The sequence below is a fragment of the Mesorhizobium sp. WSM3864 genome (assembly GCF_002294955.1).
GTDB lineage: Bacteria > Pseudomonadota > Alphaproteobacteria > Rhizobiales > Rhizobiaceae > Mesorhizobium.
Genome location: NZ_NSGD01000001.1, coordinates 284759 through 399455, shown reverse-complemented (window position 1 = coordinate 399455; position 114697 = coordinate 284759). Strand labels below are relative to the sequence as shown.

The window sequence follows — 114697 nt, the reverse complement described above, 5'->3', positions numbered from 1 at the left end:
ACAATGGCCGGCCGTGCCGGCAAGGGCTGGCTGCTCTACAAGAAGGACTGAGGGCACATTGGACACCCTTTCCAAATGAATTTCTATGGATTATATTTTCCACGGAAATGAAAGGGTGCGCTAATGCCACGTCCAGTCGCTGCCGCGACGGCGGCAGAAAATGCCGTCATCACCAAGGCCACGCTGCGCGCGGCCGACCTGCTCGAGATCACGGCGCGAACGCTTGCTCTGGTCATCGGCGTCTCCGAGGCGACGGTCTCGCGCATGCGCAAGCAGGAGTTCCTGCTCGAGCGCGGCACCAAGCCGTTCGAGCTTGCGGTGCTGTTCGTGCGGCTGTTCCGCTCGCTCGACGCCATCGTCGGCGGCGACGAGACGGTCGCCCGGGCATGGCTGAAGAACCCGAACACGGCGCTCGACGGCACGCCGCTCGAAAAAATCCTGACCATTGCCGGACTTATCGATGTCATTGCCTACCTGGATTCCCGACGCGCTCTCGTCTGAGGCCGTCAGGCTCGAAGGCAAATATTGGCGGATGGTCGAGGCGCAGCATCGCGTCTCGACCCTGAAGCTCGTCGACAGGCTCGACGAGCAGGGCCTGCTCGAAGACCTCATCGAGGAAAGCAAGCCGCGGATCCCGCTGGAATGCCGCCATCTTCACTATCTTCTGGCGACGCCCTTCCGCTACGGCTCGATTTATCCGTACGGCTCGCGCTTCCGCCGCGCCGGCAAGACCAAGGGCGTCTACTACGCCGCCGAGACGGTGCTGACGGCAGTGGCGGAAATGGCCTTCTACCGCTTGCTGTTCTTTGCGGAATCACCGCAGACGCAATGGCCGAACGACGCGGCCGAATATACCGCCTTTGCCGCGGCGATCAGATGCGAGAAGGCCGTCGACCTCACGCGGCCGCCGCTCGACCGCGACGAGAAGGCTTGGACGGATCCGACTGACTATGCCGCCTGCCAGGCCATCGCCGACGTGGCGCGCGAGGCGGGGATGCAGGCCATCCGCTACCGCTCGGCGCGCGATCCGAAGGGCGCCAACATCGCGCTCTTGACGTGCAGCGGTTTTGCCAAGGCCAAGCCGCTGGAGCCTCATACCTGGCGCATCCGCATCGGCTCGTTCGGGGTCCAGGCAGTCTGCGAATTTCCAGACAGGCGGCTGGAATTGTCAAGGACGAGCTTTGTCGATCCGAGGCTGGCGAATATGCGCTGGGAGCGCGGGCGCTACAGCGCGAAGACGAAGACGTTGGTGACCCAGATGTTGAGCGCGTCGACAAGCAGCGTCGTGCCGGCGCCGGCATGGCCTGCCAGCAGCTTCTGGACCAGAAAGACCAGCGAGCCGCAATTCATGATGCTGATGACGCCGGTCATGACCAAGGCGGTACGGCGGATGAAGACGCGAAACCGGCCGATCGCATACCAATGCTCGTGATCGACGGCCTTCTGAGTCGCCATTTGCGTCCAGGCCGTTGCGATCGACAAAGGCACGAGCAGCGCCGCCTCGATCGCGGGCGCGAGCCAGCGCGGACCGAAGGACAGGTCGTTGATGACCAGAAGCTGCAGGCAGATGACGACAAGCACCGCCGCCCGCGCCGACCAGAAGTCGATCGCGCGGTGATGAACGATGGCATGCTCGTGGCGCATGGGGGGACCTGTGTCGTGTGCGCGGTTTTCGACCGCGGGCGACACCTCCACCTCAATCTTGGTCTTGCGATGGTCGCGTAACTATAAATTTTCGTAAGGTTTCGGCGGCCGGCGCCTCGCAGGATCGGCCCAAACGAAAAGGGCGTCGGACTTTGTCCGACGCTCCGGTTCGATCGCTGGCAAGCGGCTTAGGCGTTGGCGGCTTGCTTGTGCTGGATCGTATGGCTTTTCTTGAGCAGATCCGAGACCAGGAAGGCCAGTTCGATCGCCTGGTCGGCATTGAGGCGCGGATCGCAGTGGGTGTGATAGCGGTCCTGCAGGTCTTCCGCCGTGATGGCCCGGGCGCCGCCGGTGCACTCGGTGACGTTCTTGCCGGTCATCTCGACATGGATGCCGCCCGGATGCGTGCCTTCGGCGCGGTGCACCTCGAAGAAGGTCTGCACTTCCTTCAGGATACGGTCGAACGGCCGCGTCTTGTAGCCGGCCGCCTCGATCGTGTTGCCATGCATCGGGTCGGAAGACCACACCACGTTGCGGCCCTCCTTCTTCACCGCCCGCACCAGCTTCGGCAGATGCTCGGCGACCTTGTCGGAGCCGAACCGCGCGATCAGCGTCAGCCGTCCGGGCTCATTCTCGGGGTTGAGCAGGTCGATAAGCTCCAGCAGGCCGTCCGGCGTCAGCGACGGACCGCATTTCAGGCCGAGCGGATTCTCGATGCCGCGGCAATATTCGACATGCGCATGGTCGGGCTGGCGGGTGCGGTCGCCGATCCAGATCATATGGCCCGAAGTCGCGTACCAATCGCCGGAAGTCGAATCGACGCGGGTCAGCGCCTCCTCGTAGCCGAGCAGCAGCGCCTCGTGGCTGGTGTAGAAATCGGTCTCGCGCAGCGCGAAATTGGTTTCCGAGGTGATGCCCACCGCGCGCATGAAATCCATCGTCTCGGTGATGCGGTTAGCGAGCGATTCGTATTTCTCGCCTTGCGGGCTGTCGGCAACGAAGCCCAGCATCCAGCGATGCACGTTTTCCAGGCTGGCATAGCCGCCTTGCGCGAAGGCGCGCAGGAGATTGAGGGTCGCCGCCGACTGGCGATACGCCATCTCCTGCCTTGCGGGATCCGGGATGCGCGACGCGGCGTCGAACTCGATGCCGTTGATGATGTCGCCGCGATAGCTCGGCAGCGTCACGCCGGCCTTGGTCTCGCTGTCGGAGGAGCGCGGCTTGGCGAACTGGCCGGCGACGCGGCCGACCTTCACCACCGGCTGCGCGCCGGCGAAGGTGAGCACCACCGACATCTGCAGGAAGACGCGGAAGAAGTCGCGGATGTTGTCGGCGCCGTGCTCGGCGAAACTCTCGGCACAGTCGCCGCCCTGGAGCAGGAAGGCCTCGCCGGCGGCGACCGCCGCCAGTTGCTTCTTCAGCTTGCGCGCTTCACCGGCAAACACCAGCGGCGGATAGGTGGTGAGCCGGGCTTCCGTGGCCTCCAGCGCCGCAAGGTCCGGATAGGCCGGAACCTGCTTGATCGGCTTTGCTCTCCACGAATTCGGCGACCATTTTGTCATCGCTGCACCCAAAACTCTTCAGAGCAATTCCAGGAAAACTGTGAACGGTTTACGTCCGGAATTGCGTCAAAACAAACTGGCGAGCGGTCTCGCCCGCCATTCCCGCCCCAAATCAGAGGTCGCGGCTCCTTACACGAAGCCGATTTTCTATTCTAGCCGGGAATTTCAGCAGTGGCGAATGCCTTGAACTGCTCGGATGCCGGTGTGAAGCCGTCAGGCAGCTTTGTCGACCAGCCGCGCCAATTGAGTCATGACAACAGCCGAGCCGGCCAGGCGCTTTTCGGCATTCGGCCAGTCACGCATGAAGACGACGCTGTGGTCAGCCCTGATCTTGGCCAGCGAGCCCTGTTCGCCGATGAATTTAACCAGTCCGACCGGATTGGGGAATTCGCGCTTGCGGAAGTGGATGACGACGCCCTTGGGGCCGGCATCGAGCTTCTCGACATTGGCCTTGCGGCAAAGCGCCTTGATAAAGACGATCTTTAACAGATGCGTCACTTCTTCCGGCAGCGGCCCGAAACGGTCGATCAGCTCGGCGCCGAAGCCGTCGATCTCCTCGGTGGTCTCCAAGTCGCCAAGGCGGCGGTAGAGCGCCATCCTGAGCTGCAGGTCCGGCACATAGCTCTCCGGGATCATCACGGCGGTGCCGACCGCGATCTGCGGCGACCATCCTCCATCCAGCACTTCGCCGGAATCCTTCACTTCGGCCACCGCCTCCTCCAGCATCTGCTGGTAGAGCTCGAAACCGACCTCCTTGATGTGGCCTGACTGCTCCTCGCCGAGGAGATTGCCCGCGCCGCGGATATCGAGGTCATGGCTGGCAAGTTGGAAGCCAGCGCCGAGCGTATCAAGCGACTGCAGCACCTTCAGCCGGCGCTCGGCCGTGTCGGTGAGCTTGCGGTTGGCCGGCAGCGTGAACAGCGCATAGGCGCGCACCTTCGAGCGGCCGACGCGGCCGCGCAACTGATAGAGCTGGGCCAGACCGAACATATCGGCTCGATGGATGATCAGCGTGTTGGCGGTCGGAATGTCGAGGCCGGATTCGACGATGGTCGTCGACAGAAGCACGTCGTACTGGCCGTCATAGAAGGCGTTCATGATGTCGTCGAGTTCACCAGCCGGCATCTGGCCGTGGGCGACCGCTACTTTCAGCTCCGGCACGGATTCTCTCAGGAAATCATGGATTTCGGCAAGATCGCTGATACGCGGCACGACATAGAAGGAATGGCCGCCGCGGTAGCGCTCGCGGAGCAGCGTCTCGCGGATGACCAGCGGGTCGAAGGGCGAGATGAAGGTGCGCACCGCCATGCGGTCGACCGGAGGGGTGGCGATCAGCGACAGCTCGCGAACACCGGTCAGCGCCAACTGGAGCGTGCGCGGAATTGGCGTCGCCGAAAGTGTCAGCACATGCACGTCATTCTTGAGCTCCTTCAGCCGCTCCTTGTGCTTGACGCCGAAATGCTGCTCCTCGTCGATGATCAGCAGGCCGAGATTTTTGAAGGAGATCGAGCTACCGAGCAGCGCGTGCGTGCCGACGACGATGTCGACCGTGCCGTCGGCGACGCCCTTCTTGGTCTCGGCCAGTTCCTTGGAGCCGACCAGGCGCGATGCCTGCGCGACGCGGATCGGCAGGCCGGAAAAGCGTTGCGAGAAGGTCTTGAAGTGCTGCCGCGACAGCAGCGTCGTCGGCACCACGACGGCGACCTGGAACCCTTCCATCGCCGCGATGAAGGCGGCGCGCAGCGCCACTTCCGTCTTGCCGAAGCCGACGTCGCCGCAAACCAGCCGATCCATCGGCTTGCCGGCGCCGAGATCGTCCATGACGGAATCGATCGCCGTCTGCTGGTCGTCGGTTTCTTCATAGGGAAAGCGCGCCGCGAACTCGCCATAAAGGCCGTCGGCCGGAATCATGGCGGGTGCTGCGCGCATCTGCCGCTCGGCGGCGATGCGGATCAATTGCCCGGCCATGTCGAGCAGCCGCTTCTTCAGCCGCGCCTTGCGCGCCTGCCAGGCGCCGCCGCCGAGCTTGTCGAGCGGCGCTTCCGCCGAATCCGAACCGTAGCGCGACAGGAGCTCGATGTTTTCGACCGGCAGGAACAGCCGGTCGTCGCCGGCATAGTGGATTTCGAGGCAGTCATGCGGTGCGCCGACCGCTTCGATGGTGCGCAGACCGACGAAACGGCCGATGCCGTGGTCCACGTGAACGACGATGTCGCCGGATGACAGCGACGACGCTTCGGCGATGAAGTCGGAGGCACGCTTTTTGCGCTTGGAGCGGCGGATCAGCCTGTCGCCGAGAATGTCCTGTTCGGCGACGACGACCATGCCGTCGGTCTCGAAGCCGGATTCGAGCGGCAGCACGGCAAGCCCCGCCTGCCCCGGCTCGAGCTTTTCGACCTCGGCAAGCGTAGCGACGGGTTTCAGGTTGCCGAGATGGTGCTCGGCCAGGATCTGGCCGAGGCGGTCGAGCGAGCCCTCGGTCCAGCCGGCGACGATGACGCGGCGGCGCGCGGCGCGCTCCTCGGCAATATGCTTCACCACCACGTCGAAGACATTGCTGTTCGGGTCGGCGCGCTCCTCGGCGAAGCTGCGGCCTTGCCGCGAGCCCGCATGGAAGACCTTCTTGCCGCCGACATCGGGTGCGTCGAAGACGGTGAAATCGATGTCCTCGCGCGGTCCGAGCGAGGCTTTGAGATTTTCCGGCGAGAGATAGAGCAGATCCGGCGCCACCGGCTTATAGGGCACGGCATCCTTCAGCCCGCCGTCAGCCTGCTTCCGCCGCGCCTCATAGTGATCGAGGATCAGCGTATGGCGCTCGGCCAGCGCCTCATGCGCGAGATGATCGAAGATGACCGGCGCGTCCGGCAGATAGTCGAACACCGTCTCCAGTTGCTCGTAGAAGAAAGGCAGCCAGTGCTCCATGCCGGCAAAGCGCCGTCCTTCGCTGACGGCTGCATAGAGCGCATCGTCACGCGACGGCGCGCCGAAGGCTTCGATATAGGAGCGGCGGAAGCGGCTGATCGTTTCCGGCGTCAGCGCCACCTCGCTCATCGCCTGCAGCGCCATCGACTTGCGCTGGCCGGTCGTGCGCTGGGTCGCCGCGTCGAAGACGCGGATCGATTCCAGCGTGTCGCCGAAGAAGTCGAGCCTCAGCGCCTCGCTCCAGCCGGGCGCGAAGAGGTCGAGAATGCCGCCGCGCACCGCGAACTCGCCGACGTCGCGCACGGTCGGCACGCGCTCGAAACCGGAATTCTCCAGCCGCGCGATCAGCACGTTCATGTCGATCTGGTTGCCGGGCTTGGCGTGGAAGGTCTGCGCCTCGATCAGTTCGGCCGGCGGAATGCGCTGCAAGAGCGCATTGGCCGTCGTGAGGATAACGGCGCGGTGCGGCTTTTTCGCCAGCGCAACGATGGCGGAGAGCGCGTCGAGGCGCCGCGCGGCGGCATCCGCGCCCGGCGAGACACGATCGTAAGGCAGGCAGTCCCAGGCAGGCAGTTCCAGAACCGGCAGGCCGGGAGCGGCAAAGGCGAGCGCATCGATGATCGCCGGCAGCCGCTGGCCGTCGCGCGCGACGAACAGCACCGGCTTGTCGGGCGCGATCTCCTGCGCCGTCCGCGCCAGCGCGAAAGCTTCGTAACCGTCAGCGACGCCATCGACGATGAACTGGCCAGCGCGGCCCTTCGGCAGGCCAATGGAGGGAATGAGACTCATGCTTCTTTCAAAATGTCATGGTCCGGCGCGACGCCAGGATCTTCTGCAGCACCGCGCAATCGATATCGGGCGGAACCGGGCGCTCGCCGGTGATCATCGGCAGGAATTCGGTGTCGGGGATTTCGAGGAGCTTTTCATATTGGTCGATTTCGTCGCCGGTCAAGGCGCCGATCTCGGCATCGGCGAAGCATCCCAGGATGAGATCCATCTCGCGCATGCCGCGATGCCAGGAGCGGAACAGCAGCTTGCGGCGGCGGACGTCCAGTCCCTCGCTTGATCGCTGTGTTTCGGTCATCGCGCTGCATCCCTGTTCGAAGCGGCGCATATAGCGTGGATAGCGATTGGTGTCAGCCTTTGCGCTGCGGCCTCCGCAACATAAGCTGACGAGATGCGTCCTTCCATCCTCGATCCCCTGTTCGTCCCGATCACCTCGCTCGCCGGCGTGGGTCAGAAGGTCGGGACCATGATCGAACGTGTCATGCCGGCCGATCTCGGCGACCGCGCCGCGCGCGCCGCCGATCTTCTGTTCGTGCTGCCCAACACAGTTATCGACCGCCGCAACCGGCCTGGGATCGCGCTGTCGGCCGAAGGCCAGATCGTAACACTCGAGGTACGGGTCGACCGCCACCAGCCGCCGCCGCGCGGCAACAGGTCCGTGCCCTACCGGATCTACGCCCATGACGACACCGGCGAGATCGCCTTGACCTTCTTCCATGCCCATGCCGCCTATCTGCAGAAGATGCTGCCTGAGGGCGAGCGCGTCGTAATCTCCGGCCGCATGGAATGGTTCAACGGCCGCCCGACCATGGTTCATCCCGACCATATCGCGCCGCTCAACGAGGCCGAGGGCCTGCCGCTGGTCGAGCCCGTCTATCCGCTCACCGCCGGCCTGTCCGCAAAAGTGTTGCGCCGCGCCATCGGACAGGCGCTCGGCCGCTTGCCGGAACTGCCGGAATGGCAGGACGACGCCTTCATGCGCCGCCACACCTTTCCGTCCTTCGGCGATGCGCTGACCCGCATCCACTATCCCAAGGACCCGATCTACGTTGCCGTCGAGGGTGCGGCCTGGCGGCGCCTGGCCTATGACGAGCTCCTGGCAGGGCAGGTGTCGCTGGCGCTGGTGCGCGCCAGAATCCGCCGCCTTTCGGGCCGCCCGCTAGTCGGCGATGGGCGCGTTGTCGAGAAACTGCGCGCTGCCCTGCCCTACAGGCTCACCCCCAGCCAGGAATTCGCGCTCGGCGAAATCAACGCCGACCTGGCCGAACCCGAACGCATGCTGCGTCTGCTGCAGGGCGATGTCGGCTCCGGCAAGACGGTGGTCGCGCTGCTTGCCATGGGGCGCGCGGTCGAGGCAGGCGGCCAGGCTGCGCTGATGGCGCCGACCGAAATCCTGGCGCGGCAGCATCTGGCGACCATCGCCCCGCTGGCGGAAAAAGTCGGCCTCAGCGTCGCCGTCCTTACCAGCCGCGAGAAGGGCCGCGAACGCGCCGAAACACTGGAAGGCCTCGCCAGCGGTGCGATCGACATCGTCGTCGGCACGCACGCGCTGTTCCAGGAGACGGTGACCTTCCACGACCTCGTGCTTGCCGTTGTCGACGAGCAGCACCGCTTCGGTGTCCACCAGCGTCTCGCCATCACCGCCAAAGGCGACGCGCCCGATATGCTGGTGATGACGGCGACGCCCATTCCGCGCACGCTGGTGCTGACCGCCTTCGGCGACATGGATGTCTCGAAGCTCACCGAAAAGCCGGCGGGCCGCCAGCCGATACGCACCGTCACTTTGCCAATGGAGCGGCTGGACGAGTTGGTCGGGCGCATGGTCGACGCCGTCGCCGAGGGTCAGAAGATCTACTGGATTTGTCCGCTGGTCGAGGAATCCGAAGAGATCAAGCTGATGTCGGCGGAAGACCGCTTCGCTTCGCTGAAGCCGCTCTTCGGCGAACAGATCGGCCTCGTCCATGGCCGCATGAAAGGGGCAGAGAAGGACGATGCGATGCGCGCCTTCAAGCAGGGCGAAACGCGCATATTGATCGCCACCACCGTCATTGAGGTCGGCGTCGACGTGCCGGACGCCACGATCATCGTCATCGAGCATGCCGAGCGCTTCGGCCTTGCCCAGTTGCACCAGTTGCGCGGCCGGGTCGGGCGCGGCGACAAGCCCTCGTCCTGCGTGCTGCTCTACAAGGATCCGCTCGGTGAGACGGCGAAGCGCCGGCTGTCAGTGATGCGAGAGACGGAGGACGGCTTCCGCATAGCCGAGGAGGATCTGAAGCTGCGCGGCGAAGGCGAACTGCTGGGAACCCGCCAGTCTGGCACGCCAGGTTTCCAGGTCGCGCGCATCGAGTTCCATGCCGACCTGCTCGAAGCCGCCCGCGACGACGCACGGCTGATCCTGTCGCGCGACCCCGAATTGCAGTCTGGGCGCGGCGAGGCGCTTAGGCTGTTGCTCTACCTGTTCGGGCGCGACGAGGCGGTGCGGCTGCTGCGCGCCGGCTGAGCCGCGCCCAGCGCCGGATTGGCAAGCGGCCCTTCGATCGGCTCGCCGTTCAGCGTCACCAGCTTGGCCTTGACCTCCGGCGCCACCATGCCGGCCGAAACGATCAGCTTGGCGCCGTCCTCGATCGTCATGTCGAGCAGCACGATCTCGGATTTATAAACATACATCAGGAAGCCTGTGGTCGGGTTCGGCGTGCAGGGCATGAACACCGCGATCAACGGATCGCCTTCCTGGTCGAGCTTCTGGTTGATCTCGGTTTCCTTCTCGCTGGCGACGAAGACCAGCGACCAGACTCCCTTGCGCGGATATTCGACCAGCCCGACCTGGCGGAACATGTCGCCCTTGTTTGACAGCACCGTCTCGAAAATCTGCTTCAGGGAGCGGTAGATGCCGCGCACCAGCGGCATGCGGCCAAGCAGCCGCTCGCCGAAATTGACGATTGCGCGGCCGACGATGTTGGCGGTCATGAATCCGATGAACGTGATCAGCACCAGCGCCACGATCAGCCCGAAGCCGGGGACAGGGAACGGCAGGTAGGTATCGGGATTGTAGCGGGCGGGAATGTAGGGCTTCACCCAGGAATCGACCCAGCCGATGAGCGACCAGGCGATGTAGGCGGTGATCGCCAGCGGCGCGCAGACGATGAAGCCTGTCAGGAAGTAATTCCTGAGCCGGGTCATGCCAGAGGTCTTCAGGGCGTCGGACATAGGATCACCGCGGCGCAGATTGCGGTTGAACTTTAGTGAACCGCAATTCGGTTTGGAACTGCGAAGTTTTTAAAGAGCGCGCTCTATGAAGCGGCTTTCAGCGTTCCAAATGGAAGCTCCTGCGTTCGCGACTGGCTGCAACCCCCCTCCCTTCGTCATCCACGCGCGGAGCAAGGAGCGAAGCGACACGGCGTAGACCCGTGGATCCATTCCGCGATGCCCGCCGAGGAGTGAAAGGGCCATCGGCAAGCCATACTTCGAACTACGGTGCCCAAAAGAAGCAGTGACAGTGCTATTCCACCGTCACCGATTTCGCCAGATTGCGCGGCTGGTCGACATCGGTGCCCATGAACACTGCGGTGAAATAGGCGAGCATCTGGATCGGCAGCGCGTAGATGATCGGCGCGATGATCTCAGGCACTTCGGGCAGGATGATCGTCTCCATCGACTTGATGCCGGCCTGGGCCGCGCCCTTGGCGTCGGTGATCAGGATGATCTTGCCGCCGCGCGCCGCGACTTCCTGCATGTTGGAAACCGTCTTTTCGAAGATGCGGTCATGCGGCGCGATCACGATAACCGGCATGTTTTCGTCGATCAGCGCGATCGGTCCGTGCTTCAGCTCGCCGCCGGCATAGCCTTCGGCGTGGATGTAGGAGATTTCCTTGAGCTTCAGCGCCCCTTCCATGGCTAGTGGAAAATTGGTGTCGCGGCCGAGATAGAGCACATCCTTGTAGCGGGACAGATCACGCGAGATGCGTTCGATCTGCTCGTCGAGCTTCAGCACCTGTGTGGCAAAGCGCGGAGCCTCGGAAAGCTCGCGCACCAGCCGCTTCTCCTCATCGCGCGAGATCGTCCCGCGCGCCACGCCGGCCCGCACTGCGAGCGAGGCCAGCACGGAGAGCTGGCAGGTGAAAGCCTTCGTCGAGGCGACGCCGATCTCCGGCCCGGCAAGCGTCGGCAGCACGACGTCGGATTCGCGCGCCATGGTCGATTCGCGCACATTGACGACCGCGCCGATCTTCATGCCGGCCTGGCGGCAGTAGCGCAGGGAAGCCAGCGTGTCGGCGGTCTCGCCCGACTGCGATATGAAGAACGCCGCGTCGTTCCCGGACAACGGCATCTCGCGGTAACGGAATTCCGAGGCGACGTCGATGTCGACCGGCAGCCGCGCATAGCGCTCGAACCAGTATTTGCTGATCAGCCCCGCCAGATAGGCGGTGCCGCAGGCCGAGAGCGCCAACCGGCCGATCTTGGCAAAGTCGAAGGGCAGATCGAGCGGCCTCGACACGCCGGAGACGAAATCGACATAATGCGCCAGCGTGTGCGAGATCACCTCCGGCTGCTCATGGATTTCCTTTTCCATGAAATGGCGGCGGTTGCCCTTGTCGACCATGAAGCTGGTCGAGAGCGACTGCTGGCGCTTGCGGTCGACCTTGTTGCCGTCGGCGTCATAGATGGTGACGCTGTTGCGACGCACTTCCGCCCAGTCGCCATCTTCGAGATAGGTGACTGCGTTGGTGAAAGGCGCCAGCGCGATCGCGTCCGAGCCCAAAAACATCTCGCCGTCGCCATGGCCGACGGCAAGCGGCGGACCGTTGCGGGCGCCGACGATCAGATCCTCGTCGCCCTTGAACATGATCGCCAGCGCAAACGCGCCCGAGAGCCGCTTCAGCGCCTGGTGCGCTGCCTGGACCGGCTTCAGCCCCTTGGCGAGCTCCCGCGCGACCAGATGCGCGACGACCTCGGTGTCCGTCTGAGAGGCGAATTTGTAGCCATCGCGGGAGAGCTCGTCGCGCAGCTCGGCGAAGTTCTCGATGATGCCGTTGTGGACAATCGCGACGCCTTCGGAAAAATGCGGATGCGCATTGGTCTCGTTCGGCACGCCATGGGTCGCCCAGCGGGTGTGGCCGATGCCGATCGTGCCTTCCAGCGGATCTTCTTTCAGCCGGCGTTCAAGATTGATCAGCTTGCCTTCGGCCCGGCGGCGGCCGAGCGTGCCATTCTCGATGGTGGCGACGCCGGCCGAGTCATAGCCGCGATATTCGAGCCGCTTCAGCGCATCGACGATCAGCGGCGCGACCTGTGAATGGCCGACAATTCCAACGATACCGCACATACGCTGCCCCCGATTCCCCGCGAAAACCCAGCGCTATTTACGGATGGCCGGCCTGCCGCGAAAGTCACTTTGCGTTTCGTTCGGTGTCACCCGGAACGGTTTTGCGACTGATGCACCATGACACGCCGCGCTTGCAATCCGGTTACTGCAAATGGTTGGTTTTTCGCGGCGCGGTGCTCGATCATTTATGGTTGGCGCCAGCGGCGCCGGCCCAGCAAAACGTCCTTTGACGATCATTCCGCGGCTCTTTTCTTCGCCGCGGCCGCCGACGCGAAGCGCTCGCGCAATTCCTTGCCTTTTCTGGGCAGCGTCTTTTGGCGGGCGCGGCCGAAGGCCAGCGCATCGTCGGGCACGCTCTCGGTGATCACGCTGCCCGAAGCGATGTAGCCACCCTTGCCGATCGTGACCGGCGCCACCAGCGCGGAGTTGGAGCCGACGAACGCGCCCTCGCCGATATCGGTGAAGAATTTGGAAAAGCCGTCATAGTTGCAGGTGATGGTGCCAGCGCCGATATTCGCCCCAGCACCGACCCGCGCGTCGCCGATATAAGTCAGGTGGTTGACCTTGGCGCCTTCCTCGATCGTCGCCTGCTTGACCTCGCAGAAATTGCCGACCTTGGCCTTTTGCCGCAGATCAGCGCCCGGCCGCAGCCGCGCGAACGGCCCGACATCGCAATTGGAAGCGATCGTGGCGCCTTCGATATGGCTGAAGGCGTGGATTTTCGCCCCTGAAGCGATCTTGACGCCCGGCCCGAACCAGACATTCGGCTCGACAATCGTATCGGCGCCGATCTCGGTGTCATGCGAGAAATAGACGGTTTCGGGCGCGATCAGCGTCACGCCGGCAAGCATCGCCTCGCGCCGCCTGCGTGTCTGCCAGATGCCTTCCGCCTCGGCCAGTTCCGCCCGGTTGTTGATGCCGAGCGCGCTTTCGAAGCTCGCCTCGGTGGCCACCACATCGAGCCCGTCCGCGCCGGCGAGCTCGACGATGTCGGTGAGATAGAACTCGCCCTTGGCATTGTTGTTGCCGACCTTGTCGAGCAGCCGAAGCGCCTGGTTGCCGGCCACCGCGATCATCCCGGCATTGCAGAAGCCGATCTTTTTTTCCGCCTCGGAGCAGTCCTTCTCCTCCCTGATGGCGACGAGACGCCCGCCCTTCTCGATCAGCCGGCCGTATCCCGTCGGATTGGGCGGGCGGAAGCCGATCACCGCAACGGCAGCACCCTCCGCCAGCTTCTGCCGCGCGGCAGCCAGCGCTGCCGCATCGATCAGCGGCGTGTCGCCGAACATGACGAGGATGTCGTCGTAGCCCTTCGCTATCGCTTCGCGCGCGGCAAGCACCGCATGGGCCGTGCCGAGCCGCTTCTCCTGCACGAAGGTCTCGGCTTTCGGCGCGAATTTCTGCACCGCCTTCCGCATCTCGTCGGCGCCGTGGCCGATCACCAGCGCCAGACCCGTTGCCCCGGCGGCCTCAGCGGCCTTCACCACATGCGCCACCATCGGCAAGCCGGCAATGGCGTGCAGCACTTTGGGTATCGCGCTCTTCATGCGCGTACCTTCGCCGGCGGCGAGGATGACGGACAGGCAGGATCTCTGGCTCATAGGGCAACCGTATGAAAGGATTCAAATCATCGCATGCTAGCAGCGGCGTGATGCTGCACCAATGCGGTTAAATTCCGGTGAGACAGCGGATCACCTGGACTCTTGATCGGCAGGTCCACAATTCGATCCTGTGCACGAAGTGGCAGATCACCCGAGCCGCCCGAGCGCCGGGAAGTTTTCCAGCAGCCAGTAGGATGCGCTCTGCACGCCACCGGTGAGAAAAAACACGCCGGCGACGACCAGCAGCGCGCCGATCGCTTTTTCCACGCGACCGAGATGGACGCGAAATTTTCCCAGGAAGCGCATGAAGGCGCCGGAAAACAGCGCCGCGATCAGGAAGGGAATGCCAAGCCCGAGCGAATAGGCGGCGAGCAGCAGCGCGCCCTCGCCCACCGTCTCGCGGCCGCCGGCTAAGGTCAGGATCGGCCCCAGCACCGGGCCGATGCAGGGAGTCCAACCGAAGGCAAAGGCCAGCCCCATGACATAGGCGGCGATCATGCTGGCCGGCTTGCCCTGCGACTGGAAGCGCGCCTCGCGCGACAAGAGCGGGATGCGCAGGATGCCGAGGAAATTCAGGCCCATGATGATGATCAGCGCGCCGGCCACCATTGCCAGCGGTTCCTGCCAGACGCGCAGCAGCCGGCCGATCGTCGAGGCGCCGGCGCCAAGCGCGACGAAGACGGTTGAGAAGCCGAGGACGAAGGCAACAGAGGCATAAAGCAGCGCGCCGCGTGCGCCTTCCCGCGCCGTCGCGCCGGCGTTGCCGCGGAAATCGTCGACCGAAACGCCGGCCATGTAGCAAAGATAAGGCGGCACCAGCGGCAGCACGCAAGGCGACAGGAACGAGATCGCCCCTGCCCCGACCGCGCTGACATAGCCGATGTCCAATGCCATTTCACGATGCCCGGGTTGTGCTGGCGCCGATATAGCGATGCCGGCGCCCTCGTGCCAATCACCATTGTGTGGCGCGTGGTCGCTAGCCGAGGAAGAAGCGGCGGCCGCTGCGCGTTCAATGGATGGCGCGCCAGTGCCGCGTGCCGTCCGCGTACCGCCGGGCCGATGCTGGTTCTGTCGGCGACTCCCCTCGGTAAAAGGCCGAACCAAGACACGATCCGTCGGTGCGCCAAAAAATGTGTTCTCCGCCATACACTCTAAGAGTGTATCGCTGTCGGCCAGTTCGCAAATTGGGCCTGTCCCCTTGACCGATTGCAAAAGCACGGCCATGTGAGCGACGAAAAGAGTGGGATTTCGTCGTGCGCCGCGGAGCTCTTCCGCCGCCTCACAGCTGATAAGAGACCTCATGGACGTCGTCGTCGTCGAATCGCCGGCCAAGGCGAAGACAATCAACAAATATCTGGGCAAGAACTATAAGGTCCTGGCCTCGTTCGGCCATGTCCGCGATCTGCCGGCCAAGGACGGCTCGGTGCGCCCGGACGAGGACTTCGCCATGTCCTGGTCGGTAGACACTGCCTCCGGCAAGCGCCTCGCCGACATCGCCAAGGCGGTCAAGGACGCCGACGGGCTGATCCTCGCCACCGACCCGGATCGCGAGGGCGAGGCGATTTCCTGGCATGTGCTGGAAGTGCTGAGGCAGAAGCGCGCGCTGAAGGACAAGCCGGTCAGCCGCGTCGTCTTCAACGCCATAACAAAGACCTCGGTAATGGAGGCCATGGCCAATCCGCGCCAGATCGATGCGCCGCTGGTGGACGCCTATCTCGCGCGCCGCGCGCTCGACTATCTCGTCGGCTTCACCCTCTCGCCGGTGCTGTGGCGCAAGCTGCCGGGCGCCCGTTCCGCCGGGCGCGTGCAGTCGGTGGCGCTGCGGCTGGTCTGCGACCGCGAATCCGAGATCGAGCGCTTCGTCCGCGAGGAATACTGGCAGATCACCGCCATCCTCAACACGCCGCGCAACGACAGTTTCGAGGCGCGGCTGACCGCCTATGCCGGCAAGAAGCTGCAGAAGCTCGACATCGCCAACAAGGCCCAGGCCGACGACATCAAGGCGATGCTGGAAGGTGCGACCTTCAAGGCGCTGTCGGTCGAAGCCAAGCCCACCAAGCGCAATCCGGGCCCGCCCTTCACCACCTCGACGCTGCAGCAGGCCGCCTCCTCGCGGCTCGGCTTCTCGGCCAACCGCACCATGCAGGTGGCGCAGAAGCTTTACGAAGGCATGGATGTCGGCGGCGAGACCGCCGGCCTCATCACCTATATGCGAACCGACGGCGTGCAGATGGCGCCGGAGGCGATCACCGCGGCGCGCGATGCCATCGCCAGCGAGTTCGGCGCGAAATACCTGCCCGAAAACCCACGCTATTATTCGGTCAAGGCCAAGAACGCCCAGGAAGCGCATGAGGCGATCCGCCCTACCGATTTCAAGCGCACGCCGGCATCGGTCAGGCAATATCTCGATGCCGATCAGGCGCGCCTCTATGAGCTGATCTGGAAGCGCGCGATCGCCAGCCAGATGCAGCCGGCCGAGATCGAGCGCACCACGGTCGAGATCGAGGCGGTCAACGGCGCCCGCACCGCCGAGCTTCGCGCGGTCGGCTCGGTCATCCGCTTCGACGGCTTCATCGCCGCCTACACCGACCAGAAGGACGAGGACGCGGAGGACGAGGAAAGCCGCCGCCTGCCCGAAATCCGCGCCGGCGAGCAGCTTGCCCGCGAGGCGATCAACGCCACCCAGCACACGACCGAGCCGCCGCCGCGCTATTCCGAGGCGTCGCTGATCAAGAAGCTGGAAGAGCTCGGCATTGGCCGGCCGTCGACCTACACGGCGATCCTGAAGACGCTCGAGGACCGCGACTACGTCGCCATCGACCGGCGCAAGCTGGTGCCGCAGGCCAAGGGCCGGCTGCTGTCGGCCTTCCTCGAAAGCTTCTTCGAGCGCTATGTCGAATATGACTTCACCGCCTCGCTCGAGGAAAAGCTCGACGAGATCTCCGACGGCAAGCTCGCCTGGAAGGACGTGCTGCGCGACTTCTGGAAGGATTTTTCGGGCGCCGTCGACGACATCAAGGAACTGCGCGTCTCAGACGTGCTCGATGCGCTCAACGACGAGCTGGCGCCGCTGGTGTTCCCCGCGCGGGAGGACGGCTCAAACCCGCGCGTCTGCCCGAAATGCGGCACCGGCAATCTGTCGCTGAAGCTCGGTAAATTCGGCGCCTTCGTCGGCTGCTCGAACTATCCGGAATGCTCCTATACCCGCCAGCTTGGCGACGCCGCCAATCCCAACGGCGAGAACGGCAACGGCGACGACGGCGTCAAGCTGCTCGGCAAGGATCCATACACCGCCGAGGAGATCACGCTCCGGAGCGGCCGCTTCGGCCCCTACATCCAGCGCGGCGAAGGCAAGGACGCCAAGCGCTCGAGCCTGCCCAAGGGCTGGACCGCCGAGTCGATCGACCATGAGAAGGCGCTGGCGCTGCTGGCATTGCCGCGCGATGTCGGCAAGCATCCGGAAACCGGCAAGATGATCTCGGCCGGTCTTGGGCGGTACGGACCCTTCGTGCTGCACGACGGCACCTACGCCAATCTCGAAAGCATCGAGGACGTGTTCTCGATCGGCCTGAACCGCGCCGTTTCGGTGATCGCCGAGAAGCATCAGAAGGGCAAGGGCGGCCGCAACGGGAGCACGCCGGCTGCGTTGAAGGAACTGGGCGAGCATCCCGACGGCGGCGGCAAGATCGTCGTGCGCGACGGCCGCTACGGACCCTACGTCAATTACGGCAAGGTCAATGCCACGCTGCCCAAGGGCAAGGATCCGCAATCGGTGACGATGGACGAGGCAATCGCCCTGATTGCCGAGAAGGAAGCCAAGGGCGGAGGCGGCAAGAAGCCGTTCCGCCGGGCGGCAAAGAAAGGATAGCACGACGTGGCGCGCAGGATCTCCGGAAGAAGTCACGGCGATCCGCGCAGCGCCGACACCAGGGCGAAGGTGGTCAAGGATGACTACCGGCCCTCGCGCGACGAAATCCTGCGCTACATCGCCGAGAACCCCGACCGCTCCGGAAAACGCGACATAGCCAAGGCTTTCGCGCTGCGCGGCGAGGACCGCATCTGGCTCAAGGATCTGCTGCGCGACCTGCAGGATGAGGGCCTGCTGACCAGGAACCGCAAGCGGCTCACCCGCGCCGGCTCCCTGCCGCATGTCGCCGTGCTCGACATTTTCGGCCGCGATAACGACGGTGTGCTTCTGGCGCATCCGAGCGAATACACCGGCCCGGGCTCGCCGCCCGTGATCGCCATCCGCATTTCGCGCGGCGCCAGCGGCCCGGTTCCGGGCATCGGCGCCCGCGTCCTCGCCAAGACCTTCCCGACCGACGATCCCTCAGGCCCCGCCTATACCGGGCGGGTCATGAAGATTTTCGAGAAGCGCAGCGAAGCCGTGCTCGGCGTCTTCCGCGTGCTGAAGGACGGCACCTTTCGCATCGAGCCGGTGGAACGCCGCCAGCCCGAGCTGATCGTCGACAAGGAATTCCAGAACGGCGCCAAAAATGGCGATCTGGTCGAGGTCGAGCCGGCGCGCGCTTCGCGCTACGGCCTGCCGCGGGCCAAGGTGCTGGCGGTGCTGGGCTCGCTGACCAGCGAGAAGGCGGTCTCGATGATCGCCATCCACGCCCACGACATACCCCATGTCTTTCCGGCCGATGTGATCGCCGAAGCCGACGCCGTGAGGCCGGTTTCGCTTGCCGGGCGCGAGGACTGGCGCGATCTGCCGCTGGTCACCATCGATCCGGCCGACGCCAAGGACCATGACGACGCGGTGTTCGCCACACCCGATACGGACGAGAAGAATCCCGGCGGCGTCATCGTCACCGTGGCAATCGCCGATGTCGCGGCCTATGTCCGCTACGGCACGCCGCTCGACCGCGAGGCGCTGAAGCGTGGCAATTCGGTCTATTTCCCGGACCGCGTCGTGCCGATGCTGCCCGAGCGCATCTCCAACGACCTCTGCTCGCTGCGCGAAGGCGAGGACCGTCCCGCGATCGCCGTGCGCATGACCTTTTCGGCGGAAGGCCGCAAGCTCAGGCACTCCTTCCACCGCATCATGATGAAATCGGCGGCCAAGCTCGCCTATCCGCAGGCGCAGGCGGCGATCGATGGCGTGCCCGACGACAAGACGGGGCCGATCCTCGAAGGCGTTCTGAAGCCCCTCTGGGACGCCTATGCCGTGCTCAAGCGCGGCCGCGACAGCCGCCAGCCGCTCGAACTGGAGCTGCCGGAACGCAAGATCCTGCTCAAGCCCGACGGCACCGTCGACCGGGTCGTCGTGCCGGAGCGCCTCGATGCCCACAAGCTGATCGAGGAGTTCATGATCCAGGCCAATGTCGCGGCCGCGGAGACGCTTGAAGGCAAGAAAGAGCCGCTCGTCTACCGCATCCACGACGCGCCGTCGCTGGCGAAACAGGAATCGCTGCGCGAGTTCCTGCACACGCTTGGCCTGTCGCTGGCGCGCGGCGCGCAGATGCGGCCCGGGCAGTTCAACGGCATTCTGGAGCGGGTGCGCGGTGCCGACAACGAGGCGCTGGTCAATGAAGTGGTGCTGCGCTCGCAGAGCCAGGCGGAATACTCGCCGAAGAACATCGGCCATTTCGGTCTCAACCTGAGACGCTACGCGCATTTCACCTCGCCGATCCGGCGCTATGCGGATCTCATCGTGCATCGCGGACTGATTGCCGCGCTCGGCCTCGGTCCCGGCGGCCTGACGCAGCAGGAAGCGGATCGCCTGGAAGAGGTCGGCGCGCTGATCTCGGCCACCGAACGCCGCGCCATGGCGGCCGAACGCGACACGGTCGACCGGCTGATCGCGGGCTACCTCGCCGAGCGCATCAACGACACCTTCGACGCGCGCATCTCCGGCGTCGCCAAGGCGGGACTCTTTGTCCAATTGCCGCAGTATGGCGCCGATGGTTTCATCCCGGTGTCAAGTTTGGACGGCGATTACTATATCTACGATGAAACCGCTCGATCGCTGTTCGGAGAGCGCACCGGCAAGGGCTACCAGCTAGCCGACCGCGTCGAGGTGCGGCTGCTCGAGGTTGCGCCGATGGCGGGCGCGATGCGTTTCGAGATGCTGAGCGACCCGAAGCCGCTGCCAGGCTCGCGACGGTCGTTCCACAAGACCAAGGGCCGCGCCCGCGCGTCGCAGTCGCGCATGGGTACCCGCGGCAGGAGAAGATGATGCCGAAGGGTATGGAAGAACAGGTTTTCGGCGGCGAGCATCATTCCGGCCGCGTCGCGCGTCCGCTGTGGACGGCAATCAAGCGCGGCATGCTTGGCCGCTGCCCGCATTGCGGCGAAGGCAAGCTGTTCGGCGCCTTCACCAAGCCCGTCGACAAATGCGGCGTCTGCGGCGAGGAGCTTCATCACCATCGCGCCGACGACCTTCCCGCCTATCTGGTGATCGTCATCGTCGGCCACATTGTGGTTGGCGCCTTCATGACCGTGGAGGCCACCACCACGCTTTCGACCTGGCAGCACGCGCTGATCTGGGTGCCGCTGACCATTATTCTGGCCATCGCGCTGTTGCAGCCGGTCAAAGGCGCCGTCATCGGCCTGCAATGGGCGCTTTATATGCACGGCTTCGGCGGCGAGAAGGACGAGTTCGAGCCGCATCCCTAAGCCTGCAGCGGTTCTGCCCTTGAGACAAACAACGACCATCTCCGAACAGTGGAATTCCAGATCGAGAACCGCTGCGCGTTTTTCCTGGAATCGCTGCGGCAGCGACGTTTGGTCCGGGGCTGGTGCAAAGGCCGGACACGTAAGCCACTTTCGCGTTCGAGAAGTTTCCGCTAGGTCGAGCGCATGGAAGGAATGACCAAGGCGGATGTCGACAAGCTCGATAAAGGCTTGGCCGTGCACGGCGGTCGGCCGCTTCGCCCGCGCGATGCCGCAACCTTGATCCTGCTCGACAGGAGAGCCAGCGACGTTCTGGTGCTGATGGGCCGGCGCCACGCCGGCCACGCCTTCATGCCGGGGAAATTCGTCTTCCCAGGCGGCCGCACAGATCCCGCCGACAGCCGCGTTCCGGTGGCTGCCTCGCTTCATCGTGAGGAAGAGGCAAGGCTTGTGAGCGGCCCCGGCCGCGCGAGCGCCGCACGGGCGCGCGCCATCGCCATGTCGGCAATTCGTGAGACTTACGAGGAAGCCGGCCTGCTGATCGGCCGTAAAGGCCCGTTCGCCACCGCCAAGCGCGATTGGCAGGGTTTCGTCGAACACGGCGTCGCACCGTCGCTGGACGCCCTGCGCTTTATTGCCCGCGCCATCACGCCGCCCAACCGGGTGCGCCGCTTCGATACCCGGTTCTTCGGCGCCTGGCGTGAGGATGTCGCCGTCGAATTGCCCGATGGCGGTCCAACCAACGAATTGGAAGAGCTCGTCTGGCTGCCGCTTGGCGACGCCCGCAAGGCCGACATTCCCGACATCACCCGCATGATCCTGGAAGAACTGGAAAGGCGCCTCGCCCGCGATCCGTTACTGCGTCCGGGCGGCGCAGTGCCGTTCTTCCGCCTCATCCGAAACCGCTTCGTTCGCGAAGTCCTTTAGAAGCAGAGCATCCCCATCGATGACGGTCGATACCCAGCAACAGGGCGACGAACGCGTACACTGGCTGCCGATGACTGCGGCGATCTCCTCGATCAGCGTGGTCGGCATTGCCATCGGCCTCGGCATGCCGCTGCTCAGCGTCATCCTCGAATCGCGCGGCCACTCGGCCTCGATGATCGGCCTCAACACGGCGGTCGCCGGGCTCGCCTCGATCGCCGGCGCGCCGCTCGCCACGCCGCTGGCCATGCGCCTCGGCGTCGCCCAGACCATGCTTTTGATGATCGCCGTTGGCGCGCTCGCTTTTGTCGGCTTTCATTTCGCGCCGGCCTTCTGGATGTGGTTTCCGCTCCGCGTCGCGCTGCACATTTCGCTGACAGTGCTCTTCATTCTGTCGGAATTCTGGATCAGCACCTCGGCGCCCTCGCATCGTCGCGGCCTTGTGCTTGGCATCTACGCTACGGTGCTTTCTCTGGGCTTCGCCGCCGGGCCGTGGCTGTTCGCCCATGTCGGCTCCGGTGGATTCCTGCCGTTCGGCGTCACCATTGCGTTGGTAACGCTTGCTGCCATCCCGGTGCTGGCGGCTCGTAACGAGAGCCCGGCCATCGTCGCCGACGGCGAAACCAGCCATTTCCTGCGCTATATCTGGATGGTGCCCACAGCAACCTTCGCCGTGCTGGTGTTCGGCGCCGTCGAGACCGGCGGCTTTTCGCTGTTCCCGGTCTATGGCAGCCGCATCGGCTACTCCGAGGCCGACGCTGCGCTGTTGCTGACCATGATCGGACTCGGCAACGTGCTGCTGCAGATACCGATTGGCATGATCAGCGACCGAGTCTCGGACCGCCGCTACCTGCTTCTGGCCTGCGCCACGGTCGGCCTCATCGGAACCGTGTTCATGCCTTTCTTCGCCAAGGACTGGCACCTGATGGCGGCGCTTCTGTTCGTCTGGGGCGGTGTGGTCGCGGCCATGTACACGATCGGCCTTGCGCATCTGGGTTCTCAGCTTTCCGGCCATGAGCTCGCCTCCGCCAACGCCGCCTTCGTGCTCTGCTATGGGGTCGGCATGGTGATCGGCCCGCAGGCGATCGGCATCGGCATGGACGCCTTCGGCCCTTCGGGCTTCGGCTGGTCGCTGGCGCTGTTCTTTGCCGCGTACATGCTCCTGGTTCTCGTCAGGCTGGTGCGAAAGATCCTCTAGTGAAAATGTCGCCCAGCACCGGGGCATGCTGACATCACCGTGTCAGCAGGCCCCCTGCTATACCCTCGCTCCGATCCAGGAAGAGCGAGGATATAGCGATGATCGACAGCGGCTTTGAAACCAAGTCCCTCAGGATGGAACTGCTTCTGCTCGTCACCTTCCAGGCGCCGGCGGCCGATGTCGAGCGCATCATGGAGGCGGTGGTGGCGATCACGCCGCTGCGCATGGGCAAGTATGACGGCAATGCCTACCAGTCGGCGCAAGGAATAGAGCGCTACCGGACGCTCGAAGGCGCTGCCGCGGGCGCCGAGATCGAGTTGCGCAGGCGGCCGGGCACGGTCGAGGTGTCGTTCGAACTGCCCGACGATCAGGCGCTCGCCGCCCGTGTCGCCGAAGCGATATTCCAGGCCCATTCCTACCAGGAGCCTGTGATCCGCATTCAGCCGCTGCTGTCCAGCCGTTCCAAGGGACTCGACGACCATACCAATCCGAACCGCTGGTGGAACACCACCGGCGACTGGAAGAAGGCCGATCTGCAGGTCAGGGAGAACGCCTGACGCGGCGAGTTCCGCCGCGTCAAAACGGGGCAAGAAGGCGCTTGGACTTGACTTTCCGGGCGCGTTCTTTATGTGTCGCGCCAAGTTTCCCGCGTCCGGGTGTTTTCCCCGTGCTCCAGCGGCCAAAACTCCACGAACATTAACGGACGAACATCATGGCCAAAGCCGCAAACATCAAGATCAAGCTTCTGTCGACCGCCGACACCGGTTTCTTCTACGTGACCAGCAAGAACAGCCGCACCAAGACGGACAAGCTGTCGTTCCGTAAGTACGACCCGATTGCCAAGAAGCACGTCGAGTTCAAGGAAACCAAGATCAAGTAATCCGGTTTATCCTGAAATGCCGAACGCCGCCCCTTGGGGCGGCGTTTTTGTTTTCAGCGGGCGGATGCTCGAGCAAGAAAGCCCGCGGCTGCCTGACGCTGAATCATCATGAGAAAAAGGGGGCCGGTCGGCGGTTGGCAGCGGTACGAGGAGGCCACTATGTGCCAGCGCCGGCCGGCCGACCCCACGGACCCAGGAGATGCGGCGGACCTGAGCATCATGGGGTATTTTCTGGATCGAGCCGGGCAGTCTACCCTCGTGCCGGCTTCGTCTTCGTTCTATGCCAAGCAGATTTGCTCAAGAACTTATGAAAATCAACCATTTCTTAACCACGGCTCCCGAATCGCTTGGATTAAGGTAAATTCCTAACCCTATCGGGTTGACGCGGAATTGGGGCTTCCGCGGGTAACCGCATCGCGGCGCAACGATTCAGGCAACGCGCTTAAGTCTTCTGGTCTTCTCCATGTCGATGCGCCAAAACTGCTGCGCACCATTGGGTGGCACGGACTAGGCGGCCTTGGCGACAACCCGGTTGCGGCCGCCGCTCTTGGCCTCGTAGAGCGCAAGGTCGGCTCGCTTCATCAACGCCGCGACCGTATCGGCTCCCCTCAGCACCGATGACACGCCGACGCTGACCGTCACCTCGATCGTCTTGCCATCGCTGCCGATTGCGAAGGGCGCCTGCGCGATCTCGGCGCGGATACGCTCGGCCACCTTCTCGGCGATTGGCCCGTCGGTATCCGGCATGACCACGACGAACTCCTCGCCGCCGAAGCGGCAGGCGAGATCGATGCCGCGCACGTTCTTGCGCAGCCGCCTGGCGAATTCACGCAGAACGTCGTCGCCGCCGTCATGGCCATGGGCGTCATTGATGGATTTGAAACGGTCGAGGTCGGTGATCATCACCGAGAGCGGCCGCCGCCGCGCCACGGCGCGGTCGAACAGCGTCTCAAGATGGCTATCCAGGTAGCGGCGGTTGTGCAGGCCGGTCAGCGCGTCGGTCACCGCCATCTCGATGGTCTGGGTGACGCTGGCGCGCAGCTGATCGTTATAGCGCTTGCGCCGCACCTGCGTGCGCAGCCGGGCCGTCAGCTCGTGCTGATCGATCGGCCGCGTCAGATAGTCGTTGATGCCGAGTTCGAGGCCGCGGATGATGCGGCCCTCCTCGCCCTCATCGGCCAAGAGCATGATCGGCAGGAAGCGGGTGCGGTCGAGCGAGCGCAGTTGCGAGCAAAGCCGGAGCGCATCGAAATCGGCGAAGGCCGTCGAGATCAGCACGCATTCATAGGCGGTCTCGGCGGCCTGGAAGAATCCGGCATTCGGATCGGTGGCGACGTCGAGATCGGCGCTGCCGCGAAGCATCTTCTGGATACGCTCGATAGACGACTTGCGCTCGTCCACCAGAAGCACCTTGGGCTTGGTGTCTTCCGTCGCGAAGTTGCGGCTGAGCAGCTCTTCGATGCCGATGTTGCGCGTGGTCGAGGCGCGCAGCCGCAATTCGTCGGTCAGCGACTTCAGCCTGACCAGGCTCTTCACCCGCGTCATCAGTTGCAGATCATTGACCGGCTTGGTGACGAAATCGTCGGCGCCCGCCTCGAGGCCGCGCACCCTGTCCGATACCTGGTCGAGCGCGGTGATCATGACAACCGGAATATGCGAGGTCGCCGGGTCGCTCTTCAGCCGCTTGCAGACCTCGAAGCCGTCCATGCCCGGCATCATCACGTCGAGCAGCACGACATCGACCTTGCCGTTTTCGCAGGTCTCGATCGCATCCGGGCCGTTGCCGGCCGTCAGCACCTCGAAATATTCGGCCAACAGCCGAACCTCCAGCAGCCGCACATTGGCAGGGATGTCATCGACGACGAGGATCCGCGCGGTCATCTCAAAAGGCTCCGGCTCAGGCATCGCCCAGATAGGATTTGATCGTTTCGATGAAGCGCGGCACCGAGATTGGTTTGGAAATATAGGCCTCACAGCCACCCTGGCGGATGCGCTCCTCGTCGCCCTTCATCGCGAAGGCGGTGACGGCGATGACCGGGATCGAGTGCAATTCGTCGTCTTCCTTCAGCCACTTGGTCACTTCCAGGCCAGAAACCTCGGGCAGTTGGATGTCCATCAGGATCAGGTCCGGCCGGTGCTGGCGCGCGAGATCCAGCGCCTCCAGGCCGTTGCGCGTGCGGACCGTTTCGTAACCGCTGGCTTCGATGAGGTCCCGAAAGAGCTTCATGTTGAGCTCATTGTCCTCGACGATCATGACCTTCTTAGCCATCAATTTCCCGTCCCGACGGTCCCCTGAGCCGAAGACCGCCGTCATGCGTCCTTGCCGGATCGCACCCAACCCGCCTGTACCCTACGTCAATATGATTGACGAAACGCAAACCTGCCGTTGGAAAAGCACACCCATTCCACTTGCGGCTGCAGGGCTGAAGCGGCTGAGACTTGCCGCAAGCGACGCTTGCCATTACTGCGGAAGAAAGACTCAACATGCACATCGGCAAAAGGTAATGATGACGAACGCAGCGTCAATGCGCGAGGAGGCGGAAATCCTTGCCGTCAGGGCGCTTGGCTTCGTCGCCGGCGATCCGGAGCTGTTGCCTCGCTTCCTGGCGATAACCGGCATCGAGGCGCGGTCGATCCGCCACGCTGCCGCGGAGCCGGGCTTCCTTGCCGGCGTGCTGCAGTTCATCCTCGCCCACGAGCCGACGCTTTTGCGCTTTGCCGAGGAAACGGGCACGCCACCGGCTGCCGTCGGCAAGGCCTTGCGGGCGCTGCCGCTCGGCAATGACGATCATGAGCGCTCGACATGAGCGACGATCCCGAAACCGCGCGCCAGATCGAGGAGTTGGCGGCCGACGACCGGCCGCTGCTGGTGCTCGATGTCGATGATGTCGTGCTCGAATTTATCCGTCCCTTCCCGCACTACCTGAAGTCGCGCGGCTTCGGGCTGACCCTCGCCTCCTTCCGCCTCACCGGCAACATCGCCGAGACGGCGTCCGGCCGGCTGATCGAGCAGGCCGAGGTCACGGCGCTTCTCGGCGATTTCTTCGATGCCCAGGCCGATTGGCAAAGCATTACCGACGGCGCCGCGGAGGCGCTGGCGTCGCTCGGACAGCGCGCCGAGATCGTGCTCCTGACCGCCATGCCGCACAAGCACCGCGCCGTGCGCCGGGCGTATCTCGACGCGCTTGGCCTGATCTACCCTCTGCTGACCACGGAAATGGCAAAGGGCCCGGCCATCGCCAAGCTGCGCGGCGCCAAGGGCCGGCCCGTCGCCTTCGTCGACGACCAGCCCGCCAACCTGGCGTCGGCGCGCAAGTCGGTTACCGACGCGCATCTCTTTCACCTGATGGCCGACAATTCGCTGCGCGCTTTCCTGCCGCCGACGCCGGACGACATCATCTCGGTCGATAACTGGCGCGAGGCGGCGCCGAGGATTGCGGGCGCGCTCGGGCTATAATTCAGGCGCTCAGGGCTGCAGCTTCGCTCCAGCCCCGCCATTGTCGCCGCCGTCCGAATCGGCCCCGCCGGTTGAATTGTCAGTTCTGTTCGCGCCGTCATCGCCGCTCGAATTGTCGTCCTGCCCCGCGCTGTCGTCCTGGACTTTATCCGGGCCCTTCAGCATGGCGCCGTTGACGACGATGGACCCATCGGCCTTGGTGTTGATCACCCACTCCAGGCGACCGTCAGGCAGTGTCTTGCCAAAACCCTTGACGGCAAGCGCGAACGGGAAGGCCTGCACCATTTGCTCATCGCTCTTTGCCGCTTCCTTCAGGGCATCGACGATCCTGTCGTAGCCGGCGACGTCGATGGTCACGCTCCCATCGGCTTTCTTGCTATCCGGGAAATACACCTCGCCTTCCATGGCGACTTCGATACCGCCATTCTTCACTGTCGAGTGCCCGAACACGATCTTGGGCTTCTTGGCCTTGAAATCCTCGACCAAAGCCTTGCCGAATGCATCCGGCAGCGACGGATTCTTATTGAGATCAAAGGCTTCGATCGTCTTCCTTGCCATCGTATCGAGATCAATATTGGCGCCACCGAAGTTGAGGTCGATATCCGTCGGCAGCAACGCGACGCTCCAGGCGGGCAGCGCTTGCTGCGGGATCGTCAGGCCGGAGGCCTTGATCGAGTAATCGACTCTGCCGTTCGGTGAGATTCCGTCCATCGCGAACGCGGTGCTGAACTGCTTCGCCGCGAATTTGCCGACGGGGCTCTCCACCTCGAAATCCTTGAAGCTGTAGTTGCCGTCGATCCTTTCCCAGACGGGCAGCGCGGCCAACAGGAGCGATTTGAGCTCCGCCTGGTTAGCCTTGAGCTTGGCTTCGTCCTCGTTGGCGACGGCAAAGGCAAGAAGGTCGAGCAACGGCTTCGTCCGTACGCCCTTGCCATTCGCATCAACGGAAAGTTCGGGCGTTTTCAGGGCGACTGGAAAATTCATTCCGCTGTTGGGATCGTCGATCTTGATCGTCTCGACGAAGCTCGAGACCTTTTGCGTTGCCTTGAAGTCGACGCCGCCATTGGCCGACTTGGTGGCGGCAATCGTCGCGGTGCCGGCACCGGCGGTGACGTCCGCCTGCTGCTTGGCTTCCCGAGACGTCATCGTCATGCCGGCCATCGAGCTGGTGCCGCTGGTGAACGCCGCCAGGTTCGGATCGTAGACGGCGGAGCCCTTGCCGTCCTTGACCGAAACTTGCATGCTTTGCGGGCCTTCGGGTCCGTTGAATTCGAAGGACATGGTTTGGGAAAAATCCGAGGTGACCTCCCAGGATCCATCGCTGCGCGGCTTCACCAACAAGGCATAGGGCGCGAGGTCGATCTTGAACGGCTTCTGCTCCGGCAGGGCGCTGACCAGGGCCTTGACGTCCACTGCGATCTTGTAGGCGTCGCCTTCGACCGAGACCTTGATCACGCCCTTCTCGAACGCCTGCTTGCCGAAATAGCGCGCCAGATTGTCCGAAAGCTGTTTGGCGCCCTGGCTGTCGACGGTCTGTGCAACGGCCGGCGCGCTGAAAGCAAGAATGAAAACAAGTGGCAAAACACGCTTCACGTCAGTCTCCGTCGGTCTCGGAAGGCAAATCGTTTCGTCTTCTGGTAGAAAAGAAGCATTACAGCCGCAAGACGATGACTGTAAGCCAAATCCTCAAGCGGCTAAAGCACCAGCCGCATCAGCGGCCTACCGGGCTTGCGCTCCAGAAGCCTCTCGAACCCGGCCTTCTCGAACACGCGCGACGAGCCGACGAACAGCCCGATCGAACGCGAATCGCGCGACAGATCGATCGGGCAGGCTTCCAGCAGCCTGGCGCCATTTTCGCGGGCAAAGGCGATGCCGCCGTCGACAAGGCGATGAGTGATGCCCCTGCCCCGCGCCTTGGCGCGAATGAAAAAGCAGGAGATCGCCCAGACGTTCGGGTCTTGGGCATCCGCGGGATCGACAGGCGCCGAGCCCCGGCCTTGATTGTTCCATTCGGGCACGTCGGCGCGGGGGCCGACCTGCATCCAGCCGACGGCCTTGCCGTCCTCGAAAGCCAGAAGCCCGGGCGGCGGGCCGGCTTCGATGCGCGCCTTGATGTGATCCTTGTTGCGCTCGCGGTCGCTCGCCCGCCGCTCCGCCGGAGTCAGCCGGAAATGCGTGCACCAGCAGCCGTAACAGGCGCCCTGCTTGCCGAAGAGATCCTCGAAATCGGTCCAACGCTCAGGACTCAGCGGTACTATGGTCGTGCTCATACGTTCTCCCCAGGCCAAGCTTGTTGCCGGCCCTGCACTGTCGTACCATTGCGTTTGTTCTCTTTATGTTCGCAGCGATGACGGCTCCTGTCAACAATCCCGAACACGGCTTTTGTCGCGACTGCCTGGCTTTTCAGCGCAGCGAGACGCGCCGTTGCGAGCGCTGCGGCAGCCCGCGCCTTGCCCGTCATCCGGAACTCTACCGGCTGCACATCGCTCACATCGACTGCGACGCTTTCTATGCCGCCATCGAAAAGCGCGACAATCCGGCGCTGAAGGACAAGCCGCTGATCGTCGGCGGCGGCAGGCGCGGCGTCGTCTCCACTGCCTGCTACATCGCCCGCATCCAGGGCGTGCGCTCGGCGATGCCGATGTTCAAGGCGCTCGAGGCCTGTCCCGAGGCCGTGGTGATTGCGCCGAACATGGAAAAATATGTCGGCGTCGGCCGCGAGGTGCGCGCGCTGATGCAGGCGCTGACGCCGCTGGTCGAGCCGCTGTCGATCGACGAAGCTTTTCTCGACCTCGCCGGTACCGAGCGGCTGCATGGCATGCCGCCGGCGCTTGTGCTGGCCCGCTTCGCGCAGACCGTCGAGAAGGAACTCGGCATAACCGTTTCCACCGGTCTCTCTTACTGCAAGTTCCTGGCCAAGATCGCGTCGGACTTCCGCAAGCCGCGCGGCTTTTCAGTCATCGGCGAAGCGGAAGCGCCAAGCTTTCTCGCCGGGCAGCCGGTCACGCTGATCTGGGGCGTCGGCAAGGCCTTGGCCGCGACGCTCGAGCGCGACGGCATCCGCACCATTGCCCAGTTGCAGCGCATGGAGCGCGGCGAGCTGATGCGCCGTTACGGTGTCATGGGCGACCGGCTCTACCGGCTTTCGCGCGGCGAGGACGACCGCCGCGTCGACCCCGGCGGCGATGCCAAGAGCGTATCGGCCGAAACCACCTTCGACAACGACATCGGCTCGCTGGCAGAATTGGTGCCGGTGCTGCGCGGCCTGTCGGAAAAAGTCTCGGCGCGGCTGAAGAAATCCGGCATTGCCGGGCGCACCGTGGTGCTGAAGCTGAAGACGCAGGATTTCAAGCTGCGCACCCGCAACCGCCAGCTTGGCGATCCGACACGGCTGGCCGATCGCATCTTCCAGACCGGGCTCGATTTGTTGCGTCGCGAGACCGACGGCACGAAATTCCGCCTGCTCGGCATCGGCGTCAGCGATCTTTCCGACGACGGGAAGGCCGATCCGCCGGATCTGGTCGACGTCCAGTCGCGCAAGCGCGCGATGGCCGAAACCGCGATCGACGAGCTGCGCGACAAATTCGGCAGGAAGGCCGTCGAGACCGGTTACACCTTCGGCAAGGGCCGTGCCGCCAACCCGCCCGAGCCGCTCGAGGACTGAGACCGGCTGGCATTCATGGGGACCTGATCAGGTGCGCTGCAGGTCGATCCGGCTCGTCACCATGGTCTTGCCAGTTTTTGGATTTGTGTCGGTCACTGTCAGCCGCATGCTGTCGCTGCCGGTCTTCTCGACGGTCAACTGCGCTTTGCGGTCGCCATTGACCTCCTTTGCCCAACGGATGCCGAGGTTGAGCGCGTTGCCCGAACGGCTGCCGTTCAATTGCGCCGGCCCGGTACGCGAGCCGATGTAGACGCCGCTATAGCCCCTGCCGGTGGCCTTCAGATCCGCGCTGATCTCCCGCGTCATCAAGATCAGCCCGCGGCATTTGCCGTCGAGCGACAGCGAGGTCGAGGTAGCGCCGGATTTGAAGTCGCAGGAGATATTCACCGTCGGCGCATTCGCGCTCACCTTGAAGGTGCCGTTGCCGACGAAGCTGCCCTGGAACGAGCGCAGGAAATCTGCATCGTCGGCGTAGGCGCTCGCGGCAGTCATCAGGCAGCCGGCGAGAACGAGCGGAACCACTGGTCTCATCGAAATTCTCCCCCGTTGGAGCCGAAACACGCCTCCTGGCCTCGGAAGGCGCAAACAGACTCAGGAACGCAAGCGATCCTGGCAGGTTCCCTTGCCGATATGACCGTTTTGCAACAAGGCCGGTTGGCGTGAGGGTATTTTAAGCTGGCGGCGGCTCAGGCCGAGAGCGCGGCCTTCACCCAATCCAGCCGCGCCGCCGGCACCAGCCCGTAATTATAGAAATTGATGCCATCGACATCAGTTGTCCGCGCCGGGCTGACCTTCGCCGCTAGCAACTGCGGACCCGCCATTTCCGGGTAGAAAAGCCGGTAGCCGGTGCCGAGAAATTTGCCGGGGCCGAGCGCGGCGCGGCCAGCCGCCACCAGGCTTGCGACATCCTCGGCCTGCATGTCATAGGCGCACAGGATCCCCCCGTCGCAGACCTTGCCGACAGCCGCCAGATCGCAGCCGCCCAGCCAGCCTTCCTTGAGGTCGATGATGAGGACCTTGGTGGCCGGATGTGCCACCTCGCGCAGCTCGGCGACCAGACTGGTCACCGGCTCGAAGCGCCAGACCAGATAGGCATGTAGCTCGGGCCACGGCCCGAAAACTTCGAGTCCGCTCGCTGGAAAACCGGGAAAGCGCCGCTCCGGCACTGCGCGCTCGCAGGTCTCGACGATCCATTGCCGGACGAGCGCTCGCGCCCGTTCGGCGTTGACGCCGGCTTTAGCCGCGCGATCGACACAGGACGGACAGAAGCACAGCGACAGCAGGAAATCCTCCTCGGGCGTCAGGCCGACGCCGTCCTTCTCGTGATGGTATTCATGGGCAAATCCCATGAAGGAAGGGCTTTCGAGTTCGATCCTATCCGGTTTGTAGCCGTGCGAGATGTCCGCAACCAGCGCCCGGACATAGGCGCGCGCGTCGGGATGCGAGGGACAGAGATTGTAATAGTTGGGATCGCCGAAGGCGTTGCGAGTGACCGCCTCGGGATGAAGCATGCCGAGGCGGGTGTTGTGCAGGCACACCGTCCAGCAAGAGACCCCGGGGCCGCCCTGTTCCCGCCGGCGGACGAGTTGGCCAAGCACGTCGCCGCCTTCGCTGATCACATCCGCGACCTTGGGCTGGATGGCGAGGTCGGCCCATCGCGCCGCTGACGGCTTGAAATAGATGGTGCCATCCTCTGGAAAATAGGCTTTTCGCCACGGGCTGCGCGGCTGCAGGAAGCGACCGGCATGATAGGAGGTGGCCAGGCTGATCATGTTGAGGCCGGCGCGCTGGACAATATCGCGCTCGACCGTCTCCAGGCCGAGATCCTGAATGTCCCAGGGATAGGTCCACATCGAAAGCTGCATGCTCATCCTCGGTTCTTCGTCCCTTCCGGACCGGCGTCAGCCTTCGACCGGCTCGGCCACTTGCATCAGGCAGTCGCCCGCCTCGCACATGGTGTGCAGCCGGCGCGACAGCACAATGCCGCTTTCGGAGAAACGCATCGCCTCCTCGGCAAGCTCCAGCCGTTCGAGATCGTGATACCATCCCGCCAGTTGGCCAGCACTGACGCTGTCGCCGAGGCGGACCGCAGGCTCGAACCAGCCGCGCCGCGTCGAGTAGATGCCCTGGCTGTGCCTCGACAGCGAAAGCAACCGCGTCGGCTTCGCCGGCTCTGCGTCCGATGTGAGCACCGGCGCCGCGACCACGCCCAGCTCGACCATCAGGCGATCGAGCGCGCGAGCGGTAAGCGTCATCGAATTGACGGTAGCGGTTCCGCCGCCGCCGAATTCGCCGCTGACGCCGATGGCGCCCGCCCGGCGCGCGGCACCCATCGAGGTCGGCGAGGCCTGGCCGTTGTCTGCGACGAAGCCGAACGGCATCCCGAGCGCGCGCATTAGCTCGACACCCCGCCGATGGCGCTCGGCATCGGCATTGCGCTCGACCAGCGCCGTTGGCAGATGCTCCATCGAGGTGCCGCCCGAATGGATGTCGAAGACGACATCGTGACGGGGAAACAGTTCCGTTTCCAGGAAATGGGCGAGCCGACTGGTCGGCGTGCCCGACGGATTGCCCGGGAACGCGCGGTTGAGGTTGCCGCCGTCCAGCGGCGAGCAGCGCTTGGCGGCCATAACCGCCGGCGCATTTGCCATCGGCAGGATTGTGATGCTACCGCTGATTGCGGCCGGATCGAGCCGGCGGATCAGCTTGGCCAGCGACAGCTCGCCCTCATACTCGTCGCCGTGGTTGCCAGCCATCAGCAGCAGTGAGGGACCCTTCCCGTTGCGAATGGTGCAGATCGGTACCTTGACCTGGAAATAGGGAGAGCGGTCGACCGAGAACGGAATGCTGAGATAGCCGAGCGTTTTGCCTTCGCGGTCGAAATCGAGCGTGTGGACAAGGCCGGTATGCATGCTGTCCTCTCAGACGGCCGCGACGGCGGTGACTTCGATGCGCAGGTCCGGGTCGGCCAGACGCGCTTCGACGCAGGCGCGTGCCGGCAGGCGCTCGGGATCCACCCAGGCATCGTAGATCTTGTTCATCGCGTCGAAATCGCCGATCTGCGGCAGGAAGATGTTGACCGCCACGAGCTTCGACTTGCTGCTGCCGGCCTCATGCAGCAGCGCCTCGACTTTGGCCAGAACATCGCTGGTCTGCGCTTCGATGCCCCCCTTGCGGTCGTTGGCGACCTGGCCGGCTATATGCACCATGCCGCCATACACCACGGCCTGTGACATGCGAGAGCCGGACTGGAAGTATTTGATCATCTCGGATCCTTTCGAGTTCTTTTTGGAGGCCTGGTCAGCCAAAATAGGTCGGAATGGCATGGGCTACACGACCGGTCGCATCCACGCCGAAAAGAACGCGATAGCGGTCGAGGCAGGTGCAGGGATGCGAAATGCCGAATTCGATGACGTCGCCGACCGCGATGTCGTCGCCAGGCTGGAGCGCCAGAAAGGCATGCTGATCGTTGAGCTTGATTACCTGTGATTTCTCAGGTGAAGCTGGCAGCGGATCGCCCGAACGATACACCCTGAGCGGCTTGGGGAAACCCTGGTCGAAGGAGACGTCGCGCATGCCCATGCCGCAAATGGCGAGATCAGGTTCCGGCCGCGAAAGCACTTCGGCCCAGACACGCAGGACCGGACGGAAAGAATTGCGCGCCGAGGCGGTGGCGCCGCCGAGCTCGAAACCGCTGCGGCTGTCGACCGCGCCAAGCGATCGGTCATAGACGCCGTGGTCGTGGAAGAAGATGGCGCCGCTGCGCAGCACCAGCGTCGCCTTGCCGTCCTGTTCGACCAGCGGCGAAAGCGCCGCCACCACCCTGTCGAAGAAGACCGACCCGCCGGCCGTCACGACCAGGGGAGCCTCGCTGCCGAGGCGAGTGCGGAGCCTGAGGAACATGTCGCCCACCGATGCCAGCAGCGCAGAGACCGCTTCATCGGTGCGCAGCGGATCAGGCTGAGCGGCAGCGCCTTCATAGGTGCCGACGCCGGCAATGCGCAGCCGTCCGCCGGTCGCAGCGACGGCATCGGCGATTGCCTCGGCCTCTGCCGTGGTTCGTGCGCCCGCCCTCGCCGCGCCGAGCTCGACCAGGACACGCAACGGCGGGAGATCGGCAGCTGCCCGCCACGCATCCGCCAGTGCCCGCACGGCCGCGACCGAGTCGGCGAAGACATAGAGCTCGGCATCCGGCCACGCGCCAGTCACTTTCGCGAGCCGGCCTGCACCACCGGCGCCGCCGACCTCGTTGGCAATGATCAGTCTCGAGAGACCCGCCTTCAGCATCACCGTTGCCTGCCTTATATCGGCGACCGTCGTGCCCCAGGCACCGGCCTTGACCAGCGAATGGGCGAGATCCGGCGCCATCGGCGTCTTGGCATGCGGCGCGACCGCAGCGCCCTGTTCGCGCACATAACGCAGGAACAAGTCGCGATTTGAGGCGAAGGCCGCTTCGTCAAGGGTAAGCAGCGGCAGCGACATGCGGCCATCGGCCGGATGCCAGCCTTGCTGTCCGGCCAGGCTGGAATTCAATCCAGACGTGCCGGGGGGCACGCCACGGATACGATCGTCGAGCATGAAATTTTCATGCACGACAAGCGATTGGGCCGGTGTGTTCTCGCTCATCCGATGCTAACCCTTCCGTCGCCGAACAATGGCTCAACCGATTGCCGGCCAAGGCCTGAGGGAACCGCGTGCCAAATCCCTACTCCGGACCCATCATCGACGCCCATCACCATCTCTGGGATCTCAGCCTCGGCCGCCATCCCTGGCTGACCGCCTCTGCCGGCGAACGCGGCGGTCTCGGCGAGCTTAGTGCCTTGCGCCGCAACTATCTGCCCGAGGATTATCTGCGCGACGCCGCCCGGCACAATGTCGTCGCCAGCGTCCATGTCGAAGCCGGCTGGGCGAGCGACGACAGCGTCGGCGAGACCCGCTGGCTCGAGACGCTCGACAAGTCGTGCGGCGTAGCGGCGCGCTACGTCGTCCATGTGCCGTTGGCGAACCACAACGCGGCGGAGTTGATCGAGGCGCAGGACGCGTTCGACCGCGTCATCGGCATACGCGACATTCTGAGCTGGGACCCTGATCCCGCCCGGCGCTTCGCCGCTCGCGACGGCATAATGGACGATCCCGCCTGGCGCGCCGGCCTTGGCTCGCTCGCCCGGTACGGGCTCTCCTTCGACCTGATGGTGTTTCCACGCCAACTGGCCGAGGCAGCGCACCTCGCCGCAGCCTTTCCCGACCAGCAATTCGTCCTCAACCATTGCGGCAGCCCGATCGACCCTGACCCCGAAGGCTTGCAGAGATGGCGAGACGGGCTGCGCCTGCTGGCCGAGCGCGAGAACGTCGCCATCAAGATATCCGACCTGGTCGCTTACGATCATGACTGGACGCTCGAAAGTCTGCGGCCGATCGTTCTGCATTGCATCGACTGCTTCGGCATGAAGCGCGCGATGTTCGGCTCCGACTTCCCGGTCGCCGGCCTGCACGCCTCGTTCAATGAGGTATATGACAGCTTCAAGGTGATCACCGCCGATCTTTCCCGGGACGAGCAGGCGGCGCTGTTCTTTGGCAACGCCGCTCGCATCTATCGCCTGGACGCCGGGTCATCGCCGGGCTTGCTCCCTGCCTGAGAGCAGCAGCAGCCCGAGGATGAGCGAACCGAACAGGATGCTGCGCCAGCCGGGCGATGCATTGACCACGGTGATCAGCGCAGTGATCGTCACCAGCAGGATGGCTCCCGGGATGGTGCCCGCATAGGTGCCGAGCCCGCCGAGGATCGAGGTGCCGCCAAGCACCACTGCGGCGATCGAGGCGAGCAGATAAGGATCGCCGATCCCGACATAGCCCTGCCCGTTCATGCCGAGCACCAGCACGCCCGCGAGCCCCGCCGTGAATCCGCTGATGCCATAGACAGCCAATGTCGTGGAAATGATCGGCACGCCCGATAACGAAGCCGCAAGCGGATTGGCGCCCATGGCGAAGATGCGGGCGCCGAAAGGCGTTGCATGCATCAGTGTCAGCACGAGCACGGAAACCGCGATCCATAGCAGGATGCCGGCCGGAATGCCGGCCGGCCGCGCATTGCCCAGCCAATGAACCAGCGGGTTCTCGGCGGTGACGGCACTGCCGCCGGCAATGATGATCAGCAGACCCTGCAGGAATGTCGCCATGGCCAGCGTCATGATCATCGGATGGACGCGCAGCAGCGCCACCCCTAACCCGTTGACCACGCCGATAGCTGTGGTCAGCGCAACCACCGCGAGCACGGAGGCAAGGCCGGTCGGATCGGCCTGCCATGACAGCAGCGGCAGGCTGATGGCGCTGACGGTGACGATCGCTGCCACCGAGAGATCGATCCCGCCGGCGATCACCACGAAGGTCTGCCCGGCCGCCACGAGGCCGATCACCGCGCCAAGTTCTACCAGGTAGCGCAGATGTCCGTAGGCGCCGAAGCCGCGCGATGCGATGCTCGCCGCAATCCAGACTGCGACGACGATGGCAAGGGTGAGGAACGGTCGGCTGGTGAGGATCGCCCTGGCGCGTCTGCCGCCGGGGCTGTCGGTCCACGCTGTCATTGCTGCACCTTGCGGAATTGCGGGATGGCGACCGCGCCGATGATGATCAGCCCTTGCGCGACATACTGCGCTACCGGGGTGAAGCCGAGGAAGAACATCACGCTGATCATCAGGCTGAGCAGCAGGCTGCCGGCGAGCGCGCCGCGCATGGTGCCCTGCCCGCCGAGAAAGCCAATGCCGCCAAGCACGGCAGCGGCAATGGAATTGAGCGTGAAGGCGGTGCCGATGACCGGATCGCCAGAGCCCGTTTGCGCGGCGACGAACAGCCCGGCGCCGGTCGACAAGAGGCCGCTGATCGCATAGGCGGCCACACGCGCCGCGTCGACCGGCACACCGGAACGGTAAGCCCCGACCGGATTCTCGCCGGCGGCATAGAGGCTCAATCCAAGCGGCGTGGCGAGATAGAGCTTCCACAGCAGGACGACCACCAGCAACAGCACGAACGCCGCTGGCGTGTCGCCGGCAAGCAGGTCGGACAGCCAAGCCGGGATGGAGCCGCCAGGCCTCGGCAGGATCAGCAGTGCGGCGCCGCCGATGATGAACGAGCCGGCGAGCGTCACCACGATCGCCGGCAGGCGCAGCCTGACCACGATGAAGCCGGTCGCGGCGCCAATGCCGAGCCCGGCAAGCGCCACGGCGGCCGCGCCGCCGGCGACGCCCAGCGGTCCGGCCATGGTGGTCGCGGCAATGACCGCGCCGAGGCTGACGGTCGCGCCGATCGCAAGGCTGATGCCGCCGGTGAGCATGAGGATCGCCTGCGCCATCGCCACCAGCGCCAGCGGGAACCAGCTCTGGGTGAACTTGGCAAAGCCGGAGACCGTGAACAGGCCCGGAAAAAGCACGGCATAGGCGATGAGAAACGCCAGCACCACCAGGAAGAGGCTGCGAACGCCGATGTTGCGGCGCGCCTGCACCTGCCAGTAGAGCGCGCCGTTGGCTCTCGCGTACGGAATGATGCTCATGCCGCCACCTTCCGCCTCTCTGCACCCATCGCCGCCGACACGATGGCTTCCTCGCTCAGCGCGGCACGCTCGAGCATCCTGACGACGCGGCCTTCACGAACCACCGCGACGCGGTCGCATAGATGCACCAGTTCCGGCGTATCGGAACTGAGCAGCACGACCGCCTTGCCAGCGGCGGCGAAGGCGCGAAGCATCAGATAGATTTCGCGCTTGGTCTCGACATCGACGCCACGCGTGGGATCGTTGAGCAGCAGCACCAGCGGATCGTGCGGCATCCACTTCGCCAGCGCGACCTTCTGCTGATTGCCGCCCGACAAGGCCTGCGCCGGACGCTGCAGGTCGCCCTTGATGGAAAGCTGGGCGGCGAGATCCCTTCCCTTCTGGCGTTCAGCCTTGCGGCTGCGCAGCTTCAACGACGGAAGCCTCGCGAGGGAAGGCAACATCATGTTGGTGATGATCGGATGAATAAGGTGGAGGCCCTCGCGCTTACGGTCGGCTGGCACATAGGCGAGCCCCAGCGCGTTGGCTTTCGGCACATTGCCCGGCAGGCCCGACACGCCGTTTACCGTCGCCGAAACCGTCCTCGCCGGGATGGCCCCATAAAGACCGAGCAGCAGATCCTCCTGCCCCTGACCGACCAGGCCGCCTATGCCCAGCACCTCGCCGGTCCCGATGTCGAGGTCGACGTCGTGCATCAGGCCGGCCGAGAAGCCGCGGACCGAGATGGCGGCGCCGGGCGATGCCGACGGCTGCCATTTCGGAAAGAGATCGCCGGGGTCGCGGCCGACCATCAGGCGCACCAATCCAGTCGCGTCGGTTCCCTCCAGCGACCGGTCGGCCGTGCAGGTGCCGTCCTTCAGCACGGTCACATGCTGGCAGAGCGCCATCACCTCGTTGAGCCGGTGCGAGATGTAGAGAATGGCGACGCCTTCTCCACGCAACCGTCCCAACAGGGCGGTGAGGATTTTCGTTTCCGCCGCCGAGAGCGACGAGGTCGGCTCGTCGAGGATGAGCACGCGCGGCCGGCGATAGAGAGCCTTGGCGATCTCCACCATCTGCCGTCGCCCGAGGGATAGATTCCCAACTGGTGTCGACAACGGCTCGTCGAGGCCGACAAGTTTGCATGCCGCCTTCGCCCGCGCGGCAAGCTCCCTGTAATCGACTAGCCCGAAGCGCTTGGGATAGGCGCCGATGCCGATGTTCTCGGCTATCGAAAGGCTGGCCGTCAGGCTGAGCTCTTGCTGCACGACGGCGATGCCGGCCTGCCGCGCGAGCGCTGGCGTCATGCGTGCCACGGCACGCCCATCGACCTCGATGGTCCCGCTGTCCGGGCGCAAGGCACCTGACAGGAGGTTGATCAAGGTCGACTTTCCGGCGCCGTTCTCGCCGAGCAGCGCATGCACGCGGCCCGGCTGGAGAGCGATGGAGACGTCGCGCAGGACGGGGTTGCCGAAGAACGCCTTCGACACCCCCCGCGCGGCAAGGAGCGGAGCCATGGTCAATGCTGCGACCTTTCCGGCCTACTTCTGCGCCAGCAGCTTCTTGAACAGCTCCTCATCGTAGGGCGAATAGATGTAACCGTCAGCCGGGAAATCTTTCGCCCGGGCGAGGTATTGATCGATGTTGGAATTGTCGATGACCGGCAGCGGAATCTTGACGAAGGCCGGCACGTCCTTGCCCTCCAGCGCCTGGACCGCGGTGTAGGTGGCAAAGGCGCCGAGCCAGTTCGGCTGCATGGTCGCCCAGCTCTTCAGGCCCTTTTCCTTCCACAGCTCGAGGAACTGGCGCGCATTCTCGCCGGTGATCGGCACCTGGTCGCGGCCCTGCTTGTCGAGCGCGAGCACCGCACCGGCCGAGAGCGCGCCGCCGAGCGACAGGATGCCGTCGATCTCGGGATTGGCGAACAGCAGGCTGGTGACGGCTTCCTGGGCCGGCGCGACATTGTACGGCGTGTTGGTCTCGGCGAGGATTTTCACGTCGGGGTGGGCCTTGAGCTCGGCATCGGCGCCCTTGCGGCGGTCGTCGCTGACCGAAACGCCGGCCGGACCGTTGAGGATGAGGATCTTGCCCTTGCCGCCGATGGCGTCGATCAGGAACTTCGCAGCCTGGTCGCCCCACTGCGAGGAATCCGTGTTGACCTTGGCCGTCACCTGGTCGGTGTCGACAAGGCTGTCGAAGTTGATGATCGCGATGCCCTTGGCGCAGGCATCCGCGATCACACGCGCCGGAGCGGTCGAGGAACCGGCAATCAGGATGATGGCGTCGACATTGGAATCGATCATCGACTGGATCTGCTGGATCTGCACATTGGCGTCGCCCTGGGCGTCGGTCACGACCAGCTTGTCGACCAGCCCCTGCTTCTTGAGCGCCTCGACCTCGGCTTCGATCGTACCCTGCGTCTGCTTCATCCAGGTCGGCACGGAATAGATGTTGGCCCAGCCGATCGTATACGGCGCCTTGCGGTCGCCCTTGATGCACTTCGCGGCCGCATCGGCCTGCGAGGCGGCACCGACGGCCAGGATGAGACCGAGGCAAACGGCGCTGGCGGATGCGAAAAACGATGACTTCTTCATGACGGTTCCCCTTCTGTAGCTCTTGTCAGGACGTGCGGAGTCGAGACGGCGAAACACCGCGGTCGCCGCTGGCGGAAACCGCTCGTTTTGTCGTCTGGACTTCTTCTGTCCGGCTCGTTAGTTTGTCCGATATTCCAGACAACATGTCTGTATATCGGACAAACGGGATGCTAGACTGAGCCTTGACATCTTTCAAGCGTCTTGAGACGAGAGCCGAAAATGATTTTTGGGCGGCTGGCATGAGCGAAGGCGCAACTGGTTTGATCGAGGCAGGCGCCGGGGCACAACCGCAGCCCGGCGAGCGCCGCCGCGGCATCGACCGCGTCATCATGCTGCTCGAGGCCCTGCTGAAGCATCGCGCGCCGATGCGCATCGGCGACATCGCAAAGATGATCAACGCACCGCGTTCGACCACCTATGAGATCGTCAACAGCCTGCTCGAAGCCGAAATGCTCGAAAATGTCGGATCCGAGGGCTACGTCTATTTCGGGCGGGCGATGCACTTGTTCGGATGGGCGTACTCACACCACAACGCACACTATCGCCGCATCCTTGAAACGCTGGACAGGATGGCGGCCGAGACCGGCGAGACCGTTCAGCTCTGTGGTCTGCGCGGCAACAAATATGTCGTTCTCGATTGCCGGGATTCTCCTGGCCCTTTCCGCATCTCGAGCGATGTCGGCGTCGAGGTGCCGATCCCGTGGACGGCGTCGGGGCGGCTGCTGGTCGGCCATATGCAGGAGACGGAACTCAAGGATTTCATTCCTGCCGCCGACTACGAACTCCCCGACGGCCGGGTCATTGCTCCCGACGAATTCTTCGCCGATGTCGACCTGGCTCGCCGGCAGGGCTTCAGCGAGACCTCGGCGCTCGCCGACCGTTTCACCTGGTGCATGGCGGCTCCCATCCGCGACAGCCACGGCGCCATCAACACGACGCTTTGCTTTGTGCTGCCGGTCGACACGCCGGAGCCGCGTCGCAACCAGTTGCTTGAACTGCTGCGCGAGCGCGCCCGCGGACTGTCGCTCGCCGGAAGCTGAGCCGGAATGCGGCCGTCTGGCCCAGTCGAATGCCGCGACTACCGATGGCGGCACAACGACGGTGTTGCGACATAGCGCCAATGGCACCCGCTCCCTCTATCACCAAGGCCGCGCTCTGGATGGCGCTGTCGATCGCCTCGTTCCTGGCGATGTCGGTCGCCGGCCGTACCGCGACGGCCGCGCTCAATGTCTTCCAGGTGCTGGAGCTGCGCTCGGTGATCGGCTTCTTCATCCTGCTGCCGCTGGTGATGACCGGCGGCGGCTTTAGGGCGATGCGCACCCAGCGCCCGCTCGCCCACATCGCCCGCAACGTCGTCCACTATGCCGGCCAGGCCGCCTGGCTCTATGCGCTGACCTTGATTCCGCTGGCCGTGCTGATCTCGATCGAGTTCACGACCCCGATCTGGACGGCGATCCTGGCGGTGAGCTTTCTCGGCGAAAGGCTGTCGCGGGCCAGGCTGACGGCAATCGTGCTGGGTCTGATCGGCGTGGTGATCATCGTGCGTCCCGGCGTCGGCTCGGTCGATCCCGGGCAACTCGTCGTGCTGGGAGCCGCAATGTGCTTCGGCGTCTCGGTGGTCATGGTCAAGTCGCTGACACGAACCGACAGCGTCGTGCGCATCATCTTCTGGATGCTGATCATTCAGTCCGTGGTCGGCCTCGTCCCGGCGCTCTATGTCTGGCGCAACCCGGCAGTCGCACTGTGGCCGTCGATATTCGTGGTCGCCTTTACCGGCATGTCCTCCCATTTCTGCATGGCCCGCGCGCTCAGCCACGCCGATGCGACCGTCATTTCGCCGATGGACTTCCTGCGCGTGCCGCTGTCTGCGCTCATCGGATGGCTGCTTTACAACGAGCAGATCGATGTCTTCACCGCCGGCGGCGCCTTGCTGATCCTGACCGGCAATCTCCTCAACCTGCAGCGCAAAGCGCCTCAGCCTGCCGAAGTGGCGACCTCCTAGCTGTGAAGGTCAGACGCCCGGTTGGATTGCCTGCGATCCGACACGCTGGCTGGTGTCGACACCGGGCCCATGGGGCATTTCATCAGCACGGGTGGAGCGCATAACACCGCCAACTACGCCATTGCTGCCTAGCCCGGGCCAAATCGCCTTCAGCCAGCCGTTCATTGGCATGGCGGCACCCGCTCTCATCCCTCCTTGCGATCAGCAAGGCGCCTTTTGTCGGCTTCACTAAAAAAAAGGCAATGCCGTTTAATTTGATAGCGCCACTGCCTCGCTGTCCGCAATTTTCCAGTCTGAACGGGCGTGAACGAGTTCTCCGGAGGGCCTCGATGAATACTATGAAGCATGCATTTCATCTAGTGAACGTTCTTGGCAATATAGTTCCCCATGCCGGCAGGCGCTTTTTGCTGGATAGGCTTGGATTGGGCAAGATTTTGCAGCGGGCGTCCAAGGGGAGCATCGATCAGGTCAAACTGCCAAACGGCTATGACCTCTTCTTCAACCCGATGCTACACTGGAATGCAACCAACCCAAAAAATCACGAGCCAGAAGTCACCGCCCTGCTCCACCGCTATCTAAAACCAGGGGCCATTTTCTATGACATTGGCGCCAATATCGGGTTGCATTCGCTGATCGCGTCGAAGATTGTGGGCCCAACGGGACGAGTGCTTGCATTCGAGCCCGGTGAGATCAACCTTAAGTATTTCCGCCGGACTCTGGAAAACAGGATCCCCAACGTATCGCTGCACGAATTCGCGATTGGTGCTGCCGACGAAGTGAGGGTGTTCGACCTCAGGGGTGGCGCAATGTCGGGGAAGCTGGTTGGCCCCGGGGAAAATGCCGTCGCTCCCGTGAGCGTGCAAGTTAGGTGCATCGACAGCCTCATAGCTGAAGGCTATCCACGCCCTGATGTGATAAAGATTGATATCGAAGGAGGCGAGGCAGACGCGCTGCAGGGGGCCGCGACAACGTTGCAAACACATCCGGTCGTGATCTGCGAGATGCATGATTTTGCGCCCGAGGAAGTGAAACGGGCCATGAAATCGCTGACAGAAGCTGGTTATCAGGTGACCCGAATCCCGGATAGATCGCCATCGGATCATTCGCGTAGCCATCATATTGTGGCAGTACGGGGCGACGGCGTTTGAATTCGGCTAAAGCAAGATTTGTGGTGTCCCGCCTAACCGTCCTGGGCGACCAGGTTTTTAACTGGGGACGTTCCCACCGTGCGCCCATTCGCAATCTTGGACTCACAGTGGCGATCTCGATTTTTGCTGGCGGCCTGCTGTTGGCTATCCAAAGCATGCCTGGCCTGTTTGAACGGCTTAACGCAACTCCCTTTGTCTTCCTCGTCATGGTCGCAGTGCCGGCCACGGCGGCGCTGAATGCGCTCGAGCTCCAGATCATGGCAGCAATGGCGAAGAAGAACATGGCTTGGGCAAACGCCTTCGAAATCGGCGTCTTTTCAAGTGCCGCCAATATGCTGTTTTTGCCGGCTGGCCTTTTGTCGCGCGCTGCGGCGCTACGGGCACATGGAGTCGGACTGCGCCTTGGAGGCAGCCTGATTCTTTTTTTCATGGCGTTGTGGTTTGGGGCAGCGTTTGGCTATTCGGGCCTATTCCTTCTTGCGCTCGGCCACATGAAAATCGGTGCAGGTTTTGCCACTGTCGGATTGCTGTGCACTGGCGCCAGCATTGTCTTCCTGGTTCGCCTCCGATCCAGTTGGAGACTGGTTGTTTCGGCGTCGGCCATAAAGCTCGCTGGCTTGATCCTCGAGGCCTTTCGGCTCTGCCTCGCGGCAAGCGCGCTCGGGGTCGGCCTCGGCTTCAATCAGGCTTCAACCTTTTCGATAGCTTCCATAATCGGAACACTAACCTCTCTCGTTCCGGCAGGCTTGGGGATCACGGAGGCGATCACGGCATTACTCTCGCCGCTTGCCGATATCGATTCTGTCGCAGGTTTCCTGATTGCTGGAACCAACCGAATTGCCGTAGTGCTGGGTTTGCTCTTGCTGGCGGTCATTCTTGTAGGGACAAGGCGATTGAGATCCCTATCTGACTAATTCCGGCTGTACACGTAGAAATCGGCAAAGGACGTGTTGTCGGGATCGCGCGGATCAAGCGGATAAGCGTTCGGAGTCACCGAACAAAGTTTCCAATCCGGTCGATTGACCTCGATCCATTTCGTAAACACGCGATGCTTGACGTGCGGTTCCGGGGTCGATTCAGCTGAATTGCTTGAATACACAATGACAAACCGTTCTGAAGAAGAGAACAAGTTCCGCATATACGTATCAAATACCTTGTCTTCCACCAGGTGATATACCACGTCCAATGACAGCGCGAGATCATGCCGACCACCCGGATCGTTGTCGACAAGCTCGAATTGTTTGGTCGGATCATTCGCGAATCGCTTTCGACACTGGGCTACCGCCGAAGGTGCATTGTCGAGCCCCAAGTACTTTGGATATTCTGCGAGGGCCAGTTGCATCCCGTCGCCGCAGCCGAACTCAACTACCGACTGAATTTCGTGACTTGCTACAAAGCGATTGAGAAAATCGGCCTTAAACCGCGCGAGACGGTTGGCTGAACCGGCACCCGACGTGCCGCCATCCCTGTAGCGCCTTTCCCAATAGTCAGCAGAATTTCGAAATTTCAGCGCGGCCAAGGCAAAATATACCTCTCGAACGAGCGGCCCCGCAAACCAACTCTTCTTCGCCCATTTCTTCAACGACATAATTCTGGACGCCCTTCTTTCGACCGGCAATTTGTGAAGCATCAATGGGTTCGTCTCTCGGCCGATAAAACTCGGCGATAGATTTCGTGGAATCGTTCAGCGGTCTTGGCGATCGTGCCCTCGGACAGAACCCATTCCTTGGCACTAGCGGCGAGGCCGATTGCAAAGCGTTTATTTGTAACCATTCTCTCCACCGCCTCGGCGATTTCTCCCGGAGATCGCTCGGCGACCAGAAGCCCTGTCTCCTCATGGCGAATGATGTCGACGAGACCACCGCATCGCGACGCAATCACGGGCAGGTCGTGGAGCATCGCTTCGAGCGGCACGACGCCCTGCGCTTCCATTGTGCCATCTGCCGCACGGCGAGAGGGAATGACCAGAACATCGCTTCTGCGCATCCACTGGCTAACCTTTTCCGGCTGCAGCCAACCCGTAAACAATATGCGGTCGCGCACCTCGAGAGACGCGGCCTTCGCCTCGAGGGTTTGCCGGTCCGGCCCATCGCCCACGACAACGAGTCGTGCGCCTGGCAGACGGCTTTGCAGCAATGCGAGAGCGGCGACTGCATCCTCCGCTCCCTTGCAGTCAATTAGCCTTCCGACGAACAGCAAGAGAGGGTTTGCTTGGTCGGCGAATCCACACTCCCAAGACGGGGCCGTTTCCTCACGAGTTCGAGAAGATGCTCCGATCGGAACGATCTCGACCCGATCGGGGTTTGCGCCCAACCTGCGTAGCGCAGCCGCCGTCGCGGCAGAGTTGGCCGTCAGGAATGATGCGTGCCGCGCGGCAAGCTGTTTCGCCCACATCGGCAGACGTCCCTGCAAACCGAGAACGTCACTGCCATGCGCACTCACGACGAGAGCCGTTCGACCGAGACAGGAAGGCAAGGCAGTGATTCCTTGCGGGACCACCCAATGTGCATGGATCAGATGATGGCGACGCGACTTGGCTAGCTGATAGGTAGCAGCAGCTTGCGCGACCACGATGAGTGGCAGCTTTATCGCTTTTGATGGCTTCGACTTGATATTTTCGAGCGCTCCTGCGCCATAGAAGACGTTTTCCAGCTTTTCAGGCCAAGCATAGCGAAACCGATGAACGGTGACACCGTTGCCCAGATCCTCGACCGTCTTGCTGCCGGGCGAATGGGGGGCCAACACGTCCAGTTCTATTCCCCTGGCCGCGAGCGCGAAAACCAGATCGGACATAAAGGGGGTGACGTTGTCGCCATGAAAGCGAGGAAAAGTGGATGTGGAAATCAGCACGCGCAAACTGGCAGGCCCTCAACTAGAACCCGGTGAAGATCGTCGTTGGCGGCGCGCGCGCGGGAACAGGCGGGTTTCGCCCATGGCGCAACGTGGCAAGTCCGCCCCGAAAGCTATGCGTTCCCTCAGTTAACTCGACAACATCGCCCGGCAGGATCGATCGCCGGTCAATTTCAACCGGTGCATCGGCCGTCATAGTGTAGGGTCCAGGAATGTGAACCGCGAATGTGGCTTCAACCCCGCCTGTGGCGGGTAGCTGCTTTCCCGCGATCCAGATTGGACCCCAATGGCGCACATAGTTCTCTTTCAGAGCCTCTATGTCGGCAGGGAGCAATCCTTCGCCCGCATCGATCGATACAGTGCCGGGTTCCAGCGCAGCCGAAAGCGCCGGGCCCGAGACGATGACGAAGGGCGGTCTTTCTTTCTCGATCGCATGCAGAAGCACCGGTTCTCCTCGATCGCGATACTCTTCGATTCCCCAGGTGCTCATCAAAAATCCTGCGTGGGGATAGGATGCAACCATGCCCGTTTGAGCGATATAAGGTACCGGGTTCGGAAAGATCTGATGCACGGCGGAAATCAGTGATCGCTGAGCCGATTGGTCTCGCTGAAATTCTGGAATCGCATGCCCAACCGCCAGGGCGACGAATATCACGGGGATTGCCCCCGAAATTTTTGACAGGGAAGAGAGCTTATCTGCGGCCAACGCCCCGACCACCGCCACGGGTGCCATCATGAACACATAGAAGTAGGGAAAGCTGTTTCGATAGAAGGCAATGCATAACAACGGCGAGGCGAAGCTAAGTATAGTTAATGCGCGGAGCCTCTCCGCGCCGCTATTGTTGATTGTCCGAGCTACAGCCAGGCCCATTCCGACGCAGATCACCGACCATTGCAGCGCGTTCACCGCCAGCGAATACGCCAGAAATCTCGCCCCGTAGAAGAGGCTGCTATGAACCAGCTGCTTGTTGTAAACGGAGGTCAGCGTATTCCCGGCCTGAGATACGGTCTGCGCCAAGCTTGCCGAGTGACAAAGAAATAGGCCGACGAACGCCGTGGCGGCAATCACGAGTGCGACGGCCATATTCCGGAGCAATACCTTATCGTGGGTGCGTGCCAGTTGCAGGGTCGCGACCATTGTTATGGCCGGGACATAAAAGACCGATTTTATCGAGATCAGGCCCGCAACCGTCACCGCCAGCGCAGAAAGGATAAGCAGCCTGAGCGGAAGGCGGTCGCGCGTCAGCCCGAATAGTGCACCCATCAGAAGTGTCGTGATGATCGGGTCGGCACGGAAGCTCGTCGCGTTCCGCATCACAAAACCCAGTGTGGCGTAAAGCACCGTCGCCCATAAAGCCCCGCGAATGGAAACGAGGTTCTCGGCCGTTTTGAAGAGGAACCAGAGCGTGGCCAGGTGAAGAAGCCACATCAGGCAGCGCGCAATGACGATCGTGCCTATCTCGTCGGTGGGCAGCAATGTCAGCCACGAAAATAGATGGACGTGAAACGTTTGCAAGGCAAGACTAAGCGAAGCCCGCTTGTATTCGAAAATCAGTGATAGGAAATGGAATTCGTCCCAGTTAACTTCCCGAAAGAGCGCCGTTGTCAATTCCAGTACTGCGATAGCGCCGAACAGAATAAGAATTGTCCATCGACCGACCCTGACAGGAGCTTCAGACCTCGCATCGAAGAATCCGGCCAAACTCGTCATTATTCGACCCGATCCATCTGCTCTTCGATTTTCCGTAGCTTGAAAAGCGTCATCTCGAGCATTTGCCGATTGCGCCCAATTAGGTCGGCGAGAAGTGCGAAAAGCAAAGTGATAAAACCTACGATGATCAACACGCCGCCAAGGACCAGCGATTGAATGTGGCCCCTATTGTCTCCTACCAAAGACAACCACAGAAAACGAAGTATCGGCAACGAGCCAGCGAAACAAATTACGCCACCGATGAGCAGAAACGCGTTAAGTGGATTGTAAAGGGCATAGGAGCGTACAATTGTGATGCCGGTATTGAAAATAAAATGAGGTATGCTTTTAAATAAACGAGACCGCCGCATGGGCGCATTGGTTCGAATGGGAACCGACGCCACCGCCAATCGCCTCTTGCCAGCGAGGATCAGCATTTCCGTTGTATAGGAAAAGCGCGACACAATGTTGATCTGCATTGCGGCATCGCGACTTATTGCGCGAAATCCGCTGACTGCATCGGGAACGTCTATCCCCGCCAAATGACGAACGACGCGGGTCCCGACGCGCTGCAGGATCTGCTTGCCTGACGAGAAATGGAAATTTGTACGCACTTGGCGGTCGCCAATGACGATGTCAGCTTCGCCACGCAGAATAGGCCCGACAAGCAGCTCTATGTCCGACGCGTTGTATTGGTTGTCGGCGTCCGTATTGACAATGATATCGGCTCCCGCGCGAAGGCTGGCGTCTATCCCCGTCTGGAACGCAGCCGCCAAGCCGCGATTGCGGCGATGGCTAACCACGTGATCCACATTGAGGCTTCTCGCAACGTCGGCAGTCCCATCGGTGCTACCATCATCGATCACAAGAATGTCGACGCTATCTATCCCCTCGATCTTGCGCGGTATTGCGGTAACGGTGGCCCCAAGACTCGCTGCCTCATTGTAACAGGGAATCTGGATAACCAGCTTCAGTGCCAAGATCGTCTCCCCACGCCCTGCATCATCATAAGCCAAGTACTTTATTTTTGGTTACCTGGTTACCGGAACACAAAACTCTACGAGGGTTACGATTCTTGCCGGGCGACTTTTGAGTGCCAGATTGTCAGCTTGGTTTGCCGCTCACGCCATCATTAGCAAGAACAAGTTAGGCAAAGATATACAGGACCATACGTCGTTGAGCGAATGACGTGGTTTGGCCAGTACGGGTGATGGCGGCCGGGCTTGAATTGGTGGCCACGTCTCGCGCCAAAGCATTCCGGGAAAAGCGTGAGCCGGTTTCTGTTCGGAGTTGCGCGGGAACAGTAGTGGAACGCTTACACCAGTTCCACTTCGACGACACCCGGCACCGCGCGCATGGCCGACGCGACCTGCGGCGAGATGCGATAGCGGTTGGGGAGTTCGATCTCCACCTCGCCCTGGCCGGCTTCCTTGATCAGCACGAAGCTCACCTGACCCTCGCCCTTCACGGCAAGCTGGTTGGCAAGGATGTTGATGGGCTGAGCATCGCGCACGAAGATGCGCAGCGCCTTTTGGATGCGGCTTGCTTCGTCCTCCAGCGACTGCACCGTTTGGATGCGCAGATTGATGCCCTCCGGCCGGTCTTCGGCCGAGACGGTGATCACCACCGAACGGCCGGGCTCCAGCATGTCGCGATACTGCGCCAGGCCTTCGGAGAACAGCACCGCCTCGTACTGGCCGGTGGTGTCGGAAAACTGCACGACGCCCATCTTGTTGCCGGTGCGGGTCTTGCGCTCCTGCTTCGTGGTGACGGTGCCGGCGAGCCGGCCGGCCGCAGCGCCGCGTTTGACCGCGGCGGAGAATTCCGCCCAGTTCTGCACCCGCATCTTCTGCAGCGCGGCCTTGTATTCGTCGAGCGGATGCGCAGAGAGATAGAAGCCGACCACCTGGAACTCGCGGTGCAGCCGGTCGGCGGCAAGCCATGGCTCGGCCGCCGGCAGGTTGAGCGCCTGCGATTGCGCGCCGAGCGAGGCGCCGAAAATATCCGTCTGGCCCGAGATGGCGTTCTGCTGCGCCAGCGACGCGAGCCCCATCATCCGCTCCACGCCGGCCATCATCACGGCGCGGTCGTGCCCGAAGCAGTCCAGGGCCCCCGCCATGATCAGGCTTTCGAAGACGCGCTTGCCGACGATCTTCGGATCCACGCGCTCGCAGAAATCGGCAAGGCTCTTGAACGGCCTCTCACCGCGCTTCTCGACAATGTGCTCGACCGCCGCGTCGCCGACGCCCTTGAGCGCCGCCAGCGAGTAGAAGATCTTGTTCTCGCCGACCTCGAACGGTCGGAAGCTGGTCATCACCGACGGCGCCACCACCTCGATGCCGAGGCGCAGCGCGTCCTGGCGGAAATCCGCCAGTTTGTCGGTGTTGCTCATGTCGAGCGTCATCGACGCCGCCAGGAACTCGACCGGATAGTGCGCCTTGAGGTAGGCGGTCTGATAGGAAACGACCGCATAAGCCGCGGCGTGCGACTTGTTGAAGCCGTAGTCGGCGAATTTCGCCAGCAGATCGAAGATGAAATCGGCCTGCGCCTTGCCGACGCCGCGCTCGACGGCGCCGGTGACGAAGCGCTCGCGCTGCTTGTCCATCTCGGCGCGGATCTTCTTGCCCATGGCGCGGCGCAGAAGATCGGCTTCGCCGAGCGAATAGCCGGCAAGCTCCTGCGCGATCTGCATCACCTGTTCCTGGTAAACGATGACGCCTTGAGTTTCCTTCACAAGGTGGTCGATCTTGGGGTGGATCGAGGCCATCTCCTCCTCGCCATGCTTTCTGGCATTGTAGGTCGGGATGTTCTCCATCGGGCCTGGGCGATAGAGCGCGACCAGCGCGATGATGTCCTCGATGCAGTCCGGCCGCATGCCGATCAGCGCCTTGCGCATGCCCGCGCTTTCAACCTGGAACACGCCGACCACCTCGCCGCGCGACAGCATGGCGTAAGTCTCGGGGTCGTCGAGCGGGATGCGGGCAAGATCGATATCCACACCGCGCCGCCGGATCAGTTTCACCGCCGTTTCCAGCACCGTCAGCGTCTTCAGGCCGAGGAAGTCGAATTTTACCAGCCCGGCCTGCTCGACATATTTCATGTTGAACTGGGTGACCGGCATGTCCGAGCGCGGATCGCGGTACATCGGCACCAATTCCGACAACGGCCGGTCGCCGATGACGATGCCGGCGGCATGCGTCGAGGCATGGCGGTAGAGGCCCTCGAGCTTCTGCGCGGTGTCGAGCAGCGTCTGCACGATCGGCTCCTTTTCCGCCTCCTCGGCGAAGCGCGGCTCGTTGGCGATGGCGTCCGCCAGCTTGACCGGGTTGGCCGGGTTCTGCGGCACCATCTTGGAGAGCTTGTCGACCTGGCCATAGGGCATCTGCAGCACGCGGCCGACGTCGCGCAGCACGGCGCGCGCCTGCAGCGTACCAAAGGTGATGATCTGCCCGACCTGGTCGCGGCCGTATTTCTGCTGGACGTAGCGGATGACCTCCTCGCGCCGGTCCTGGCAAAAGTCGATGTCGAAGTCCGGCATCGAGACGCGGTCCGGGTTGAGGAAGCGCTCGAACAGCAGCGAGAAGCGCAGTGGGTCGATGTCGGTGATGGTGGTCGAATAGGCGACAAGCGAGCCGGCGCCCGAACCGCGCCCCGGTCCGACCGGGATGCCTTGCGCCTTCGCCCATTTGATGAAGTCGGCAACGATCAGGAAGTAGCCGGGGAACTTCATCTTCTCGATAATGCCGAGCTCGAATTCGAGCCGCTCGCGATATTGCTCGACCGTGTAGCCGGGCGTCGGTCCGTGCGCGGCAAGCCGCGCTTCGAGGCCCTCGCGCGCCTGGCGCGAGAGCTCGGCGGCTTCCGCCTTCTCGGCGGCGTCCTTGTCGGCGGAGTCGGCGCCGGTGAAACGCGGCAGGATCGGGCTGCGGTTCTTCGGATAATAGGAGCAGCGCATGGCGATCTCGACCGTGTTGTCGATCGCTTCCGGCAGGTCGGAGAACAGCCGCGCCATCTCGGCCTGGCCGCGCAGGAAATTGTCAGGCGAAAGCCGCCGGCGATTGTCGGCGGCCACCACTGAGCCTTCGGCGATCGCAATCAGCGCGTCATGCGCCTCGTAGTCTTCACGCTTGGAGAAGAAGGCCTCGTTGGTGGCGACCAGCGGCAGTTCGTGGCTATAGGCAAGGTCGAGCGTCGACTTTTCGACCATGCGGTCATAGCCGGCGACCCGTTCCAACTCGACATAGAGACGGTCGCCGAAAAGCTCTTTGAGGAACAGCAGTCGCTGTTCGGCAAGGTCGCGGCGGTCCGCCTTCAGCGCGCTGCCGATCGGGCCGCGCGGGCCGCCGGTCAGGCATAGCAGGCCATCGCAATGGCTCTCCAGCATGGCGCTGGTCATGTGCACCGGCTCGCCGGGCGGCGTTTCCAGGTAAACCTTGCTGATCAGCCGGACCAGATTGGCATAGCCGGCCTCGCTGGCGGCGATCAGCACGATCGGCGACATCTCGGGACCGTGCCGGCGGCGGTCGCGTTGGGCGTCGCTCGTTTCGCCGGAAAAGACCAGGTCGACCTGGCAGCCGATGATCGGCTGGACGCCGTCCTTGACCGCTTTCTGGGCGAATTCGAGCGCGCCGAACAGATTGTTGGTGTCGGTCACTGCGATCGCCGGCGCTTCATCCTTGACCGCGTGGCCGACGATGGCGCCGAGTTGCAGGGCGCCCTCGAGCAGCGAATAGGCTGAATGCACGCGCAGATGGATGAACCTCCGCGCAGGCGTCTCCGGCTGCGTGGCCTTCACGACAGCTTCGCGCTGCAAAGGGTCGCGTGGAAGTCGTTCATCCGCCATGTTTTTTCGCGCTATCTCAAGGACTCATCCGTGCAGATGTATTGTCCCGGACGCCGCGATGCCAGTCCAGTACAATCGACCGCGAACCACAAGGTTGCGGCCTATGTCGCGCTGGCTCAGGCGAACTCCATGATCACCGCGTCGACCGCCAGGCTGTCACCCGGTTTGGCGTTTAGCTTCGCCACGGTGAGGTCGCGCTCCGCGCGCAGCACGTTCTCCATCTTCATCGCCTCGACCACGGCCAGCGTCTCGCCGGCCTTGACTTCTTGGCCCTCGGCGACGGCTATCGACACCACCAGTCCTGGCATCGGGCAAAGCAGCATTTTCGAGGTATCCGGCGGCAGCTTTTCCGGCATCAGCCTTTCCAGCTCCGCCGTCCGCGGCAGCATGGCTTGAGCCGTCACCGACATGCCCTTCCAGGCGATACAAAGGCCGTTCAGCACCGGCCGGACTTGCGCCGCGATCCGGCTGCCGCCGACCGTGCCGCGCCAGATCGCGTCCCCTGGCCGCCAGTCGGAAGCGACCGTCAGCGGCTCGCTGCCATCGATCGAGAGATCGATCTCCATCGGGGTCGAGACCATGCCGTCCAGGATGCCGGCGCAAAGATAGTCCGCGCCGATCTTCACCACCCAGTCGCGCTTGAGATGGCCCGAATGCGGTGCCAACCGGCCGCTGAGCCGGTCGAGCCGGTCCCGCCGCAGCAACTCGATCGCGGTGGCGATCGCTGCGAACACCGCCCTCTCCGCGCCGTCCGGTTCGACCGGCGCGAAACCGTCCGGATATTCCTCGGCGATGAAGCCTGTGGAAAGCCGCCCCTCGCGCCAACGCGGATGCTGCATCAGCGCAGCGAGGAACGGAATGTTGTGCTCTATGCCGTCGACAACAAAACCGTCCAGCGCTTCGGACATGGCATCGATAGCCTCGAGCCGCGTCGGCGCCCAGGTGCAGAGCTTTGCCACCATCGGGTCGTAGAACATCGATATCTCGGCGCCTTCGGCGACGCCGGTGTCGTTGCGGATCACCACATCGCCGAACGTGCCCTCTTGCGGCGGCCGGTAGCGCGTCAGCCGGCCGATCGAGGGCAGGAAATTGCGGAACGGGTCCTCGGCATAGAGACGGCTTTCCACCGCCCAGCCGTTCAGCTTCACCTGGCTTTGCCTGATGCCGAGCTTTTCGCCGGCGGCGATGCGGATCATCTGCTCGACCAGATCGATGCCGGTGACGAGCTCCGTCACCGGATGCTCGACCTGCAATCGCGTGTTCATTTCAAGGAAATAGAAGTTCCTGTCCTTGTCGACGATGAACTCGACCGTGCCGGCGCTCTGGTAATCGACGGATTTCGCCAACGCCACAGCCTGCTCGCCCATGGCCTTGCGCGTCCTGGCGTCGAGGAACGGCGACGGCGCTTCCTCGACCACCTTCTGGTTGCGGCGCTGGATCGAGCATTCGCGCTCACCCAGATAGAGCGCATTGCCATGCGCGTCGGCCAGCACCTGGATCTCGATATGGCGCGGGTCGACGACGAATTTCTCGATGAAGACGCGGTCATCGCCGAAAGAGCTTTTCGCTTCCGAACGCGCTCGCTCGAAGCCGTCGCGCACTTCCGCGCTGCTCCAGGCGATGCGCATGCCCTTGCCGCCGCCGCCGGCCGAGGCCTTGATCATCACCGGATAGCCGATCTCGCCGGCAATCCTTTCGGCGTGGTCGGCATTTTCGATGACACCCAGCCAGCCGGGCACGGTCGAAACCTTGGCCTGGCTGGCGAACTTCTTCGATTCGATCTTGTCGCCCATTGCGCGGATCGCCTTGGGCTTCGGTCCGATGAAGATGATGCCTTCCTTTTCCAGCGCTTCGCAGAAAGAGGCGCGTTCCGACAGGAAGCCATAACCCGGGTGCACCGCTTCGGCGCCGGTTTCCTTGCAGGCGGCGATGATCTTCTCAGGCACTAGATAGCTCTGCGCGGCCGGCGACGGGCCGATATGCACAGCCTCGTCGGCCATTTCGACATGCACGGCGTCGCGATCGGCGTCCGAATAAGCCGCGACCGTGGCGATCCCCATCTTGCGCGCCGTCTTGATCACGCGGCAGGCGATCTCGCCGCGATTGGCGATCAGGATCTTCTTGAACATTCGGATGTCGTTCCTCCGGCGAAGCGGTCCAGTTCTATGGACAATCCCGACGCGCCTCAAGTGTCTCCAACCCCTGCCCTTCGGCACTCGATGCTTTTGCAGAAACGGCGTCGAAAAACGTCGCAACAGACGTTGGCCGCCACCTTCGAACCCGGTAAGGTGGTGGCGAGCGCAAGAAAATGGCAGGCGGTATTCGCCTCGCCGGGCAGGCTCGGCGGCCTGCCATAAAGCTGAGACCTTTAAGATTGCCTTGGGAGGAATGCCTCATGAAAACGCGTGCCGCAGTTGCCGTTGGTGCCGGAAAGCCGCTGGAGATCATGGAGGTAGACCTTGAGGGGCCGCGCGAAGGCGAGGTGCTGATCGAGGTCAAGGCGACCGGCATCTGCCACACCGACGAGTTCACGCTCTCGGGCGCCGATCCGGAAGGCATCTTTCCGGCGATCCTCGGCCATGAGGGCGCCGGCATCGTCGTCGATGTCGGCAAGGGCGTGACCTCGGTCAGGAAGGGCGACCATGTCATCCCGCTCTACACGCCCGAATGCCGGCAGTGCCCGTCCTGCCTGTCGCGCAAGACCAATCTCTGCATCGCCATCCGCGCCACGCAGGGCCAAGGCCTGATGCCCGACGGCACCTCGCGCTTTTCGGTCGGCGGTGAAAAGCTGTTCCACTATATGGGCTGCTCGACCTTCTCCAACTTCACCGTGCTGCCGGAGATCGCGGTCGCCAAGGTCAATCCCGACGCCCCCTTCGACAAGATCTGCTATATCGGCTGCGGCGTGACCACCGGCATCGGCGCTGTCATCAACACGGCCAAGGTCGAGCAGGGCGCCACCGCGGTCGTCTTCGGCCTCGGCGGCATTGGCCTCAACGTCATCCAGGGCCTTCGCCTGGCCGGCGCCGACATGATCATCGGCGTCGACTTGAACAACGACAAGAAGGCCTGGGGCGAGAAGTTCGGCATGACGCATTTCGTCAATCCGCAGGAGATCGACGGCGACGTCGTGCCTTACCTGGTCAACCTGACCAAGCGCGGCGCCGACCAGATCGGCGGCGCCGACTACACCTTCGACTGCACCGGCAACACCAAGGTGATGCGCCAGGCGCTGGAAGCCTCGCATCGCGGCTGGGGCAAGTCGGTCATCATCGGCGTTGCCGGCGCCGGCCAGGAGATTGCGACGCGGCCCTTCCAGCTGGTCACCGGTCGCACCTGGATGGGCACCGCCTTCGGCGGCGCGCGCGGCCGCACCGACGTGCCGAAGATCGTCGACTGGTACATGGACAAGAAGATCCAGATCGACCCGATGATCACCCATACGCTGACGCTCGACGACATCAACAAGGGTTTTGATCTCATGCATGAGGGCAAGTCGATCCGCAGCGTCGTGGTTTATTGAAGCAATGCCGCATCGGTCGCGGGCTGGAGCCCGCGACCTTTGCGGCTCAACATGGGAGGAAGGACGAATGGCGGAAAAACTGCATCCGAAGATCGACAACGGGCTGCCGAAGGAAAGTGCTGCCTTTTCCGGCGGCACGCTGGTCTGTCTCTGCACCAGCAACCCGGTGAAGGTGAAGGTCAAGGGCCAGATCGCCCACAACCATGCCTGCGGCTGCACCAAATGCTGGAAGCCGGAAGGCGCGGTGTTCTCGGTCGTGGCCGTTGCCGGCACCGGCGACGTCACTGTGGCCGAGAATGGCGACAAGCTGAAGGTGGTCGACCCGGCAGCGCTGATCCAGCGCCATGCCTGCACCAGCTGCGGCGTGCACATGTACGGCCCGGTCGAGCGCGACCATCCCTTCAAGGGTCTGTCCTTCATCCATCCCGAGCGTTTCGAGGAGGACGGCTGGTCGCCGCCCGGCTTTGCCGCCTTTGTCTCCTCCATCATCGAAGCCGGCGTCGACCCGAGCCGCATGGACGGCATCCGCGGCCAGCTGAAGTCGATCGGGCTCGAACCCTATGACTGCCTCAACCCCGCCCTGATGGACTACATCGCCACCTGGACGGCGAAGAAGTCGGGAGCCTTGGCGGCCTGACGATTGCGGGATTTCTGGTAAAGGGCCGGCCAACGCCGGCCCTTTGCACATTTGGAGAGACGATGCCAGCACCCATCATCTATGTCGATGCCGATGCCTGTCCGGTGAAGGCCGAGGTCGAGAAGGTGGCGGAGCGGCACGGCGTCGTGGTTACCTATGTCTCCAATGGCGGCCTGCGCCCGTCGCGCGATCCGATGATCCGCAATGTCGTAGTCTCCAAGGGCGCGGACGCTGCGGACGACTGGATCGTCGAGAACGCCAAACCCAACGATGTCGTGGTGACGGCCGATATCCCGCTTGCCGCGCGCACGGTGGCGCTCGGCGCGCATGTGCTGGGACCTACGGGCCGTCCTTTCACGCCCGAGACCATCGGCATGGCGGTGGCGATGCGGGATTTGAAGCAGCATCTGCGCGAGACCGGCGAAAGCCGCGGCTTGAACGCCGCCTTCACGGCGAAGGACAGGTCAAACTTTCTCGGCGAGCTCGACCGCATCTTGCGGCGGGCGCTCAAATCCGCCACACCCGGCTGACCCGAAGCCCTTTGAGAACCGGCCATTGGGCGACGACATATCCCTCAACACGCCGATCCACCGGCACGTGCAGTTCGCTTTGGCTGCGGCCATCGGCATTGTCGCGCTGCTTCTCGCCCTGATGGTGGGGGCGCCGCTGCCCTACTCCATCGGCGCCAACCTCTTCTTCGCCGCTTACACTCTTCTGGTGCTGGTCGCGATGCCGAGGCTCACCGTCCGTTACCTGAGCAAGAACGCGCGTGCCACGGACCTGCCGGTGCTGCTGATTTTTGCGGTCACGCTCCTGGTCGTCGGCCTCGCCATCGGCTCGCTGTTTCAGCTCATCAACCAAAAGGCTGCCGCGCATCCGCTGGAGGTTCTGTTCGCGATGCTGTCGATCCCGCTTGGCTGGTTCACAATCCATGCCATGGCGGCGCTGCATTATGCGCATGTCTACTGGATGGACGGCGACGAGATCGACGAGAAAACCAGGAAGAAGAATCCGGTCGGCGGCCTCGATTTTCCCGGCGGCAAAAGCCCGGAAGGCTGGGATTTCCTGTATTTCGCGACCGTCATCGGCATGACTGCGCAAACCGCCGACACTGGGATCACGACCTCGCGCATGCGCCAGGTTGTGCTCGTTCATTCGATCCTGAGCTTTTTCTTCAACACGGTGATCGTCGCCGCCGCGGTCAATCTCGCGGTCAGCCTGGGCAGCCCATAATAAATCCGTGATCGGATGAAACAACGCTTGGGCCGGAGACGTATTGGGAGGAGAACAAGGCTCTGAGAGGCCGCAGAAGATGCAGCCGGGAGGACACCCAGATATGGAGACCGTCGCCAGAAGCGAACCCTCCGCCGAGGTAGAAGCATCCACGCCGAAGGACCCGACGCTGATTTACCGGCAATCGGGCTGGACGCGCCTGACCCATTGGCTCTGGGCGTTCTCGCTGTTCTTCATGCTGCTTTCGGGCCTACAGATCTTCAACGCGCGCCCGCAACTCTACATCGGCAAGGAATCGGGCTTCCAATACAACAATACGATCCTCGAGATCGGCGCCGAAAACACAGACGGCGGACCGCGCGGCTTTACCAAAATCTTCGGGCATCGCTTCGACACCACCGGCGTGCTCGGCTGGTCCGGCCCTCCCGGACAGGAAACGCCGCGCGCCTTTCCGTCCTGGACGACGATCCCGTCCTACTACGATCTCGGCACAGCCCGCGTCGTGCATTTCTTCTTCGCCTGGGTGCTGAGCGCAACCCTGCTCATCTGGCTGATCGCGAGCCTGATCAACGGCCATATCCGTCGCGATCTTGCCCCTCGCCTGGATGACTTGCGCAAGCTGCCGCGCGACGTCGTCGACCATGCGAGGCTGAAATTCCACCACGCGCGCGAATACAACACGCTGCAGAAAATGGCCTATGGCGGCGTGCTCTTCGTGCTGTTGCCGCTGATGATCATCACCGGGCTTGCGATGTCGCCGAGCATGAATTCGGTGCTTCCCTGGCTCAATGAAATCTTGGGCGGTCGGCAGACGGCTCGCACCATCCACTTCATTGTCATGGTGTTGCTCGTGCTCTTCTTCGTCGTCCATATCCTGATGATCGTGGCTGCCGGTCCGATCAACGAGCTGCGCTCGATCATCACCGGCTGGTATCGCACCGACCCGCCCGCAAAGCACGACCAGGCAACCGAGAGGAGCGCCTGACATGGCAAAATTCCAGATTAGCCGCCGGAAGTTCTTGACCTCCGCCAGCCTCGGTCTGTCAGGCATCGCGCTGTCCGGCTGCGATGCCTTCGACAGCGGTCTGGGCGTCGGCAGCGGGCTGCGCAGCTTCCTCGAAAACGCCAACGGGCTGACATACCGCGCGCAGCGCCTGCTTGCCGGCCGGGACGCGCTGGCACCGGAATTCAGCGAGGCCGACATCCGCCAGCCGCAGCGGCCGAACGGCGTCACCGCGCCTGACGACGACACCTATAAGGGTCTTCTCGCCAACAATTTCGCCGACTGGCGCCTGGAGGTGACCGGCCTCGTCGAAAAACCGCTGTCGCTCACCCGCGAGCAGTTGCAGAACATGCCGAGCCGCACCCAGATCACCCGCCACGACTGCGTTGAAGGCTGGAGCTGCATCGCCAAATGGACCGGCACACCTTTGTCGCTGGTGCTCGATCAGGCCATCGTCAAGCCGCAGGCGCGCTACGTCATGTTCCATTGCCTCGACACGATCGAGCAAAGCCTGTCTGGCGACATCAAATATTACGGCAGCATCGACCTGATCGATGCCCGCCATCCGCAAACGATCCTGGCCTACGGCTTGAACGGCAAGCCGCTGCCGGTCGAGAACGGCGCGCCGCTGCGGGTGCGGGTCGAGCGCCAGCTCGGCTACAAGATGCCGAAATATCTCTACAAGATCGAGCTGGTCGACGGCTTCGCCAATGTCGGCGGCGGTCGCGGCGGCTATTGGGAAGACAATGGCTACGACTGGTATGCCGGTATTTGATGGCGCTTCGCCTGCAGGCCGAGCACGATCTTGCGTCAGCCGAGTTCAACGCGATTGAGAAAAGCCTCACGGCGACAATCGGCCATTCCAACATCATCCTTTGCAAGACGATGGCCTCGGGCGAGTAGGCCGCCTTGCTGGGCCGCCGTTCAGACCAGATCGGGTGTTGTCATCGGCGTCGGCTGCCGAGAGATATGTCGCTGGGAGGTGACAAGGTGTCGCCGACGGGCTATGGATGGCGCGTCGAGGGCTCAGGTGACTGAGTCCTACCTGTTTGCGGGAGAGAACAGCGCAAGCTGTCGCCGAAGGGGAAATCGCCCGAAATCTCTCAGGCAAAAGAACCGTGGACGGGAAAGACAACTCTGGAAAGTCGGGAATCTTCCCGCGCCGAAGGTGTAAGCGCTGCCGACAGAGTTACGGGGCGCGAGTCTCTCAGGCTTCAGACAGAGGGGCACGGACTGGACCGCCAATGGCGGTCGATTGCGTGCGACTCTGGAGAAGACATGACCGGCGAAGACACCAAACATCTACCCCTCGAGGATTTGCATAGCGCCGCGGGCGCGCGTTTCGGCGCTTTTGCCGGCTGGTCGATGCCGCTGACCTATCCGGCCGGCGTGATGAAGGAGCACCTCCACACGCGCGAGCATGCCGGCCTGTTCGACATCTCGCATATGAAGCTGTTCGAGGTCGGCGGCCCGGGCGCCGCCGCCCTACTCAACCGCGCCTGCCCGCTCGACGCCGGCGCGATGGAAATTGCCCAATCCAAATACACTTTCTTCCTCAACGAGGCCGCCGGCGTCATTGACGACTTGATCGTCACGCGTCTTGACGATGGCCGATTCATGGTGGTGGCCAACGCCGGCAATGCGGCCGAGGATGAAAGGCATCTGCGTGCGTTGGCCGCGGATTTCGATGCCAAGGTCGAGCCGCTCGACCGCGTCTTCCTGGCGATCCAGGGCCCGGATGCCTGGGCGGCCCTTTCGCGAGCCGGTATCGAAACGGGCTCGCTGCTGTTCATGCATGGTGTCGAGCCCCGGCAAAACTGGTTCATGAGCCGCTCCGGCTACACCGGCGAGGATGGATTCGAGATCGGGCTGCCGGAAGCGGATGCCCGCGATCTCGTCGGCAAGCTGCTGCAGGATGAGCGCGTGCAATGGATCGGCCTTGCCGCCCGCGATAGCCTGCGGCTCGAGGCCGGGCTCTGCCTGCATGGCCAGGATCTGACACCCGAGATCGATCCGGCGAGCGCCGGTTTGATGTGGGCGATCCCTAAGGAGCTCCGCGCTTCCGGTCACTTCATCGGCGCTGACGCGCTGCGCTCGATCCTTGAGCGCGGGCCGTCGCAGAAGCGCGTTGGCCTGAAGCCCGATGGTCGTCAGCCGGTGCGCGCCGGCGCCGCGCTTGTCGATGCCGACGGCAATGCGGCCGGCCATGTGACCTCGGGCGGCTTCGGCCCCTCGACGGGCCACCCGGTCGCCATGGGCTATGTCGACAATGCGCTGGCCAAGCCCGGCAACAGACTATTCGCCGACGTCCGCGGGACCAGGATCCCGATCGTCGTCACTTCGCTGCCCTTCACGCCACATCGCTACCGCAAAGGATGATATTCCGATGGCAAATACCTATTTCACTGAGGATCATGAATGGCTGCGCGTCGAAGGCGGCGTCGCCACCGTCGGCATCACCGACTATGCGCAGGAGCAGCTCGGCGATCTCGTCTTCGTCGAACTGCCGGAAATCGGCCGTAAGCTCGCGAAGGGCGACACTGCCGTAGTCGTCGAATCCGTCAAGGCGGCCTCTGACGTCTACGCGCCGGTCGATGGCGAGATCACCGAAGCCAACACAGCACTGTCGTCGGACCCTTCATTGGTCAATTCGGCGGCGACCGGCGATGGCTGGCTCTGGAAGATGAAGCTTTCCAACGCAGGCCAACTCGACAGCCTCATGGACGAGGCCGCCTACAAAGCCCATATCGGTTGATACCAGGATCTTGGAAATGACCGCAGCACCCATTCCTTTCTCGGCCCGTCACATCGGCCCCAGCGTCAACGATGTCAGGGCGATGCTTGCCACCATCGGCGTTCCGTCCGTCGAAACGCTGATCAGCCAGGCCGTGCCGAGGTCGATCCGCCTCGATCTGCCGCTCAACCTACCCACTCCGGCCAGCGAAGCCGAAGCACTGGCCGAATTGTCGGCGATGATGGCGAAGAACACGGTGCTGAAGAGCTTCATCGGCGCCGGTTATCACGGCGCCCATGTGCCGCCGGTCATCCAGCACAACATGTTCGAGAACCCGGCCTGGTACACGGCCTACACGCCCTATCAGGCAGAGATCAGCCAGGGCCGGCTGGAGATGCTGTTCAATTTCCAGACCCTGGTCGCCGAGTTGACCGGCCTGCCGGTGGCTTCGGCATCGCTGCTCGATGAAGCCACCGCCGTTGCCGAAGCGGTCGGCATCGCACTGCGCCATCACCGCGACAAGCGCACCAAGGTGGCGCTTGCCGGCACGCCGCATCCGCAGACGCTCGATGTCGTGCGCACCCGCGCCGAACCGCTCGGCACCGAGGTCGACGGCGAGACCATCGACGACAACACCGCTGCGCTGCTCGTCTCCTGGCCGGACACTTTCGGCGTCTATGGCGACCACAAGGCGGCGATCGAGAAGGCCCGCGCCGCCGGCGCTCTGGTCGTCTTCATCGCCGACCCGCTCGCGCTTACGTTGACGGATGCGCCGGCCAAGCTCGGTGCCGACATCGCCGTCGGTCCGATGCAGCGCTTCGGCGTGCCGATGGGCTTTGGCGGCCCGCACGCGGCCTATTGCGCCGTCTCCGAAAAGCTCACCCGTCTTATGCCCGGCCGCCTCGTCGGCCAGTCGACCGACAGCAAGGGCCGCCCGGGCTATCGCCTGGCGCTGCAGACGCGCGAGCAGCACATCCGCCGCGACAAGGCGACCTCCAATATCTGCACCGCGCAGGCGCTGCTCGCCAACATGGCGACGGCCTATGCGATCTGGCACGGTCCCGCCGGTTTGCAAGCGATCGCCGAGCGCGTCCACACTCTCGCCAACCGCCTTGCGGCGGGGCTGAAGACAGCGGGCGTGGCCGTTCTCGGAGCACACCGCTTCGACACCGTGACGGCGGAAGTGAAGGGCAAGGCAGCGGCAATAGCCGCCGCCGCCGAGAAGACTGGCCGGCTGCTGCGCGTCATCGATGCCGACCACATCGGCATCGCCTTCGACGAGACCTCGACCGAAGCCGACCTCGAAGCGATCGCGGCGCTATTCGGCGCCAAGCCCGGCACGGTGGCAGCCGGCTCGATGCCCGGTAAGCGGCGCGGCAAGGAGTTCCTCACCCAGCCGGTTTTTCACGAGAACCACTCCGAGACCGAGATGATGCGCTTCCTGCGGCGGCTGGCCGACAAGGACCTCGCGCTGGACCGCGCCATGATCCCGCTCGGATCCTGCACCATGAAGCTCAACGCCGCCGCCGAGATGATGCCCGTGAGTTGGGTGAATGTCGCCAACCTGCATCCCTTCGCGCCGGCCAGCCATTCGGCCGGCTATCGGGCCATGGTCGGCGACCTGGAGGCCTGGCTGTCGGAGATCACCGGTTTCGACGCGGTCAGCCTGCAGCCCAATGCCGGCAGCCAGGGCGAATATGCCGGCCTGCTCGCCATCCGCGCCTATCACCGCGCGCGCGGCGAAGGCCACCGCACCGTGTGCCTTATCCCGTCCTCCGCGCATGGCACCAATCCGGCGAGCGCGGCGATGGCGGGAATGAGCGTCGTCGTCGTGCGCTGCGCCGAGGACGGCAGCATCGACATGGATGACATGCGGGCCAAGGCCAACGAGCATTCCAAGAACCTCGCGGCGCTGATGTTCACCTATCCCTCGACGCATGGCGTCTACGAGGAAGGCGCGCGCCATCTCTGCGCCCTCATCCACGAGCATGGCGGCCAGGTCTATTTCGACGGCGCCAACCTCAACGCCCTGGTCGGTCTCGCCCGCCCCGGCGATATCGGCGCCGACGTCTGCCACATGAACCTGCACAAGACCTTCTGCATCCCGCATGGCGGCGGTGGCCCAGGCGTCGGCCCGATCGGCGTCAGGGCGCATCTGAAACCCTATCTGCCGGGCCATGTCACGGAAAGTTCGGCGCATGCCGTCGCCGCCGCGCCCTTCGGCAGCGCTTCGATCCTGCCGATCACCTGGATGTATATCCGCATGATGGGCGGCTCCGGGCTGAAGCAGGCCACCGAGACGGCGATCGTTTCGGCCAACTATGTGGCGACGCGGCTCGCGCCGCATTTCCCCCTCCTCTACAAGGGCAGGAGCGATCGCATCGCCCATGAGTGCATTCTCGACACCCGCGTGCTCAAGGAGAGCGCCGGCATCAGCGTCGACGACATCGCCAAGCGCCTCATTGACTACGGCTTCCACGCCCCGACCATGTCATTCCCGGTCGCCGGAACGCTGATGGTCGAGCCGACGGAATCCGAGCCCAAGCGTGAGCTCGATCGATTCTGCGAGGCGATGATTGCGATCGCCGGCGAGGCGGCGAAGGTGGCAAAGGGCGAATGGCCGCTCGACGACAACCCGCTGGTCAACGCCCCGCACACTGCCGCCGAGGCATTGGCAGGCGCATGGCCGCATCCATACTCGCGGATGGAAGCAGCCTACCCAGCGGCTGACGTCGATCTGGCAGCAAAATACTGGCCGCCGGTTTCGCGCATCGACAATGTCGCCGGCGACCGCAACCTGGTCTGCTCCTGCCCGCCGCTGTCGGAATATCTCGGCGCCGCAGAGTAGACGGTCAGGGCAAGTTAGGCCGAGCGCAGGGCTGGCCCGCTATCGGGCTGGTCCTCCCGGCGTTGGGCGATCACGCGGTTTCGCCCGGCGCGCTTTGCGGCGTAGAGCGCGGCGTCCGCCTCAGCCAGCACCTCGTCCAGGGTCCGACCATCGGCGGCGCCAAATCCCATGCCGCCGCTGACGCTGCTGCGCAACGGACCACGTTGGGTCGGGACGATTTCGGTGCCGAAAGCGACCCCGATCCTGCTTGCCATATCGTGCGCCTTTTCCGGCGTCATGCGCGATAGGACGAGCGCGAACTCCTCACCGCCGAGCCGAAAGGCATCGACCCCGGCCCTGCCATATTTCTTGATCACCGCCGCGAACCGGCAAAGCACCTGATCGCCGACGGGATGGCCGAAGACATCGTTGGTCGTCTTGAAATGGTCGAGGTCGAACATCGCGATCGCCATGAACGGACCGAAGCTGCGACCGCCGTAAAGCTCGCTGAGCGCCCTGCGGTTCATCAGGCCGGTGAGCGGATCGGTCATCGTCGCGGCCTTGAGCTCGATCTGCGCCTGCAGATGGTGCAACGAAAGCGTCAGCGCGCCGAGGCCGGTCATGCAGGCGACCGCGACGACGGAGTTCAACCGCTCCGCCCAGTTGTCGGGCGCGGCGCCGAGAACCCATTGCCCTTGCACCAGCAGCACCAGGCCGCACAGGCCGAAGGATATCCCGCAGGCGCCGCTGAGAAACGAAACGACGAGCAGTATCCGGCGGTCGTGATCGCCCTTGATCCAGAACATCGTTCCGATCGCGCCGAGCAGCGCCGTCACCGTCGAATAGGTGATCAGAAAGCCGACGCCATCGAAGCCGAAATAGGTGACGAGGGCGCAGGCCGCCATCGCTGCCAGCGCCGGCACGATGGCGCGGCGATAACTGCGGATGCCGAGATACTGCATCGCCGACAAACAGATGACGAGGAACCCCAGGCTGAGCAGGGCAAGCACCATCTGGCAGAGCCACGGGTTGGCGTCCTTGGTATAGCGCCAGAACAGGACGACATGGGCAACGAGTACGAGTATGCCGCAGGCGACCGTAAGCACGAAACGCGCCTGCGGCGCGGTGAGCCAGATCGCGAGCATCGTGACGCTGAGGCATGTGCCCGACAGCGCCGCCGCGAGCAGGAGCGAGCTGAAATCCAACATCTCTGAAGATCTGCCGTTGGGGAGACTCGTTGCTTCCTCAATGTAGGTTGTAGAGGCGTGGCGCAAACCCTTTTCGGCCGGTGTCCGCTGCTCGCTCGACAAAGGGTTTACAAAGCGTCGACATGTCCGCTGAAACTACGGCACGGTTCCGCGGCGGGACGAACCGGAAGCGGATCAGCTCTTGTCGAGCAGCGCCAGGTTTGCGTTGACCACGGTCTGGTCGGCGAGACCGGCCTTGGCTTCTAGCAGCAGCGCCCTTGCCTTCTTCTTGTTGCCGCGCAGGAGCTGCGAATAGCCCATATTGTTGACGATCTGCGGCTTGCGCCCGGCGACCCTCAGCAATTGCGCATAGGCGCGGTCGGCGAAGTCGAAGCGGCCGAGCTCGTCATAGGAGGCGGCAAGCCCCATCCAGGCTTCGGCATTGTCTGCCTTGAGCTCCACCGCTTTGCGGAAATGCTGTTCTGCGAGACCGAAATTCGCCTCCCGGAATTGCGCCTTGCCCTCCGTCAGGTCGGCGGCGCTGACGTCCTTGGCCGTCGCCTGGATCGCGGTGGTCTTGGTCGTGTCGACGCTGCTGTTCGTCGTGCAGCCGGTGATCATTAAGACGGCCGCCAATACCGCCGCTGCCGTGGAAAGTCTGTGACGCATGCCCTGCCCCGTCGCCCGATTTGCCGGGTCGTTCTTCAGCAAGGACCATACAGGAGAGCGATTAAGCTTCGGTGCCGAAATGCGCCTAAATTTCAGTTGCTTGCAAAGAATGCGTTAACCAGCGCCGCCGGCCTCAGTGCGACGTCAGCCTTACGACGATCGGGATGATGGCGACCATCAGCACCACCGGCAGGATGCACACCGTCACCGGCACCGACATCTTGGCCGGCAAGGCATGCGCCTTCTCCTCGGCAAGCGACATGCGCTTGTGGCGCATTTCGTCGGAAAAGACACGCAGCGCTCCCGACAGGCTGGTGCCGAGCTCCTTGGACTGCTGCAGGAGCGTCGCGAAGGAGCGCACCTCGTCGAGGCTGAGGCGATCGGCGAGCGCCTTCAGCGCATCGTCGAGGCTGCGGCCGGCCCTCAGCTCCAGCGACACCAACTGCAGGTTCTGGCTGAGCGACGGATAGGTCCTGGCGAGTTCCTTCGAGACCCGCTCGATGCCGGCCTCCATGCTCATGCCCGCGTCGGAGCAGACGATCATCAGATCCATGAAGTCGGGAAAGCCATTGCGGTATTCGCGCATCTTTTCCCGCACCTTCTGTGTCAGCACCAGGCCGGGCAGGAAATAGCCGGCCGCTCCCGACAGGATGATGAAGGTCCAGCGGCTGGTCACGGTCGATTCGGCGCTGGCCGCCCAATGGTTGACCAGGAACGCCCCAAGGGCCATTCCGACCAGCGCGGCAAAACGGATCAGGAAGAACGTCCCGACGGCGCGCGGCTCCATGTAGCCGGCCTGGATGAGCTTCATGCGCAATCGCGCGACATTCTCCGGATCGCTCTTGGCATAGAATTCCTGCGCCCGCCTCACCGCCTTCTCGCGCACGGCGTTCGCGTTTTTCCTGGGTGCCGGCTCGGGCTGCTCGATCGGCTGCGCCGCCTCGACCTTCAGCCGGCGCTTGACCTCGTTGCGGTCGCCCTGCGCGACGACCAGCGGCCAGGCCACCGCGCCGCCGCCCATCACCAGCAGCAGCACCGCCACCGGCATCAGCGATGTCGGCGCCAGCGAGGCAAGGAAGCGGATGACCTCGTCCATTTCAGAACCTGAAATTCGACATCTTGAACATGATGGCATTGCCGAGCAGGAGCCACAGGATTGAGCCGCCCAGCATGTACCAGGTCTTCGGTATCCCCCACACTTCGTGGTAGAATTGCGGCATCAGCACCATGATGGCGGTGAACAGAAGCACCGGCACGGCGGTCAGGATATAGGCCGACATGCGGCCTTCGGTCGAAATGGCGCGCACCTTACGCCGCAGCTTGCCGCGCTCGCGGATGGTCGAGGACAGCCCGTCGAGGATCTCGCGCAGATTGCCGCCGGAGCTGCTTTGGATCGACACAGCGGTGACGAACAGCGGCAGGTCCTCATGGCCGACGCGGTCGAACAGGTTGTTGAGCGCTGAAACCAGGTCCGAGCCATAGGTCACTTCGTCGGCCACGACGCCGAACTCGGTGCCGATCGGATCGGCCATCTCGCGCGCCACCATCGCGATCGCCACCGGCACCGGGTGGCCGGCCTTGAGGCCGCGCGTGATCAGCTCCAGCGCTTCCGGCAGTTGCATGCCGAAGCGCTTATGCCGGCGCTTGCGCAGAAAACGCATCGCCATAACCGGCAAGACCGGCACCAGCACCAGAAGCACGACCAGCCCGAACAGCAAAGGCAGGCCGTACCAGACGGCCAAAAGCGCCAGAGCGAACGCTATCCCCGACGTGATCGTGAGGAATTTGGGCATCGGCATGATCATGCCGGACTGCGTGCGCAAGGCGCGAAAGCGATCGAAGGAAAGGAGGGGCGTGCCCTCTTCCATGCCGCGCTCCTTGCGCAGCTGGATCAGCACCTGCTCCTGGCTGATCTTGTTCTCCGCCAGCTTCATGCGGCGGTTGATCGCCGTGCGCTTGTCGCTGCGGCCGGCATAGAGCAGGTAGCAGCCTTCGGCGATCATGATGCCGGTGAGCGCCGCCGCGGCGTAGACGGCGTAGATCGGGCTGAATCCCTCGAGCACCGGCTACTCCTGCGGCCGGCCGGGTTCGAAATACTTGCCCGGAAATTCAATGCCCATGTTGCGCAGGTCCTCGAGGAAGCGCGGTCGGATGCCCGTTGCCTCGAAATGGCCGACGATCTTGCCGTCCGCCTCCATGCCGGTGCGCACGAAGCGGAAGATCTCCTGCATCTGGATGACGTCGCCTTCCATGCCCGTCACCTCGGCGACGCTGGTCACCTTGCGCTTGCCGTCGGACAGGCGCGTCAGCTGCACGATGATGTCGATGGCGCTCGCAATCTGGCTGCGGATCGACTGCACCGTCATCGGCATGCCGGTCATGCCGAGCATTTGTTCGAGGCGCGATATTGCGTCGCGCGGCGTGTTGGCGTGGATGGTCGCCATGGACCCTTCATGGCCGGTGTTCATAGCCTGCAGCATGTCGAAGGCTTCCTCGCCACGGCACTCGCCAAGGATGACGCGGTCGGGCCGCATGCGCAGCGCGTTCTTGACCAGATCGCGCTGCTTCAGCTCGCCATGACCCTCGATGTTTGCCGGGCGCGTTTCCATGCGCGCGACATGCGGCTGCTGCAGCTGCAATTCGGCGGCGTCCTCGATGGTGATCAGGCGCTCGTCCTCGGGAATGAAAGCCGACAAGGCATTGAGCATCGTCGTCTTGCCGGTGCCGGTGCCGCCGGAGATCATCGTCGTCTTGCGCGCATGCACGGCCGCCGCCAGCACCTCGGCCATGTTCTGGGTGATGGCGCCGAACTCTACCAGTTTGTGCAGGCCGAGCTTGTTCTTGGAGAATTTGCGGATCGATACCAGCGGCCCGTCGACGCCGACCGGCCTGATCGCGGCGTTGAAACGCGAGCCGTCGAGCATGCGGGCGTCGACCATCGGCTGCGATTCATCGACGCGGCGGCCGACGGCCGCGACGATTTTGTTAATGATCCGAAGCAGATGCGCCTCGTCCTTGAACGGGATATGGACCTGCTGCAGCTTGCCTCGCTTTTCGACGAAACAGTTCTGATGGCCGTTGATCAGAATATCGTTGATCTCCGGATCCTTGAGCAGCGGCTCCAGCGGGCCGAGGCCCACCATCTCGTCGACGATGTCGTCCACCAGCGCATCCAGCTCGGCGGTGTTGATCGCCATTCGCTCCTGACGCGTCTTTTCCGAGACGAACTCATGCACCTGGCGGCGCATTTCGTCCTTGGGCAGCCGCTCCAGCGCGACGAGGTTGATTTCTTCGAGCAGCATGCGGTGGATGCGCACGCGCGCGTCGAGCACCTTGTTGGCGCTCTTTGCGGGTGCTGCTTCCGGCTTCGGCGGCGCCGGCTTGCGGGTCGTCGGAATGACCACGGCGTGATGCGCAACGGGCGCGGGTTCGGGCGCCCGCAGCGGACGAACATCGCGATTCTGCAGGTTGGAGAAGCGGCTGCTCATCCTGCTTTCCTCTTCAAGAGGCCCTTGCCGAGGCCGAACAGCGACTTCGATTTTGCCGTCGTCGCCACCGCCTCCTCGGGCAGGATGATTTTCTTCAGGTCATTCACAACATTGGCGTTCGGATCGATGTCGTGCAGCGGCACGCCGCGGTCGACGGCCTCGCGCACCAGCCGGTAGTTGTTGGAGATGCCGCCGACGAAGTGCTCGCCGAGGATATCCTGGACGTCGGCCTGCTTGATGCCGCTGTCGAACATCTTCTGCTCGAAACGGTTGACGATGACGTTCGGCTTCACTTCCTTGCCGGCCGTCTCGTAGATGGCCTGGATGAGACGCTGCGTGTGGCGCAGGCAAGGCACCGTCATCTCGGCCACGATATAGAGCTTGTTGGAGCCCAGCAGCACCGTCTCGGTCCACGGGAACCAGGTGCGCGGCATGTCGATGACGACATTGTCGAAATAGGCCGAGACGAGGTCGAGCATGCGCACCACCACATCGGTCTTGAACGAGCGCATTTCCGAAGGGCGCGTCGGCGCCGCCAGCACGCAGAGCCCGCTTGCATGCTTGGACAGCATGACGTCCAGCAGCTGCCGGTCGAGACGTTCGGGCTGGTTCTCGATTTCGGTGATGTCGAAGCGCGGTTCGAGGTCGAGATATTCGGCGCAGGCGCCCTGCTGGAAATTGAGGTCGACCACGCAGGTCGAGGCGCCGCGCGTCACCGAATGATGCAGCTGGAAGGCGGTCTGCAGGGCAAGCGTGGTGGTGCCGACACCGCCGGCGGCCGGCATGAAGGTGTAGATTTGCGATTCGGTGTTTTCCTCCCGCCCCGGCCCCTGTAGCGCGCGAATGACGGAACGAACCAGATCGGCGGTGGTGATCGGCTTCACCAGGAAGTCGGCGACCTTGAGCTGCACCAGGATGCGCACCGCCGCCGCATTGAATTCCTGCGTGACGACGACCACCGGGACGCGGCCTTCGATTCGGCGCATGATGCGCTGCAGCGACTCGATCTCTTCGAGCTTGGCCGCGTCCATGTCGACAATGACGGCGCCGAAATCGGTCTCCTGGACCTCGCCGCGCAGTTCGTTGACGCTTTTCTCGACCGTCAAAAGCTCGATGACCTCGGATGCAGCGAAAGCCGTCCGCGTGTCCTGCGAAAACGCCCGGTCGGTCGAAACGAGCAGGATCTTCTTGGTCTTGGTGCCCGATGCCATGGTCGTCAGCTCATCAGTCTGCTGTCGTTGATACCGATGTCGTTGAAGCCGGCGCCGCGCCGCCCTTCGCGCCCGCGGCAGTGGCCGTGGAGCTCGTGCTCGGAGCCGGCACCAGGAGCCTGGTGTTCTGGACGCCGTACTGCCAGGGGTCGACCATCTGCATGGCTGTGTTGGACGCCTGGGCGTTGCCGGCGGCCGGAGACACGCCTTCGGTGCGCACATAGTCGTCGCTGGTGCAGCCGGAGAGCGCGCCGGCGAGCAGCAGAGCGATGCAAGGAGCCAGACGCATGGCTTCAGTCCTTCGGCAGATCGAGGAAATGGCCCGACGTGGTCGCCGCCACCGGACGGGCCCCGCTGCCGTCGGCCAGCGCCAAGGGGCGCTTGGGAGCGGAAGCGTCGACTTCCTCGGTGTTGTTCAGGAAGTAGTCGGCATTGCTTGGCGGCCGCGTTCCGTCGGTGGGCTCGACCATCTTCTTCGACGGGTCAACCGGTTTGACCAGGTAGGGCGTGACGATGATCACCAGATCGGTCTCGCGCCGCTGATAGGATTTCGAGGAGAACAGCGGACCGAGAACCGGCAGCTTGCCGAGCCCCGGCAGGCGCGAGGTTGTGATGTCGTTCTGCGACTGCAAGAGGCCCGCGATCATGAAGCTCTGGCCGTTTTTCAGGTCGACCGACGTCTTGGCGCGACGCACGATGAAGGCAGGAATGGAAATGCCGCTGCTGACTTCAATCGACGCGGAGGGATCGATCGACGAAACTTCGGGCGCGATATCGAGGCTGACCAGTCCACCCTTGAGCACGGTCGGCGTGAAATCAAGACCGACGCCGTATTTCTTATAGCTGACGCTGATCTTGCCGTTGTCCTCGGACACCGGGATCGGGAACTCGCCGCCGGCAAGGAAGCTCGCGGTCTGGCCCGAGCGGGCGATCAGGTTGGGCTCGGCCAGCCGCCGGGCGAGACCGCGCTCTTCCAGCGCCTTGATGGCGATGTCGATCGAAACCCCGTTGGAAAGCAACCGGCCGATGATCTCGCCGGTCCCGGCGGTCGGTACCGTGCCCGGGTCGATGATGACGTCGCGACCGCCGACGCCGAAGGCAAAGTTGGCCCCGTATTTGGCGCCGAGGTCCTGTCCCGCCTGCCGGTTGATCTCGACGAAACGGACATTGAGCTGAACCTGCTGCGAGGACGAGATGTTGACCGAGTTGATCACTTCCTCATTGCCGGAGAAGCGCGACGCGATCTTGCTCGCCTTGTCGGCCGCGACCGCGTCTTCCGCCTCGCCCGAAAGCACCACGCGGCCGTTGGCCGAACCGACCTTGATCTTGGCATCCGGCACGCTGGCGCGGATGGTGTTCGCGAGTTGGTCGGTGTCCAGCGTCACCTCGATGTCGATGGTGCCGACGAGCTGCTTGTTCTGATCGAACAGCGCGATGCCGGTGGTGCCGAGACTGTTGCCCAACACATAAAAGGACTTGTCGGTCAGCGGATTGACGTTGGCGATCTCCGGATCGCCGATGACGATCTGATAGAAGGCCGCGTTCGTCATGATCGTCTTGGGCTTGCCCTTGGCGACTTTGATCGAGGCGTTCTTGGTCGCCGAGACGTATACGACGTCGTTGTTTGCCTGGGCCGGCGCCCCAAAGGCCAGTATTCCGGCGGCTGCCAGAAAGGCGCCCGCCGCCATTGCACGCAGAAGGCGCAGCCCTCTCGTCGTCCGTTCTTTGTTCAACACAGGCATTGTCCCGTTCCCGGCCGGTCCCCACCGGCTATTGTTCTTGTTCCTTGGAAGGAACGACGTCTCCGTCGGCGGGCTTGGAGGGAACCTTGTATTCCTCCACCTTCGTGCCGCGCGACACGATCACCGTCTTGAACTTTGGCTCTTCCGGCTCCTTCGCCACCGCATTGACCAGCGAGGCGGCGCTTGCCTCGGCGCTCGCGGCAACCGAGCCGCCGAAGGACGAGATGGTGGTAAGTCCGTTGCCGCTGGCGCTGGCATCGGCGGCGGACCGCAAAGACAGCGACAAGGAGCCGACGGTGCGGGCGAGCGCCACCTTCTGCGCCCCTTCGTTGGTGACCTCGAGGGTGACGGAATTGGCGACCTGCGGCTCGGTCTTGCGCTCGTCCGCGCCCTGCCCGACCGAAAGCACCTTGGCGTCGGAGACGACGATTTCGGACGTGACTGTCGAGCCAGCTGCCCCTTGCGCGTTCTTGGACACTTCCTGGATTTCGCCGGCATCGCGCGTCAGCACGACGTCGACCCGGTCGCCCGGCGTGATGAAGCCGCCGACGCCGGCGATCTCGTCGGTGCGGATGGTGACGGCCCGCATGCCCGGCGACAGCATGTTGGAGAGTGTGGCGCGGCCGTTCGGTCCCGACAACTTGGCGAGCAGCACCGGCTCGTTGACCTCGATTGGCGACAGCACAACGCGGCTGCCTTCTGCCAGCAGCTTGTCGATTGTCGGGAAGGCGCCTTGCGGGAGAGAATCCTGCGGCCACGGAATTTCGGTGAGTTGCGACCGGTCGAGCTGCATGCCGTAGCGCAGCGGCGCATTCGCCACGACGATGGTCTTGAACTCGACTTTGGGCTCGTGCGGCACCACGATCGATGCCGTCTTCTGCTCGGACTGGGCCCTCGCCTGGCTTTTGACCCAGAAGTCCGCGGCAAAGATCGAGATCGCGCCGAAAACGGCTGCGATGCCGATCATGGTTATGGCCCTGCCCTTCACAACGAAACCCCTGACGCCCCGTGGTCTTTTGTCGTTGAGGCCCACGCTAGGCGTTAATGTTAAAGAATCAGGAATCCAAAGGGGTGGAGCCCGCCCTATTTCCGGCGGCTTGGTTATCGAATGGTTTTGGAATAAGAGACAGTTTGATCCCTGAACGGAACAGGAACTCGTTCGCCCGCCAAAAGCGTGGCAGTATCGAGGAGTGATTCGCAGTACTGGACTTAATGGCTAGCATGGACGACACCAGCGATCTTTTCGGCAACCCGGAAAAGCAGCCCCAGCAAGTACGCGCGCCCTCGCGGCCGGCCGATCCGCTGGTGCAGGCCGCGAAGCGCTCGGCCGCCGCCCGCGACGGCAGCGAGAGCTACAGCGCCGCCGACATCGAGGTGCTTGAGGGGCTGGAGCCGGTGCGCCGTCGCCCAGGCATGTATATCGGCGGCACCGACGACAAGGCGATGCATCACCTCTTCGCCGAGGTCATCGATAATTCGATGGACGAGGCGGTGGCCGGCCACGCGACCTTCATCGACGTCGAGCTTTCGGCGGACGGATTTCTTACCGTCACCGACAATGGCCGCGGCATTCCGATCGATCCGCATCCGAAGTTCAAGAAGCCGGCGCTCGAAGTCATCATGACGACGCTGCATTCGGGCGGCAAGTTCGACTCCAAGGTCTATGAGACCTCCGGCGGTCTGCACGGCGTCGGCGTATCCGTCGTCAACGCGCTGTCCGATCACCTCGAGGTCGAGGTCGCGCGCGGGCGCCAGCTCTATCGCCAGCGCTTCTCGCGCGGCGTTCCGGTGAGCGGGCTGGAGCACCTCGGCGAGGTGCACAACCGCCGCGGCACCAGGACCCGCTTCCATCCCGACGAGCAGATCTTCGGCAAGGGCGCCGCCTTCGAGCCAGCCCGGCTCTACCGCATGACTCGCTCGAAGGCCTATCTGTTCGGCGGCGTCGAGATCCGCTGGACCTGCGATCCCTCGCTCATCAAGGAAAAGGATCAAACCCCGGCCAAAGCCGAGTTCCATTTCCCGGGCGGCCTGAAGGACTACCTCAAGGCCACCCTCGGCGACGAATTCCAGGTCACGCGCGAAGTCTTCGCAGGCAAAAGCGACAAGCAGGGCGGCCACGGCTCGCTGGAGTGGGCGGTGACCTGGTTCGGCGGCGACGGCTTTCTCAACTCCTACTGCAACACGATTCCCACTCCCGATGGCGGCACGCATGAGGCGGGCTTCCGCAACGTGCTGACGCGCGGGCTTCGCGCATATGCCGATCTCATCGGCAACAAGCGCGCCTCGATCGTCACCACCGAGGACGTCATGATCTCGGCCGCCGGCATGCTGTCGGTCTTCATCCGAGAGCCGGAATTCGTTGGCCAGACCAAGGACAGGCTGGCCACCATCGAGGCGATGCGCATCGTCGAAACCGCCATCCGCGACCCGTTCGACCACTGGCTGGCCGACAACCCGCAGGAAGCCTCGAAGCTTCTCGAATGGGTGATCGCGCGCGCCGATGAGCGTGTGCGCCGGCGTCAGGAAAAGGAAGTCTCGCGCAAGAGCGCCGTACGCAAGCTGCGCCTGCCGGGCAAGCTCGCCGACTGTACCCAGAATGCCGCGGCCGGCGCCGAGATCTTCATCGTCGAGGGCGACTCGGCCGGAGGCTCGGCCAAGCAGGCGCGCGACCGCGCCAGCCAGGCGGTGCTGCCGCTGCGCGGCAAGATCCTCAACGTCGCCAGCGCCGGCAACGACAAGCTTGCCGCCAACCAGCAGATTTCCGACCTGGTTCAGGCGCTCGGCTGCGGCACGCGCTCGAAATATCGCGACGAGGACCTGCGCTACGACCGCGTGATCATCATGACCGACGCCGACGTTGACGGCGCGCATATCGCTTCGCTTTTGATCACCTTCTTCTTCCAGGAGATGCCTAACCTGATCCGAGGTGGCCATCTCTATATGGCCGTGCCGCCGCTCTATTCGATCCGTCAGGGCGGTAAGGTGGCCTATGCACGTGACGACGCGCACAAGGACGAATTGCTGCGCACCGAATTCACCGGGCGCGGCAAGGTCGAGATCGGCCGCTTCAAGGGCCTTGGCGAGATGATGGCCTCGCAGCTCAAGGAAACCACGATGGACCCGAGGAAGCGCACGCTTCTCAGGGTCGACGTGATCGATGCCGAGCAGGCGACCAAGGACGCCGTCGACGCGCTGATGGGCACCAAGCCCGAGGCCCGCTTCCGCTTCATCCAGGAACGTGCCGAATTCGCCGAGGCCGACGTGCTGGATATCTGAACGCGGACTGGTCCATAACAGGCTCCGGGACGGAGACTTGCATGTGACCTGGACGCGGCTGAAGGATCTAGCCGGGACACCGTTAAGTGAGCTGACCCAGCCGACGCGCTCGGACTGGATCTTCGCCCTGCGCACGGTTTCTGCCGGGCTGATCGCGCTGCTTGCCGCTTACGCCTTAAAGCTCGATCATCCGCAGTGGGCGATGATGACCGTGTTCATCGTCGCGCAGCCGGTCGCCGGCATGGTGCTGGCGAAAGGCTTCTACCGCCTGCTCGGTACGCTGGCCGGCGGCCTGGCGGCGATCGGCATCACATCGCTGCTCGGCACCAATCCCTGGCTCTTGGTGACGGTGCTGGCACTATGGATCGGCGTCAGCACCCTCGTTTCCTCGCTGCTGCGCAATCCGGAAGCCTATGGCGCCGCCCTTGCCGGCTATACAGCGATGATCATCAGCCTGCCGGCATTCGGGCAGGCGCATCTCGTCGTCGATCTCGCTGTCGCGCGCTGCGCCGAAATTGTGCTCGGCATCGTCTGCGCCGGCGTCACCAGCCGGCTGATCCTGCCGAAGCTCGCGGCGGACGCCATCATCTCCAGGCTGAAACGCAGCATTCTCGATCTCGCCGACTACGCCACAGGCGCCTTTTCCGACGGCGATCCGGCCGGTCTTGCCGCTCTCCAGCGCAAGCTGATCACCGATGCCCAGACACTTGCCGAAATGCGCGCCTATGCGCGCCTCGAAGCGCCGAGCTTCGCGACCCGCGCCCATCCGGTCCGGCGCACGATCGGACAGCTCCTGTGGGCGCTCTCGGCGGCCCGCGCGCTGCATACCCATGCCGCGCCGGAGAATGCGACGCTCATCCCTGTTCGCAGCGAGTTGAAGGCAATCGTTGGGGAACTCGCTACGACGCGCGACGCGTTGGACGACACCGGCCCATGGGTGGCCCGCCTCGAGGCAATCGCGATCAGGGCAAGAGAAACGGCGCCGGTGGCCACCGATCCCGGTGAAGACAAGGTCGGCACCATCACCCGCCTCACCATTGCCGCCGATTTCGCGGAGGCGCTGAAGCAGGTGATGCGCGGCTTGGATGCGCTTCGCTCGCCGGTTTCCCGAACGTCTCGTGAGCGGCAGCAGCCGGCCCTGGTCGTGCACCGCGACTATCATGCGGCCTGGCGCAATGCGGTGCGCGCCGCGCTCGCCACGCTTCTGGTGGCCGCCTTCTGGCTGACCACCAAATGGTCGGAGGCGGCGGGCACCGTCATTCTCGTCGCCGTCGTCTCCAGCCTGTTCGCGGCACGTCCCGATCCGGTCCAGTCGGCCTGGGGCTTCTTCACCGGAACGCTCCTCGCTTTGCCTTTCGCTTTCCTCGTCGGCCAGATCGCAATGCCGGCGCTGCCCGGCTTCGGCTGGTTCACCCTCTTTGTCGTGCCGATCCTGGTGCCGGCAGCGCTCGGCATGGCCAATCCGCGGCATGTCGGCGTGGCCACCGCCTTCGCCATCAATTTCCTGGCTTTCCTCAGCCCGCACCAGATGATGACCTATGATCCCGGCCCGTTCTTCGCCGGATCGGCATCGATCCTGGTCGGCATCCTGATCGCCATCGGCGTCTTCATCGTCGTTCTGCCGGCCAATCCCTGGGCCACTGTTGAGCGCATCTCGAAGGCGATGCGCGAGGACTTGGCGCGCCTTTGCCTGCATGAGCGCGTCCCCAGGCGTTCGGCCTTCGAAAGCCTGGCCTATGACCGGATCAACCAGTTGATGCCGCAACTGCAGCAGACCGGGAGGAAAGGCGACCCTATTCTTGGCGGCAGCATTGCCGCCGTGACCGTCGGCCTCGAAGTGCTCCGGCTGCGCCAGGCGCAACTGAACTCCACCGTGCCACGCGAGACGGTCGAGTCGATCGGCAACTTCCTGCGCGGCCTGGCGCGGGAATTGCTGTTCAGGAGGCATGGCGAGCCGCAGACCTCGACCATCGCCGTGGCGCGGGAATATGCGGCGAGCATCGCCGGTCGCAGCGACCGGCCGGAAATGCTTCAGGTCGCGGCCTCACTGCGCATCATCGCTGCCGCGATGCAGGATTATCCGGATTTTTTCGCGAAGGGGCACCCTTAGACGGGCCGGGCCGGGATACGTGAGCATCGAGCAGGAAGCCGCCAGGCCGGCCACACCTGGCACCGACGTGCGCTAGGCGGCGGCAATTGCCAGCGCATGCCCGCGCGCGTTCTCGCGCAGCGCGTCGAGATGGATCGACTTCACCAGTCCGGCGAGATCGCCCTCGGCCGATTGCCCGCCGAGTTCCTTCAGCATCAGCCAGCTCACCTCCTGCACGCCGGCGACACGCTTGCCGTTGGCGACCTCGCGCCAGATCTTCAGCGCGCGAAGGATGATGCCGTGCGTGGCGGCGGCGAGGCCTGCGCTGCGGAACAGCGCCTGCAACGCAACGTCGTGCCCGCCGGCCAGCAACGCCCTCACCCGCTGCTCGGATTGCTGGGCAAGCGCCACCAGCGCCGAGCCGAAGAAGTCGACCTTGCCATGCGCGACGGTGCGGATGATGAAGCTCGCGGTGAGATCGCCGCGCAGTCTGAGATGCTCGATCAGCGCCGCGTGCTCCTCGGCGCGCGTGCCCTCGATCAGGGTCACCGAGGCCTTCACGCAGGCGTCGCGCATCACGCGGTCCGCTCGTGCCGCCCCCATCAGCGCCAGCACCAGCGGCGATCCCTTCAGCGTCTCGCCGAGCTTGACCAGAAGCATGTGCCGGCAGTCGGCGGGAAGCCGCGCGTCGGCGATCAGCGCCTCACGGACCAGCGGCAGGTGGCCGTGCCGTTCGGCCATGCGGCGGAAGCTCAGCGATGCAATATCGGCGCCGCTGTTGGCGATCAGCGTGGCGCAGGCTTCCGGCTCGCCGATCTCGGCGATGGCTGCCGCCAGCGACATCGAGACGACGGGACGGTTGGCTATCAGCTTTTGGGTGGCCTTCTGGCCGCAGGCGACGCGGTCGATGAGATCGGCATCGGTAAGCAAAGGCGAACGCGCCAGCACCAGCGCCGCCACTTCCGGCTGGTCGGAAGCGAGTGCTGCGATCACCTGCGGCGGGGCGTGATGGCTCATCGACAGCGCTTCGGCGAGCGCCTGCCGGACCTTGGCGGAAACGTCGTCGAGCAGCAGCGTGAGCGCCGCCTCGGCGGCGCAGCGATCCTCGAACGGCAGGTCGGAATTGATGTAGGCGCGGGCCAGCGCGCTCGCGGCGGCGGCGCGCTCGGAAACCTTTGCCTTATCGATCCACTTTAGAAAATGCGAAACAACCATGCCGATCAGCTACGCCCTTGCCGAAACGTTTCGGCCCCGTTGGGAACGGTAAGCTGGAAATGGTTTACGAACGGTTCACCATGTTTCTTAACCGGCTTGATGGCTTTGCAACCAACGCCTATCAAACAGGAATAGCGGAGGAGATCGACCATGGCCGGGCTTTATCTGGAGGAGTTCGTCGTCGGCCGCGTCTTCCGGCACACGCTGCGCAAGACCGTCACCGAAAGCGACAACATGCTGTTCTCGGTGATGACGCTGAACCCGCAGCCGCTCCACATCGACTTCGACTTCGCCGCGAAGAGCGAATGGGGCAAGCCCTTGGTCAATTCGCTGTTCACGCTCGGCCTGATGATCGGCATCTCGGTGAACGATATCACCGTCGGCACCACTGTCGCCAATCTCGGCATGAAGGAGACCGTCTTCCCGCACCCGGTTTTCCACGGCGACACCATTCGCGTCGAGACGACGGTCGTTTCGGTGCGCGAGTCCAGGTCGAAGCCCGATCGCGGCATCGTCGAATTCGAGCACCGCGCCTATAATCAGAACGATGTTCTTGTCGCCAAATGCACGAGGCAGGCGATGATGATGAAGAAGGCGTCCTGATGCGCTCGCTGCTCTTCGTGCCGGGCGATTCCGAGCGCAAGCTGGAAAAGGGCTTTGGCGCCGGCGCCGACGTGGTCATCGTCGACCTTGAGGATTCGGTCGCCGCCGGCAACAAGGCGGCCGCCCGCAAAGTCGCGGCGAACTTCATCGCCGGCCACCGACGGCAGACCAACTCCGCCATCTACGTACGCGTCAACGATCTGTCGACCGTCCTGACCGACGATGATCTTGCGGCGCTCGTCCCGGTGAAACCCGACGGCATCATGCTGCCGAAGTCGAACAGCGGACAGGATGTCCAGCAGCTCGCGGCCAAGCTTCGGGTGCACGAAGCCGAATGCGGCTTGCCGGATGGCGGCATAAAGATCCTGCCGATCATCACCGAAACCGCGTCCGGCCTGCTGGCTGCCGCGAGCTACGCCGGAGCAAGCAGCCGGCTTGCCGGACTTACCTGGGGCGCGGAAGATCTGTCGGCCGCAATCGGCGCGCGTTCGACGCGCGACGAGAGCGGCCGCTACACCGACGTCTTCCGCCTGGCGCGCGCGATGACCATCCTGGCGGCCGGAGCGGCGGAAATCGCCGCGATCGATACCGTCTTTCCGGATTTCCGCGACATGGCCGGTTTCGAAGCCGAATGCAGAGAGGCCGAGCGCGACGGCTTTACCGGCAAGATGGCGATCCATCCGGCGCAGGTGCCGGTCATCAACACCGCCTTCACGCCGTCGCCGGAAGCGGTCGAACGATCGCGGGCGATCGTCGACGCCTTCGCGGCGGCGGGAAATCCGGGCGTCGTCGGCATCGACGGCAAGATGTATGATCGGCCGCACCTACGGCTTGCGGAGCGGCTGCTGGCACGCGCGAGAGCGGCGGGACTTTCAGCCTGAACCGCCAATTGCCAGACCATGGGGATCAGTTTGTATCGGACGTGAGCCGTGTAGCCCTTTCGGTTAATCCTTGCTCCAGCGCGGCCGCCGCATCGAGAAAATCTCGTTGACGCTGGCATAGTCCATATAGCCGAGCCGGGCGACATTGCCGGCCCTGACGATGTCGAACAGGCCGTCCCTGAGATAAGCATCGTCGATGTGGACCCCGACGACCTCGCCGGCGACGACGATGGCGCTGGTCTCGGCGCCGTCCAGTGCCCGCGGCCGAAATATCTCGGTCACCTTGCATTCGAGGGCGGCGGGCGCTTCGGCCACGCGCGGCGGCGCGACGAGGCGCGACGGCGCCATGGCGAGATCGGCATAGGCGAACTCGCTGATGCCGCGCGGTGCATCGACGGCCGTGCGGTTCATTTTCTCGGCAAGCTCGCGGCTCACGAGATTGGCGACGAATTCGCCGGTTTCTTCAGCGAAGGTGGCGCTGTCCTTCGCGCCTTCGGATGAGAACCAGACGATGAAAGGACGCGTCGAACAGGCGTTGAAGAAGGAATAGGGCGCCAGGTTGATCTCACCGGCCCTGTTCAATGTCGAGATCCATCCAATGGGGCGGGGTGCAACGATCGCCTTCGACGGATCGTGCGGCAGGCCGTGCCCCTTGGATGGCTCGTAGAACATGTCAGCCGGCCCACGGCCCGGCGTAATCGGCATAGAGCTTCGCCGGATCGGGTCGGGGCCGCTCCGGCGCCGGTCCCTGGTACGAGCCGATATGGACGAAGCCGATGACGCGCTCCTGCGGCGACAGCCCGAGAATCGCCCTGCCCTCCGCAACGTCGGAATACCAGTTGCTGATCATGTTGGTGCCATAGCCCAGCGCATTGGCCGCGATCATCAGATTCATAGCCGCCATTCCGCCCGACAGGAACATCTCCCATTGCGGGATCTTTGGGTTCTCCCGCGGCACGGAGACGACGCCGATCACCAGCGGGGCGCGCGAGAAGCGCGCCAGTTCCTGGTTGCGGCGCCCCTCCGGCAACGGTCCTTCGCGCTGCTCGGCAAGCGCCGCGAGCTTCTTGCCGATCTCGACCCGCGCATCGCCGCGGTAGACGATAAACCGCCAGGGCTCGAGGCGGCCATGGTCTGGCACCCGCGACGCCGCGGCGATCATCGTGGCGATTTCCGCATCGCTCGGCGCCGGCTCCTTGAGGTCGGGAATCGGCGCTGAATTGCGGGTCAGCAGGAAGTCGATGATCGGCGACGCCATGGGCGCAAGTCTCCTAGCATTCAATTTTGAGCTGAAGCGCGCCATCGGGAGGTCGGGCGGCTCGGGCAATGGCGCAATTATACGGCGGATAAAGAGCCCTGGCGGAGGGCGGCAGGCTCTTGAGCCTTGAAATTGCCACCGCCTTGGGCTTCAACGCAAGGCATGTTTGAGGGGACTCTGCGCCTTTTCGTGATCGGGCTCATCGCCGCGTTGCTTGCGGTGCCGGTTTCGTTCGCGCTGGCCCAGAACGCCAACGATGTCGGCAATATCAAGTTGCCGGGCATTTCGAGCTATGCGACGCCGAAGAGCGAGCGGTCGCTGGCGCTCGGCAGCGGCGGAGCGATCACCCTTTCTGCGCAACTGACCGACAAGGGCGCCGACATCACCCGCGGCATCGTCTGGCGCGTCTTCAAGCCGGAACCGGCCAGCGACGGCAAGCTGCCGATGGTGGCGTCCGCGCATGGCGGCACGGCGGTGTTCCAGCTCGACCCCGGCAGCTACCTGGTCCACGCCTCTTACGGACGGGCCGGCGCCACCAAGCGCATCACCGTCGGCAAGGACGCAAAGCGCGAAAGCCTCGTTCTCGATGCCGGCGGCTTGAAACTCGACGCGGTGACGTCCGGCGGCGCGCACATCGCGCCAAAGAAGCTCCGCTTCGCGATCTATGAGGGCCAGGCCGAGGCCAATGGCGACCGCGCGCTGATCGCCCCCGATGTCGAGCCGAACACGGTGGTGCGGCTGAATGCAGGCACCTACCATGTCGTCTCCACCTATGGCGCAGTCAACGCCGTGATCCGCTCCGATATCCGCGTCGAGGCCGGCAAGCTGACCGAGGCCACCGTCGAGCACCGCGCGGCTGAGATGACGATGAAGCTGGTGCGCGAGCCCGGCGGCGAAGCCATTGCCGACACCTCCTGGTCGCTGCTCAATGAATCCGGCGATCCGATCAAGGAAGCCGTCGGCGCCTTCGCCTCGATGGTGCTGGCCGAAGGACAATACACCATCATCGCCAAGAACCGCGACCGCATCTACCAGAAGGATTTCACCGTCGTGGCCGGCCAGAACCAGGAAATCGAGGTCGTGGCCAACGAATCGTCCGCAATCGATCCCGAGGAGGGCGCGGACTAAGCTGCTCAGGCGGCTTTGCGCATCCGCTTGCTTAGAAACGGTACGCGTCCGCGCCGCGCAGCCGCCGGAGCGAGATCGAAAACCGCTTGGTAGAGCTGGTCGAGCAGCGCCTTGCGGTCGCGCAACGGTTCGAGCTCGCTCCACTTCAGCACATCGCCGATGCGCACCTCGATCGCCTTGCCGGACAGCCGGGCGAATTCGCGGATGAGCAGGGAGGTGCGCAGCGTCAGCGACGCCTTGCCGACGAATTTCGCCACGCGGTTGTCGCGCTCGGCCATGTTCATCGGCCCACTGACGAGATGGAACAGACGGCCGTTCTGGCCGGAGAAATGCAAAGGGATGACCGAGGCCTTGGCCTCCTGGATGAGCTTGGCCGGAAACATCTTCCACGGCAGGTCGATCGCCCGGCCGAACCCCTTCGGCGCCGTGGCGACGCCGCCGGCCGGAAAAACGACGATGGTGACGCCTTCCTTCAACAGCCGCACCGCCTCGTGGCGCACGGCCATGTTGTTCTTCAGCGCTTCCTTGGTCTCGGAAAAATCGATCGGCAGCGAATAGGCTTCCATCTCGCGGATCCTGAGCAGGTCCTTGTGGATCATGACCCGGAACGGACGGCCGAGCTGCTCGGCGAGCGACAGCACTGCAATGCCGTCGCCGATGCCGAAGGGATGGTTGGCGACGATCACCAGCGGACTAGCCGGCACATTTGCCGGCGGCCAACGGCCGGCGTGGTGCACCCTGACGTCGATCAAGTCCAGCATGCGGCTGAACACACGGTTGCCCGTTGGAGCGACCTGGCGCCGCCACAAGTCGTAGAGCACGGCAAAGCGGTCGCGGCCCGACAGGCCTTCGACGGAATGGATGAACCACCGCGTCAGCGCCGGCTGGTGCCGGTTGGCGTAGGAGAGCTCGGGAAACGGCCTTTCCCGCGGTTTCAGCTTGAGCATGGCGGCTCGGTTACAAGGTTGGCGTGACAGGCGTGTGAAGATGGCGGTGGACTATGTGCCACCGCCATTCGAGAAGCGATTGGAGATTAACGATTTTAGGCCGCGCGGCGCTTGCGGTCCGGAGAGACGGCCTCGTCCGCCAGCAATTTCACGGCGTCGCCGAGCTTCAGCGATTCCTGGTCGCGGGAGCCGAGACGGCGGACATTGACGGTTTCCTCTTCCGCCTCCCGCTTGCCGCAAACGAGAATGACCGGAACCTTGGCCAGGCTGTGCTCGCGCACCTTGTAGTTGATCTTCTCGTTGCGCAGATCGGTTTCGGCGAGCAGCCCCGCAGCCTTCAGCCGCTCGACCACCTTCATTGCATACTCATCCGCGTCTGAGGTGATCGTCGCCACCACCACCTGCAGCGGCGCGAACCACAGCGGGAAATGGCCGGAATAGTTCTCGATCAGGATGCCGAGGAAGCGTTCCATCGAGCCGCACACCGCGCGATGCACCATGACCGGCTGCTTCTTCTCCGAATCCGAGCCGATATAGAAGGCGCCGAAGCGTTCCGGCAGGTTGAAGTCGACCTGCGTGGTGCCGCACTGCCATTCGCGGCCGATGGCGTCCTTCAGCACATATTCGAACTTCGGCCCGTAGAAGGCGCCCTCGCCCGGATTGACCGAGGTCTTGATGCGATTGCCGGAGCGCGTGCGGATCGTCTCCAGCACATTACTCATGATCGCCTCGGCATGGTCCCAGGCCTCGTCGGTGCCGACGCGCTTGTCGGGCCGCGTCGACAGCTTCACCGCGACCTCGTCGAAGCCGAAATCGGCATAGGTCGACAAGATCAGATCGTTGATGCGCAGGCATTCCGCGGCGAGCTGCTCCTCGGTGCAGAAGATATGCGCATCGTCCTGGGTGAAGCCGCGCACACGCATCAGCCCATGCAGCGCGCCCGACGGTTCGTAGCGGTGCACATTGCCGAACTCCGCAAGCTTTACGGGCAGTTCACGGTAAGACTTCAACCCATGCTTGAAGATCTGCACATGGCCGGGGCAGTTCATCGGCTTCAGCGCGAAGACGCGGTCGTCGTCGGTGTCGTCACCGGCAACCGTCACCTTGAACATCGCGTCGCGATACCAGCCCCAGTGGCCGGACGTCTCCCACAGGCTCTTGTCCAGCACCTGCGGCGCGTTGACTTCCTGGTAGCCGTGCTCGTCGAGGCGGCGGCGCATGTAGTTGACCAGGTTCTGGAACATCTTCCAGCCCTTGGCGTGCCAGAAGACGACGCCCGGTCCCTCCTCCTGAAAATGGAACAAATCCATCTCGCGGCCGAGCTTGCGATGATCGCGCTTCTCGGCTTCCTCCAGCAGCATCTGGTATGCCTCGAGCTGCGCCTGGTCGGCAAAGGCGGTACCGTAGATGCGCGTCAGCATCGGGTTGTTGGAATCGCCGCGCCAATAGGCGCCCGCCACCTTCATCAACTTGAAGGCGTTGCCGATCTGCCCGGTCGAAGCCATGTGCGGACCGCGGCAGAGATCGAACCAGTCGCCCTGCGCGTAGATCTTGATATCCTGATCCTCGGGGATAGCGTCGATCAGCTCGACCTTGTAGCGCTCGCCCTTGTCGGCAAAGACCTTCTTCGCCTTCTCGCGCGACCACACTTCCTTGGTGAACGGCCTGTTGCGGGCGATGATCTCGCGCATCTTCTTCTCGATCACCGGGAAATCGTCCGGGGTGAACGGCTCGTTGCGCGCGAAGTCGTAATAGAACCCGTTCTCGATCACCGGCCCAATGGTCACCTGCGTTCCCGGCCAAAGCTCCTGCACGGCCTCGGCCAGCACGTGCGCCGCGTCGTGGCGGATGAGTTCCAGCGCGCGCGGATCCTCGCGGGTGATGATCTCGACCTTGCCGGACCTGCCGAGCGGATCGGAAAGATCGCGGACGGTGCCGTCGAGGCTATAGGCAACAGCCTTTTTCGCCAGCGATTTGGAGATCGATTCGGCAAGGGCGGCGCCGGTCACGGCCGCGTCGTACTCGCGGACGGAACCATCGGGAAATGTCAGGGACACGGAATTCAGCATCAGAGTTGTCCTATCCAGTCCCGCAAACGAGCGCGGGTGGTGAATGCATGTCGCAGGAAGTGTGCTGGAGCATGCAGGGTTGGCCGGAGGCGCCAATCACTTGGACGCTGGCGGGCGGCAGTCTTTTATGAGGAGTTTCCGCCGCCGTAAAGCCGCAAGCCGTTCTATTTGATGAGCCCGGGAAGATCGTTCAGGAAGCCGCCCGCGTCGCGAGCCCCTTCGGCAAGATCGAAGCCGGGCTGACGCGCTCGTCGCGGAAGCCATCCTGGCAAAGCGTCGAGCCGCTCGCCGAGTCCTCGATCAAAGTGCAGTGGATGTCTTTGAGCGGCGCCGATTGCGCCCGCATCGGCAGGCCGAGCATCCAGGCCAGCAGGAACAGAATGATGGCAATGAAGAACGGATAGCGGTCCATCTGGCGCATCGAAGCTCACTCCGGAAAAGGGATTACGCGGAGCGGCTTAGCGAGGCGTCTTGTCTCGATTTTGTCTCAAATTGGCAGTGTTTGTGCAGGCTGACGTTAACCCTACCGGATCGTAAACACGGGCTGCGAAACGCTGCCGCAGTCAGCCATCTGCGTCATCGCGCTTCCTGCCGATTTGCCAATAGCGCCACGGCATGAACCAGACATAGCGCGGCGCAAGCGTCTCCGGCACGCGGTCGATGCCATGCGTCCCGAACGGCCCGCAACGCGAGACCCGGAACAGCGCCAGCCAGCCCCCGGTCCACAATCCATGGCGGGCGATTGCCTCATGCGCGTATTCGGAACAGGTCGGCAGATGCCGGCAGCTATTGCCGACGAAGCCGGAAAGCGTCAACTGGTAGAGGCGCACGAGCGACGTGCCGAGGACGCGGCCCGGCGTCTTGCGCCAGGGTCCCTGCCAGTTTCGCCCATGCCGGACCGGCCGGACACCATGGATATGTCCTGGATGGTCTCCCATCCGCACTTCTCCGCAGCCAGCTTCCTTGTGCGTTAGATGTGGGCTTCGAGCCGGGAACGCAACGACCTTTTATCGGTCATCGCCAGGAAGGCCGGACGGGACGCCGGTCGGTCCACTCGACATGGCGCCGGGATACCAAGCGAGTTCGCCATGACCAGGCAAGCAGCCCAGGAGATCGCCCTCAAGCAGCCTGGCCGGCGCGCTTCTTCTCGATCTGGCCGATCGCGTCGACCACCGCGTCGAAGGTCAGCATGGTCGAGGCGTGACGTGCCTTGTAGTCGCGCACCGGCTCCAGATATTTCAGATCGGCGAACCGGCCCTCCGGCGGCGCGCCGTTTTCCTTGAGCATCTTCAGCATGGTCTCGCGCACCGCGCGCAGCTCACCGGCGTTCGCGCCGATGACATGCCGGGCCATGATCGAGGAGGATGCCTGACCAAGCGCGCAGGCCTTCACGTCATGAGCGAAATCGGTCACCACGTCGCCATCCATTTTGAGGTCGACGGTGACGGTCGAGCCGCACAGTTTGGAGTGCGCTCTGGCGGTCGCATCGGGGTGGTCGAGCCGGCCGATCTTGGCGATGTTTCCGGCGAAGCTCAGGATTTTCGCATTGTAGATGTCGTCGATCATTTTTTTCCAATCCGTCGCCGCCAAGCGAACAGGCTTTGCCGCTGTTGCGTCTTCCTTTCGCTGTGCACGACCATATATAATGATGGCAGCCGGGCATCGACAAGGCTAACTCAAGCCATTGTCATTGCTCATCTGTTCACGCCGCTTACGGGCTGGAAACCGGGCGAGTTTCACCCGAAAGGTCGTGGTCCGTTCAACTCGTCCCACCTCTGAGTGGGACTACGGGAGACGCCTTTATGGATGCCGTCATCAAGAAACTCATGCCCCCTTCCTCCTATATGGAGAAGCCTGTCACCGATCGCCCAAGCGAGGCCGAGGTCGAGGCCGCCGTGCGCACGCTTTTGCGCTGGACCGGCGACAACCCTGATCGCGAGGGCCTTGTCGACACGCCGAAGCGCGTCACCAAGGCTTTTCGCGAGATGTTCAACGGCTATGACATGTGCCCGGCCGAGGAGCTTGGCCGCACTTTCGAGGAAGTGGCCGGCTATGACGATCTCGTCATCGTCAGGGACATCAAGTTCCACTCCCATTGCGAGCACCACATGGTGCCGATCATCGGCAAGGCGCATGTCGGCTACCTGCCGGACGGCAAGGTCGTGGGTCTGTCCAAGATCGCGCGCGTCGTCGACATCTTCGCCCATCGCCTGCAGACGCAGGAAGCAATGACGGCGCAGATCGCAGGCGTCATCCAGGACGTGCTCAACCCGCGCGGCGTCGCCGTCATGATCGAGGCCGAGCATATGTGCATGGCCATGCGCGGCATCCGCAAGCAGGACTCGACCACGCTCACCTCGACCTTCACCGGCGTCTTCAAGGACACGCCCGAGGAACAGGTGCGCTTCGTCACCATGGTGCGTGCCTGATCGCCGGCTGCTGCCGGCCTTCAGACCGTGGTCCCGAAAAGCGGGACCCGGTTTTCGGATAAGATCATGTCCAACAAAAAGACGAACCGGCAATGTCGGCACTGCAATTTCCCAAAGCCCCGGCAGACAAGAAGGCGCTCGAGGAAGGCACCGTCCTTTCTCCGCGCTTCGATGCTGCCGGCCTCGTGACCGTCGTCGTCACCGACGCCGGCGACGGCATGCTTTTGATGGTCGCGCATATGAATGCCGAGGCGCTGGCGCTGACGCTCGAAACCGGCATCGCCCACTATTGGTCGCGTTCCCGCAACGCGCTGTGGAAAAAGGGCGAAACCTCGGGCAACGTCCAGCGCGTCCTTGAGATGCGCACGGATTGTGACCAGGACGCCATTTGGTTGAGCGTCAAAGTATTGGGCCAGGACGCAACTTGTCACACCGGTAGGCGTTCCTGCTTTTATCGGACGGTGGGGCTCAGCGACGGCAAGGCGGTGCTTGCCGACGATGGCAGCAAGCCGCTGTTCGATGCGCAAGAAACGTATCGGAAGCCGGCGTGAACCATTCGATATTCACAAACCACTCATATTCACTATTCTCAAACATCCTTGTGATAGAAGGGACACGGGACAAGGGAGATCATGATGCTCGAATGGGCGTCATTGCGCAGCAGACCTGACGTTCAGGAGGCCAACGGCCTTGCATCGTCCGGCGGCGTGCTCGATCCGAAATCGGCGAAGAAGATGGGCATCTCGCTGGCGCTAGGCGGTGGCTGTGCGCGTGGCTGGGCCCATATCGGCGTGCTGCGCGCGCTGGACGAAGCCGGCATCGAAGTTTCGATGATCGCAGGCACCTCGATCGGCGCGCTGGTCGGCGGCTGCTATCTCGCCGGCAAATTGGACGAACTGGAAGGGTTCGCCAGAAGCCTGACCAAGCGGCGCCTCTTCGGACTGCTCGATCTCAATCTGCGCGGCAGCGGCCTGTTCGGCGGCATGAAGCTCGATGCGCGGCTGCGCGAACACGTGGACGGTATCCGTTTTGAGGAACTGTCGAAGCCCTTCGTCGCCGTCGCTTCCGAAATCCGCACCGGCCACGAAATCTGGCTGTCGAAAGGTTCGCTCATCACCGCCATGCGCGCGTCCTACGCGTTGCCCGGCGTCTTCGAGCCCGTGAACTGCAACGGGCGCGTTCTGGTCGACGGCGCGCTGGTCAATCCGGTGCCGGTCTCGGTCTGCCGCGCCTACGAGCAGCCGCTGGTCGTGGCGGTCAACCTCCACTACGATCTGTTCGGGCGTGCCGCGGTGATCAAGCACAGCGCGGGTGAACTCGTCATCGAGAACGACGCGCCGCGTCCCGGTCAGGTCAACCCCCAGCACCCCCCGCACCAGACCCGCCTCGGCATCACCGGCGTCATGGTCGAGGCCTTCAACATCATTCAGGACCGGATCTCGCGCGCCAGGCTCGCCGGCGATCCGCCCGACATGTCGCTGCAGCCGAAGCTCAGCCATATCGGACTGACCGAGTTCCACCGCGCCGACGAGGCGATCCGTATCGGCTATCAGGCGACGATGTCCCAGATCAGCGAATTGAGGCGGCTGCAGACGGTGCTCGCCTGATCCGAAGCGTCAGTCAAGCAATCGCGGCATCAGTGATGCGGAATTGCACTGAGCGGTTGCCGTTCCAGTAATTGCCCGACAGCGAACCGGCTATATGCACGGTCTTGCCCCTGTTCTTGAACAGGAATTCGCCAAGCGCGGTGTCGACGGCGCGGAACGCGATCGCCTGGAGGTTGCCGCCGCTTTGCGACTGCAGGTCGGCGCGGATGTGGTTGGTGCCGATCGGCCGCGCATCGATAAGTCTGTGGCGCGGCAGCACAAACACCGGCGCGATGTGTCCGGCGCCGAACGGGCCGGCTTTCTCCAGCGCGTCGAGAAGCGCCAGCGTCGCGCCCTCGGCGGCTAAGGCGCCGTCGATCGCGAGGCTTTCCTCGCTCTGCAGCCGGAACACATCCGCCGCAGCGCGCTCCTCGAAGAAAGCCCGAAGCGCGCCGAGCTTGGCACGTTCCACGGTGATGCCTGCCGCCATGCCGTGACCGCCGCCCTTGGCGATCAGGCCGGCCTGCGCCGCCTCGCGCACCAGCCGGCCGAGATCGAAACCGGAGACCGAGCGCCCCGAGCCGGTGCCGATCCCATTGGCATTGAAGGCGATGGCGAAAGCGGGACGGCGCGCATGTTCCTTGAGCCGCGAGGCCAGCAGCCCGACGATGCCGGGATGCCAGCTGTTGCTGGCGGTCACGACGATGCCAGGGCCGGTGCCGCCGGCAAGCTCCGCGTCGGCCTCGGCGCGCGCCTGCGCCAGCATCTCCAGTTCCATCTGCTGCCGTTCCTGGTTCAGCCGGTCGAGCGTCTCGGCAATGCTTGCGGCTTCAACGGGATCCTCGGTGGCAAGCAGCCTGCTGCCGAGCGCGGCATCGCCGATGCGCCCGCCGGCATTGATGCGCGGCCCGATCAGATAGGCGAGATGGAAGGTATTTATCGGCTCGCCGATGCGCGAGACCCGCGCAAGCGCCGCCAGCCCCTCATTCTTCTGCTGGCGCGCCACCTGCAGCCCCTTGACTACGAAAGCGCGGTTGACGCCGGTGAGCGGCACCACGTCGCAAACGGTCGCCAGCGCGGCGAGGTCGAGCAGCGAAAGCAGATCGACCGGCGCGACGTTTGGCAAGCGTTCGCGAAGCACCTTCGCCGTCTGCACCAGGCACAGGAAGACCACACCGGCGGCGCAGAGATGCCCCTGCCCCGAAAGGTCGTCCTCCCGGTTCGGATTGACCACCGCATCCGCCGCCGGCAGCGGTCCGCCGACTTGGTGATGGTCGAGCACCACGACATCGGCGCCGGCATCTTTCGCCGCCTCGATCGACACGGCGCTGTTGGTGCCGCAGTCGACGGTGACGATCAGCTTCGCGCCGCGCGAGATCAGCTCGCGCATAGCTTCCGGATTCGGGCCGTAGCCTTCGAAGATGCGGTCGGGGATATAGATCTCGGACGGCACCGAAAACCGAGCCAGAAAGCGCTTCAGCAGCGCCGACGACGCGGCGCCGTCGACATCGTAGTCGCCGAAGATCGCCACCCTCTCGCCGGCCACGACCGCATCCGCGATGCGCGCCGCCGCCTTCTCCATGTCGGTCAGCGAGGCCGGGTTCGGCAAAAGCTCGCGAATGGTCGGATCGAGGAAGCGCTCGGTCTGCTCGACCGTCACGCCGCGCCCAGCCAGCACCCTTGCGACGATGTCCGGCACGCCATGGCCCTGCGCGATGGCCAAAGCGGCCATGTCCTGCCGCTCGGTCAGCCGGTGCTCCCAGGAAACACCGGTCGCCGACTGCCTGACATCGAGGAAGAAGCGTCTCTCGCCCATCATGAGACGCGCCGTCTGCACACCATCCTTCGGCAGATATCAAGATGCGACAGCCCTAGCAATTCCGGGAAAGCGAACCACCCCGGAAAACTGTGGAAGGGCGCTCCGACCGTAATTGCGCGAAAGTGTCTACAAGGACGAAATCAGAACTTTTCCAGATCCTGGTGACGCGCCTTGATCTCGCGCACTGTGCGCGAGGACGAGCGCAGCACGATGGTGTGAGTGGTGATGAAGGTGCGCCCGAACTTCACCCCGCCGAGCAGATTGCCGTCGGTGACGCCGGTCGCCGCGAACAGCACGTCGCCGCGCGCCATGTCCTGCGCGCGATAGACCCGCTTCGGATCCGAAATGCCCATCTTTTCGGCCCGTGCAATCTTCTCCGGCGTGTCGAGGATCAGCCGGCCCTGCATCTGTCCGCCCGTGCAGCGAAGCGCCGCCGCGGCCAGCACCCCTTCCGGCGCGCCGCCGGTGCCGAGATAGATGTCGATGCCGGTCTCTTCCGGATCGGTGGTGTGGATGACGCCGGCGACGTCGCCGTCGCCGATCAGCCGGATGGCGGCGCCCGTGGCCCGCACCGCGTCGATCAGCTTGGCATGGCGCGGCCGGTCGAGGATGCAGGCGGTGATGTCGGGCACCGCCACGCCCTTGGCCTTGGCGAGATTGGCGATGTTCTCGGCCGGCGGCGCGTCGATGTCGATCAGGCTGTCCGGGTATCCCGGCCCGATGGCGATCTTGTCCATGTAGACGTCGGGCGCGAACAGCAGGCTGCCCTTCTCCGCGATGGCGATGACGGCAAGCGCGTTGGGAAGGTTCTTGGCGCAGATCGTCGTGCCTTCGAGCGGATCGAGCGCGATGTCGACCGCCGGGCCTTTGCCGGTGCCGACCTCTTCGCCGATATAGAGCATCGGCGCCTCGTCGCGCTCGCCCTCGCCGATGACCACGGTACCCTTGATGGCCAACCGGTTGAGTTCCTGGCGCATCGCATCGACCGCGACCTGGTCGGCCGCCTTCTCATCGCCGCGACCGCGCAGCCTGGCAGCGGCGACCGCGGCCCTTTCGGTCACACGCACCACTTCCATGGTGAGGATACGATCGAGGCCGGCTGCGATGTTTTGGGCCATGTTCATGGATGGGCATTCCTCGTTGAAACTGCGCTTTGCCTCCCGCCAGAAGCGCGCTTCTTCTGGCAAAGCTCCATGACAACGGCAAGACTTGCCATGTCAATTTTTGAAATGGCAGCAATATCAATCGATTAAAGGTGAAATATGACTCGAACTATTCCGCCCGCTCGATACGGATCACCTGCGGCTTGTCGGTGAGATGGCCGTCCTTGGTGACGCCTTCGACCGCCTTGCGCACCGCCGCTTCCGTTGTCTCGTGGGTGACGAGGATGACTGTCTTTTGCTCTTCGGTTGCCGGCCCGGCGGCCTGCTGGACGATCGATTCCAGTGAAATATCGTTGTCGGCCATGCGCTTGGCGATCGCCGCGAAGACGCCGATGCGGTCGTGCACGGTGAGCCGGATGAAATAGCCGCCGGCATGGCTGCGCATCTGCGCTTTCCTGTAGGGCTTCAACTCCTTCGCCGGCCAGCCGAAGACCGGCCCGTGCTGGAACCCCGGCCGGCTCTTGGCGATATCGGCAATGTCGCCGACCACCGCCGAGGCGGTGGCATTGCCGCCGGCGCCGGGGCCGGAGAGCAAAAGCTCGCCCAGGATGTCGGTCTCGATCGCCACGGCATTGGTGACGCCATGCACCTGCGCGATGACCGAGGCCGTCGGCACCATGGTCGGATGCACGCGCTGCTCGATGCCGCTGTCGGTGCGCTGCGCGACGCCGAGCAGCTTGATGCGATAGCCGAGCTCGGCTGCGGCGCGAATGTCGGCCTGGGTGATGTTGGAGATGCCCTCCATGTAAATGTCGTTGGCGGCGATCTTCGTGCCGAACGCAAGGCTGGTCAGGATCGACAGCTTGTGCGCCGTGTCATGGCCTTCGATGTCGAAGGTCGGGTCGGCTTCGGCATAGCCGAGGCGCTGCGCGTCCTTGAGGCAGGCATCGAAAGAGATGCCTTCGGCCTCCATGCGGGTCAGAATGTAGTTGCAGGTGCCGTTGAGGATGCCGAAGACGCGGGTGACCTGGTTGCCGGCCATCGCCTCGCGCATCGTCTTGATGACCGGGATGCCGCCGGCCACCGCAGCCTCGTAGTTGAGCAGCACGCCCTTCTTCTCGGCGATCTCGGCGAGTTGCACGCCGTGCTTGGCCAACAGCGCCTTGTTGGCCGTCACGACATGGCGGCCGGCCTCGAGCGCCGCCTTCACCGATGCACGCGCTGGCCCTTCGTCGCCGCCGATCAGCTCGACGAAGACATCAATGTCGGCCTTCTCGGCCATCTTCGCGGCATCGTCGAACCATTTGGTGTCGCCCAGATCGACACCGCGGTCGCGCTTCGGATCGCGCGCCGAAACCGCTGTGACGACAATGTCGCGACCGCACTGGCGGGTGAGCTCGGCGGCCTTGTCGTTGAGCACGCGCGCCACCGAGGCGCCCACCGTGCCAAGGCCGGCAATTCCAACACGCAACGCTTCAGCCATGTCCGGCGACGCCCCTCAAAGATTGGTCGGTGTGTTGTGCGGTGAATTCAGCGGCGCGCGGTGAGCGGCACAACATTGTTGGGCTGCTTGGCGGTCGAGGCCAGGAAGCGCTTGATGTTGCGCGCCGCCTGGCGGATCCGGTGCTCGTTCTCGACCAGCGCCACACGAACGAAATCGTCGCCGTGCTCACCGAAGCCGATGCCCGGCGCCACCGCCACGTCGGCGTGCTCGATGAGCAGCTTGGAGAATTCGAGCGAGCCGAGCTGGCGGAACTGTTCCGGGATCGGCGCCCAGGCGAACATCGAGGCCGCCGGCGCCGGAATGGTCCAGCCGGCACGGCCGAAGGAATCGACCATCACATCGCGCCGCTTGTGATAGACCTCGCGCACCTCGGCGATGTCGGCACCGTCGCCGTTGAGCGCATGCGCCGCCGCCACCTGGATCGGCGTGAAGGCGCCGTAGTCGAGATAGGATTTGACGCGCGTCAGCGCCGCGATCAGCCGCTCGTTGCCGACCGCGAAGCCCATGCGCCAGCCGGGCATGGAAAAAGTCTTCGACATCGAGGTGAACTCGACGCAGACATCCATCGCCCCTGGAACCTGGAGCACCGAAGGCGGCGGATTGCCGTCGAAATAGATCTCGGAATAGGCAAGGTCCGACAGGATGATGATGTCATTCTTCTTCGCGAAGGCGACCACGTCCTTGTAGAAATCGAGCGAGGCGACAAGCGCCGTCGGGTTCGACGGATAGTTGAGGATCAGCGCCAGCGGCCTTGGGATCGAGTGGCGGATGCCGCGCTCGACCGCCGGGATGAAGCCGTCATCCGGTTCCACCTGCAGCGAGCGGATGACGCCGCCCGACATGATGAAGCCGAAGGCGTGGATCGGATAGGTCGGATTGGGGCACAGGATGACGTCGCCGGGCGCGGTGATCGCCTGCGCCATGTTGGCAAAGCCCTCCTTCGAGCCGAGCGTCGCCACCACTTGCGTGTCGGGATTGAGCTTCACGCCGAAGCGGCGGGCATAGTAGTTCGCCTGGGCCCGGCGCAGGCCCGGAATGCCGCGCGAGGACGAATAGCGATGCGTGCGCGGATCGCGCACCACTTCGCATAATTTGTCGACGATGGCCTTCGGCGTCGGCAGGTCCGGATTGCCCATGCCAAGGTCGATGATGTCGGCACCGCGCGAGCGGGCGCTGGCCTTCAGCCGATTGACCTGCTCGAACACGTAAGGCGGAAGGCGGCGGACCTTGTGAAATTCTTCCATTGGAGTTCCAGACGAGCAAAGGGGGCGCTTTTCGGCGCGATATAGACCTAATTGCAGTTAGGGTCGAGGGCGGGATCGCATTTGCCTTCGATCTGCTTCAGCGCGACGTCGCCATGCGTCCTGGCGAGCGTGTTCAGCGCCGCCGTATTGGCGGCTGGCTTCGCGCGGCCGCCCTTGGCAAGCTGCGCCTGCTGCTCGGCCTTGAGCTGGGCAAGCTTGGCGGCAGTCTCTTCCTTCGTCAGCTGCTTGGCGGCTACCGGCGGCGGAATGTTGAGGTTCGGATAGGAGCCGGTGTCCTTCGGCCCCTCGGTCACCGCGGTCGGATTGTTGGTGTTGCTGCTGGTCTCGCAGCCGCCCGCAAGCAACGGCGTGCATAGCACCGCGGCTGCGGCGGCGATGCGGCAAATCGAACCGGCGCCGAGAAAATAAGTCCCGCCAACATTAATCGTCATATTGTTTTCCTGGCAGCCGAGTTAGAGCGTGTTGGACCCGGTCAGATGTCCCATGGTAATATGTCAAGAAAACGCTCCGGGAGGAACCCCGCGAACCATGTCCAAAGCGCCCGATTCGGACAAAGCGGAAAATGGCGGACCTTCGACCGTCGAGCAATATCTGGTGAAAGATCCCGAACGCTTCGCGTTGAACATGGCGCGCATGATCGAGCAGGCCGGCAAGGCGGCCTCCGCCTGGGCCGAGCCGCGCGAAAAGGGTGAGGTGCGCGACCACGTCGCCGAACCCGTGGTCGACATGGTCAAGACCTTCTCCAAGCTCTCGGAGTACTGGCTGGCCGACCCGCAGCGCGCGCTGGAAGCGCAGACGCGGCTTTTCGCCGGCTACATGACGGTCTGGGCGAACGCCATCCAGAAGGTCAGCCCGAGCCCCAACGCCGAAGCCCCCGAGGACGCGGTCAAGCCCGAGCGCGGCGACAAGCGCTTCCAGGATCCGGAATGGGGCCGCAATGCCTTCTTCGACTTCCTGAAACAGGCCTATCTCGTCACCTCGCGCTGGGCCTCGGATCTCGTCGATCATGCCGAGGGCCTGGACGAGCACACCCGCCACAAGGCCAGCTTCTACGTCAAGCAAGTGTCCAACGCCATCGCGCCGTCGAATTTCATTCTGACCAATCCCGAGCTGTTCCGCGAGACCGTCGCCTCCAACGGCGAGAATTTGGTGCGCGGCATGAAAATGCTGGCCGAGGACATCGCCGCCGGCAGGGGCGACCTGAAGCTGCGCCAGGCGGACTACGCGCCGTTCGAGATCGGCAAGAACATCGCCACGACACCCGGCAAGGTCATCGGCCGCAGCGATGTCGCCGAGATCATCCAATACGATGCGACGACGGAGACGGTGCTGAAGCGCCCCCTGCTCATTTGCCCGCCCTGGATCAATAAATACTATATCCTCGACCTCAACCCGCAGAAATCCTTCATCCGCTGGGCAATCGAGCAGGGCCACACGGTCTTCGTCATCTCCTGGATCAACCCGGACGAGCGCCACGGCGCCAAAGGCTGGGAGGCCTATATCCGCGAGGGCCTGCAATATGGCCTCGACATGGTCGAGAAGGCGACCGGCGAGAAGGAGGTCAACGCCATCGGCTATTGCGTCGGCGGCACGCTATTGGCCGCGGCGCTCGCGCTGCTGGCGCAGGAAGGCGACCACCGCATCAGATCGGCGACCTTCTTCGCCACTCAGGTCGACTTCACCTATGCCGGCGATCTCAAGGTCTTCGTCGACGAGGACCAGGTTGCCGCGGTCGAGCGCTCGATGAGCGAAAAGGGCTATCTCGACGGCACCAAGATGGCGACCGCCTTCAACATGCTGCGCTCGGGCGACCTGATCTGGCCTTATGTCATCAACAACTATATGCGCGGCAAGGACCCGCTGCCCTTCGACCTGCTCTACTGGAATGCCGATTCGACCCGCATGGCGGCGGCCAACCATTCCTTCTATCTGCGCAATTGCTATCTCGAGAACAATCTCTCCCGCGGCACGATGGAGCTTGCCGGCCGCACCGTCTCGCTGGCCGACATCACGATCCCTGTCTACAACCTCGCCACGAAGGAAGACCACATCGCGCCGGCGCTTTCGGTGTTCCTCGGCTCGCGCTATTTCGGTGGCGACGTCGAATATGTCATGGCGGGCTCCGGCCACATCGCCGGCGTCGTCAATCCGCCGGCGGCGCACAAGTACCAGTACTGGACCGGCGGCAAGCCGGTGGGGGATTTCAGCACCTGGTTCGCCGGCGCGCACGAGCATGCCGGCTCATGGTGGACGCACTGGCAGCACTGGATCGAAAGCCAGGACAACATCCATGTGCCCGCCCGCAAACCGGGCAAGCGTATGAAAACCTTGGGGGACGCGCCGGGCACCTATGTCAAGGTGCGTGTGTAACCGGCTGTAACGTCTGGTGAGTTGACGGGCCGCCCAAACAGGGCGAAATGGTGATGTTAATCGTTTTCGTAGCCTCAGCTCGCCTGCAGACAAACAATAAATCCGAGGCTTTGCAGATCGATACAGATCCCGTTTCCGGTTCGGGAACAGGAGGTCGCCGCCAGAGGCATTGGAGTGCTGCGGCGACGATGTACGGACCGGATGCCGAGGGGGAATTTTATTTTGAAATCAGCAGGTTGGCGCCTTGCACGAAGGGAAAGCCGCAGCATCGTGGCAGCGCTTTTATCCGTGCTTCTGGCCTCCTGCACCTCGACCGGCGACCCGACGATGTCGGTCGTCACGCCCGCCTACAATTCAACCGCCACAGAGATGAGCGCGGCTTCCAGCGCCCAGTCCGCGGCGTCGGCCGATTCGACCTCGCAGGCGTCGTCGACCTCCCCGGCATCCCCAGAGGCGGCATCGACCGTGATGGGCGAAGACGACAAACCGTTGCCTGAAAAAGTTGCCTATGTGCCGGAAACCCGGCCCGGAGCAGCCTTCCCCGCGGTAGCGGTTCCTGCTGACGCCGGCTCGATCGCCGGCAACACGCCGCAACCGCTGGTACATCCGCCGCAGACGGCAGAGGAGACGAAAGCGGCCGCCGACAAAGTCGCTGCCGGCGATGCCGCCGCGGTCGCATCGCAAGCGCAGGCGACCGTGCAGGCGATGAGCAAAGGCGTCTACGTGACAGCGGGCGAGCCCCAGCAACAGCCGATCGCCGCGCCGAAGAAGGGGCTGTTTGCTTCTCTGTTCAGCACCACGCCGGCCTCGGCCGCGCCTGCCCCGCTGATCAACACGCGCTCCAGCGACCAGCCCGCCGCCCAGGCCAAGACCACGTCGCCGGCGACAAAGCCGATCGTCACCCTCGCCTCCGCGACCCCGGGCGACAAGCCGGTGCAACTGGCTTCTCTCGGTGACGACAGCAGCAACCACATCACCGGCGCCGATGCCTTGCCCGGCGTGCGCCAGACGGCGCTGTTCGAGATCAAGCGCAAGTCCGGCATCGACGACGAGAGCGACGTCGATCTCAACGAGGACGAAGGCGGCGGCTCCTACCAGGTGGCGTCGGCCGCCGGTATGGCAAGGCTCGCGCCCAACGGCCTCTTGAGACAGAACGAAAGTGTCGACGTCGCCTGCCTGAAGCCTTCGCTGGTGCGCGTGCTGAAAACGATCGAGGGTCATTTCGGCCGCAAGATGATCGTCACCTCCGGCTATCGCGACCCTGCCCGCAACCGCCGCGCCAACGGCGCCAAGAACTCGCTGCACATGTATTGCGCTGCCGCCGACATCCAGGTTCCCGGCGTCTCCAAGTGGGAGCTGGCGAGCTATGTGCGTTCGATGCCGGGCCGCGGCGGCGTCGGAACCTACTGCCACACCGAATCCGTCCATGTCGACGTCGGCCCCGAGCGCGACTGGAACTGGCGCTGCCGCCGGCGCGGCGGCGGCGGCGACAACTAAGCGGCTTACCTGCTTCGGTCGAACTGTTTTCCGGTTGCCAAACATGCGTTTTGCAGGCTCGCGAAAAAAGTTGTCGCATGTGGCGGCAGATGGGTTGCCGGTTGCGAGCAACGCAATTATAAGCCGCTTCGTCTGAGCGCGCCCATCGTCTAGCGGTTAGGACACCGCCCTTTCACGGCGGTAACAGGGGTTCGATTCCCCTTGGGCGTACCAGCAAATGTCAGGGAGTTAGCACCCTCTCCCGGCAAATCATCCAATAAGCGTCAAATAGCGACTGCGTATTACGGCCGACGGGTGACCGCGAAATGGCCCGCTCTGAGAATCCGTGGCGGCTCCTGTCATCCGTTCGCGATTTTCATAACGTGAACGCCTTCCAGCGCTCCATCGAGTCAGACATTATGGCTCAAGGAGTGCGAAACCATATAGCGCCCACAACTGCTCACATTCCCTCGCCCTGAGGCTCGGTGTTCCTGCTTTTCCGTAAAACACCATCGCTCCGCGAACTCCGTATCCAAGCACGGATGCATTCGCAACGAACTGGATAGCTTGCCCCAGGCGCATAGTGCCGATCTTGGCATCAGTCTTGTTGGCGAGGTCGACGACTCCAAGGATCTCAGCGTCAGTGTTCCTGGCTTCGAGAACGGCATCCGAAGTCGCACTGGTGACGCTAAAAAGCATCGTATTAGCCTCTGCTAATAATAACAGCGAACTAACGCGTCTTGTTCCCGAGGATCGACAGGCCCGGCCACCGAGGTCGCCGGGAATTGCCTCGTATTTTAGCGACATCTGAAACAAAGGGATTTCGCGAGCGTTTAAAGCTCCACAAAGGAGCTTCGACGATGGACCCGGCTACGGCAGCGGTGATGGTTTTGCTTTTGTGCAGCCCAGGCGAGGCTTCGATCTGCAAACCGCTTAATACGGCGCCTCGGGTTTTCGCCTCCCTCAACGAATGCCGTGTCACATTGGAAGCTGAACTCGCCGGCGCTCCTAGCGGAAGAATGGTCGGCCGATGCCAGGTCGTCGATCCGACCATCACGGGCTCTTTGCCAGCCGGCTATACGACAGTTACAGTTACGCGCGGCGACAGCAATGTCAGGTATATTGTTCCGTACAAGGAATAGCCGGGCCACCTGAGCAGCCGAGCCTCGTCCGAAGAGTATCGATCAGCAGCCCGTCTATTTCCGCCGCCAAACATTCTCCACCCGAACCAAGACGAAGCCAGTGGCGTGGGTCGATCTCAATCCGGTAGGAATCGCCGTGCAAGGTTTCCATCGTATGGGCCAGGAATCGCGCAGCAAGATCGACTTGGGCCAGCTTCGCCTTGACCTCTGCGGCTCCGTCGGCGACGGCATCGGCACGCTGCGGAATTGTCCTCCTGCCGAACAAGGGCGGCTTAGCCGGCTCTACGCTGAAACTTCGTCAGATACCGTCCCAAGTGTTGGAAGAAAGATATTTGGTGGTCGGCATAACTGCCCAGCCAAAATCCATTTGCATTTCGCGCGGCGGGCTGTTCAGCATCCGCGTCGTTTTTTGGGCATCATGCGCATATTTCAGGGCCGCTCCCATGCGGTTGAGCGTTTTTAAAATCGACATGGCTCATCATCCTTCCATGTGCCGAAGCCGTCCCGCGAGCGATCTTCGGCTGCTTTCGATCGGTACTAGATGGTCGATGATTGTTTCCGCCGCGTCGCACGCAAGCTCACGGGCTGTAACCAAACAGTTGCCCCTGAAACGCTCGCACACAACCAAGCTGGTCAGAAGGTTTTGAGGTGATCGGAGTTGTCCCAGGCATCCCACGCACAGGGAGCGTGTGCCGTTGCCTCCTCGAAACAAAGCCGAAATTGCGCACCATCAGATCGAAACATGATCGCTGCAAAAACGGCGTTGACCGGCACTGCCGGAAATCAGAGCAAAGGGAAACTCAAATGACCAACATTATTCGCAATGCAATTCTGGCTACTGTCGCGGTTTTCAGCTTGGTCGGTGCGGCTTATGCTCAGCAGCAGACCATCACTTCTTGCAGCAATCACGATGGCTACTGGAACCAGTGCCTGGGTGCCGCAAACAACGGCCACCAGAGCGGCGGCCGCGGACACGATCGCCACTGATTGACGATCGGGTTCCAACAAATGCCTCGCTGGCAAGTTGCCGGCGGGGCTTTGTGCGTTCTGGCAATTTTTTTGACACAGCACATCGCGCATTGCCCAAGCGTCAGCGGAGCGGATTCTGAGTTGCACGCCGGACGCATGCAGCCGACGGCTCCGGTGATTGAACAGCACAAATATGCGGTCTTATCGGCTCGGATCCGTTAGGAAGCAGCGTCAAACACCACCGCCGCCTTGCCGGTTCTCACCCGCCATACCGCTCAATAATCTTCCTTGGCTATCGTCAGCCCCCGCCCGGCGCCTGGAATGAATTGCGTACGCGCCGGATCGACCCGGAAGAACGGCTCCGAAGGCCTTTCCAATAGGTCCGGCGGAATTGAATCCTCCCCTTGGCGGGAGTTTGATGACATTGTCCGGTCAGAGTTTTGATGTGAGTCCCGCAGATGCCCAAGATGCCTCACGCCGGCCAACGCGTAAGTTTGCCACCAATAGCCGCAGCTCAAAAACCGATATTTGTTGACCGGTCCGGCGAAACTTGCCGGATCCGCACCTTGCGGCCGAATGAAGTGAATGAGCGCTTCACAAGGTGGCTTGCCGATCCAGCTGTCAGCGCCGGGTTGAACATGGCTGGCACGGCAATGGGGCTCGAATCGTTCCGCACGTATGTCAATAGTTTCGACAATGTACGGCGTAACCTGCTGGCGATCCGCCTGCTCGACGACGACCCGATCGGCTTGATCATGATCGAGATTGATCCACGTCACCGCAATGGGTCTCTGCACATCATCGTCGGGGATAAAGCACAGCGGAAGCTCCAGATTTCAATCGAGGCCACTCGCCTCGCAATCTGGCATCTGTTCGTCGAACGCAGATTGGAAAAGCTGATGTTTGAGCCGCTGGCTCGAAATCAAGCAGCAGTGACAGCTTGCCGGCTTGGAATGCTGCGCCAAGAGGGGACGTTGCTGTCCCACCGACTCGACATAAAAACGGGTGAACGCCTGGATCAGCTTATCTTTGCGTTGACTGTGGACGAGTTCAAGAAGCGCGTGCGAGTTGTTCCGTCCCTTCCGGTTTTTGAGGGACCCGGCTTATCGCGCCACTTTGTGCGCGAGACAGCCAAGTCATTCGGCCGCAACCTTTCCTGATGCATGTCGCGCCCAAAGTGCGCAGCGCTTTTTGGGGAAGCGACAGGCGTCAAAACCAAAGACTTGAAAGCGGGACGCGCTTTTACTCGCTAGAAGCGGTAGGAAATGCCGAAATTCAAGGTGCCAAACGACGGTTTGAATGTCACCTGATCGGCGCCATTGCCGCCCACGTGAACACTGCTGAACACGTAGTGGACGTATTCTGTCTTGAGCGCCCAATGCGGAGCGAAAGCGTATTCGACACCTGCACCGAATGCCCCGCCGACTTTGGTCGTGGTGACTGCGTCCGCCCCGCCCAAGATTCCGGTTGTCGATGAGGAAGTCTCAAAACGGGAAACGGCAACGCCGGCTGTGCCGTACAGCAAGAACTGATCCGACGCCAAGAAGCCCGCACGCGCGCGAGCAGACGCTACCCAGTCCAAATCGTAATTGTATGAGTGGGTCTTTCCGCCGAAGATCGGATCCACCACGACATGAGACGAATTCTGGTTGTGAAAGCCCAGGAAATCGAAACTTGCGACGCCGCCGTAGACGAATTGGCCTGCCTGCCAGTCGTGGCCGACGTAGACGCCACCTATGAAGGCCGTGTCGCTGAAATCCGAACTGCTGACGGCCGAAGGCCCATCGAACCCGGGATGCGAAAACCCGGCTCCGATCTCCGCGCCAGCGTAATATCCCGTCCAGCTACCGTCTTGAGCGTTCGCTGGCGCTGCCAGGGCAGCCAAGGCGACCGACGCATAGAAAATCTTGATCATGAAATCATCCCCACCCGTAAGCTCACCCATAGCCGACGTGACAGCGAAATGCTGTAGCGGCGCTACCACACTAGGTTTTGGGGTGCGCTGCCCGATTCATGTTCGATAGGGACAGGCTAGGAAGATTTGGACGGCGCGTTTCAGGCATGGCGTATCGGAAGTGTGCCGCCGGCGCTGAGACGCCACGATCGACAGCACGACGCCCGAAGTCATCGAGGCGTCACGACTGGTCCGCAGATGACATCCAAGACGCAGTGATACAAAACCGAACCTCTGCCTGACGCCTCGGAACAAATCTCCGTGACCCATAGCTGAAAGCAATCGTGCACTATATTATAACATGGTCGAGGCGATGCGATGTCGAACGTCTACGATCTTGGAAGCGATCTGGTGCGTCGTATCTATGAAAAACGCATAGATGCACCGGCGATTCTTGATGCCTCCACGCATTTTCCCAACGCGACGAAGTTCGCAGCCGTCTGGCAGAGTATTCGCGATGAAGCGCTGTCGGTGCAGTTGAACCGGGTTCCGCGTTTTCACGACATCATGCCGGAACAGGCCGAGATTTCGGCCAATGACGGCCTCGATTGGCGCATGTTCGTGCTCAAGGCCTACGACATGACGATCCCGGAAAACCTTGGGAAGATGCCTACCCTCAGCCGGTTGCTGTCCGAGTGCCCCGAGGTCAAATCGGCGGCTGTTTCATTCCTGGCGCCGCGCAAGCACATCCCGCCCCACCGCGGCCCCTTTCGCGGCATCATGAGATTTCATCTCGGCCTTGTCATTCCGAAACTGGCGGACGGCCGCCCGGCAACGATCATGATGATCAACCATGAGGAAAAGCGGATCGCCGACGGCGAATGTCTGCTGTGGGACGACACTTTCGAGCACGAGGTCATGAACAGCGCCGATCAGGCGCGTATCGCCTTGTTGCTTGATGTGTGGCGCCCGGATATGCCGCTGGACATGGAGATCCTGTCCAGGTTGATCGTTCGAGGCGTGCAGGTGGGAATGCACTACAGAGGGGTATCTTTCGCCGGTTAAAGCGTCACGCTCTCGCTTCGCGAAACCCTCTTGCGCTGCCGCCGCGCTTCAGCGGCAACATCATGTCCCTTGCGAGCAAACCGCTGACGCGGCAGAAGGCCATGAAGGCCCGGCACGCTTCCTCGGCGCTTGCCACATCGACTGTCGCGCCGAAGCAGGCGTTAAACGCGGCGTCATAAACCTTGCCCTGCCGGCGCTTCGGCCAGTTCTGCAGGAAATCGAGCGCCTGCTCGACGCTGTAGATTTCCTCGACCGGCAGGCCGGGCGCGGGCGTGATGCGCACCGGCACCTCGAATTGCAGTCTGTCCATTCCCTGTCTCCCGAACTGGCGAAGTCGGAGCAACGCCGTTCGTTCTGAAAAGTTCTTTGACCGGTTTTTGACGCAGGAATGTGACCTCAGTGCGGTGCGGGCCCGGCGACTGCCGCGGCAGATCGGCGCTCTGGCCACATCGTTCGACCGGGCGATGCAACCGGCATCGCCCTGTCGAGGTTGCGTCTACTGGTTCGCCGGGTCCGTCTCCGCCTCGTAGGCCATGCGCGAGACCACCATCAGCAGATTGGCGGACGGCACGGCGAAGATGACGCCGAGCACGATCGCCGCCGTTCCTTCCACGCGAAGCGTTGCGGCTACAGCCCAATAGACGGTGCCTATGCAGATGACTGCCTGGACGGCGAGAAACGCGGCTGCCGAAGCAGCGCGCGTGAGTGTCTTGAATGTCTTGATACGTTGCATCGAGAAATGTCCAATGGACACGCGCCACGCAACCTGCCGACAGCCGATAGCCGTCGCCAGGTCGCGGCGCGAAAGGAATAGTTGAGGTGAGAAAGGTCTGCGACCGCCTGGCTCAGGCAGTTGGTGGCGCGCGAGGCTGATTGGTATGCGAGAGCGGCGCGGCCACAAAGGCAGGCGTGATGCCGGCCTGCGCCGGCAAAGCCCCGCCAGCGACAAGGAAATCGGATGCCGGAGCGAGAATGCCGGGATTGCCGCTGACGAGCTTTACCGGCAGCGGCCGGCCGGCGCGGGCTTCGAGGGCCTGCGCCTTGCCGGCGATCCTCAGCAAGGCAAGCGTTTCGCCCTGCCGCGTCGCGCTGATGCCGGCGCCGCCCGAGGCAAACGCTGTCGAGGCGGAGACCTCAGCCTGGGCGAAGCTCACCAGCGCAAGCGCAAGCAGCGCCATCAGGGCCGAGCACGCGGTCCTGCTTGGCAGCACCGTCGATCTTGCGCGTTCCGGTGCCGTCAACGGGCGTAAATCTCCTGCATGCGGTCCCGGCCTACCTCATGGGATGGTGAAAGGAAAGCTTGCGACGCCCAGACGCGCCCGCCCAGCGAATATTCCCGCGGCAAACCGGTTGCAGGCACTTCGTCCTTGAACCTTGCGGCTTCCGGTGCCAAATCTGGAGAAAATTTCCGCACCGGCTCGCGTCAGGAGCCAACCCGCGAACGGACAAGAATGGTTACCTATCTCGACGCCGCAACGGCCCCCTTGAGAAACACCGGCCAGATCCGCCTCTATGGCGAGGAAGGGTTTGCGGGCATGCGCAAGGCCTGCGATCTCACCGCGCGCTGTCTTGACGAGCTTGTGTCGATGGTGAAGCCCGGCGTCACCACCGAGACCATCGACCGTTTCGTCTTCGAGTTCGGCATGGATCACGGTGCATTGCCGGCCACGCTCAACTATCGCGGCTACACCAAATCGTCCTGCACTTCGATCAATCACGTGGTCTGCCACGGCATTCCTGACAACAAGCCCCTCAAGGACGGCGACATCGTCAACATCGACGTCACCTACATCCTCGACGGCTGGCACGGCGATTCCTCGCGCATGTATCCGGTCGGCACGATCAAGCGCGCCGCCGAGCGCCTGCTCGAGGTGACTTACGAATGCCTGATGCGCGGCATCGCCGCAATCAGGCCCGGCGCTCGCACCGGCGCCATCGGCGCCGCTATCCAAACCTATGCCGAGGCCGAGCGCTGCTCCGTGGTGCGCGACTTCTGTGGCCACGGCGTCGGCCAGCTTTTCCATGACGCGCCGAACATCCTGCATTACGGCACCGTCGGCGAAGGCGTCGAGATGCGGCCCGGCATGATCTTCACCGTCGAGCCGATGATCAATCTCGGCCGCCCGCATGTGAAGGTTTTGTCTGACGGCTGGACGGCGGTGACGCGCGACCGTTCGCTGTCGGCGCAGTACGAGCATACGATCGGCGTCACCGACACCGGCTGCGAGATCTTCACGCTCTCGCCAAAGAAGCTCGATCGGCCCGGCCTGCCGGCCTAGTCTGCCGCAGGCAACGGCATCGGCACGGTCTGATGTCCATAACAATTGGCAAGGCGCGCCTAGGCTATCGAAGCCCGGCAGCATCACCAAGCCCGGCTCCGGTCAGAAGTGCGGACTTGAGGCACCTGGCTCCTGGCAGCAAGGGTCTGTCGAGCCGTCGGGCAAGATAGACCCAACTCTTCGTCGTCCCATTTTCGCCAAGCGCAGCGGCTGAAAGCTGCACGAGCCGCTCTTCGACAAGATCCCGCTCGATCAACCAAAGTGGAAGCCGCCCCCAACCGATGCCTGCTCTGATCAAAGCCAGTTTCGCCTCTTGGCTACCGACCCGCCACTTGCGCTGGGAGAGCACGCCATAGTCGCGGCCATGGGAGCGAGGAGAAGGGTCCATCAGGACGATCTGGATGTGATCGGCCAGCTCTGGCGTACTCACCCGGCCTTTCTTCGCTATCAAGGCCAGAGCGTGCCCAGCACCGACGACCGCCGCCATCGACAGAGGCGCGAGGGAATCGAATTCCAGGCGCGGATCGCGCAGGTCTTCGCCCACCGTTATCGCGAGGTCGACCGTGCCCTGCAGGAGGCAATCGATCGGTTCCCCAAGGGTACCTGTCTGCAACCGGACGCCAACCGTCGGATAGGTGGCGTGGAGGGCTTCAAGAGCCCTGCCGACGGCCGGCAATGGAACAAGCGTGTCCACCATCAGCGCAAGCTCGATTTCAATGCCGCTGCCCATGCCCTGCGCCTTCGCGCGCAGCAGATCGGCGCGTAGAACCAGCGAGCGACAGTCGTCCAGCAGGGCCCGCCCGTCCGAGGTCAAGGTCGGCCGACGAGTCGACCGGTCGAACAGCACCGTCTTGAGTTCGGTCTCCAGATTGGCAATCGCGTGACTTACCGCCGACTGCGCGCGATCGAGCCGCATCGAAGCCAGTCGAAAGCTACCCGCGTCCGCCACGGCCAGGAACATCCGCATCTGATCGAGAGTGAGCGCGTCGAGCATGATCGATCAATTAGATCAGAAAATGCTAACGTTTAGCAATCCCATCGATCATCCCGGTGTGTCATCACTTCCTGGCCTGAGACAGGAGAGCGAAGTGACTGAACGGCTCAAGCTCGCAGCGCTGATCGGCAGCACGCGGGAACGACGCTATGGCGACAAGGTCGGAAACTGGTTTGCCCAAGAGGCGCAGAGACTGGACGAATTCGAACTTTCGCTCATCGATGTTGCAGACATTGATCTGCCCAGCCGGCACTTGGCGGAGCCGACACCGGCGATGAAGGCATTCACCGGTAAGCTCGCCAAGGCAGACGCCTTCGTTGTCGTCACCCCCGAATACAATCACAGCATGCCCGGTCATCTCAAGCACGCTATCGACCAGGCTACTGACGAGTGGCACGCCAAGCCGGTCGGCTTCGTTTCATACGGTGGCGTCTCCGGCGGGTTGAGGGCCGTCGAACATCTTCGCCAGGTATTTGCCGAGCTCCACGCCGTCACCGTCCGGGACGCAGTAAGCTTTCACGGGGTGTGGGAGCATTTTGCCGATGGTGCGGGCCCGCTCGATCCGAAGCGCAGCTCCGGCGCTGTCAAAACCATGCTCCACCAGCTCAAGTGGTGGGCTCTTGCGCTGAAGGAGGCGCGTTCGCGCGCCCCCTATACCGTAGGCTGACATATGGATTCGCAACGCATCACTGCAGGCGCCCTCATGACCATAGCCATGACGCTGGTCGGATCCGGCGTGGTGGCCTCGAAAATCATTGCCGGCGGCATGCACCCTTTCCTCGCCGTTCCCCTCCGTTTCCTGATTTCGACGCCGATCCTCTGGGGACTCGTCTTCCTGACAAGCACGCCGCGGCCGCGGCTCTTGGCAAAGGAATATATCATTGTGATGATTCAGGCGGCCGCGGGCAGCGCGGGCTATAGCATTCTAATGATCCTCGCCTTGACCTTGACGACGAGTGCCAATGCCAGCGTCATCCACGGCCTTCTGCCTGTGTTGGCTGCCCTCGTTGCAACGTTGGCCTTGAAGGAGAGGCTAGGCGGCAAGCTCTGGATCGCGGTCGGCGCTGTCACGGCAGGCGCACTTCTTGTCAATGTCGCCTCTGCTAAGGGCTTTGGCCTCGATCTGAAGCTGCTAGCGGGTAACCTGCTGGTGGTCCTCGCTGTTTCCGGCGAAGCACTGTTTGCGATCCTGAACAAGAGAATCAGCAAGCCGCTGGCGCCGCTCTATCTCGCGGCGCTGATGAGCAGCATTTCGCTGCTGCTGACCTTGCCGCTCGCCGCCGCCCTTGCCGCGTCTAGCACCGTTGCAGCAGCACCTGCCGCCCTATTGGCGACAGTCTATATCAGCATTTTTCCCACCGTGATCGGCTTCTGGCTCTGGTATTCAGGAGCCGCGCGCGCCAGCGGCGGAGAGGCTGGCGTGTTCATGGCAGTGCTGCCGGTCGCGGCACTCGCGCTCTCGTTTCTTCTTCTCGGCGAGACCATCACGACGATCCACATTCTCGGAACCGCCCTTGTCGTCCTCGGCATCGCTGTTTCGGTCAGCGGGGCAAGAACAGTGAAGAAACAGGCTGCCGAAGGTGCTCATGTTTAACGCTCGCCAATAGGCGATGCAGCCCTCATCGTCACGGCGTCTTGATATGTCCCAGCAACGCTCCCGGCTACTTTCTTGAAATGATCGAGAACCGTTTCGCGTTTCAGAATCATGCTTTAGTCTCTGACAAAGGTCTTCTTTCGATCAGCGATGTGGGCGGGCGATGGGAAAAGTCGAGGACGAGCGGGCGTTTTTCTCTGAAGCCTGGGTAGAGCCGCCGAAGAAAGAGGTGGCGCCTGTTGAGAAGCCGCACTACCACGGCCATCGTGATCGTCTGCGCGAACGCTTCTTGGCCGGCGGTCCGGACGCCCTGCCCGACTATGAACTGCTTGAGCTGCTTCTCTTCCGGCTGATCCCGCGCGTCGACACCAAGCCGATCGCCAAGGCGCTGATCGCGCGCTTTGGTTCGCTTGCCGAAGTGCTCGGCGCGCCGGCGTCCCTGCTCGAGGAAGTGAAGGGCATCGGGCCGACGGTGGCGACCGATCTGAAAGTCATCGCCGCCACGGCGCAGCGCATGGCGCGCGGCGAAGTGCGCGGCCGCGAGGTTCTGTCGAACTGGACGCAGCTTCTCGATTATTGCCGCTCGGCGATGGCCTTCGAAGCCCGCGAGCAGTTCCGCATTCTCTTCCTCGACAAGAAGAATGGGCTGATCGCCGACGAGGTGCAGCAGACCGGCACGGTCGACCATACGCCTGTCTATCCGCGCGAGGTGGTCAAGCGCGCGCTCGAACTTTCCGCCAGCGCGATCATTCTGGTGCATAACCATCCGTCCGGCGACCCGACGCCCTCGCGCGCCGACATCGACATGACCAAGCAGATCATCGACACGGCCAAGCCGCTCGGCATCGCCGTGCACGACCACATCATCATCGGCCGCAAGGGCAATGCCTCGATGAAGGGCCTGCTGCTGATCTGACAGTCCCGAATATCAGCTGGAAATCATCCGACGGCGGGCACCTCGCGGGCAATGGCTCGATCGAGACGCGTTGACGTTAGTTCATCAAAAGCACCAGAGCGGGATGCAGCTTCTTCAGGTTCGGCAATGATTTCGATTGCCAGGGTATGTCGGGCGTTCCGCGCACGACAAGTCGAACATCGGGATGCTTGCGCACCTCGATGGTAAATTTCGCCAGCAGGTTGATGCCGGAAGAGTTGAGAAAGTGAAGGTCCTTCAAATTGAGTGTGATGGAAGCGGGATTTGAGGCAAGAACACTGGTCGCCAAAGCCGTGATCGGCGCACCCGCCTCGGAACTGGCAAGCCGCATTGCACCGTCGAAAAAGATATCGCTTCCCTCAGTCCACACGCGGTAGTCGTCTGTCTTGATTTCCATATCTGGCTTCGCTTCATCTAGTTGTGAGTTTGCGAGATCGGAATGGAGGCATATGTTTCCAGGCAAATACGATCGTTTTCATCGGCGGGGCTGAATATCCAGGCCAAGCGCGCGCCATAGTCGCTCATTAACGTCAGCAATCCAAGCCCGGAGCTCCCCACGTCGGGGTTCGCGGCATTCGCCTCAATCCGCTGTATCAGCAGGTCCTTTGGGTCGCCAACCGTGATGTCCGCCAGAAGGCTTTGGAACTCGGACGCGATTTCACCATCGACGTCATTCGACACCTTCAGCTTGAAGCACTCCGAATCCATCGACGCCTCAACCACGATTTCGCCTGGTGCGCGGAACTTGACGGCGTTTTCGATGAGTTCGTTGACCAGATATCCGATGCTATGCCGCACCTCCATGTAGTCATTGCGCGACGACTGAAAGCGCAACGCGAAAAGATCGGCAATGAAGTCCGAGGTCGTGGCGCAATGACGCCAACTCAAGTCGAGAGGTCCGTCGAACAGCCGCACGCGACTGACGCTCCCCTTCATCCCGATTGCAATGTCAGGCGTACCGAACAGCGCTGTCATCCTACGTATGCCTTATGATCACGAGTGTGATGTCGTCGTGGATCTTCTGGATTCCGATATGGGCCATCAAATCCTCGATGATCCCGGTCTTGATGTCCTCGGCGCTCCTGCCATGGCGCTTTTGCACGCTCTTGCAGAGGCGATCGAACCCGAACAGTCTTCTGTCTTCATCTTCCGCCTCGGTCACACCGTCGGTGTGCAACACGATTACGTCGCCGCTCCCGAACACGATGTCTCGCGTGTCAACAAACTGCGAGATGTCGTTCTCCAGGCCAACGGGCAGACCCAGATCAAGCGTGTCGATACGTTCGACGTCCCCATCCGCACGCACGACCAGAATGTCCTCGTGCTGGCCGGATAGCGTTACCCGCCCGTCCTCAAAGTCAAGAAAGGCCAGCGAGAGATGCTTGTCGGTGTTCGTCCGCTCGATGTTCTTGTAGATGGCACTGTTCAGACGAACCAGAAACTGATGCGGATCGCCTTCGTTGGCCTCCTGCAGCGCGCGTGCAACGGATTGGACCATCAGCATCAGCACGCCGCTCTCGAGACCATGACCGGTCACGTCGCCGATGCCTATCTTGACCCGTGATCCGTTCTGGAGGACGTCGTAGTAGTCCCCGCCCACCTCGTCGGCCGGCCGCATGTAGGCCGCGATCTCCAGCCCCGGAATCGCTTCGAGTTCGAACGGTTTCGGCAGGACCATCATCTGGATTTGCCTGGCGACCGCGAGTTCGGCGCCGAGACGAACGTTCTCGTCCCGCAGCTTTTCGTTGAGCGCGGAAATCTCCTGATTTGCGTCGCCGAGTTCCCTGGTGCGTTCGTCGACGAGTTGCTCGAGGTTTTCCGTGTGAAAGCTGATCTGCTCGGCCATACGGTTGAAGGCGACTCCGACCGCTCCAACCTCGTCGCGCGTTGGAACGCGAACGCGGACCGAATAATCTTTGGACTGTAGCCTCTGGGCGGCGCTGGCAAGCGCCCTGAGGCCGGCCGTGATCCGCTTGGAGATCCCGAGCACTGCCGCAAAGACAATCAGAAGCGAAACGACGATGGCGGCGACCTGAAAGAGCAGGATACGATTGGTCGCGCGGGAAATACTCTTTTGCGCGGCGACCAGGGACGCATAGATTTCGCGTTCTGGAACGACGATTCCGACCGACATCGTTTCAGACTTGATCGGTCCCGAGCTCCACAGATTGGTCGGCTTCAATCTTTTGAGGACAACTATGTAGGGTACGTGTTCGCCCTTGTTGTCGAGCATGATATGCTGAATGACACCGTCATTGTTCTGGTCGAGCGGCAGCGACGCGATGGCCGGCTGCGTGCTTCCCCGCAGCGACCTCTCCAGCCCGGTGACGCCCTGCGTGCCCGCATCGTTGGACGAAGTCAGGCCTATGATCGCCTCGCCCGATGGATTGATCGCCACTACATTGCCGGTCGACATGGTGAGGAAGCCGAACCCGGTTTCGGCGATCTTGACGCGCTCGACGACTTCCGCGAGCTGATCGAGAGTGATGTCTGCACCCGCTACACCGGCGATACCGGTACGGTCCCGCGTCCACAGCGGGTGGAAGAAACTGACGATCAGCTTTCCCGTGATCGCATCGGTGTAGGGCGCCGTCTGAGTGATGTCGTCGGGGACTGGACGCGAGGCTGGATCCCTCGCCCATTGCTGCCATGACCCGTAGATCCCCGGAAAGAAGAACTCCCAGAACTCCGCCTTGTTGTGGCCTGGATAGAGTCGATCGAAGGTCTGCGCCTGGTCCGTATACGGTACCGTCCTGAAGATCGGCCGTTCCTTCGGACCAATATAGTACATCTGCAGTTTTGGCGATCCGCTGGCCATAAGGGTCGGCGCGACGAGATCCAGAACGGTACTGTCTTCGATTTCCTGCTCAACGCTCGGCAGCGGCGTGTGGTCGGCGCCCAGCAGGTAGCCCCAGACGCTAATCACGGAAGGCGCGCCCGGCAGGTTCTGCGCCCAATCGCCCTTCGCGTCATAGACGACCTTCACCGAGCCGGGTGCTTCATGCGAAAGGGTTGCTCCGACCTGTCGCTGCCGGCTCGGATCGTCGGTCTGGGCCTGCAGGACGCCGGCCAGCGCTTTCACGTCCCCATGAACTCGATCGAGCAGGAGGTCGACGCTTAACGCTGTCGAGTCGGCATAGGAGCGAATGTATTCCTGATTTGCGGTGGTCAGGCCCTCACCGACTTCCGACGTGGCGTCGCGCGACAGCTTTTGAACGTTCCAGAGCGCCAGGCCACCGCTCAGCAGGAGGTCGAACAGCACGGCGCCGCCGACGACCAATACGAATTTCGCCCGGAAGGAGCGCAGGCCGAAGCGCGGTGTA

General features: G+C 63.3%; 103 protein-coding genes, 1 tRNA gene, 3 pseudogenes and 1 riboswitch (2 of these 108 cut by a window edge). Of the genes and pseudogenes, 47 read left to right on the top strand and 60 right to left on the bottom strand.

All coding sequences use genetic code 11. The features are described 5' to 3' along the window. From CK215_RS01910 to CK215_RS31205, 4 genes and pseudogenes are all read left to right on the top strand, one after another. Window positions 1–51, top strand: partial view of a diguanylate cyclase gene (locus CK215_RS01910; RefSeq protein ID WP_095829935.1) — the final stretch only. It extends 1020 nt beyond the left edge of the window; 51 of the gene's 1071 nt are visible here — the last part of the coding sequence; the start codon falls outside the window, past its left edge; its stop codon occupies window positions 49–51. A gap of 72 nt (window positions 52–123) precedes the next feature. Then, on the top strand, window positions 124–501 hold the full coding sequence (locus CK215_RS01905) for an antitoxin Xre/MbcA/ParS toxin-binding domain-containing protein (RefSeq protein WP_095829934.1): 378 nt from the start codon (window positions 124–126) through the stop codon (window positions 499–501). Continuing rightward, window positions 461–1219 (top strand): annotated as a pseudogene (locus CK215_RS01900) (RES family NAD+ phosphorylase); the annotation flags it as partial. The gene CK215_RS01905 and the pseudogene CK215_RS01900, both read left to right, overlap by 41 nt. Window positions 1220–1422: 203 nt before the next feature. Beyond that, window positions 1423–1725 (top strand): hypothetical protein, encoded by a 303-nt coding sequence (locus CK215_RS31205; RefSeq protein ID WP_170950199.1) that lies wholly within the window; start codon window positions 1423–1425, stop codon window positions 1723–1725. 107 nt (window positions 1726–1832) lie between these two features. On the opposite strand, the gene CK215_RS01890 is transcribed toward CK215_RS31205, so the two are convergent. From CK215_RS01890 to CK215_RS01880, 3 genes are all read right to left on the bottom strand, one after another. Further along, on the bottom strand, window positions 1833–3206 hold the full coding sequence (locus CK215_RS01890) for a 3-deoxy-7-phosphoheptulonate synthase class II (protein ID WP_067328161.1): 1374 nt from the start codon (window positions 3204–3206) through the stop codon (window positions 1833–1835). Window positions 3207–3419: 213 nt separating this feature from the next. Further along, window positions 3420–6917: a transcription-repair coupling factor gene (gene mfd, locus CK215_RS01885; protein ID WP_095829933.1), complete on the bottom strand. Its 3498-nt coding sequence runs from the start codon at window positions 6915–6917 to the stop codon at window positions 3420–3422. A 7-nt stretch (window positions 6918–6924) separates the two neighbouring features. Further along, window positions 6925–7212 carry a succinate dehydrogenase assembly factor 2 gene (locus CK215_RS01880; RefSeq protein WP_095829393.1) on the bottom strand — a complete coding sequence of 96 codons (288 nt, stop codon included), beginning with the start codon at window positions 7210–7212 and terminating at the stop codon, window positions 6925–6927. A 93-nt stretch (window positions 7213–7305) separates the two neighbouring features. Between CK215_RS01880 and recG the strand changes: the two genes are divergently transcribed. Continuing rightward, entirely contained in the window at window positions 7306–9414 is a 2109-nt protein-coding gene (recG, locus tag CK215_RS01875) for an ATP-dependent DNA helicase RecG (protein ID WP_095829932.1), read from the top strand. On the opposite strand, the gene CK215_RS01870 is transcribed toward recG, so the two are convergent. The 4 genes from CK215_RS01870 to CK215_RS01855 form a co-directional block, all read right to left on the bottom strand. Beyond that, on the bottom strand, window positions 9366–10121 hold the full coding sequence (locus CK215_RS01870) for a DUF502 domain-containing protein (RefSeq protein ID WP_067000327.1): 756 nt from the start codon (window positions 10119–10121) through the stop codon (window positions 9366–9368). The genes recG and CK215_RS01870 overlap by 49 nt on opposite strands. 292 nt (window positions 10122–10413) lie before the next feature. Beyond that, a complete protein-coding gene (gene glmS / locus CK215_RS01865) occupies window positions 10414–12237 on the bottom strand; it encodes a glutamine--fructose-6-phosphate transaminase (isomerizing) (RefSeq protein WP_095802210.1) in 1824 nt (607 codons plus the stop codon). 233 nt (window positions 12238–12470) lie between these two features. Continuing rightward, the gene (gene glmU, locus CK215_RS01860; protein ID WP_095829931.1) at window positions 12471–13838 is read right to left on the bottom strand and encodes a bifunctional UDP-N-acetylglucosamine diphosphorylase/glucosamine-1-phosphate N-acetyltransferase GlmU; all 1368 of its coding nucleotides are present in this window, start codon (window positions 13836–13838) and stop codon (window positions 12471–12473) included. A gap of 147 nt (window positions 13839–13985) precedes the next feature. Continuing rightward, on the bottom strand, window positions 13986–14732 hold the full coding sequence (locus CK215_RS01855; protein WP_095829930.1) for a cytochrome c biogenesis CcdA family protein: 747 nt from the start codon (window positions 14730–14732) through the stop codon (window positions 13986–13988). Between the two features lie 406 nt (window positions 14733–15138). On the opposite strand from CK215_RS01855, the gene topA reads away from it, so the two are divergent. From topA to rpmG, 7 genes are all read left to right on the top strand, one after another. Then, on the top strand, window positions 15139–17706 hold the full coding sequence (gene topA / locus CK215_RS01850; RefSeq protein WP_095829929.1) for a type I DNA topoisomerase: 2568 nt from the start codon (window positions 15139–15141) through the stop codon (window positions 17704–17706). Window positions 17707–17712: 6 nt separating this feature from the next. Then, window positions 17713–20022, top strand: a complete 2310-nt coding sequence (gene rnr / locus CK215_RS01845; protein ID WP_095829928.1) for a ribonuclease R — start codon at window positions 17713–17715, stop codon at window positions 20020–20022. Continuing rightward, complete coding sequence (locus CK215_RS01840) at window positions 20022–20462, top strand: DUF983 domain-containing protein (protein ID WP_095830163.1); 441 nt, start codon at window positions 20022–20024, stop codon at window positions 20460–20462. The genes rnr and CK215_RS01840 overlap by 1 nt, the downstream gene beginning before the upstream one ends. Window positions 20463–20645: 183 nt before the next feature. Continuing rightward, window positions 20646–21386, top strand: coding sequence for an NUDIX domain-containing protein (locus CK215_RS01835; RefSeq protein ID WP_095829927.1), 741 nt, complete (start codon window positions 20646–20648; stop codon window positions 21384–21386). A gap of 19 nt (window positions 21387–21405) precedes the next feature. After that, window positions 21406–22581, top strand: a complete 1176-nt coding sequence (locus tag CK215_RS01830; RefSeq protein WP_095829926.1) for an MFS transporter — start codon at window positions 21406–21408, stop codon at window positions 22579–22581. A gap of 98 nt (window positions 22582–22679) precedes the next feature. Then, the gene (locus CK215_RS01825) at window positions 22680–23138 is read left to right on the top strand and encodes a hypothetical protein (RefSeq protein WP_095829925.1); all 459 of its coding nucleotides are present in this window, start codon (window positions 22680–22682) and stop codon (window positions 23136–23138) included. A gap of 155 nt (window positions 23139–23293) precedes the next feature. Continuing rightward, window positions 23294–23461 carry a 50S ribosomal protein L33 gene (gene rpmG, locus CK215_RS01820; protein ID WP_040995604.1) on the top strand — a complete coding sequence of 56 codons (168 nt, stop codon included), beginning with the start codon at window positions 23294–23296 and terminating at the stop codon, window positions 23459–23461. Between the two features lie 507 nt (window positions 23462–23968). Here the strand turns inward: rpmG and CK215_RS01810 are convergent. Both CK215_RS01810 and CK215_RS01805 read right to left on the bottom strand, forming a co-directional pair. Next, entirely contained in the window at window positions 23969–25342 is a 1374-nt protein-coding gene (locus CK215_RS01810) for a PleD family two-component system response regulator (RefSeq protein ID WP_095830162.1), read from the bottom strand. A 16-nt stretch (window positions 25343–25358) separates the two neighbouring features. Then, window positions 25359–25730 carry a response regulator gene (locus CK215_RS01805; protein WP_027166515.1) on the bottom strand — a complete coding sequence of 124 codons (372 nt, stop codon included), beginning with the start codon at window positions 25728–25730 and terminating at the stop codon, window positions 25359–25361. A gap of 238 nt (window positions 25731–25968) precedes the next feature. Between CK215_RS01805 and CK215_RS01800 the strand changes: the two genes are divergently transcribed. Then, window positions 25969–26268 carry a DUF3572 domain-containing protein gene (locus tag CK215_RS01800; RefSeq protein ID WP_095830161.1) on the top strand — a complete coding sequence of 100 codons (300 nt, stop codon included), beginning with the start codon at window positions 25969–25971 and terminating at the stop codon, window positions 26266–26268. After that, window positions 26265–26918 (top strand): hypothetical protein, encoded by a 654-nt coding sequence (locus CK215_RS01795; protein WP_095829924.1) that lies wholly within the window; start codon window positions 26265–26267, stop codon window positions 26916–26918. Before CK215_RS01800 ends, CK215_RS01795 begins: the two co-directional genes overlap by 4 nt. Window positions 26919–26927: 9 nt before the next feature. On the opposite strand, the gene CK215_RS01790 is transcribed toward CK215_RS01795, so the two are convergent. Both CK215_RS01790 and CK215_RS01785 read right to left on the bottom strand, forming a co-directional pair. Continuing rightward, on the bottom strand, window positions 26928–28511 hold the full coding sequence (locus CK215_RS01790) for a hypothetical protein (protein WP_095829923.1): 1584 nt from the start codon (window positions 28509–28511) through the stop codon (window positions 26928–26930). 101 nt (window positions 28512–28612) lie between these two features. Then, entirely contained in the window at window positions 28613–29188 is a 576-nt protein-coding gene (locus CK215_RS01785; RefSeq protein WP_067328128.1) for a GNAT family N-acetyltransferase, read from the bottom strand. Window positions 29189–29253: 65 nt separating this feature from the next. Here CK215_RS01785 and CK215_RS01780 point away from each other — a divergent pair, with 65 nt between their 5' ends. After that, the gene (locus tag CK215_RS01780) at window positions 29254–30582 is read left to right on the top strand and encodes a DNA polymerase IV (protein ID WP_095829922.1); all 1329 of its coding nucleotides are present in this window, start codon (window positions 29254–29256) and stop codon (window positions 30580–30582) included. 27 nt (window positions 30583–30609) lie between these two features. Here the strand turns inward: CK215_RS01780 and CK215_RS01775 are convergent, their stop codons facing one another. The 5 genes from CK215_RS01775 to CK215_RS01755 all read right to left on the bottom strand — a co-directional run bounded on the left by CK215_RS01775 (window position 30610) and on the right by CK215_RS01755 (window position 35208). Continuing rightward, a complete protein-coding gene (locus CK215_RS01775) occupies window positions 30610–31113 on the bottom strand; it encodes a hypothetical protein (RefSeq protein ID WP_095829921.1) in 504 nt (167 codons plus the stop codon). A 155-nt stretch (window positions 31114–31268) separates the two neighbouring features. Further along, the gene (locus CK215_RS01770) at window positions 31269–32447 is read right to left on the bottom strand and encodes a hypothetical protein (protein ID WP_095830160.1); all 1179 of its coding nucleotides are present in this window, start codon (window positions 32445–32447) and stop codon (window positions 31269–31271) included. Window positions 32448–32483: 36 nt separating this feature from the next. Next, window positions 32484–33494 (bottom strand): succinylglutamate desuccinylase/aspartoacylase family protein, encoded by a 1011-nt coding sequence (locus tag CK215_RS01765; RefSeq protein ID WP_095829920.1) that lies wholly within the window; start codon window positions 33492–33494, stop codon window positions 32484–32486. Window positions 33495–33503: 9 nt separating this feature from the next. After that, the gene (locus tag CK215_RS01760; protein ID WP_067000282.1) at window positions 33504–33848 is read right to left on the bottom strand and encodes a RidA family protein; all 345 of its coding nucleotides are present in this window, start codon (window positions 33846–33848) and stop codon (window positions 33504–33506) included. A gap of 34 nt (window positions 33849–33882) precedes the next feature. Further along, the gene (locus CK215_RS01755; protein ID WP_095829919.1) at window positions 33883–35208 is read right to left on the bottom strand and encodes an alanine racemase; all 1326 of its coding nucleotides are present in this window, start codon (window positions 35206–35208) and stop codon (window positions 33883–33885) included. 68 nt (window positions 35209–35276) lie between these two features. On the opposite strand from CK215_RS01755, the gene CK215_RS01750 reads away from it, so the two are divergent. Continuing rightward, window positions 35277–36218: an amidohydrolase family protein gene (locus tag CK215_RS01750; RefSeq protein WP_095829918.1), complete on the top strand. Its 942-nt coding sequence runs from the start codon at window positions 35277–35279 to the stop codon at window positions 36216–36218. Here CK215_RS01750 and CK215_RS01745 read toward each other — a convergent pair. The 4 genes from CK215_RS01745 to CK215_RS01730 are packed head-to-tail and all read right to left on the bottom strand — an operon-like array spanning window position 36192 to window position 40698. Beyond that, window positions 36192–37163 (bottom strand): ABC transporter permease, encoded by a 972-nt coding sequence (locus tag CK215_RS01745; protein ID WP_095829917.1) that lies wholly within the window; start codon window positions 37161–37163, stop codon window positions 36192–36194. The two genes, CK215_RS01750 and CK215_RS01745, sit on opposite strands and share 27 nt — an antisense overlap. Then, complete coding sequence (locus CK215_RS01740; protein ID WP_095829916.1) at window positions 37160–38125, bottom strand: ABC transporter permease; 966 nt, start codon at window positions 38123–38125, stop codon at window positions 37160–37162. Before CK215_RS01740 ends, CK215_RS01745 begins: the two co-directional genes overlap by 4 nt. Then, window positions 38122–39621 carry a sugar ABC transporter ATP-binding protein gene (locus CK215_RS01735; protein WP_095829915.1) on the bottom strand — a complete coding sequence of 500 codons (1500 nt, stop codon included), beginning with the start codon at window positions 39619–39621 and terminating at the stop codon, window positions 38122–38124. Before CK215_RS01735 ends, CK215_RS01740 begins: the two co-directional genes overlap by 4 nt. A 24-nt stretch (window positions 39622–39645) precedes the next feature. Continuing rightward, a complete protein-coding gene (locus CK215_RS01730; protein ID WP_095829914.1) occupies window positions 39646–40698 on the bottom strand; it encodes an ABC transporter substrate-binding protein in 1053 nt (350 codons plus the stop codon). A 239-nt stretch (window positions 40699–40937) separates the two neighbouring features. Here CK215_RS01730 and CK215_RS01725 point away from each other — a divergent pair, with 239 nt between their 5' ends. The 4 genes from CK215_RS01725 (at window position 40938) to CK215_RS01710 (ending at window position 44762) form a co-directional block, all read left to right on the top strand. Then, window positions 40938–41738 carry an IclR family transcriptional regulator gene (locus tag CK215_RS01725; protein ID WP_095829913.1) on the top strand — a complete coding sequence of 267 codons (801 nt, stop codon included), beginning with the start codon at window positions 40938–40940 and terminating at the stop codon, window positions 41736–41738. An 80-nt stretch (window positions 41739–41818) separates the two neighbouring features. After that, entirely contained in the window at window positions 41819–42700 is an 882-nt protein-coding gene (locus CK215_RS01720; RefSeq protein ID WP_095829912.1) for a DMT family transporter, read from the top strand. A 329-nt stretch (window positions 42701–43029) separates the two neighbouring features. Then, window positions 43030–43848, top strand: a complete 819-nt coding sequence (locus CK215_RS01715) for an FkbM family methyltransferase (protein ID WP_095802189.1) — start codon at window positions 43030–43032, stop codon at window positions 43846–43848. A gap of 107 nt (window positions 43849–43955) precedes the next feature. Continuing rightward, on the top strand, window positions 43956–44762 hold the full coding sequence (locus tag CK215_RS01710) for a hypothetical protein (protein ID WP_095829910.1): 807 nt from the start codon (window positions 43956–43958) through the stop codon (window positions 44760–44762). Here CK215_RS01710 and CK215_RS01705 read toward each other — a convergent pair. From CK215_RS01705 to CK215_RS01680, 6 genes are all read right to left on the bottom strand, one after another. Next, window positions 44759–45436: a class I SAM-dependent methyltransferase gene (locus CK215_RS01705; RefSeq protein WP_210201661.1), complete on the bottom strand. Its 678-nt coding sequence runs from the start codon at window positions 45434–45436 to the stop codon at window positions 44759–44761. The two genes, CK215_RS01710 and CK215_RS01705, sit on opposite strands and share 4 nt — an antisense overlap. A 41-nt stretch (window positions 45437–45477) precedes the next feature. Continuing rightward, on the bottom strand, window positions 45478–46698 hold the full coding sequence (locus CK215_RS01700) for a glycosyltransferase (protein WP_245418595.1): 1221 nt from the start codon (window positions 46696–46698) through the stop codon (window positions 45478–45480). A 22-nt stretch (window positions 46699–46720) separates the two neighbouring features. Then, on the bottom strand, window positions 46721–48409 hold the full coding sequence (locus CK215_RS01695) for a hypothetical protein (RefSeq protein ID WP_095829908.1): 1689 nt from the start codon (window positions 48407–48409) through the stop codon (window positions 46721–46723). Next, complete coding sequence (locus CK215_RS01690) at window positions 48409–49368, bottom strand: glycosyltransferase family 2 protein (RefSeq protein ID WP_245418583.1); 960 nt, start codon at window positions 49366–49368, stop codon at window positions 48409–48411. Before CK215_RS01690 ends, CK215_RS01695 begins: the two co-directional genes overlap by 1 nt. Before the next feature lie 335 nt (window positions 49369–49703). Next, window positions 49704–53231 (bottom strand): DNA polymerase III subunit alpha, encoded by a 3528-nt coding sequence (gene dnaE / locus CK215_RS01685; RefSeq protein ID WP_095829907.1) that lies wholly within the window; start codon window positions 53229–53231, stop codon window positions 49704–49706. 116 nt (window positions 53232–53347) lie between these two features. Continuing rightward, window positions 53348–55360, bottom strand: a complete 2013-nt coding sequence (locus CK215_RS01680; RefSeq protein WP_095829906.1) for an acetyl/propionyl/methylcrotonyl-CoA carboxylase subunit alpha — start codon at window positions 55358–55360, stop codon at window positions 53348–53350. A 266-nt stretch (window positions 55361–55626) separates the two neighbouring features. On the opposite strand from CK215_RS01680, the gene CK215_RS01675 reads away from it, so the two are divergent. The 10 genes from CK215_RS01675 (at window position 55627) to gcvP (ending at window position 65209) form a co-directional block, all read left to right on the top strand. Then, window positions 55627–56754 (top strand): S-(hydroxymethyl)glutathione dehydrogenase/class III alcohol dehydrogenase, encoded by a 1128-nt coding sequence (locus CK215_RS01675; protein ID WP_095829905.1) that lies wholly within the window; start codon window positions 55627–55629, stop codon window positions 56752–56754. A gap of 67 nt (window positions 56755–56821) precedes the next feature. Further along, a complete protein-coding gene (gfa, locus tag CK215_RS01670) occupies window positions 56822–57391 on the top strand; it encodes an S-(hydroxymethyl)glutathione synthase (protein WP_067000227.1) in 570 nt (189 codons plus the stop codon). A 62-nt stretch (window positions 57392–57453) separates the two neighbouring features. Next, a complete protein-coding gene (locus CK215_RS01665) occupies window positions 57454–57921 on the top strand; it encodes a YaiI/YqxD family protein (protein ID WP_095829904.1) in 468 nt (155 codons plus the stop codon). A gap of 25 nt (window positions 57922–57946) precedes the next feature. Next, window positions 57947–58624, top strand: a complete 678-nt coding sequence (locus CK215_RS01660; protein WP_095829903.1) for a DUF1345 domain-containing protein — start codon at window positions 57947–57949, stop codon at window positions 58622–58624. Window positions 58625–58727: 103 nt separating this feature from the next. Then, on the top strand, window positions 58728–59609 hold the full coding sequence (locus CK215_RS01655) for a cytochrome b/b6 domain-containing protein (protein WP_095829902.1): 882 nt from the start codon (window positions 58728–58730) through the stop codon (window positions 59607–59609). Between the two features lies 1 nt (window position 59610). After that, window positions 59611–60402 (top strand): molybdopterin-binding protein, encoded by a 792-nt coding sequence (locus tag CK215_RS01650; protein WP_067000214.1) that lies wholly within the window; start codon window positions 59611–59613, stop codon window positions 60400–60402. After that, window positions 60402–60530, top strand: a complete 129-nt coding sequence (locus CK215_RS32240; RefSeq protein WP_280953071.1) for a hypothetical protein — start codon at window positions 60402–60404, stop codon at window positions 60528–60530. Before CK215_RS01650 ends, CK215_RS32240 begins: the two co-directional genes overlap by 1 nt. A 139-nt stretch (window positions 60531–60669) precedes the next feature. Next, a riboswitch (glycine riboswitch) is annotated at window positions 60670–60756 on the top strand. Window positions 60757–60905: 149 nt separating this feature from the next. Then, entirely contained in the window at window positions 60906–62006 is a 1101-nt protein-coding gene (gene gcvT, locus CK215_RS01645) for a glycine cleavage system aminomethyltransferase GcvT (RefSeq protein ID WP_095829901.1), read from the top strand. A gap of 7 nt (window positions 62007–62013) precedes the next feature. Further along, window positions 62014–62382, top strand: coding sequence for a glycine cleavage system protein GcvH (gcvH, locus tag CK215_RS01640; protein WP_095779243.1), 369 nt, complete (start codon window positions 62014–62016; stop codon window positions 62380–62382). Window positions 62383–62398: 16 nt separating this feature from the next. Next, complete coding sequence (gcvP, locus tag CK215_RS01635) at window positions 62399–65209, top strand: aminomethyl-transferring glycine dehydrogenase (protein ID WP_095829900.1); 2811 nt, start codon at window positions 62399–62401, stop codon at window positions 65207–65209. Between the two features lie 14 nt (window positions 65210–65223). Here gcvP and CK215_RS01630 read toward each other — a convergent pair whose 3' ends face one another. From CK215_RS01630 to cpaB, 9 genes are all read right to left on the bottom strand, one after another. Further along, window positions 65224–66396, bottom strand: coding sequence for a GGDEF domain-containing protein (locus CK215_RS01630; protein ID WP_095829899.1), 1173 nt, complete (start codon window positions 66394–66396; stop codon window positions 65224–65226). A 174-nt stretch (window positions 66397–66570) separates the two neighbouring features. Further along, window positions 66571–67044: a hypothetical protein gene (locus CK215_RS01625; RefSeq protein ID WP_095830157.1), complete on the bottom strand. Its 474-nt coding sequence runs from the start codon at window positions 67042–67044 to the stop codon at window positions 66571–66573. A 133-nt stretch (window positions 67045–67177) separates the two neighbouring features. Further along, window positions 67178–68140 (bottom strand): type II secretion system F family protein, encoded by a 963-nt coding sequence (locus CK215_RS01620; RefSeq protein WP_095829898.1) that lies wholly within the window; start codon window positions 68138–68140, stop codon window positions 67178–67180. A gap of 1 nt (window position 68141) precedes the next feature. Then, on the bottom strand, window positions 68142–69107 hold the full coding sequence (locus CK215_RS01615; RefSeq protein ID WP_067000195.1) for a type II secretion system F family protein: 966 nt from the start codon (window positions 69105–69107) through the stop codon (window positions 68142–68144). A 3-nt stretch (window positions 69108–69110) separates the two neighbouring features. After that, window positions 69111–70532, bottom strand: coding sequence for a CpaF family protein (locus CK215_RS01610; RefSeq protein WP_095829897.1), 1422 nt, complete (start codon window positions 70530–70532; stop codon window positions 69111–69113). Then, the gene (locus CK215_RS01605; RefSeq protein ID WP_095780697.1) at window positions 70529–71743 is read right to left on the bottom strand and encodes a response regulator/pilus assembly protein; all 1215 of its coding nucleotides are present in this window, start codon (window positions 71741–71743) and stop codon (window positions 70529–70531) included. The genes CK215_RS01610 and CK215_RS01605 overlap by 4 nt, the downstream gene beginning before the upstream one ends. 13 nt (window positions 71744–71756) lie before the next feature. Beyond that, window positions 71757–72032 (bottom strand): hypothetical protein, encoded by a 276-nt coding sequence (locus CK215_RS01600; protein WP_095829896.1) that lies wholly within the window; start codon window positions 72030–72032, stop codon window positions 71757–71759. Between the two features lie 4 nt (window positions 72033–72036). Continuing rightward, window positions 72037–73431, bottom strand: a complete 1395-nt coding sequence (locus CK215_RS01595) for a type II and III secretion system protein family protein (RefSeq protein WP_245418594.1) — start codon at window positions 73429–73431, stop codon at window positions 72037–72039. Between the two features lie 82 nt (window positions 73432–73513). After that, the gene (gene cpaB, locus CK215_RS01590) at window positions 73514–74452 is read right to left on the bottom strand and encodes a Flp pilus assembly protein CpaB (RefSeq protein WP_095829894.1); all 939 of its coding nucleotides are present in this window, start codon (window positions 74450–74452) and stop codon (window positions 73514–73516) included. Window positions 74453–74706: 254 nt separating this feature from the next. On the opposite strand from cpaB, the gene parE reads away from it, so the two are divergent. Both parE and CK215_RS01580 read left to right on the top strand, forming a co-directional pair. Then, the gene (parE, locus tag CK215_RS01585; protein ID WP_095829893.1) at window positions 74707–76761 is read left to right on the top strand and encodes a DNA topoisomerase IV subunit B; all 2055 of its coding nucleotides are present in this window, start codon (window positions 74707–74709) and stop codon (window positions 76759–76761) included. A gap of 43 nt (window positions 76762–76804) precedes the next feature. After that, complete coding sequence (locus CK215_RS01580) at window positions 76805–78871, top strand: FUSC family protein (RefSeq protein WP_095829333.1); 2067 nt, start codon at window positions 76805–76807, stop codon at window positions 78869–78871. Window positions 78872–78943: 72 nt separating this feature from the next. On the opposite strand, the gene CK215_RS01575 is transcribed toward CK215_RS01580, so the two are convergent. Further along, window positions 78944–80065 (bottom strand): DUF2336 domain-containing protein, encoded by a 1122-nt coding sequence (locus tag CK215_RS01575; RefSeq protein ID WP_095829892.1) that lies wholly within the window; start codon window positions 80063–80065, stop codon window positions 78944–78946. Window positions 80066–80215: 150 nt separating this feature from the next. On the opposite strand from CK215_RS01575, the gene CK215_RS01570 reads away from it, so the two are divergent. Beyond that, entirely contained in the window at window positions 80216–80668 is a 453-nt protein-coding gene (locus tag CK215_RS01570) for a MaoC family dehydratase (protein ID WP_067000165.1), read from the top strand. Beyond that, window positions 80668–81549, top strand: coding sequence for a CoA ester lyase (locus tag CK215_RS01565; protein ID WP_095830156.1), 882 nt, complete (start codon window positions 80668–80670; stop codon window positions 81547–81549). The genes CK215_RS01570 and CK215_RS01565 overlap by 1 nt, the downstream gene beginning before the upstream one ends. 63 nt (window positions 81550–81612) lie before the next feature. Here the strand turns inward: CK215_RS01565 and CK215_RS01560 are convergent, their stop codons facing one another. Both CK215_RS01560 and CK215_RS01555 read right to left on the bottom strand, forming a co-directional pair. Then, entirely contained in the window at window positions 81613–82221 is a 609-nt protein-coding gene (locus CK215_RS01560) for a flavin reductase family protein (protein ID WP_095829891.1), read from the bottom strand. Between the two features lies 1 nt (window position 82222). Continuing rightward, the gene (locus tag CK215_RS01555; RefSeq protein ID WP_067000159.1) at window positions 82223–82807 is read right to left on the bottom strand and encodes a nitroreductase; all 585 of its coding nucleotides are present in this window, start codon (window positions 82805–82807) and stop codon (window positions 82223–82225) included. 162 nt (window positions 82808–82969) lie between these two features. Between CK215_RS01555 and CK215_RS01550 the strand changes: the two genes are divergently transcribed. After that, entirely contained in the window at window positions 82970–83935 is a 966-nt protein-coding gene (locus CK215_RS01550) for a hypothetical protein (protein WP_067000157.1), read from the top strand. Between the two features lie 5 nt (window positions 83936–83940). Here the strand turns inward: CK215_RS01550 and CK215_RS01545 are convergent, their stop codons facing one another. From CK215_RS01545 to CK215_RS01525, 5 genes and pseudogenes are all read right to left on the bottom strand, one after another. Continuing rightward, the gene (locus CK215_RS01545; protein ID WP_095829890.1) at window positions 83941–84882 is read right to left on the bottom strand and encodes a lysophospholipid acyltransferase family protein; all 942 of its coding nucleotides are present in this window, start codon (window positions 84880–84882) and stop codon (window positions 83941–83943) included. 95 nt (window positions 84883–84977) lie between these two features. Beyond that, a complete protein-coding gene (thrS, locus tag CK215_RS01540) occupies window positions 84978–86951 on the bottom strand; it encodes a threonine--tRNA ligase (protein ID WP_095829889.1) in 1974 nt (657 codons plus the stop codon). Between the two features lie 229 nt (window positions 86952–87180). Next, a pseudogene (locus tag CK215_RS01535) lies at window positions 87181–87372 on the bottom strand (class D beta-lactamase); the annotation flags it as partial. A 142-nt stretch (window positions 87373–87514) separates the two neighbouring features. After that, window positions 87515–87889 carry a membrane protein insertion efficiency factor YidD gene (yidD, locus tag CK215_RS01530; RefSeq protein ID WP_095802165.1) on the bottom strand — a complete coding sequence of 125 codons (375 nt, stop codon included), beginning with the start codon at window positions 87887–87889 and terminating at the stop codon, window positions 87515–87517. A 181-nt stretch (window positions 87890–88070) separates the two neighbouring features. Further along, entirely contained in the window at window positions 88071–88517 is a 447-nt protein-coding gene (locus CK215_RS01525) for an iron-sulfur cluster assembly scaffold protein (protein WP_095780708.1), read from the bottom strand. Window positions 88518–88753: 236 nt separating this feature from the next. On the opposite strand from CK215_RS01525, the gene folE reads away from it, so the two are divergent. From folE to CK215_RS01510, 3 genes are all read left to right on the top strand, one after another. Further along, window positions 88754–89380: a GTP cyclohydrolase I FolE gene (gene folE, locus CK215_RS01520; protein ID WP_067328045.1), complete on the top strand. Its 627-nt coding sequence runs from the start codon at window positions 88754–88756 to the stop codon at window positions 89378–89380. 92 nt (window positions 89381–89472) lie between these two features. Beyond that, entirely contained in the window at window positions 89473–89931 is a 459-nt protein-coding gene (hisI, locus tag CK215_RS01515; protein WP_067000908.1) for a phosphoribosyl-AMP cyclohydrolase, read from the top strand. A gap of 84 nt (window positions 89932–90015) precedes the next feature. Next, a complete protein-coding gene (locus CK215_RS01510; RefSeq protein WP_095830155.1) occupies window positions 90016–90987 on the top strand; it encodes a patatin family protein in 972 nt (323 codons plus the stop codon). A gap of 13 nt (window positions 90988–91000) precedes the next feature. Here the strand turns inward: CK215_RS01510 and recJ are convergent, their stop codons facing one another. The 5 genes from recJ to CK215_RS01485 form a co-directional block, all read right to left on the bottom strand. Next, window positions 91001–92785: a single-stranded-DNA-specific exonuclease RecJ gene (gene recJ, locus CK215_RS01505; protein ID WP_095829888.1), complete on the bottom strand. Its 1785-nt coding sequence runs from the start codon at window positions 92783–92785 to the stop codon at window positions 91001–91003. Window positions 92786–92925: 140 nt separating this feature from the next. Then, window positions 92926–93909 carry a class II fructose-bisphosphatase gene (glpX, locus tag CK215_RS01500; RefSeq protein ID WP_095830154.1) on the bottom strand — a complete coding sequence of 328 codons (984 nt, stop codon included), beginning with the start codon at window positions 93907–93909 and terminating at the stop codon, window positions 92926–92928. 148 nt (window positions 93910–94057) lie between these two features. Next, window positions 94058–95371: a homoserine dehydrogenase gene (locus tag CK215_RS01495; protein ID WP_067328043.1), complete on the bottom strand. Its 1314-nt coding sequence runs from the start codon at window positions 95369–95371 to the stop codon at window positions 94058–94060. Between the two features lie 47 nt (window positions 95372–95418). Further along, on the bottom strand, window positions 95419–96636 hold the full coding sequence (locus CK215_RS01490) for an LL-diaminopimelate aminotransferase (RefSeq protein ID WP_067000132.1): 1218 nt from the start codon (window positions 96634–96636) through the stop codon (window positions 95419–95421). Window positions 96637–96683: 47 nt separating this feature from the next. Next, the gene (locus CK215_RS01485) at window positions 96684–97088 is read right to left on the bottom strand and encodes a hypothetical protein (RefSeq protein ID WP_170950198.1); all 405 of its coding nucleotides are present in this window, start codon (window positions 97086–97088) and stop codon (window positions 96684–96686) included. 97 nt (window positions 97089–97185) lie between these two features. Here CK215_RS01485 and phaC point away from each other — a divergent pair, with 97 nt between their 5' ends. From phaC to CK215_RS01470, 3 genes are all read left to right on the top strand, one after another. Beyond that, window positions 97186–99027, top strand: coding sequence for a class I poly(R)-hydroxyalkanoic acid synthase (gene phaC, locus CK215_RS01480; protein WP_095829887.1), 1842 nt, complete (start codon window positions 97186–97188; stop codon window positions 99025–99027). A 201-nt stretch (window positions 99028–99228) separates the two neighbouring features. After that, entirely contained in the window at window positions 99229–100524 is a 1296-nt protein-coding gene (locus CK215_RS01475) for a YcbK family protein (protein ID WP_095829886.1), read from the top strand. Between the two features lie 138 nt (window positions 100525–100662). Next, a tRNA-Glu gene (locus CK215_RS01470) sits at window positions 100663–100737 on the top strand. An 879-nt stretch (window positions 100738–101616) separates the two neighbouring features. Here CK215_RS01470 and CK215_RS31200 read toward each other — a convergent pair. The 4 genes and pseudogenes from CK215_RS31200 to CK215_RS32385 all read right to left on the bottom strand — a co-directional run. Next, window positions 101617–101910 (bottom strand): hypothetical protein, encoded by a 294-nt coding sequence (locus CK215_RS31200; protein ID WP_170950197.1) that lies wholly within the window; start codon window positions 101908–101910, stop codon window positions 101617–101619. Between the two features lie 33 nt (window positions 101911–101943). Beyond that, window positions 101944–102117, bottom strand: a complete 174-nt coding sequence (locus tag CK215_RS31195; protein ID WP_095829885.1) for a hypothetical protein — start codon at window positions 102115–102117, stop codon at window positions 101944–101946. Between the two features lie 311 nt (window positions 102118–102428). Further along, window positions 102429–102725 carry a hypothetical protein gene (locus tag CK215_RS31190; protein ID WP_170950196.1) on the bottom strand — a complete coding sequence of 99 codons (297 nt, stop codon included), beginning with the start codon at window positions 102723–102725 and terminating at the stop codon, window positions 102429–102431. Window positions 102726–102845: 120 nt separating this feature from the next. Next, window positions 102846–103006: pseudogene (locus tag CK215_RS32385) on the bottom strand (two-component sensor histidine kinase); the annotation flags it as partial. A 66-nt stretch (window positions 103007–103072) separates the two neighbouring features. Here CK215_RS32385 and CK215_RS01445 point away from each other — a divergent pair. Continuing rightward, complete coding sequence (locus CK215_RS01445; protein ID WP_095829884.1) at window positions 103073–103774, top strand: GNAT family N-acetyltransferase; 702 nt, start codon at window positions 103073–103075, stop codon at window positions 103772–103774. Between the two features lie 89 nt (window positions 103775–103863). On the opposite strand, the gene CK215_RS01440 is transcribed toward CK215_RS01445, so the two are convergent. Next, complete coding sequence (locus CK215_RS01440; protein WP_170950195.1) at window positions 103864–104529, bottom strand: outer membrane beta-barrel protein; 666 nt, start codon at window positions 104527–104529, stop codon at window positions 103864–103866. Between the two features lie 357 nt (window positions 104530–104886). Between CK215_RS01440 and CK215_RS01435 the strand changes: the two genes are divergently transcribed. Next, window positions 104887–105573 (top strand): aspartyl/asparaginyl beta-hydroxylase domain-containing protein, encoded by a 687-nt coding sequence (locus CK215_RS01435; protein WP_095826126.1) that lies wholly within the window; start codon window positions 104887–104889, stop codon window positions 105571–105573. Window positions 105574–105577: 4 nt separating this feature from the next. Here CK215_RS01435 and CK215_RS01430 read toward each other — a convergent pair whose 3' ends face one another. The 3 genes from CK215_RS01430 to CK215_RS01420 all read right to left on the bottom strand — a co-directional run bounded on the left by CK215_RS01430 (window position 105578) and on the right by CK215_RS01420 (window position 106814). After that, complete coding sequence (locus CK215_RS01430; protein ID WP_095779214.1) at window positions 105578–105883, bottom strand: DUF982 domain-containing protein; 306 nt, start codon at window positions 105881–105883, stop codon at window positions 105578–105580. Window positions 105884–106069: 186 nt separating this feature from the next. Next, window positions 106070–106306 carry a hypothetical protein gene (locus CK215_RS01425; RefSeq protein WP_095829882.1) on the bottom strand — a complete coding sequence of 79 codons (237 nt, stop codon included), beginning with the start codon at window positions 106304–106306 and terminating at the stop codon, window positions 106070–106072. 112 nt (window positions 106307–106418) lie between these two features. Beyond that, window positions 106419–106814, bottom strand: a complete 396-nt coding sequence (locus CK215_RS01420) for a hypothetical protein (protein ID WP_245418582.1) — start codon at window positions 106812–106814, stop codon at window positions 106419–106421. A gap of 210 nt (window positions 106815–107024) precedes the next feature. Here CK215_RS01420 and map point away from each other — a divergent pair, with 210 nt between their 5' ends. Beyond that, window positions 107025–107852: a type I methionyl aminopeptidase gene (gene map / locus CK215_RS01415; RefSeq protein WP_095829880.1), complete on the top strand. Its 828-nt coding sequence runs from the start codon at window positions 107025–107027 to the stop codon at window positions 107850–107852. Window positions 107853–107916: 64 nt separating this feature from the next. On the opposite strand, the gene CK215_RS01410 is transcribed toward map, so the two are convergent. Continuing rightward, window positions 107917–108846, bottom strand: a complete 930-nt coding sequence (locus tag CK215_RS01410; RefSeq protein ID WP_095829879.1) for a LysR family transcriptional regulator — start codon at window positions 108844–108846, stop codon at window positions 107917–107919. Between CK215_RS01410 and CK215_RS01405 the strand changes: the two genes are divergently transcribed. From CK215_RS01405 to radC, 3 genes are all read left to right on the top strand, one after another. Further along, a complete protein-coding gene (locus tag CK215_RS01405) occupies window positions 108845–109513 on the top strand; it encodes an NAD(P)H-dependent oxidoreductase (protein ID WP_245418581.1) in 669 nt (222 codons plus the stop codon). The genes CK215_RS01410 and CK215_RS01405 overlap by 2 nt on opposite strands. Window positions 109514–109549: 36 nt before the next feature. Further along, window positions 109550–110440, top strand: a complete 891-nt coding sequence (locus CK215_RS01400) for a DMT family transporter (protein WP_170950194.1) — start codon at window positions 109550–109552, stop codon at window positions 110438–110440. Window positions 110441–110603: 163 nt separating this feature from the next. Beyond that, complete coding sequence (gene radC / locus CK215_RS01395; protein WP_095829877.1) at window positions 110604–111356, top strand: DNA repair protein RadC; 753 nt, start codon at window positions 110604–110606, stop codon at window positions 111354–111356. Window positions 111357–111432: 76 nt separating this feature from the next. Here radC and CK215_RS01390 read toward each other — a convergent pair whose 3' ends face one another. The 3 genes in view from CK215_RS01390 to CK215_RS01380 are tightly spaced (at most 17 nt apart) and all read right to left on the bottom strand, a layout consistent with a single transcriptional unit that may run on beyond the window. Continuing rightward, window positions 111433–111771, bottom strand: coding sequence for a hypothetical protein (locus tag CK215_RS01390; protein ID WP_067000080.1), 339 nt, complete (start codon window positions 111769–111771; stop codon window positions 111433–111435). Window positions 111772–111788: 17 nt separating this feature from the next. Then, window positions 111789–112349: an ATP-binding protein gene (locus tag CK215_RS01385; RefSeq protein WP_170950193.1), complete on the bottom strand. Its 561-nt coding sequence runs from the start codon at window positions 112347–112349 to the stop codon at window positions 111789–111791. Window position 112350: 1 nt separating this feature from the next. Next, a protein-coding gene (locus CK215_RS01380) for a SpoIIE family protein phosphatase (RefSeq protein ID WP_095830152.1) crosses the window boundary here: on the bottom strand, window positions 112351–114697 show its 3' portion. It continues 20 nt past the right edge of the window; only the last 2347 of its 2367 coding nucleotides appear in the window; its start codon lies beyond the right edge, outside the window; the stop codon is at window positions 112351–112353.

Coding starts and splice junctions, on each gene's coding strand:
- CK215_RS01905 (WP_095829934.1), top strand. CDS start 124: ATGCCACGTCCAGTCGCTGCCGCGACGGCGGCAGAAAATGCCGTCATC.
- CK215_RS31205 (WP_170950199.1), top strand. CDS start 1,423: ATGCTCGTGATCGACGGCCTTCTGAGTCGCCATTTGCGTCCAGGCCGT.
- CK215_RS01890 (WP_067328161.1), bottom strand. CDS start 3,206: ATGACAAAATGGTCGCCGAATTCGTGGAGAGCAAAGCCGATCAAGCAG.
- mfd (WP_095829933.1), bottom strand. CDS start 6,917: ATGAGTCTCATTCCCTCCATTGGCCTGCCGAAGGGCCGCGCTGGCCAG.
- CK215_RS01880 (WP_095829393.1), bottom strand. CDS start 7,212: ATGACCGAAACACAGCGATCAAGCGAGGGACTGGACGTCCGCCGCCGC.
- recG (WP_095829932.1), top strand. CDS start 7,306: ATGCGTCCTTCCATCCTCGATCCCCTGTTCGTCCCGATCACCTCGCTC.
- CK215_RS01870 (WP_067000327.1), bottom strand. CDS start 10,121: ATGTCCGACGCCCTGAAGACCTCTGGCATGACCCGGCTCAGGAATTAC.
- glmS (WP_095802210.1), bottom strand. CDS start 12,237: ATGTGCGGTATCGTTGGAATTGTCGGCCATTCACAGGTCGCGCCGCTG.
- glmU (WP_095829931.1), bottom strand. CDS start 13,838: ATGAGCCAGAGATCCTGCCTGTCCGTCATCCTCGCCGCCGGCGAAGGT.
- CK215_RS01855 (WP_095829930.1), bottom strand. CDS start 14,732: ATGGCATTGGACATCGGCTATGTCAGCGCGGTCGGGGCAGGGGCGATC.
- topA (WP_095829929.1), top strand. CDS start 15,139: ATGGACGTCGTCGTCGTCGAATCGCCGGCCAAGGCGAAGACAATCAAC.
- CK215_RS01840 (WP_095830163.1), top strand. CDS start 20,022: ATGCCGAAGGGTATGGAAGAACAGGTTTTCGGCGGCGAGCATCATTCC.
- CK215_RS01835 (WP_095829927.1), top strand. CDS start 20,646: ATGGAAGGAATGACCAAGGCGGATGTCGACAAGCTCGATAAAGGCTTG.
- CK215_RS01830 (WP_095829926.1), top strand. CDS start 21,406: ATGACGGTCGATACCCAGCAACAGGGCGACGAACGCGTACACTGGCTG.
- CK215_RS01825 (WP_095829925.1), top strand. CDS start 22,680: ATGATCGACAGCGGCTTTGAAACCAAGTCCCTCAGGATGGAACTGCTT.
- rpmG (WP_040995604.1), top strand. CDS start 23,294: ATGGCCAAAGCCGCAAACATCAAGATCAAGCTTCTGTCGACCGCCGAC.
- CK215_RS01810 (WP_095830162.1), bottom strand. CDS start 25,342: ATGACCGCGCGGATCCTCGTCGTCGATGACATCCCTGCCAATGTGCGG.
- CK215_RS01805 (WP_027166515.1), bottom strand. CDS start 25,730: ATGGCTAAGAAGGTCATGATCGTCGAGGACAATGAGCTCAACATGAAG.
- CK215_RS01800 (WP_095830161.1), top strand. CDS start 25,969: ATGACGAACGCAGCGTCAATGCGCGAGGAGGCGGAAATCCTTGCCGTC.
- CK215_RS01795 (WP_095829924.1), top strand. CDS start 26,265: ATGAGCGACGATCCCGAAACCGCGCGCCAGATCGAGGAGTTGGCGGCC.
- CK215_RS01785 (WP_067328128.1), bottom strand. CDS start 29,188: ATGAGCACGACCATAGTACCGCTGAGTCCTGAGCGTTGGACCGATTTC.
- CK215_RS01780 (WP_095829922.1), top strand. CDS start 29,254: ATGTTCGCAGCGATGACGGCTCCTGTCAACAATCCCGAACACGGCTTT.
- CK215_RS01775 (WP_095829921.1), bottom strand. CDS start 31,113: ATGAGACCAGTGGTTCCGCTCGTTCTCGCCGGCTGCCTGATGACTGCC.
- CK215_RS01770 (WP_095830160.1), bottom strand. CDS start 32,447: ATGCAGCTTTCGATGTGGACCTATCCCTGGGACATTCAGGATCTCGGC.
- CK215_RS01765 (WP_095829920.1), bottom strand. CDS start 33,494: ATGCATACCGGCCTTGTCCACACGCTCGATTTCGACCGCGAAGGCAAA.
- CK215_RS01760 (WP_067000282.1), bottom strand. CDS start 33,848: ATGATCAAATACTTCCAGTCCGGCTCTCGCATGTCACAGGCCGTGGTG.
- CK215_RS01755 (WP_095829919.1), bottom strand. CDS start 35,208: ATGAGCGAGAACACACCGGCCCAATCGCTTGTCGTGCATGAAAATTTC.
- CK215_RS01745 (WP_095829917.1), bottom strand. CDS start 37,163: ATGACAGCGTGGACCGACAGCCCCGGCGGCAGACGCGCCAGGGCGATC.
- CK215_RS01740 (WP_095829916.1), bottom strand. CDS start 38,125: ATGAGCATCATTCCGTACGCGAGAGCCAACGGCGCGCTCTACTGGCAG.
- CK215_RS01735 (WP_095829915.1), bottom strand. CDS start 39,621: ATGGCTCCGCTCCTTGCCGCGCGGGGGGTGTCGAAGGCGTTCTTCGGC.
- CK215_RS01730 (WP_095829914.1), bottom strand. CDS start 40,698: ATGAAGAAGTCATCGTTTTTCGCATCCGCCAGCGCCGTTTGCCTCGGT.
- CK215_RS01725 (WP_095829913.1), top strand. CDS start 40,938: ATGAGCGAAGGCGCAACTGGTTTGATCGAGGCAGGCGCCGGGGCACAA.
- CK215_RS01720 (WP_095829912.1), top strand. CDS start 41,819: ATGGCACCCGCTCCCTCTATCACCAAGGCCGCGCTCTGGATGGCGCTG.
- CK215_RS01715 (WP_095802189.1), top strand. CDS start 43,030: ATGAATACTATGAAGCATGCATTTCATCTAGTGAACGTTCTTGGCAAT.
- CK215_RS01705 (WP_210201661.1), bottom strand. CDS start 45,436: ATGTCGTTGAAGAAATGGGCGAAGAAGAGTTGGTTTGCGGGGCCGCTC.
- CK215_RS01695 (WP_095829908.1), bottom strand. CDS start 48,409: ATGACGAGTTTGGCCGGATTCTTCGATGCGAGGTCTGAAGCTCCTGTC.
- dnaE (WP_095829907.1), bottom strand. CDS start 53,231: ATGGCGGATGAACGACTTCCACGCGACCCTTTGCAGCGCGAAGCTGTC.
- CK215_RS01680 (WP_095829906.1), bottom strand. CDS start 55,360: ATGTTCAAGAAGATCCTGATCGCCAATCGCGGCGAGATCGCCTGCCGC.
- CK215_RS01675 (WP_095829905.1), top strand. CDS start 55,627: ATGAAAACGCGTGCCGCAGTTGCCGTTGGTGCCGGAAAGCCGCTGGAG.
- gfa (WP_067000227.1), top strand. CDS start 56,822: ATGGCGGAAAAACTGCATCCGAAGATCGACAACGGGCTGCCGAAGGAA.
- CK215_RS01665 (WP_095829904.1), top strand. CDS start 57,454: ATGCCAGCACCCATCATCTATGTCGATGCCGATGCCTGTCCGGTGAAG.
- CK215_RS01655 (WP_095829902.1), top strand. CDS start 58,728: ATGGAGACCGTCGCCAGAAGCGAACCCTCCGCCGAGGTAGAAGCATCC.
- CK215_RS01650 (WP_067000214.1), top strand. CDS start 59,611: ATGGCAAAATTCCAGATTAGCCGCCGGAAGTTCTTGACCTCCGCCAGC.
- CK215_RS32240 (WP_280953071.1), top strand. CDS start 60,402: ATGGCGCTTCGCCTGCAGGCCGAGCACGATCTTGCGTCAGCCGAGTTC.
- gcvT (WP_095829901.1), top strand. CDS start 60,906: ATGACCGGCGAAGACACCAAACATCTACCCCTCGAGGATTTGCATAGC.
- gcvH (WP_095779243.1), top strand. CDS start 62,014: ATGGCAAATACCTATTTCACTGAGGATCATGAATGGCTGCGCGTCGAA.
- gcvP (WP_095829900.1), top strand. CDS start 62,399: ATGACCGCAGCACCCATTCCTTTCTCGGCCCGTCACATCGGCCCCAGC.
- CK215_RS01630 (WP_095829899.1), bottom strand. CDS start 66,396: ATGTTGGATTTCAGCTCGCTCCTGCTCGCGGCGGCGCTGTCGGGCACA.
- CK215_RS01625 (WP_095830157.1), bottom strand. CDS start 67,044: ATGCGTCACAGACTTTCCACGGCAGCGGCGGTATTGGCGGCCGTCTTA.
- CK215_RS01620 (WP_095829898.1), bottom strand. CDS start 68,140: ATGGACGAGGTCATCCGCTTCCTTGCCTCGCTGGCGCCGACATCGCTG.
- CK215_RS01610 (WP_095829897.1), bottom strand. CDS start 70,532: ATGAGCAGCCGCTTCTCCAACCTGCAGAATCGCGATGTTCGTCCGCTG.
- CK215_RS01605 (WP_095780697.1), bottom strand. CDS start 71,743: ATGGCATCGGGCACCAAGACCAAGAAGATCCTGCTCGTTTCGACCGAC.
- CK215_RS01600 (WP_095829896.1), bottom strand. CDS start 72,032: ATGCGTCTGGCTCCTTGCATCGCTCTGCTGCTCGCCGGCGCGCTCTCC.
- CK215_RS01595 (WP_245418594.1), bottom strand. CDS start 73,431: ATGGCGGCGGGCGCCTTTCTGGCAGCCGCCGGAATACTGGCCTTTGGG.
- cpaB (WP_095829894.1), bottom strand. CDS start 74,452: ATGATCGGCATCGCAGCCGTTTTCGGCGCGATCTCGATCTTTGCCGCG.
- parE (WP_095829893.1), top strand. CDS start 74,707: ATGGACGACACCAGCGATCTTTTCGGCAACCCGGAAAAGCAGCCCCAG.
- CK215_RS01575 (WP_095829892.1), bottom strand. CDS start 80,065: ATGGTTGTTTCGCATTTTCTAAAGTGGATCGATAAGGCAAAGGTTTCC.
- CK215_RS01570 (WP_067000165.1), top strand. CDS start 80,216: ATGGCCGGGCTTTATCTGGAGGAGTTCGTCGTCGGCCGCGTCTTCCGG.
- CK215_RS01565 (WP_095830156.1), top strand. CDS start 80,668: ATGCGCTCGCTGCTCTTCGTGCCGGGCGATTCCGAGCGCAAGCTGGAA.
- CK215_RS01560 (WP_095829891.1), bottom strand. CDS start 82,221: ATGTTCTACGAGCCATCCAAGGGGCACGGCCTGCCGCACGATCCGTCG.
- CK215_RS01555 (WP_067000159.1), bottom strand. CDS start 82,807: ATGGCGTCGCCGATCATCGACTTCCTGCTGACCCGCAATTCAGCGCCG.
- CK215_RS01550 (WP_067000157.1), top strand. CDS start 82,970: ATGTTTGAGGGGACTCTGCGCCTTTTCGTGATCGGGCTCATCGCCGCG.
- CK215_RS01545 (WP_095829890.1), bottom strand. CDS start 84,882: ATGCTCAAGCTGAAACCGCGGGAAAGGCCGTTTCCCGAGCTCTCCTAC.
- thrS (WP_095829889.1), bottom strand. CDS start 86,951: ATGCTGAATTCCGTGTCCCTGACATTTCCCGATGGTTCCGTCCGCGAG.
- yidD (WP_095802165.1), bottom strand. CDS start 87,889: ATGGGAGACCATCCAGGACATATCCATGGTGTCCGGCCGGTCCGGCAT.
- CK215_RS01525 (WP_095780708.1), bottom strand. CDS start 88,517: ATGATCGACGACATCTACAATGCGAAAATCCTGAGCTTCGCCGGAAAC.
- folE (WP_067328045.1), top strand. CDS start 88,754: ATGGATGCCGTCATCAAGAAACTCATGCCCCCTTCCTCCTATATGGAG.
- hisI (WP_067000908.1), top strand. CDS start 89,473: ATGTCGGCACTGCAATTTCCCAAAGCCCCGGCAGACAAGAAGGCGCTC.
- CK215_RS01510 (WP_095830155.1), top strand. CDS start 90,016: ATGCTCGAATGGGCGTCATTGCGCAGCAGACCTGACGTTCAGGAGGCC.
- recJ (WP_095829888.1), bottom strand. CDS start 92,785: ATGATGGGCGAGAGACGCTTCTTCCTCGATGTCAGGCAGTCGGCGACC.
- glpX (WP_095830154.1), bottom strand. CDS start 93,909: ATGAACATGGCCCAAAACATCGCAGCCGGCCTCGATCGTATCCTCACC.
- CK215_RS01495 (WP_067328043.1), bottom strand. CDS start 95,371: ATGGCTGAAGCGTTGCGTGTTGGAATTGCCGGCCTTGGCACGGTGGGC.
- CK215_RS01490 (WP_067000132.1), bottom strand. CDS start 96,636: ATGGAAGAATTTCACAAGGTCCGCCGCCTTCCGCCTTACGTGTTCGAG.
- CK215_RS01485 (WP_170950198.1), bottom strand. CDS start 97,088: ATGACGATTAATGTTGGCGGGACTTATTTTCTCGGCGCCGGTTCGATT.
- phaC (WP_095829887.1), top strand. CDS start 97,186: ATGTCCAAAGCGCCCGATTCGGACAAAGCGGAAAATGGCGGACCTTCG.
- CK215_RS01475 (WP_095829886.1), top strand. CDS start 99,229: ATGCCGAGGGGGAATTTTATTTTGAAATCAGCAGGTTGGCGCCTTGCA.
- CK215_RS31195 (WP_095829885.1), bottom strand. CDS start 102,117: ATGTCGATTTTAAAAACGCTCAACCGCATGGGAGCGGCCCTGAAATAT.
- CK215_RS31190 (WP_170950196.1), bottom strand. CDS start 102,725: ATGCGCGATGTGCTGTGTCAAAAAAATTGCCAGAACGCACAAAGCCCC.
- CK215_RS01445 (WP_095829884.1), top strand. CDS start 103,073: ATGCCCAAGATGCCTCACGCCGGCCAACGCGTAAGTTTGCCACCAATA.
- CK215_RS01440 (WP_170950195.1), bottom strand. CDS start 104,529: ATGATCAAGATTTTCTATGCGTCGGTCGCCTTGGCTGCCCTGGCAGCG.
- CK215_RS01435 (WP_095826126.1), top strand. CDS start 104,887: ATGTCGAACGTCTACGATCTTGGAAGCGATCTGGTGCGTCGTATCTAT.
- CK215_RS01430 (WP_095779214.1), bottom strand. CDS start 105,883: ATGGACAGACTGCAATTCGAGGTGCCGGTGCGCATCACGCCCGCGCCC.
- CK215_RS01425 (WP_095829882.1), bottom strand. CDS start 106,306: ATGCAACGTATCAAGACATTCAAGACACTCACGCGCGCTGCTTCGGCA.
- map (WP_095829880.1), top strand. CDS start 107,025: ATGGTTACCTATCTCGACGCCGCAACGGCCCCCTTGAGAAACACCGGC.
- CK215_RS01405 (WP_245418581.1), top strand. CDS start 108,845: ATGATCGATCAATTAGATCAGAAAATGCTAACGTTTAGCAATCCCATC.
- CK215_RS01410 (WP_095829879.1), bottom strand. CDS start 108,846: ATGCTCGACGCGCTCACTCTCGATCAGATGCGGATGTTCCTGGCCGTG.
- CK215_RS01400 (WP_170950194.1), top strand. CDS start 109,550: ATGACCATAGCCATGACGCTGGTCGGATCCGGCGTGGTGGCCTCGAAA.
- radC (WP_095829877.1), top strand. CDS start 110,604: ATGGGAAAAGTCGAGGACGAGCGGGCGTTTTTCTCTGAAGCCTGGGTA.
- CK215_RS01390 (WP_067000080.1), bottom strand. CDS start 111,771: ATGGAAATCAAGACAGACGACTACCGCGTGTGGACTGAGGGAAGCGAT.
- CK215_RS01385 (WP_170950193.1), bottom strand. CDS start 112,349: ATGACAGCGCTGTTCGGTACGCCTGACATTGCAATCGGGATGAAGGGG.